106 protein-coding genes and 3 tRNA genes (2 of these 109 only partly in view) are annotated in these 113359 nt (G+C 69.8%); 24 read left to right on the top strand and 85 right to left on the bottom strand.

The window, feature by feature from the left end:
- From AC1DWR_RS01050 to AC1DWR_RS01040, 3 genes are all read left to right on the top strand, one after another.
- Window positions 1-6: the end of a trans-sulfuration enzyme family protein gene (locus tag AC1DWR_RS01050; protein WP_477623337.1), read on the top strand. Its footprint begins 1071 nt before the window's first position; only the last 6 of its 1077 coding nucleotides appear in the window; its start codon lies off the left edge, out of view; it ends in the stop codon at window positions 4-6.
- Window position 7: 1 nt separating this feature from the next.
- Window positions 8-361 carry a VOC family protein gene (locus tag AC1DWR_RS01045; RefSeq protein ID WP_477615509.1) on the top strand — a complete coding sequence of 118 codons (354 nt, stop codon included), beginning with the start codon at window positions 8-10 and terminating at the stop codon, window positions 359-361.
- 67 nt (window positions 362-428) lie between these two features.
- The gene (locus AC1DWR_RS01040; RefSeq protein WP_477615510.1) at window positions 429-629 is read left to right on the top strand and encodes a hypothetical protein; all 201 of its coding nucleotides are present in this window, start codon (window positions 429-431) and stop codon (window positions 627-629) included.
- Between the two features lie 82 nt (window positions 630-711).
- On the opposite strand, the gene AC1DWR_RS01035 is transcribed toward AC1DWR_RS01040, so the two are convergent.
- From AC1DWR_RS01035 to AC1DWR_RS01005, 7 genes are all read right to left on the bottom strand, one after another.
- Window positions 712-903 carry a hypothetical protein gene (locus tag AC1DWR_RS01035; RefSeq protein ID WP_477623336.1) on the bottom strand — a complete coding sequence of 64 codons (192 nt, stop codon included), beginning with the start codon at window positions 901-903 and terminating at the stop codon, window positions 712-714.
- Between the two features lie 215 nt (window positions 904-1118).
- The gene (locus AC1DWR_RS01030) at window positions 1119-2093 is read right to left on the bottom strand and encodes a signal peptidase I (protein ID WP_477623335.1); all 975 of its coding nucleotides are present in this window, start codon (window positions 2091-2093) and stop codon (window positions 1119-1121) included.
- A gap of 4 nt (window positions 2094-2097) precedes the next feature.
- Window positions 2098-2676, bottom strand: a complete 579-nt coding sequence (locus tag AC1DWR_RS01025) for a TasA family protein (RefSeq protein WP_477623334.1) — start codon at window positions 2674-2676, stop codon at window positions 2098-2100.
- Complete coding sequence (locus AC1DWR_RS01020; RefSeq protein ID WP_477623333.1) at window positions 2673-3248, bottom strand: signal peptidase I; 576 nt, start codon at window positions 3246-3248, stop codon at window positions 2673-2675. Before AC1DWR_RS01020 ends, AC1DWR_RS01025 begins: the two co-directional genes overlap by 4 nt.
- A gap of 23 nt (window positions 3249-3271) precedes the next feature.
- Window positions 3272-3796 (bottom strand): alternate-type signal peptide domain-containing protein, encoded by a 525-nt coding sequence (locus AC1DWR_RS01015; RefSeq protein ID WP_477615515.1) that lies wholly within the window; start codon window positions 3794-3796, stop codon window positions 3272-3274.
- A gap of 215 nt (window positions 3797-4011) precedes the next feature.
- Window positions 4012-5010, bottom strand: coding sequence for an NAD(P)H-dependent glycerol-3-phosphate dehydrogenase (locus AC1DWR_RS01010; RefSeq protein WP_477623332.1), 999 nt, complete (start codon window positions 5008-5010; stop codon window positions 4012-4014).
- Complete coding sequence (locus AC1DWR_RS01005; protein WP_477623331.1) at window positions 5007-5768, bottom strand: lysophospholipid acyltransferase family protein; 762 nt, start codon at window positions 5766-5768, stop codon at window positions 5007-5009. The genes AC1DWR_RS01010 and AC1DWR_RS01005 overlap by 4 nt, the downstream gene beginning before the upstream one ends.
- Before the next feature lie 96 nt (window positions 5769-5864).
- On the opposite strand from AC1DWR_RS01005, the gene cofC reads away from it, so the two are divergent.
- Entirely contained in the window at window positions 5865-6722 is an 858-nt protein-coding gene (gene cofC / locus AC1DWR_RS01000; RefSeq protein WP_477623330.1) for a 2-phospho-L-lactate guanylyltransferase, read from the top strand.
- 14 nt (window positions 6723-6736) lie between these two features.
- Here cofC and murA (AC1DWR_RS00995) read toward each other — a convergent pair whose 3' ends face one another.
- The 4 genes from murA (AC1DWR_RS00995) to leuC form a co-directional block, all read right to left on the bottom strand.
- Complete coding sequence (murA, locus tag AC1DWR_RS00995) at window positions 6737-8053, bottom strand: UDP-N-acetylglucosamine 1-carboxyvinyltransferase (protein WP_477615519.1); 1317 nt, start codon at window positions 8051-8053, stop codon at window positions 6737-6739.
- A gap of 93 nt (window positions 8054-8146) precedes the next feature.
- Complete coding sequence (locus AC1DWR_RS00990; protein WP_477623329.1) at window positions 8147-8881, bottom strand: HU family DNA-binding protein; 735 nt, start codon at window positions 8879-8881, stop codon at window positions 8147-8149.
- Window positions 8882-9273: 392 nt separating this feature from the next.
- Window positions 9274-9867 (bottom strand): 3-isopropylmalate dehydratase small subunit, encoded by a 594-nt coding sequence (gene leuD, locus AC1DWR_RS00985; protein ID WP_477615521.1) that lies wholly within the window; start codon window positions 9865-9867, stop codon window positions 9274-9276.
- Entirely contained in the window at window positions 9867-11297 is a 1431-nt protein-coding gene (leuC, locus tag AC1DWR_RS00980) for a 3-isopropylmalate dehydratase large subunit (protein ID WP_477623328.1), read from the bottom strand. The genes leuD and leuC overlap by 1 nt, the downstream gene beginning before the upstream one ends.
- Before the next feature lie 156 nt (window positions 11298-11453).
- On the opposite strand from leuC, the gene AC1DWR_RS00975 reads away from it, so the two are divergent.
- Window positions 11454-12197: an IclR family transcriptional regulator gene (locus AC1DWR_RS00975; RefSeq protein WP_056922488.1), complete on the top strand. Its 744-nt coding sequence runs from the start codon at window positions 11454-11456 to the stop codon at window positions 12195-12197.
- Window positions 12198-12277: 80 nt separating this feature from the next.
- Here AC1DWR_RS00975 and AC1DWR_RS00970 read toward each other — a convergent pair.
- The 5 genes from AC1DWR_RS00970 to AC1DWR_RS00950 form a co-directional block, all read right to left on the bottom strand.
- Window positions 12278-12353, bottom strand: a tRNA-Glu gene (locus tag AC1DWR_RS00970).
- 107 nt (window positions 12354-12460) lie between these two features.
- A tRNA-Gln gene (locus AC1DWR_RS00965) sits at window positions 12461-12532 on the bottom strand.
- A 107-nt stretch (window positions 12533-12639) separates the two neighbouring features.
- Window positions 12640-14169 carry a glutamate--tRNA ligase gene (gene gltX / locus AC1DWR_RS00960; RefSeq protein WP_477623327.1) on the bottom strand — a complete coding sequence of 510 codons (1530 nt, stop codon included), beginning with the start codon at window positions 14167-14169 and terminating at the stop codon, window positions 12640-12642.
- 72 nt (window positions 14170-14241) lie between these two features.
- On the bottom strand, window positions 14242-15018 hold the full coding sequence (locus tag AC1DWR_RS00955) for a fumarylacetoacetate hydrolase family protein (RefSeq protein ID WP_477623326.1): 777 nt from the start codon (window positions 15016-15018) through the stop codon (window positions 14242-14244).
- A 62-nt stretch (window positions 15019-15080) separates the two neighbouring features.
- A complete protein-coding gene (locus AC1DWR_RS00950; RefSeq protein ID WP_477615527.1) occupies window positions 15081-16034 on the bottom strand; it encodes a GlxA family transcriptional regulator in 954 nt (317 codons plus the stop codon).
- 83 nt (window positions 16035-16117) lie between these two features.
- Here AC1DWR_RS00950 and AC1DWR_RS00945 point away from each other — a divergent pair, with 83 nt between their 5' ends.
- On the top strand, window positions 16118-16294 hold the full coding sequence (locus AC1DWR_RS00945; RefSeq protein WP_477615528.1) for a hypothetical protein: 177 nt from the start codon (window positions 16118-16120) through the stop codon (window positions 16292-16294).
- Between the two features lie 81 nt (window positions 16295-16375).
- On the top strand, window positions 16376-17362 hold the full coding sequence (locus AC1DWR_RS00940) for a 3-methyladenine DNA glycosylase (RefSeq protein ID WP_477623804.1): 987 nt from the start codon (window positions 16376-16378) through the stop codon (window positions 17360-17362).
- Here the strand turns inward: AC1DWR_RS00940 and AC1DWR_RS00935 are convergent.
- Window positions 17245-18027, bottom strand: a complete 783-nt coding sequence (locus tag AC1DWR_RS00935) for a PadR family transcriptional regulator (RefSeq protein ID WP_477623325.1) — start codon at window positions 18025-18027, stop codon at window positions 17245-17247. The genes AC1DWR_RS00940 and AC1DWR_RS00935 overlap by 118 nt on opposite strands.
- Before the next feature lie 229 nt (window positions 18028-18256).
- Here AC1DWR_RS00935 and argG point away from each other — a divergent pair, with 229 nt between their 5' ends.
- Window positions 18257-19681, top strand: a complete 1425-nt coding sequence (argG, locus tag AC1DWR_RS00930; RefSeq protein WP_477623324.1) for an argininosuccinate synthase — start codon at window positions 18257-18259, stop codon at window positions 19679-19681.
- A gap of 30 nt (window positions 19682-19711) precedes the next feature.
- Here argG and cimA read toward each other — a convergent pair whose 3' ends face one another.
- The 12 genes from cimA to AC1DWR_RS00870 all read right to left on the bottom strand — a co-directional run bounded on the left by cimA (window position 19712) and on the right by AC1DWR_RS00870 (window position 34258).
- Entirely contained in the window at window positions 19712-21295 is a 1584-nt protein-coding gene (cimA, locus tag AC1DWR_RS00925; RefSeq protein WP_477623323.1) for a citramalate synthase, read from the bottom strand.
- 282 nt (window positions 21296-21577) lie between these two features.
- Entirely contained in the window at window positions 21578-22318 is a 741-nt protein-coding gene (locus tag AC1DWR_RS00920) for a gamma-glutamyl-gamma-aminobutyrate hydrolase family protein (protein WP_477623322.1), read from the bottom strand.
- A 36-nt stretch (window positions 22319-22354) separates the two neighbouring features.
- Window positions 22355-23122, bottom strand: coding sequence for a 3-oxoacyl-ACP reductase (locus AC1DWR_RS00915; RefSeq protein ID WP_477623321.1), 768 nt, complete (start codon window positions 23120-23122; stop codon window positions 22355-22357).
- An 11-nt stretch (window positions 23123-23133) separates the two neighbouring features.
- Window positions 23134-24513 carry an aldehyde dehydrogenase family protein gene (locus AC1DWR_RS00910; protein WP_477615535.1) on the bottom strand — a complete coding sequence of 460 codons (1380 nt, stop codon included), beginning with the start codon at window positions 24511-24513 and terminating at the stop codon, window positions 23134-23136.
- A complete protein-coding gene (locus tag AC1DWR_RS00905) occupies window positions 24510-25877 on the bottom strand; it encodes a glutamine synthetase family protein (RefSeq protein ID WP_477623320.1) in 1368 nt (455 codons plus the stop codon). The genes AC1DWR_RS00910 and AC1DWR_RS00905 overlap by 4 nt, the downstream gene beginning before the upstream one ends.
- Before the next feature lie 19 nt (window positions 25878-25896).
- On the bottom strand, window positions 25897-26619 hold the full coding sequence (locus tag AC1DWR_RS00900) for a FadR/GntR family transcriptional regulator (RefSeq protein WP_477615537.1): 723 nt from the start codon (window positions 26617-26619) through the stop codon (window positions 25897-25899).
- Between the two features lie 58 nt (window positions 26620-26677).
- Entirely contained in the window at window positions 26678-29146 is a 2469-nt protein-coding gene (locus AC1DWR_RS00895) for a GcvT family protein (protein ID WP_477623319.1), read from the bottom strand.
- Window positions 29143-30075, bottom strand: a complete 933-nt coding sequence (locus tag AC1DWR_RS00890) for a phosphotransferase (protein ID WP_477623318.1) — start codon at window positions 30073-30075, stop codon at window positions 29143-29145. The genes AC1DWR_RS00895 and AC1DWR_RS00890 overlap by 4 nt, the downstream gene beginning before the upstream one ends.
- Entirely contained in the window at window positions 30072-31661 is a 1590-nt protein-coding gene (locus AC1DWR_RS00885) for an amino acid permease (RefSeq protein ID WP_477623317.1), read from the bottom strand. The genes AC1DWR_RS00890 and AC1DWR_RS00885 overlap by 4 nt, the downstream gene beginning before the upstream one ends.
- Before the next feature lie 102 nt (window positions 31662-31763).
- Window positions 31764-32873 (bottom strand): branched-chain amino acid aminotransferase, encoded by a 1110-nt coding sequence (locus tag AC1DWR_RS00880; protein WP_477615541.1) that lies wholly within the window; start codon window positions 32871-32873, stop codon window positions 31764-31766.
- Between the two features lie 103 nt (window positions 32874-32976).
- Entirely contained in the window at window positions 32977-34044 is a 1068-nt protein-coding gene (locus tag AC1DWR_RS00875) for a 3-isopropylmalate dehydrogenase (protein ID WP_477623316.1), read from the bottom strand.
- A gap of 124 nt (window positions 34045-34168) precedes the next feature.
- Window positions 34169-34258, bottom strand: a complete 90-nt coding sequence (locus AC1DWR_RS00870) for a 3-isopropylmalate dehydrogenase (RefSeq protein WP_477615543.1) — start codon at window positions 34256-34258, stop codon at window positions 34169-34171.
- A gap of 329 nt (window positions 34259-34587) precedes the next feature.
- Between AC1DWR_RS00870 and AC1DWR_RS00865 the strand changes: the two genes are divergently transcribed.
- Entirely contained in the window at window positions 34588-35124 is a 537-nt protein-coding gene (locus AC1DWR_RS00865) for a GNAT family N-acetyltransferase (RefSeq protein WP_477623315.1), read from the top strand.
- A 108-nt stretch (window positions 35125-35232) separates the two neighbouring features.
- Here the strand turns inward: AC1DWR_RS00865 and serA are convergent, their stop codons facing one another.
- The 6 genes from serA to AC1DWR_RS00835 form a co-directional block, all read right to left on the bottom strand.
- Window positions 35233-36816, bottom strand: a complete 1584-nt coding sequence (serA, locus tag AC1DWR_RS00860) for a phosphoglycerate dehydrogenase (protein ID WP_477623314.1) — start codon at window positions 36814-36816, stop codon at window positions 35233-35235.
- Window positions 36817-37080: 264 nt separating this feature from the next.
- On the bottom strand, window positions 37081-38109 hold the full coding sequence (gene ilvC / locus AC1DWR_RS00855; protein WP_477615546.1) for a ketol-acid reductoisomerase: 1029 nt from the start codon (window positions 38107-38109) through the stop codon (window positions 37081-37083).
- A 116-nt stretch (window positions 38110-38225) separates the two neighbouring features.
- The gene (gene ilvN / locus AC1DWR_RS00850) at window positions 38226-38738 is read right to left on the bottom strand and encodes an acetolactate synthase small subunit (RefSeq protein ID WP_140741388.1); all 513 of its coding nucleotides are present in this window, start codon (window positions 38736-38738) and stop codon (window positions 38226-38228) included.
- Window positions 38739-38744: 6 nt separating this feature from the next.
- On the bottom strand, window positions 38745-40643 hold the full coding sequence (locus AC1DWR_RS00845) for an acetolactate synthase large subunit (RefSeq protein WP_477623313.1): 1899 nt from the start codon (window positions 40641-40643) through the stop codon (window positions 38745-38747).
- A gap of 279 nt (window positions 40644-40922) precedes the next feature.
- Window positions 40923-42650, bottom strand: a complete 1728-nt coding sequence (gene ilvD, locus AC1DWR_RS00840; protein ID WP_477623312.1) for a dihydroxy-acid dehydratase — start codon at window positions 42648-42650, stop codon at window positions 40923-40925.
- Between the two features lie 125 nt (window positions 42651-42775).
- Entirely contained in the window at window positions 42776-43300 is a 525-nt protein-coding gene (locus AC1DWR_RS00835) for a SixA phosphatase family protein (protein ID WP_477615549.1), read from the bottom strand.
- A gap of 204 nt (window positions 43301-43504) precedes the next feature.
- Here AC1DWR_RS00835 and AC1DWR_RS00830 point away from each other — a divergent pair, with 204 nt between their 5' ends.
- Window positions 43505-44614 (top strand): PLP-dependent cysteine synthase family protein, encoded by a 1110-nt coding sequence (locus tag AC1DWR_RS00830; RefSeq protein ID WP_477615550.1) that lies wholly within the window; start codon window positions 43505-43507, stop codon window positions 44612-44614.
- A gap of 84 nt (window positions 44615-44698) precedes the next feature.
- Here the strand turns inward: AC1DWR_RS00830 and AC1DWR_RS00825 are convergent, their stop codons facing one another.
- The 3 genes from AC1DWR_RS00825 to AC1DWR_RS00815 all read right to left on the bottom strand — a co-directional run bounded on the left by AC1DWR_RS00825 (window position 44699) and on the right by AC1DWR_RS00815 (window position 47100).
- Window positions 44699-44983 (bottom strand): MoaD/ThiS family protein, encoded by a 285-nt coding sequence (locus AC1DWR_RS00825; protein ID WP_477615551.1) that lies wholly within the window; start codon window positions 44981-44983, stop codon window positions 44699-44701.
- Window positions 44980-46068, bottom strand: coding sequence for a WD40/YVTN/BNR-like repeat-containing protein (locus AC1DWR_RS00820; protein ID WP_477623311.1), 1089 nt, complete (start codon window positions 46066-46068; stop codon window positions 44980-44982). Before AC1DWR_RS00820 ends, AC1DWR_RS00825 begins: the two co-directional genes overlap by 4 nt.
- Window positions 46069-46182: 114 nt before the next feature.
- Window positions 46183-47100 (bottom strand): 2-hydroxyacid dehydrogenase, encoded by a 918-nt coding sequence (locus AC1DWR_RS00815; RefSeq protein WP_477623310.1) that lies wholly within the window; start codon window positions 47098-47100, stop codon window positions 46183-46185.
- A 106-nt stretch (window positions 47101-47206) separates the two neighbouring features.
- On the opposite strand from AC1DWR_RS00815, the gene AC1DWR_RS00810 reads away from it, so the two are divergent.
- Window positions 47207-48400 (top strand): PQQ-dependent sugar dehydrogenase, encoded by a 1194-nt coding sequence (locus AC1DWR_RS00810; RefSeq protein WP_477623309.1) that lies wholly within the window; start codon window positions 47207-47209, stop codon window positions 48398-48400.
- Between the two features lie 78 nt (window positions 48401-48478).
- Here AC1DWR_RS00810 and gatB read toward each other — a convergent pair whose 3' ends face one another.
- The 3 genes from gatB to gatC all read right to left on the bottom strand — a co-directional run bounded on the left by gatB (window position 48479) and on the right by gatC (window position 51941).
- Window positions 48479-50014, bottom strand: coding sequence for an Asp-tRNA(Asn)/Glu-tRNA(Gln) amidotransferase subunit GatB (gene gatB / locus AC1DWR_RS00805; protein ID WP_477623308.1), 1536 nt, complete (start codon window positions 50012-50014; stop codon window positions 48479-48481).
- Window positions 50015-50019: 5 nt separating this feature from the next.
- Window positions 50020-51537, bottom strand: a complete 1518-nt coding sequence (gene gatA, locus AC1DWR_RS00800; protein WP_477623307.1) for an Asp-tRNA(Asn)/Glu-tRNA(Gln) amidotransferase subunit GatA — start codon at window positions 51535-51537, stop codon at window positions 50020-50022.
- 107 nt (window positions 51538-51644) lie between these two features.
- Entirely contained in the window at window positions 51645-51941 is a 297-nt protein-coding gene (gene gatC / locus AC1DWR_RS00795; protein WP_477623306.1) for an Asp-tRNA(Asn)/Glu-tRNA(Gln) amidotransferase subunit GatC, read from the bottom strand.
- Between the two features lie 82 nt (window positions 51942-52023).
- Between gatC and mce the strand changes: the two genes are divergently transcribed.
- The 3 genes from mce to AC1DWR_RS00780 all read left to right on the top strand — a co-directional run bounded on the left by mce (window position 52024) and on the right by AC1DWR_RS00780 (window position 55332).
- Complete coding sequence (mce, locus tag AC1DWR_RS00790) at window positions 52024-52464, top strand: methylmalonyl-CoA epimerase (RefSeq protein ID WP_477623305.1); 441 nt, start codon at window positions 52024-52026, stop codon at window positions 52462-52464.
- 113 nt (window positions 52465-52577) lie between these two features.
- Window positions 52578-53918, top strand: coding sequence for a crotonyl-CoA carboxylase/reductase (gene ccrA / locus AC1DWR_RS00785; protein ID WP_477615559.1), 1341 nt, complete (start codon window positions 52578-52580; stop codon window positions 53916-53918).
- 49 nt (window positions 53919-53967) lie between these two features.
- A complete protein-coding gene (locus AC1DWR_RS00780) occupies window positions 53968-55332 on the top strand; it encodes an AI-2E family transporter (RefSeq protein ID WP_477623304.1) in 1365 nt (454 codons plus the stop codon).
- 132 nt (window positions 55333-55464) lie between these two features.
- Here the strand turns inward: AC1DWR_RS00780 and AC1DWR_RS00775 are convergent, their stop codons facing one another.
- The 3 genes from AC1DWR_RS00775 to AC1DWR_RS00765 all read right to left on the bottom strand — a co-directional run bounded on the left by AC1DWR_RS00775 (window position 55465) and on the right by AC1DWR_RS00765 (window position 58083).
- Window positions 55465-55764 carry a hypothetical protein gene (locus AC1DWR_RS00775; protein ID WP_477623303.1) on the bottom strand — a complete coding sequence of 100 codons (300 nt, stop codon included), beginning with the start codon at window positions 55762-55764 and terminating at the stop codon, window positions 55465-55467.
- Window positions 55765-55815: 51 nt separating this feature from the next.
- On the bottom strand, window positions 55816-57594 hold the full coding sequence (locus AC1DWR_RS00770; protein WP_477623302.1) for a 3-hydroxyacyl-CoA dehydrogenase family protein: 1779 nt from the start codon (window positions 57592-57594) through the stop codon (window positions 55816-55818).
- Between the two features lie 84 nt (window positions 57595-57678).
- Window positions 57679-58083: a hypothetical protein gene (locus AC1DWR_RS00765; RefSeq protein ID WP_477615563.1), complete on the bottom strand. Its 405-nt coding sequence runs from the start codon at window positions 58081-58083 to the stop codon at window positions 57679-57681.
- 79 nt (window positions 58084-58162) lie between these two features.
- Between AC1DWR_RS00765 and nucS the strand changes: the two genes are divergently transcribed.
- On the top strand, window positions 58163-58858 hold the full coding sequence (gene nucS, locus AC1DWR_RS00760) for an endonuclease NucS (protein ID WP_477615564.1): 696 nt from the start codon (window positions 58163-58165) through the stop codon (window positions 58856-58858).
- A 33-nt stretch (window positions 58859-58891) separates the two neighbouring features.
- Here nucS and AC1DWR_RS00755 read toward each other — a convergent pair whose 3' ends face one another.
- From AC1DWR_RS00755 to AC1DWR_RS00735, 5 genes are all read right to left on the bottom strand, one after another.
- On the bottom strand, window positions 58892-59515 hold the full coding sequence (locus tag AC1DWR_RS00755; protein ID WP_477623301.1) for a histidine phosphatase family protein: 624 nt from the start codon (window positions 59513-59515) through the stop codon (window positions 58892-58894).
- Window positions 59516-59616: 101 nt separating this feature from the next.
- Entirely contained in the window at window positions 59617-60426 is an 810-nt protein-coding gene (locus tag AC1DWR_RS00750; RefSeq protein ID WP_477623300.1) for a DeoR/GlpR family DNA-binding transcription regulator, read from the bottom strand.
- Entirely contained in the window at window positions 60423-61313 is an 891-nt protein-coding gene (locus AC1DWR_RS00745) for a carbohydrate ABC transporter permease (RefSeq protein WP_477615567.1), read from the bottom strand. The genes AC1DWR_RS00750 and AC1DWR_RS00745 overlap by 4 nt, the downstream gene beginning before the upstream one ends.
- Window positions 61310-62314, bottom strand: coding sequence for a carbohydrate ABC transporter permease (locus AC1DWR_RS00740; RefSeq protein ID WP_477623299.1), 1005 nt, complete (start codon window positions 62312-62314; stop codon window positions 61310-61312). Before AC1DWR_RS00740 ends, AC1DWR_RS00745 begins: the two co-directional genes overlap by 4 nt.
- A 2-nt stretch (window positions 62315-62316) precedes the next feature.
- On the bottom strand, window positions 62317-63585 hold the full coding sequence (locus AC1DWR_RS00735) for an extracellular solute-binding protein (protein WP_477615569.1): 1269 nt from the start codon (window positions 63583-63585) through the stop codon (window positions 62317-62319).
- Between the two features lie 300 nt (window positions 63586-63885).
- Between AC1DWR_RS00735 and AC1DWR_RS00730 the strand changes: the two genes are divergently transcribed.
- Together AC1DWR_RS00730 and AC1DWR_RS00725 are read left to right on the top strand one after the other, a co-directional pair.
- Window positions 63886-64782, top strand: coding sequence for an SIS domain-containing protein (locus AC1DWR_RS00730; protein WP_477623298.1), 897 nt, complete (start codon window positions 63886-63888; stop codon window positions 64780-64782).
- Window positions 64779-65981, top strand: a complete 1203-nt coding sequence (locus AC1DWR_RS00725) for an N-acetylglucosamine-6-phosphate deacetylase (RefSeq protein ID WP_477623297.1) — start codon at window positions 64779-64781, stop codon at window positions 65979-65981. The genes AC1DWR_RS00730 and AC1DWR_RS00725 overlap by 4 nt, the downstream gene beginning before the upstream one ends.
- Window positions 65982-66067: 86 nt before the next feature.
- Here the strand turns inward: AC1DWR_RS00725 and AC1DWR_RS00720 are convergent, their stop codons facing one another.
- The 4 genes from AC1DWR_RS00720 to murA (AC1DWR_RS00705) all read right to left on the bottom strand — a co-directional run bounded on the left by AC1DWR_RS00720 (window position 66068) and on the right by murA (AC1DWR_RS00705) (window position 74182).
- Entirely contained in the window at window positions 66068-70087 is a 4020-nt protein-coding gene (locus AC1DWR_RS00720) for a S8 family serine peptidase (RefSeq protein WP_477623803.1), read from the bottom strand.
- Between the two features lie 177 nt (window positions 70088-70264).
- Window positions 70265-72277, bottom strand: a complete 2013-nt coding sequence (locus AC1DWR_RS00715) for a protein meaA (RefSeq protein WP_477623802.1) — start codon at window positions 72275-72277, stop codon at window positions 70265-70267.
- Window positions 72278-72430: 153 nt separating this feature from the next.
- Entirely contained in the window at window positions 72431-72796 is a 366-nt protein-coding gene (locus AC1DWR_RS00710) for an STAS domain-containing protein (RefSeq protein WP_477615572.1), read from the bottom strand.
- A gap of 102 nt (window positions 72797-72898) precedes the next feature.
- Window positions 72899-74182 carry a UDP-N-acetylglucosamine 1-carboxyvinyltransferase gene (gene murA / locus AC1DWR_RS00705; protein ID WP_477623296.1) on the bottom strand — a complete coding sequence of 428 codons (1284 nt, stop codon included), beginning with the start codon at window positions 74180-74182 and terminating at the stop codon, window positions 72899-72901.
- Between the two features lie 81 nt (window positions 74183-74263).
- On the opposite strand from murA (AC1DWR_RS00705), the gene AC1DWR_RS00700 reads away from it, so the two are divergent.
- The gene (locus AC1DWR_RS00700) at window positions 74264-74896 is read left to right on the top strand and encodes a cob(I)yrinic acid a,c-diamide adenosyltransferase (RefSeq protein WP_477623295.1); all 633 of its coding nucleotides are present in this window, start codon (window positions 74264-74266) and stop codon (window positions 74894-74896) included.
- A 45-nt stretch (window positions 74897-74941) separates the two neighbouring features.
- Here the strand turns inward: AC1DWR_RS00700 and AC1DWR_RS00695 are convergent, their stop codons facing one another.
- The 12 genes from AC1DWR_RS00695 to AC1DWR_RS00640 all read right to left on the bottom strand — a co-directional run bounded on the left by AC1DWR_RS00695 (window position 74942) and on the right by AC1DWR_RS00640 (window position 84309).
- On the bottom strand, window positions 74942-75370 hold the full coding sequence (locus tag AC1DWR_RS00695; RefSeq protein WP_477615575.1) for a DUF2550 family protein: 429 nt from the start codon (window positions 75368-75370) through the stop codon (window positions 74942-74944).
- A 40-nt stretch (window positions 75371-75410) separates the two neighbouring features.
- Window positions 75411-75680, bottom strand: a complete 270-nt coding sequence (locus AC1DWR_RS00690) for a F0F1 ATP synthase subunit epsilon (RefSeq protein WP_477615576.1) — start codon at window positions 75678-75680, stop codon at window positions 75411-75413.
- 161 nt (window positions 75681-75841) lie between these two features.
- The gene (gene atpD / locus AC1DWR_RS00685; protein WP_477623294.1) at window positions 75842-77299 is read right to left on the bottom strand and encodes a F0F1 ATP synthase subunit beta; all 1458 of its coding nucleotides are present in this window, start codon (window positions 77297-77299) and stop codon (window positions 75842-75844) included.
- A gap of 18 nt (window positions 77300-77317) precedes the next feature.
- Window positions 77318-78217 (bottom strand): F0F1 ATP synthase subunit gamma, encoded by a 900-nt coding sequence (locus tag AC1DWR_RS00680; RefSeq protein ID WP_477615578.1) that lies wholly within the window; start codon window positions 78215-78217, stop codon window positions 77318-77320.
- Between the two features lie 131 nt (window positions 78218-78348).
- Window positions 78349-79986, bottom strand: coding sequence for a F0F1 ATP synthase subunit alpha (atpA, locus tag AC1DWR_RS00675; protein ID WP_477615579.1), 1638 nt, complete (start codon window positions 79984-79986; stop codon window positions 78349-78351).
- A gap of 121 nt (window positions 79987-80107) precedes the next feature.
- On the bottom strand, window positions 80108-80920 hold the full coding sequence (locus tag AC1DWR_RS00670; RefSeq protein WP_477623293.1) for a F0F1 ATP synthase subunit delta: 813 nt from the start codon (window positions 80918-80920) through the stop codon (window positions 80108-80110).
- Window positions 80920-81495, bottom strand: coding sequence for a F0F1 ATP synthase subunit B (locus AC1DWR_RS00665; protein ID WP_477615615.1), 576 nt, complete (start codon window positions 81493-81495; stop codon window positions 80920-80922). Before AC1DWR_RS00665 ends, AC1DWR_RS00670 begins: the two co-directional genes overlap by 1 nt.
- A 69-nt stretch (window positions 81496-81564) precedes the next feature.
- Window positions 81565-81771, bottom strand: coding sequence for an ATP synthase F0 subunit C (gene atpE / locus AC1DWR_RS00660; RefSeq protein WP_056883533.1), 207 nt, complete (start codon window positions 81769-81771; stop codon window positions 81565-81567).
- A gap of 117 nt (window positions 81772-81888) precedes the next feature.
- The gene (atpB, locus tag AC1DWR_RS00655) at window positions 81889-82701 is read right to left on the bottom strand and encodes a F0F1 ATP synthase subunit A (protein ID WP_477615581.1); all 813 of its coding nucleotides are present in this window, start codon (window positions 82699-82701) and stop codon (window positions 81889-81891) included.
- 103 nt (window positions 82702-82804) lie between these two features.
- Window positions 82805-83062: an AtpZ/AtpI family protein gene (locus tag AC1DWR_RS00650; protein WP_477615582.1), complete on the bottom strand. Its 258-nt coding sequence runs from the start codon at window positions 83060-83062 to the stop codon at window positions 82805-82807.
- A gap of 15 nt (window positions 83063-83077) precedes the next feature.
- Window positions 83078-83530 carry a hypothetical protein gene (locus tag AC1DWR_RS00645; RefSeq protein ID WP_477623292.1) on the bottom strand — a complete coding sequence of 151 codons (453 nt, stop codon included), beginning with the start codon at window positions 83528-83530 and terminating at the stop codon, window positions 83078-83080.
- Window positions 83531-83775: 245 nt separating this feature from the next.
- Window positions 83776-84309: a hypothetical protein gene (locus AC1DWR_RS00640; protein ID WP_477623291.1), complete on the bottom strand. Its 534-nt coding sequence runs from the start codon at window positions 84307-84309 to the stop codon at window positions 83776-83778.
- 164 nt (window positions 84310-84473) lie between these two features.
- Here AC1DWR_RS00640 and AC1DWR_RS00635 point away from each other — a divergent pair, with 164 nt between their 5' ends.
- The gene (locus AC1DWR_RS00635) at window positions 84474-85097 is read left to right on the top strand and encodes a GNAT family N-acetyltransferase (RefSeq protein WP_477623290.1); all 624 of its coding nucleotides are present in this window, start codon (window positions 84474-84476) and stop codon (window positions 85095-85097) included.
- Here the strand turns inward: AC1DWR_RS00635 and AC1DWR_RS00630 are convergent, their stop codons facing one another.
- From AC1DWR_RS00630 to AC1DWR_RS00620, 3 genes are read right to left on the bottom strand one after another with little or no spacing between them, the layout of a single operon-like run.
- Window positions 85098-86225 (bottom strand): MraY family glycosyltransferase, encoded by a 1128-nt coding sequence (locus AC1DWR_RS00630; protein WP_477623289.1) that lies wholly within the window; start codon window positions 86223-86225, stop codon window positions 85098-85100.
- 36 nt (window positions 86226-86261) lie between these two features.
- Window positions 86262-87542, bottom strand: a complete 1281-nt coding sequence (locus tag AC1DWR_RS00625; protein ID WP_477623288.1) for a serine hydroxymethyltransferase — start codon at window positions 87540-87542, stop codon at window positions 86262-86264.
- Window positions 87532-88335, bottom strand: a complete 804-nt coding sequence (locus AC1DWR_RS00620) for an L-threonylcarbamoyladenylate synthase (RefSeq protein ID WP_477623287.1) — start codon at window positions 88333-88335, stop codon at window positions 87532-87534. Before AC1DWR_RS00620 ends, AC1DWR_RS00625 begins: the two co-directional genes overlap by 11 nt.
- An 82-nt stretch (window positions 88336-88417) precedes the next feature.
- Here AC1DWR_RS00620 and AC1DWR_RS00615 point away from each other — a divergent pair, with 82 nt between their 5' ends.
- The gene (locus AC1DWR_RS00615; protein ID WP_477623286.1) at window positions 88418-89524 is read left to right on the top strand and encodes a class I SAM-dependent methyltransferase; all 1107 of its coding nucleotides are present in this window, start codon (window positions 88418-88420) and stop codon (window positions 89522-89524) included.
- Window positions 89525-89576: 52 nt separating this feature from the next.
- Here the strand turns inward: AC1DWR_RS00615 and prmC are convergent, their stop codons facing one another.
- From prmC to AC1DWR_RS00545, 14 genes are all read right to left on the bottom strand, one after another.
- Window positions 89577-90434: a peptide chain release factor N(5)-glutamine methyltransferase gene (prmC, locus tag AC1DWR_RS00610; RefSeq protein ID WP_477623285.1), complete on the bottom strand. Its 858-nt coding sequence runs from the start codon at window positions 90432-90434 to the stop codon at window positions 89577-89579.
- Window positions 90431-91516, bottom strand: a complete 1086-nt coding sequence (prfA, locus tag AC1DWR_RS00605) for a peptide chain release factor 1 (protein ID WP_477623284.1) — start codon at window positions 91514-91516, stop codon at window positions 90431-90433. Before prfA ends, prmC begins: the two co-directional genes overlap by 4 nt.
- Before the next feature lie 133 nt (window positions 91517-91649).
- A complete protein-coding gene (rpmE, locus tag AC1DWR_RS00600; RefSeq protein ID WP_179420590.1) occupies window positions 91650-91874 on the bottom strand; it encodes a 50S ribosomal protein L31 in 225 nt (74 codons plus the stop codon).
- Between the two features lie 109 nt (window positions 91875-91983).
- Window positions 91984-94053 (bottom strand): ATP-binding protein, encoded by a 2070-nt coding sequence (locus AC1DWR_RS00595; protein ID WP_477623283.1) that lies wholly within the window; start codon window positions 94051-94053, stop codon window positions 91984-91986.
- A complete protein-coding gene (locus tag AC1DWR_RS00590; RefSeq protein WP_477615592.1) occupies window positions 94050-95498 on the bottom strand; it encodes a glycosyltransferase family 2 protein in 1449 nt (482 codons plus the stop codon). Before AC1DWR_RS00590 ends, AC1DWR_RS00595 begins: the two co-directional genes overlap by 4 nt.
- Complete coding sequence (locus AC1DWR_RS00585; protein WP_477615593.1) at window positions 95495-96547, bottom strand: HEAT repeat domain-containing protein; 1053 nt, start codon at window positions 96545-96547, stop codon at window positions 95495-95497. Before AC1DWR_RS00585 ends, AC1DWR_RS00590 begins: the two co-directional genes overlap by 4 nt.
- Window positions 96544-96927: a response regulator transcription factor gene (locus AC1DWR_RS00580; RefSeq protein ID WP_477615594.1), complete on the bottom strand. Its 384-nt coding sequence runs from the start codon at window positions 96925-96927 to the stop codon at window positions 96544-96546. Before AC1DWR_RS00580 ends, AC1DWR_RS00585 begins: the two co-directional genes overlap by 4 nt.
- Before the next feature lie 156 nt (window positions 96928-97083).
- Window positions 97084-99180 (bottom strand): transcription termination factor Rho, encoded by a 2097-nt coding sequence (gene rho, locus AC1DWR_RS00575; RefSeq protein WP_477623801.1) that lies wholly within the window; start codon window positions 99178-99180, stop codon window positions 97084-97086.
- A 286-nt stretch (window positions 99181-99466) separates the two neighbouring features.
- The gene (gene thrB, locus AC1DWR_RS00570) at window positions 99467-100429 is read right to left on the bottom strand and encodes a homoserine kinase (protein WP_477623282.1); all 963 of its coding nucleotides are present in this window, start codon (window positions 100427-100429) and stop codon (window positions 99467-99469) included.
- Window positions 100429-101514, bottom strand: coding sequence for a threonine synthase (gene thrC / locus AC1DWR_RS00565; RefSeq protein WP_477623281.1), 1086 nt, complete (start codon window positions 101512-101514; stop codon window positions 100429-100431). Before thrC ends, thrB begins: the two co-directional genes overlap by 1 nt.
- On the bottom strand, window positions 101514-102881 hold the full coding sequence (locus AC1DWR_RS00560; protein WP_477615597.1) for a homoserine dehydrogenase: 1368 nt from the start codon (window positions 102879-102881) through the stop codon (window positions 101514-101516). Before AC1DWR_RS00560 ends, thrC begins: the two co-directional genes overlap by 1 nt.
- A gap of 167 nt (window positions 102882-103048) precedes the next feature.
- Entirely contained in the window at window positions 103049-104485 is a 1437-nt protein-coding gene (gene lysA, locus AC1DWR_RS00555) for a diaminopimelate decarboxylase (protein ID WP_477615598.1), read from the bottom strand.
- Between the two features lie 3 nt (window positions 104486-104488).
- Window positions 104489-106135 (bottom strand): arginine--tRNA ligase, encoded by a 1647-nt coding sequence (gene argS / locus AC1DWR_RS00550; RefSeq protein ID WP_477623280.1) that lies wholly within the window; start codon window positions 106133-106135, stop codon window positions 104489-104491.
- 10 nt (window positions 106136-106145) lie between these two features.
- A complete protein-coding gene (locus AC1DWR_RS00545) occupies window positions 106146-106550 on the bottom strand; it encodes a response regulator (protein ID WP_477615600.1) in 405 nt (134 codons plus the stop codon).
- 59 nt (window positions 106551-106609) lie between these two features.
- Between AC1DWR_RS00545 and AC1DWR_RS00540 the strand changes: the two genes are divergently transcribed.
- Window positions 106610-106681: transfer RNA gene (locus tag AC1DWR_RS00540), tRNA-Arg, on the top strand.
- A 79-nt stretch (window positions 106682-106760) separates the two neighbouring features.
- Here the strand turns inward: AC1DWR_RS00540 and AC1DWR_RS00535 are convergent.
- The 3 genes from AC1DWR_RS00535 to AC1DWR_RS00525 form a co-directional block, all read right to left on the bottom strand.
- Window positions 106761-107642 (bottom strand): hypothetical protein, encoded by an 882-nt coding sequence (locus tag AC1DWR_RS00535; protein ID WP_477623279.1) that lies wholly within the window; start codon window positions 107640-107642, stop codon window positions 106761-106763.
- Window positions 107643-107772: 130 nt separating this feature from the next.
- Entirely contained in the window at window positions 107773-108807 is a 1035-nt protein-coding gene (locus tag AC1DWR_RS00530; protein ID WP_477615602.1) for a hemolysin family protein, read from the bottom strand.
- A complete protein-coding gene (locus AC1DWR_RS00525; protein ID WP_477623278.1) occupies window positions 108804-110195 on the bottom strand; it encodes a hemolysin family protein in 1392 nt (463 codons plus the stop codon). The genes AC1DWR_RS00530 and AC1DWR_RS00525 overlap by 4 nt, the downstream gene beginning before the upstream one ends.
- A gap of 195 nt (window positions 110196-110390) precedes the next feature.
- Between AC1DWR_RS00525 and AC1DWR_RS00520 the strand changes: the two genes are divergently transcribed.
- From AC1DWR_RS00520 to AC1DWR_RS00510, 3 genes are all read left to right on the top strand, one after another.
- Window positions 110391-111389 carry an ABC transporter ATP-binding protein gene (locus AC1DWR_RS00520; protein ID WP_477615604.1) on the top strand — a complete coding sequence of 333 codons (999 nt, stop codon included), beginning with the start codon at window positions 110391-110393 and terminating at the stop codon, window positions 111387-111389.
- The gene (locus AC1DWR_RS00515) at window positions 111386-112195 is read left to right on the top strand and encodes an ABC transporter permease (protein WP_477615605.1); all 810 of its coding nucleotides are present in this window, start codon (window positions 111386-111388) and stop codon (window positions 112193-112195) included. The genes AC1DWR_RS00520 and AC1DWR_RS00515 overlap by 4 nt, the downstream gene beginning before the upstream one ends.
- 207 nt (window positions 112196-112402) lie before the next feature.
- Window positions 112403-113359, top strand: the 5' portion of a protein-coding gene (locus AC1DWR_RS00510; protein WP_477623277.1) for a multifunctional oxoglutarate decarboxylase/oxoglutarate dehydrogenase thiamine pyrophosphate-binding subunit/dihydrolipoyllysine-residue succinyltransferase subunit. It continues 2922 nt past the right edge of the window; only the first 957 of its 3879 coding nucleotides appear in the window; it begins with the start codon at window positions 112403-112405; its stop codon lies off the right edge, out of view.

The following is a 113359-nucleotide window of genomic DNA, read 5'->3' as shown; positions in this document are numbered from 1 at the left end:
CGGTGACATGGAACGCGTCCTGGGAATCGGCGGCTACTTCGTGCGGTCCTCGGACCCGGCCTCCCTCTTCGCGTGGTACCGAGACTGCCTTGGCCTCGAGGTCGACGAGACCGGAGTCTGGGAGCAGGGGGCCGGGCCGACCGTTTTCGCGGCGTTCGAGTCCGGGACCGACTACTTCGGGTCCAGCACGCAGCAGGCGATGCTCAACTTCCGGGTCAGCGACCTGGACGCCATGCTCGAGCAGCTGCGCAGCAAGGGGGCGGACGTGGCGCCGGAGACGCAGGAGATGGAGGGAGTGGGTCGATTCGGCTGGGTCACCGATCCCGAGGGCACGCGGATCGAGCTCTGGCAGCCCACCTGACCGTTCCAGCGTCATGAGTCCGCCGTTTGCGCGTCCTTTGGGTAGTCGACCAAAGGAGAACCACCGCATGGCCCAGGACGAGGACCGCCGCAGTCGTACCCGCGGCGCCATCATCATCACTCTGCTGTGCGCCGCCCTAGGCGCCGGAGCGGCGACCTCGGCGGTCGCCACAGTGCTGCACGTACAGCAGCCGGACGACCAAGGAGCGACCCTGCTTGGCCCCGCCGACGTGCTGGACCCTGCATCGGTCATCTCCTACGGCGGCTGACTGGTCCGGCTGAGCAGACGTCGCAGGACAAACGCCCAGGGCACGGGGCTGGCAACCGCCAGCCTCGTGCCCTGTCGGCTGCCTAGGCCCGGTCGAGGCTGCCCCCTGTATCCGGGTCGGGCCTCCAGGTCCAGACGCGTTGCCGCGACCCGGTGAGGGCGGACGTCGAGCTCGGGGTGCCCGGAGACCGGGCGCCGTCGATCCGCGCGGCATGTCTGTGGGCGCCGTAGCTCGTGACCACCAGCTCGGCGACGAGGTGTTGACTTCGGGGCATCAGCCATCCCTTGCCTGGAGTGTGAGGACGGGATCCCAGCGCCGACACCGACAGCGACCAGCCAGCGCTGGGATCCCTGCCCCGGGCATCGGTGAGGCCCCGGGCACTTATGGAGACGCGCGTGCGCGACAGAAGTGACTCCGCCACCGACAAAGCACCCATCAGGGGCTGGGCTCCCCGCTCTCGTCCCGTCATCGGCTCCTCCTGTCGTTCGGTCAGCTGCAGAGGCTGACGGCTGCCACGGTGTAGGTGCGGGTCGCCGACGCGGCGGAGGTCCACGTGGTGGCGCCGAAGTTCCGGTTGGCCTGGAGCCACGCGGTGCCGCCGGAGATCGCTGCGACGACGGTCGTGGAGGTCCCCGTGACGGCCTTCGTCTGGCCGCCACCGACGCCATAGTGCAGGGTGTAGTTCGTCGCGCCGGCGACGGCGGTCCAGTTGAAGGTCACCGAGAGAACCCCCAACCCGCCGCAGGTGAACGTGGAGGGCGCCGGGACCGTGTAGGTCCCCACGGTGCTGCCGGAGACGGCCACCGGGTCAGTCCACGCGGCTCGCGCAGGCGCCGCCGAGAAGGTCCCCGACCCCAGGACGGCTGCCGCAGCGAATGCCCGGAGCGAGGTCCGTGCCGAGTGGCGCGCGATCCTCTTCCTGGGACCGGGCGACGACCTCTCGGCCTCCTGGACACGCTCGGGCCCACTCCCCGACGACCGCGGGGCCGGACCTCGCAGGAGGAGCGCAAGGAGGAGGCCGGCATACCCCGCCAGCACGAAGACGCCAGGGGTCCGCGAGAGCCACGCGAGGAGCACACCGGCCCGGGGCACCGACAGGAGGACTCGCGGCGCCGCCTCGACCTCGTAGGGCTGGTCGTCGGCCCCGGGGTTCGCGTCTCCGCGCAGCCGCAGGGTTGCCGACCTGTCGTGGTGGGTGATGGCGACGATGCGGTGGGTGACCTGTGCGTCGCCAGCCCGCACGGCGACGACGTCACCGGCGCGCAGGTCTGCGGCTGGCACGGGGCGGGCCACGGCGAGGCTTCCGGCCGGGATCGTGGGAGACATCGAACCGGAGAGGAAGATCACCGGCCGGACCCCGAAGGCCACGCCGGCCACCGTCATGACCAGGCACAGCACCCCGATGGCAGCACCCAGGGACAGGGCCAGGTGGCCCACCCGGTGGAGTGCTCGTCGAGGAGTCATGGGCTCACTGGCTCGCGTTGAAGGCCAACGTGACGTTGGTCGTGGCGCCCTGCAGGGTGCTCACGGCGGTGGGCGGCAAGGTCGCCTGGATGCACAGCGTCTCGGACGCCCCCACGGCCAGTGCCCGCTGGGTCGCCGGGACGCCGACCAGGTTCCCGGCAAACGCGGTGCCCGTCGTCGGGAGGGAGGCTCCGGCACAGGTCCGTGCCGGAGCCGTCCCGGTCACGGCGGAGTCAGCGGTGACCTTGACGACGAGGGCGGCACCGAGGCCCTTGCCGTCGGCGTTGGTGGCGGCTGCGGTCGCGTAGTACGTCAAGGGGATGGTTCCGGCGTTGCGGACGGTGAGGATGCCCGCCACGGTGTTGCCCGGCACCATCCCGGTCAGGTTGAGGTCGGTGTAGGCCGGGACGGAGTCGAGGGTGTTGACCTTGAGGTCCAGGACCCCTGACGAGATCGTCACCCCCGTGACCGGCACGGTGTCGGACCACAGGGCATAGGTCCCACTCACCCCTGCGGCCAGGACGGCTCCCAGCGCGAGAGCTGCCCTGACCCGGGTGGACCCCAGGTGGCGTGGACGAGTCATGGATGGCTTCCCTCCCGTTGCAGTGCGGCCCGACTCCGGTCTCGCAGGGCACCCGTGAACCTGTGGGCGGCGTACCCCAGCAACACGATTGCCACGAGGTGGACCAGCAGCCGGTGCTCCCGCCCGCTCAAGGCGGCATTGACCCGCCCGAGGTGGGGGACGGCATACCAGACCTTGCCCTTGACCTGCACCGGCTTGACCCACCCCGTGTCCGCGACGTCGTTGGCGTCGCCCCGCGTCCGGAAGATCGGCGACCCCGCGCCATCGACTCCCTGGGCGACGACACGGTGGGTCACGACGGCGGGCTGGCCCGACCGGAGCTGGTAGGTGATGACCGACCCGATGCCGATCGACGTCGGCGACGTCGGCCGGACCACGGCGAGGGTGCCCTCCGGCAGCGAGGGCCGCATCGAGCTCGTCAGCACCGCATAGGGGGTGGCACCGAACGCGCGCGGGACGATGACAGCCACGGCCAGGACCCCGGCGACTCCGCCGATCATCACCCAGGCCAGCACCTGCCCCAACCACCGCGTCGCACGTCGTGCGCGGGTGGGGTTCGACCGGAGGACCATGTCCGCGACCGCCCTGTCAGCCGTCAGCCGTCGTGGGTCTGGGTCGCCACGAGGTTGATCTCGTCCAGCGTCGCCAGCAGGCCCTGGCTCGCGTTCGTCGCAGCAGGTCCGGCGAACACCACGCTGACCGTCGCCTCGACCTCGTCGACACCGGTGTCGTCGGCCGAGGTGATGTGGGTCTTGGCCGCGGCGTTGACCCTGAAGGTTGCCGACGCCGTCAGCTGGTTCGTCAGGGGGTTCGTCGCCTCCCACGCAGGGGTGTCCAGGGCGAGGTCGGCGCCGAGGTGCTCGCCCTCGGCCACGAGGTCGATCGTGCAGACCTTGGTCAGGGTGTCGCCGGGGACGAGCAGCTGGGTGGTGAACACGTCCCCACCGTCGAGCGTCCAGCCCTGGCCACAGTCCGGGTTCCCGAGCCACAGCACGCCACTTTCGATCTCGCCGCCCGCCACGGTCGTCGTGTCGTTCCAGTAGGCGAGCGTCCCGGCTCCTCCGAGCAACAGCACGGCGGCGGCGGTGGCGGCGTACGCGCCCTTGGTCGACTTCTTCATGATGGTCCTTCCCGACTGAGTGCCGTACCCGCCGCGGCCCATCCGATGTGTGGTCCCCCTAGAGACCCCGGGGCAGCACGCACCGTTACGCAGTCGGGCAAGAACGTCGAACCGACCCGTCGGTCACTCGACCGCGACACAGTTCGGCCACGCAGGGATCGAACCCCAACGCGGTCCTTCCGGTCGTGCGAGACGCGGTCGCTGCGACCGTGCCTCTAGTCGGTCTCGTTCTTGAGCGCCCGCACCATCAGGGCACCCACGACGTCCTCGACCCGTCGTCCGTCGTGCACGACCGCGGCGACCTGCTCGATGATGGGCACCCGCACATCGTGCTTCTGCGCGAGCTGCAGGATCGACTCGCAGGACTTCACGCCCTCGGCCGTCTGCTTGGTCACGGCGATGACCTCCTCGACGCTCATGCCCTTGCCGAGGTTCACCCCGAAGGTGTGGTTGCGGGACAGCGGCGACATGCAGGTCGCGATGAGGTCGCCCACGCCCGCCAGCCCCGCGAACGTCATCACGTCCGCGCCCAGCGCCATGCCGAGGCGGGTGGTCTCCGCGAGACCGCGGGTGATGATGGAGGCCTTGGAGTTGTCGCCCATGCCGAGCCCCTCGGCCATGCCGACTGCGAGGGCGATGACGTTCTTCACGGCACCACTGATCTCCGTGCCGACCACGTCGGTCGAGGTGTAGGGGCGGAAGTAGGCCGGGTTGGACGCCTCGGCGACCCTGCCGGCCACAGCTTCGTCGATGCAGGCGACCACACTGGCTGCGGGCTGCTTCAGGGCGATCTCCTTGGCGAGGTTGGGGCCCGACACGACGACGATGCGCTCGTGCGCCACACCCCCGGCCTCGGCGATGACCTCGCTCATCCGCTTGGTCGTCCCGAGCTCCACGCCCTTCATGAGCGAGACCACGGCCGCGGTGTCACCCAGCACGGCGCCCCAGTCGCCAAGGTTGGCCCGCAGCGTCTGCGAGGGCACTGCGAGCACGATGATGTCCGCGCCCTCGGCAGCCTCGGCGGGGTCATGCGTGGCCGACACCGAGGAGGGCAGCACCAGGTTGGGGAGGTAGTCCTCGTTGCAGCCGGCATTGATCTGGTCGACCACGGTCTGCCGGCGTCCCCACATCCGAACCGTCGTCCCACCATCGGCGAGGATCGCGGCATACGCAGTGCCCCAGCTGCCCGTCCCGAACACAGCAGCAGTCGTCATGCGTCTTCTCCATGCTGTCGGCGGAACTTCCCGGTCTCGGGAAGGCCGTGCTTGCGCGAGTCGAACCGCTCGGCAGGGGCCTGCTCGCCGCGGATCTTCTCGAGCTCGGCCGTGATGGCAGCCATGATCCGGTCGCTCGCCTCGCGCAGGAGGGCCCCGGTCACCGGCTGGTCATAGAGGTCGCCGAGGTCGACGGGCGGCCCGGCGCGCAGGTGCATCGTCTTGCGGGGCAGCAGCCTCGGACGCTTGCCGTAGGGCTCGAGGACGTCCTGCGGTCCCCACTGCGCCACGGGGATGACGGGGCACTTCGTGCTCAGCGCGATGCGCGCGGCACCCGTCTTGCCGACCATCGGCCAGAGGTCTGGATCGCGGGTCAGCGTGCCCTCGGGATAGACCGCAACGCACTTGCCGCTCTCGACCGCCGCGACGGCGGCGCGGAAGGCGTCCGCGGCCTTGCCGGTGTTGCGGTAGACCGGGATCTGCTGCGCACCACGCAGGATCGCCCCCACGACCGGGACCCGGAAGACACCCTCCTTGCCGAGGAAGTACGGCGGGTGGTCGTTGTCGACCAGGAAGTGGGCGAACGCCAGGGGGTCGAAGTACGAGAGGTGGTTGGGTGCGGCGACGAATCCGCCCGTGGTCGGCAGGTGCTCCATGCCCTGCCAGTCGCGCTTGGTCAGGAGCATCAGCAGCGGACGCAGGACTGCCACGGTGAAGCGGTAGGCGAAGGGCAGAGCGCGTGTGCCGCTGGCGGTCACCAGGTCTCCAGATCGACGGGAACGTGTGAGTGAGCATCCTCGCGGCTCCCGGGGTCGGTGTCGAGCAACCGCGCCAGCACTGCGACGATCGTCCCGATGACCTCCTTTCCCGACTGGCACCTCGTCGTCCCCGTCAAGGGCGGCGCGACCGCGAAGTCACGGCTGCACCCCCCAGCTGGCGTCGACCGCGAGGCGCTCGCGCTCGCCCTCGCCACCGACTGCCTCACCGCCTGCTGCGCCGGTATGCCGCCCGGTCGGGTCGTCGTGGTGACCTCGGACGAGCGCGTGGCCGAGATGGCGGTTGACCTGGGGGCACGCGTCACCGCCGACCCCGGGGGCGGGCTCAACGCGGCTGCCGCAGCAGGGCGCGACGTCGTCGTGACCGCGGGAGCCGACACCCCTGTGGCGGTGCTGCTGGGCGACCTGCCCGCGCTCCGCCAAGGGGACCTGACAGCGGCCCTGGGCGCCGCGGCGGCATACCCTCGGGCGGTCGTGCCCGATGCGGCCGGTGGGGGCACTGTGCTCCTCACGGCCCTGACCGGTGCGGACCTCGTGCCGGCGTTCGGCCCAGGCTCCGCGCTGCGGCACCAGGCGGCGGGCCACCACCTCCTCGAGCTCGACCTGCCGCGCCTGCGGACCGACGTCGACGACGACGCGGGACTTCAGGCGACGCTGGCGCTCGGGGTGGGGCCGGCCACACGACGCATCCTCGGCGCGACGCCGACTACGCTGCCGCCCATGCAGGCGAGCGTGCACACCTTCGACGAAGCCACCGGTGCGGGATCCGCGCTGTTGGACGACGGACGCGAGGTGACCTTCACCGGTGAGGTGTTCGCCGCCAGCGCGCTGCGGCACCTGCGTGTGGGCCAGCGCCTCAGCCTGGATCTCGGTGCCAGCACCGAGATCAGCAAGCTGTGGATCGTCGGGATCGGCGACGACCAGCGGATCGGCTGAGCTCGGCCGCGCGCTCAGCCGACCTCGTAGTCCGCACCCAACGAGTCGAGCTTGTCGGAGAACCGCTCGTAGCCGCGGTAGATCAGCTCGATCCCGTGCACCTTGGACTGGCCCTCGGCGGCCAGGGCCGCGATGAGGTAGCTGAAGCCACCTCGCAGGTCGGGGACCGTGATCTCGGCACCGCGCAACGGCGTGGGTCCCGAGATCACCGCACTGTGGCGGAAGTTGGCGCGCCCGAAGCGGCACGGCGAACCACCCAGGCACTCCTTGTAGAGCTGGACGACCGCACCCATCTCCCCCAGTGCCTCCGTGAAGCCCAGGCGGTTCTCGTAGACCGTCTCGTGGACGATCGACAGCCCGCTGGTCTGGGTCAGGGCGACGACCAGCGGCTGCTGCCAGTCGGTCATGAAACCCGGGTGGACGTCGGTCTCGAGGACCAGGGAGTTGAGGGTCCCACCGGCGTGCCAGAAGCGGATGCCCTCGTCGTCGATGTCGAAGTCGCCACCGATCTTCCGGAAGACGTTGAGGAAGGGCATCATCGCCTGCTGCTGGGCGCCACGGACGTAGATGTCGCCCTTGGTCGCCAGAGCCGCACACGCCCAGGAGCCGGCCTCGATGCGGTCCGGGATGGCCAGGTGGTCGTAGCCTCCGAGCCGGTCGACGCCGTCGATCTTGATGACGCGGTCGGTCTCGACGCTGATGATCGCGCCCATCTTCTGCAGCACGGCGATGAGGTCGAGGATCTCGGGCTCGACTGCGGCGTTGCGCAGCTCGGTGACACCTTGGGCTCGCACCGCGGTCAGCAGCACCTGCTCGGTGGTGCCGACCGACGGGTACGGCAGCTTGATGCGAGTGCCCTTGAGCCCGTTCGGGGCGGTCAGGCGCAGCCCCTCGGGTCGCTTCTGGACGTCGGCACCGAACTGGCGCAGCACGTCGAGGTGGTAGTTGATCGGGCGCTCACCGATACGGCAGCCACCGAGGTCGGGGATGAAGGCCTCCCCCAGCCGGTGCAGCAGCGGGCCGCACAGCAGCACCGGCACGCGTGAGGACCCGGCGTGCGCGTCGATGTCGGCGACGTGGGCCTGCTCGACGTTGGTGGGGTCGAGCAGCAGCTCACCGTCCCGGTCGGTGGAGTCGATCTTGACGCCGTGCAGCTCCAGCAGGCCGGAGACGATCTTGACGTCGGAGATCTCGGGGACCCCGCGGAGCCGGCACGGTCCCTCCGCGAGGAGTGCGGCCACCATGGCTTTCGAGACCAGGTTCTTGGCACCCCTGACCTCGAGGTCTCCGACCAGCGGTACGCCGCCATTCACGGTGAGGATGTTTGCCATGGGGCAAGTATCGCGGCACTCGACGGAGGCCGACACCCCGAGGGGGTGCCGGCCTCTGTCGTGCGGCTCGTGGGGCTGGTGCCCCGCGTCGAACTAGGCCTTCTTGGCCGCGCGCTTGGTCGCAGCCTTCTTGGCGGGTGCCGCCTTCTTCGCCGGTGCCGCCTTCTTGGCCGGAGCGGCCTTCTTGACGACAGCCTTCTTGGCGGGTGCCGCCTTCTTGGCCGGAGCGGCCTTCTTGACGACAGCCTTCTTGGCGGGAGCAGCCTTCTTCGCCGGAGCGGCCTTTGTGACGACAGCCTTCTTCGCCGGTGCCGCCTTCTTGGCCGGAGCGGCCTTCTTGACGACAGCCTTCTTGGCGGGAGCCGCCTTCTTGGCCGGAGCGGCCTTCTTGACGACAGCCTTCTTCGCCGGTGCCGCCTTCTTCGCCGGAGCCGCCTTCTTGGCGGGAGCTGCCTTCGTGGCCGGCGCTGCCTTCTTGGCGGTGCTCACCGCGGCCTTGGTCGCGGTGCCTGCGGCGGCGCGAGCCCCGGCGACAGCGGCCTTGGGCAGGGAGCGCGGGTTCTTCACGACATCCTTGAACGCCGAGCCCGCCCGGAACTTGGGCACCACGGTCTTCTTGATCTTCACGCTGGCACCGGTGCGGGGGTTGCGGCCGGTGCGCGCGGCCCGGGCGGCCTGCTCGAACGTTCCGAAGCCGGTGATGGCAACGCTGCCGCCCTTGGCCACTTCGCGGATGATCACGTCCACGACGGCCGTCAGTGCATCGCTGGCTGCCTTGCGGCTGCCCAAGCGACTCTCCAGCTCCTTGATCAGTTCTGCCTTGTTCACGTCTTCCCCTCCACAGGGTTGGTGACGCCGGACCCCTTAGCCCGACGAGGTGAGCCGCCGAGCCAATGCCCGACTTGCGTCTGACGTTAGGGCGGTTGTGCGTGCGAGTCCACCATCCCGAGCGCCCGATCTGTTGTGTCGCAACGGATTGCGGCGCTCAGCCGGGCCGCACGGAGGACGCGGACCCCCACCCGGGCTGGTGGCTGGTTTCGAGGGGGGAGATTCCCGTTGGCGCCAATCCCGTTGCGCACCAATGCAATTCGCGCCCCTGAAGACCTGCCGGAGACCGCACGGGGACCGGAACGGCCCCCGACGCGGAGCATCGGGGGCCGTCTTCGCCTGCCTCGGCCTGCGACTTCGGGGAATTGCGCCCTCTCGGCGCGCCGCGCGCGTCAGGCCACGGTCGTGGACGGCTTGTATGCCGGTCGGCGGGCCTCGAAGTCCGTCACGTCCTGCTCGTGGCGCAGGGTGAGGCTGATGTCGTCGAGCCCTTCGAGCAGCCGCCAGCGGGTGTAGTCGTCGACCTCGAAGGGCGCGACGATGTCTCCGGCGGTGACGGTGCGCGAGACGAGGTCGACGGTCACCGAGGCGCCGGGTTCGTTCTCGAGGTACTTCCAGATCAGCTCGATGTCGTCCTGGGCGACCTGGGCGGTCAGCAGGCCCTGCTTGCCGCTGTTGCCCCGGAAGATGTCAGCGAACCGCGAGGACAGGACCACGCGGAAGCCGTAGTTCATCAAGGCCCACACGGCGTGCTCGCGAGACGATCCCGTCCCGAAGTCGGAGCCGGCCACGAGGACCGACCCCGCGGCATACGACGGGTTGTTGAGGATGAACGTCTCGTCCTTGCGCCAGGCGGCGAACAGGCCGTCCTCGAAACCGGTGCGCGTCACCCGCTTGAGGTAGACGGCCGGGATGATCTGGTCGGTGTCGACGTTGCTGCGGCGCAGTGGGACCCCGATGCCGGTGTGGGTCGTGAACGCATCCATCACTTGCTCCCCTCGAAGGTGCCGGCATCGACGAGGTCGACGAGATCCGCCGGGCTGGACAGGGTGCCGCGCAGCGCGGTGGCCGCGGCGACGAGCGGGCTGACCAGGTGGGTGCGACCACCCTTGCCCTGCCGGCCCTCGAAGTTGCGGTTGGACGTGGAGGCGCTGCGCTCCCCGGGGGCGAGCTGGTCGGGGTTCATGCCCAGGCACATGGAGCAGCCGGGGAGACGCCACTCGGCTCCCGCAGCGGTGAACACCTTGTCGAGGCCCTCCTCCTCGGCCTGGAGGCGCACCCGCGCCGAACCGGGGACGACGAGCATCCGGACTCCGTCGGCGACCTTGTGCCCCTTGACCACCTCGGCGGCGGCCCGCAGGTCCTCGATCCGGCCGTTGGTGCAGGAGCCGACAAAGACGGTGTCGACGCGGATCTCGCGCAGCGGGGTGCCGGCGGTCAGGCCCATGTAGTCGAGGGCGTGCTGGGCTGCCGCCTTCTCGTTGTCGTCGCCCATCGTCTCCGGGTCGGGCACGGACTCGCCGAGGGGCAGCCCCTGGCCGGGATTGGTGCCCCAGGTGACGAAGGGCGTGAGCGTGTTGGCGTCGAGGTCGACCTCGGCGTCGAAGGTGGCGTCGTCGTCGCTGCGCAGGGTGCTCCAGTCGGCGACGGCGGCGTCCCAGTCGGCGCCGGTCGGCGCGTGCTCGCGCCCCTGGAGGTAGTCGAACGTGGTCTGGTCGGGGGCGATCATGCCCGCGCGGGCACCGGCCTCGATCGACATGTTGCAGACCGTCATCCGGGCTTCCATCGACAACGCACGGATGGCGCTCCCGCGGTACTCCAGGACGTAGCCCTGGCCGCCGCCGGTGCCGATCTTGGCGATCACGGCAAGGGTGATGTCCTTGGCGGTCACTCCGGGCTGGAGCTCGCCCTCGACGTTGACCGCCATGGTGCGGAACGGCTTGAGGGGCAAGGTCTGGGTGGCCAGCACGTGCTCGACCTCGGAGGTGCCGATGCCGAAGGCCAGGGCACCGAACGCGCCGTGGGTCGAGGTGTGCGAGTCGCCACAGACGATGGTCATGCCCGGCTGGGTCAGGCCGCGCTGGGGGCCGACGACGTGGACGATTCCCTGCTCTGCGTGGCCCATCGGGAAGAGCCGGACGCCGAACTCCTCGCAGTTGCGCCGCAGCGTGTCGACCTGGGTCTTGCTCACCAGGTCGGTGATCGGGCCGGGTGTCGTCGGGACGTTGTGGTCCTCGGTGGCCAGGGTCAGGTCGGGGCGGCGGACCGTGCGACCGGCCAGTCTCAGCCCGTCGAAGGCTTGGGGCGAGGTGACTTCGTGGATGAGGTGGAGATCGATGTAGAGCAGGTCCGGCTCGCCCTCGGCGCGCCGGACAACATGCGCATCCCAGACCTTCTCGGCCAGCGTTCCTGACACGTCTTCACCCTTCTTTTCGAATACGGCCTTCGTCACGTCGTGGGCAGGGCGTCGCCGCGTCCTTCGTGAGCACGGCGCCGTGCTGCCATCCGAGGTTCGCACGCAGGACACGCCCACGGATTTGCGTCTCAGCGAATGAGACGTCAATATCAAGCCATGGACACAACCAGTGGAGTCGGCGTTCTCGACAAGGCAGCCATCGTCCTGGGCGCCCTCGAGGCCGGGCCGTCGACCCTCGCCCAGCTCGTCACCGCGACCGGCCTGGCTCGCCCCACCGCCCACCGGCTTGCCGTGGCACTCGAGCACCACCGCCTGGTCACGCGTGACCTGCAGGGTCGGTTCGTGCTGGGTCCCCGGCTTGCCGAGCTTGCCGCTGCCGCTGGTGAGGACCGTCTGCTCGCCGCCGCGGGCCCAGTGCTCGGAGCCCTGCGCGACCACACCAACGAGAGCGCCCAGCTCTTCCGCCGCCAGGGCGACCACCGCATCTGCGTGTCGGCAGCCGAGCGTCCGGTCGGCCTGCGGGACTCGATCCCGATCGGCGCGACCCTGTCGATGCTCGCCGGGTCCGCTGCCCAGGTGCTGCTCGCCTGGGAGGAGCCCGACCGGCTGCACCGCGGGCTGCACGGCGCGAAGTTCACCGCGACGACCCTCTCCGGCGTCCGTCGCCGCGGTTGGGCCCAGAGTGTCGGCGAGCGCGAGGCCGGCGTCGCGTCCGTGTCCGCGCCTGTGCGTGGCCCCTCCGGTCGCGTCGTCGCCGCCGTCTCCATCTCAGGTCCGATCGAGCGGCTGTCGCGCCAGCCCGGGCGCCTGCACGCGGCCACGGTGATCGCCGGTGCCAACAAGCTCACCGAGGTGCTCGCGCGGCACCACGCGCAGCAGCAGCAGCAGAACCACGCCTGACCTCCGCAGCACGGGGCCCGGGTCGCCGAGCCGCGGGCGGGACATGGGAGAAGCCCCCGTCCGTGGACGGAGGCTTCTGCTGGTAGCCCCGACGGGATTCGAACCCGCGCTACCGCCTTGAGAGGGCGGCGTGCTAGGCCGCTACACAACGGGGCCCTAGCGTGTTGCCCGCACGCAGTTGCGCGGCGGGCAGCGGAGAGAACCATACCGGCAGGCAGTGGATTTCTCCGAATCGGCGTGTGCCACAAGGGCTTGCGCCTGAGCTGGGGTACCAGGACTCGAACCTAGAATGACGGTACCAGAAACCGTAGTGTTGCCAATTACACCATACCCCAAGGGGGTATCACTTCCAGCGCGCCCGAGGGCCTTCATGGGAGTGAACCGAGACGCGATACTACCGGCCCGTCGGGTGCGTTCCCAAATCGGCTCTTCGCGGGGTTTGTCAGGAAGAGGCGAGCTCGTCGTGCAGCCGGTGCAGTCGCGCCAGGGTCGAGGTCTTGCCGAGGATCTCCATCGACTCGAACAACGGCGGGCTGATCCGCTGACCGGATACGGCGGTGCGCAGCGGGCCGAAGGCGAACTTGGGCTTGATGCCCATCCCCTCGACGATCGCCGACCGCAGTGCCGCCTCGATGACCGCGGCCTTCCAGCCGCTCTCGGAGCCGAGGGGGCCCGAACGACTGTCGTCGAGGTCCTCGATGGCCTTGATCGCCGCCCCGAGCACCTCACGCGAGTCGTCCTTGAGCTGGGCGCGCGCGTCCTCGGCGATCTCCAAGGCGTCGTCGGCGGTGTAGAACGGCGCCACCAGCGCGCTCGCCTCGGACAGCAGCGCCATCCTGGTCTGGATCAGCTCGGTGACCTTTTCCAGTCGGGCGAGCTCGCCCAGACTCGGGTTGCCCGACAGGACGCCGTCACGCTCGAGGTAGGGCAGCAGCCGGGAGGCGAGCTGACCGGTTCCCAGCTCGCGGATGTAGACACCGTTGAGCCACTCGAGCTTCTTGAGGTCGAAGATCGGCCCGACCGGGTTGACCTTGCCCCAGTCGAAATCGGCGCTGAACTCCTCGAACGTGAAGACTTCCACATCACTGCCGTCCGCGCCGATGGCGGGTGGATAGGCAAGCAGCGCAAGGAAGTTCACCAGAGCCTCAGGCAGGTAGCCCTGCTCCTTGAACCAGGTCAGCCTGGCGGCCGGGTTCTTGCGCTTGGAGATCTTGGACTTGTCCGTGTTGCGCAGCAGCGGCATGTGGGCGAACGCCGGCGGCTCCAGCCCCAGCCACTGGTAGAGCAGGATGTGCTTGGGAGTGCTCGAGATCCACTCCTCGCCGCGCACGACGTGGGTGATGCCCATCTCGTGGTCGTCCACCACGACGGCGAGGTGATAGGTCGGAAACCCGTCGGCCTTGAGGATGACCTGGTCGTCCGGGCGGGGCGCCGAGACGCGGCCGCGGATGAGGTCGTCGAACTGCAGCGGGGCGTCCTCGGGGATGAGCATGCGCACGACAGGGATCTCCGAGAAGCCCGGCAGCCCGGCCCGCTCGTCCCGGGACTTGCCGACGCACAGCCGGTCGTAGCCGGTCGGCTGCTTGAGCTTCTGCTGCATCTCGCGCATCCGCGTCAGTCGCTCGGTCGAGCACCAGCAGTGGTAGGCCTTGCCCTCCTCCAGCAGTCGCTCGACGTAGGGACGGTAGGTGTCCAGCCGCTCGCTCTGGCGGTACGGCGCAAACGGCCCACCCACGTCCGGGCCCTCATCCCATCGCAGCCCCAGCCAGTGCAGCGTGTCGAAGACCTGCTGCTCGCTGTCGGCCTGGAACCGGGCCCGGTCGGTGTCCTCGATGCGCAGCACGAACGAGCCGCCCTGCTGGCGCGCGAAGGCGAGGTTGAACAGCGACATGTAGGCCGTGCCGACGTGCGGGTCGCCCGTGGGTGACGGCGCGACGCGGAGGCGGGGTGCGGTGGAGGGCTTCTCAGTCATGGTGCCCCGATTCTAGGGACCAGCCACGGACTGGACGTATGCCGCGTGGCCAGCCGCGCGGCATACCCCGCCTCAGCGGCGCACGAAGGTGTTGCTGAGCGTGCCGATGCCCTCGATCTCGACCTCCACCCGCTGACCTGCCTCGACGAGGCCGACACCGGCGGGCGTGCCGGTCAGGATGACGTCTCCGGGCAGGAGCGTGAAGGCCGAGCTGACGTACGAGACGAGGGTCTCGACGTCGAAGACCATGTCCGCCGTGGTGCCGTCCTGGCGGGTCTGGCCGTCGAGACGGGTCTGGATCCGCAGGTCGCTGACATCGAGCTCGGTGCTGATCCAGGGACCGAGCGGCGTGGACGTGTCGAAACCCTTGGCGCGGGCCCACTGCCCGTCGCCGCGCTGCCAGTCGCGGGCGGTGACGTCGTTGGCGCAGGTGTAGCCGTAGACGACCCCCTTCACGCGCTCCCGTGGCACGTCCTTGGCGATCCGGCCGATGACGACTGCGAGCTCGCCCTCGTAGGAGATCTCCTCCGCCCCGGCGGGCATCACGATCGGGTCGCCAGGGCCGACGACGGCGGTGTTGGGGACGAGGAACATCATGGGCTGGGCCGGCGGCTCGCCGCCCATCTCCTTGGCGTGGTCGGCGTAGTTGCGACCGATGCCGATCACCTTGCTGCGCGGGATGACGGGCGCGAGCAGCCTTGCGTCGGCCAGCGCAACCTGCTCGCCCGTGAGTACCAGGGGCTGGTAGAGCGGGTCGCCCTGGACCTGGGCGATGAACTCGCGACCCGGCTCCCCCTCGACGATGCCGTAGGCCGGGTCCTCACCTGTCGTGTATCTCGCAATGCGCACCCGACGAGCCTATCGGGGCGACGTGGTCGTCCCGGGCGCGGGAGAGGTCGGGGAGGTGCGGCTCAGCGCCGCGAGAACTCGCGACGGTAGCGCTGGGGCGAGGTGCCTACGACGGTCTGGAAGTGGGTGCGCAGCAACGCTGCCGACCCGAACCCGCTGTGCGACGCCACCGACTCCACGGGGAGATCGGTCGACTCGAGCAGCTCGCGAGCGCGCAGCACTCGTTGCTGGACGAGCCACTTGTGCGGCGTCGTGCCGGTCTCGGCGACGAAGCGGCGGGCGAAGGTGCGCTCGGACATCATCGCGAGGCGAGCGAGGTCCGGGACCGTGTGGGGGGCATCGAGGTTATCGGTGATGTGGTTGAGCACCGGCTGCATGCTCTCGCAGTCGGTCTCGGGCAGGGGTGCCTCGACGTACTGGCGCTGGCCGCCGTCGCGCTGCGGAGGGACGACCATGCGGCGGGCGATGCGGGTGGCCACCGTCGACCCCAGCTCGCGACGGACGAGGTGGAGCACGGCGTCGATGCCTGCGGCAGTCCCGGCCCCGGTGACGATCTGGCCGTGGTCGAGGTAGAGCACGTCCATGGAGACCGTGGTCTTGGGGAACCGACGGGCGAACGACTCGGCGTAGCGCCAGTGCGTCACCGCGGTCAGTCCGTCGAGCAGCCCGGTCTCGCCGAGGATGAACGACCCCGTGCAAATCGACAGGATGGTGGCGCCGCGGGCGTGCGCGCCGCGGATCACGTCGAGCAGCTCCTCCGGATAGGTGTCGCGGACCCCGCCTGCAGGCATCACCACGAGGTCGGCATCCAGGGCGTCCTGCCACTGGTGCGTCGGCGTCAGCGCGCCACCGCTCGTCGTGGGGACGGCTACGCCGGCGGTCTCGCCACACATCATGAAGGTGAACGGCGGCACTCCGTCGTCGGTGCGGTCGAGCCCGAAGACCTCGCACGCGATGGCGGTCTCGAACATGGCGACGGGGTCGGTGATGAGCGCTGCAATGGTGGACAGGGCCATGGGCGACAGTATGGCAGAAAAACTGCCCTCACCGACAGTTCTGCCACTCGTGTCTGGAATCGGTTGAGCGCATGATTTCAGTCATGACCATCATCCTGCTCCTGGCATTCGTCACTGCGCTGGTCTTCGCCGTCGAGCGACACCACCGCCGCACCTGGTCGCTCCCGCACGCACCGCACGGATCCGACTCAACCATCGCCTTCACCGACCTCGACCACGACTGGGACCGCGTCCTGCACGACGCCGAGGCGCGTTCCTGACGCGCAGGCCACTCGCCCCGCACCTTCGGGCGAGTGGCCGAAAGTTCGGACGGGTATGCCGCGCGGCTAGCCTTGGTGCCCATGGTCGCCATGGTGCTCGAGCCGTCGGTGTGGCTGGCGCTCGAGGCCCAGCACGCCGACCGCGTCGACGCGGCCACCTCGGGTCATCGAGAGCGTCGCCAGAGCGGCGTCGCCCACCCGGTCGAGGACTTCCTCTTCACGTACTACCCGTTCAAGCCGTCGCAGCTGCGTCGCTGGCACCCCGGACCCGGCGTGGTCCTCGAGGGCGCCGCGCACCTGGACCGCGGCGCGTGGCGGTTCTACCGCGAGGTGGACCGTGGCACCCAGCTGGACAGCGCGGCATACCTCGAAGCGCGCGGCGCCACGGTCGAGTTCGTGCGGCGGCTCTTGGCGGCGACGCACTCGCGACCGGCGCAGCTCGGCTGCTTCGGGCTGCACGAGTGGGCCATGGTCTACCGGCAGCCCGCCGAGGAGGTCCGCCACGCAGCCTGGCCGCTACGGCTCGGCCCGAGAGGCACCGACGCGGTCGTGGACGGCCTACAGATCAAGTGCACCCACTACGACGCGTTTCGCTTCTACACCCCACCGGCACGGTCGCTGAACCTGCTCCAGCCGACCCGGGAGGACCAGGTGGCCCTCGAACAGCCGGGCTGCCTGCATGCCGGCATGGACCTCTACAAGTGGTGCATGAAGCTCGCGCCCGCCATCCCGAGCTCGCTGGTGATGGACTGCTTCGACCTCGCCCGTGAGATCCGCGAGCTCGACATGCGCGCCTCGCCCTACGACCTGAGCGCCCTCGGCTACGTCCCGGTCGCCATCGAGACACCGCAAGGCCGAGCGGAGTATGCCGCCGCCCAGCGCGACTTCGCCACGCGCGGCCAGGGCCTGCGGGAGCGACTCCTGCAGGCCCTGGACGCGATCAGTGGGGACTACTCGGCCGCCGTGCTCGGGTCGGCCGAGGCGCCGGCGTCGGTCGGCGTGTCGGTCGGCGTGTCGACCGGGGTGACGTCGACGCTGCCGGTCTCGTCCTCCGCGAGGATGCGGTAGAGCGAGCGGCGAGCATCGGCGAGCACCTGCTGTGCGGCGTCGAGCTGGGCCGGTTGGCCCGCGACGACGACCTGTTCGACGGCGACCACCAGCTGGCCGATCTCACGGCGCATCTCGCGGAACCCGCGACGGGGAGTGGTCGCGTCGACAAACGCCTGCGCGAGCTCCTCACCGTGGCCCTCGGCGTAGGCGCGGCCGTCGTCGGTCAGTGCGAAGACCTTGCGACGCGGATCGTCGTCGGACTCGTCGGGGGCGATCAGGCCCTCCTCGTCGAGCACGCGCAGGGCCGGATAGACCGACCCGGGACCCGGCTGCCACGAGCCGTCCGAGCGCTCGGCGATGGCGGTGATGATGCCGTAGCCGTTCATCGGCTCCTCCGCGAGGAGGGCGAGGATCGCGCGTCGGACGTCACCGCGACGGCCGCGACGTGGTCCGCGACCCCCGCCGCGAGGGCCGCGGCCCTCGCCACTGAGCCCCCTGCCGGAACCGGCACCCGGGCCGAAACCGGCACCCGGGCCGAAGCCCGCGCCGGGTCCGAAGCCGGCGAACTCGCCGCGGCCACGGCGGGGTCCCCCGTGGTGGCCGTGACCGGGGTGACCGGACTCGCCGGAGCTGCTCCCTCGACGGGGGTGGGACATCTGGATGTTCAGGTTCATGCGATTCATGGGTTCTCTCCTACGAATGGGGGTGCGGGGGCCGTCGCTCTGGTGGACGGCTCTCTCTCGCACAATCGACAGTATGTTGTCGATATATCGAATGATGCACTCGTCGATATATCGATGTCAAGTCCCACTCTCGACCTCGACCCTCGACCTCCACCCTCTCCGTGCCGGCTCCTGGCCACGGACCGGACCCGTGCGCGCGCTCCTGCGGCGGCCCGTAGGCTGACCTACCGTGTCGAAAGTTCTGACGTCCCTGCCTGTTGGTGAGCGTGTCGGGATCGCCTTCTCGGGTGGTCTGGACACCTCTGTCGCCGTTGCCTGGATGCGGGAGAAGGGGGCGATCCCCTGCACCTACACCGCGAACCTGGGCCAGTACGACGAGCCCGAGATCGACACGGTCCCCGACCGCGCCGGGCAGTACGGCGCCGACCTGGCGCGCCTGGTCGACTGCCGGCCCGCGCTCGTGGAGGAGGGCCTGTCCGCCATCGCGTGTGGTGCGTTCCACATCCGCAGTGGCGGCAAGACCTACTTCAACACCACTCCTCTGGGCCGGGTCGTCACCGGGACGCTCCTGGTGCGTGCCATGAAGGACGACGGTGTCGACATCTGGGGCGACGGCTCCACCTTCAAGGGCAACGACATCGAGCGGTTCTACCGCTACGGCCTGCTCGCCAACCCGGCTCTGCGCATCTACAAGCCGTGGCTCGACGCCGACTTCGTGAGCGAGCTCGGCGGCCGCAAGGAGATGTCGGAGTGGCTGCAGGCCCGTGACCTCCCCTACCGCTCGAGCACCGAGAAGGCCTACTCCACCGACGCCAACATCTGGGGCGCCACCCACGAGGCCAAGACCCTCGAGTTCCTCAACGAGAGCATGGAGATCGTCGAGCCGATCATGGGCGTCGCGTTCTGGGACGAGTCGGTCGCAATCGCCACCGAGGACGTCACCGTGCGGTTCGAGCAGGGGCGCCCGGTGGCCATCAACGGCCAGACCTTCCCGGACGCGGTGTCCCTCGTCGACGAGGCCAACAAGGTCGGCGGACGCCACGGGCTCGGGATGTCCGACCAGATCGAGAACCGCATCATCGAGGCCAAGAGCCGCGGCATCTACGAGGCCCCCGGCCTGGCCCTGCTGTGGATCACCTACGAGCGACTGCTCAACGCGATCCACAACGAGGACACCATCGCCAACTACCACGCCGAGGGCCGTCGCCTCGGCCGGCTGCTCTACGAAGGCCGCTGGCTCGACCCGCAGTCACTCATGCTGCGCGAGTCGCTCCAGCGCTGGGTCGGCTCGGTCGTCACCGGAGAGGTCACCGTCCGGCTGCGCCGGGGCGACGACTACTCGATCGTCAACACGACCGGTCCCGCCTTCAGCTACCACCCGGAGAAGCTCTCGATGGAGCGCACCGAGGGAGCGGCCTTCGGCCCCGTCGACCGCATCGGCCAGCTGACGATGCGCAACCTCGACATCGCCGACTCCCGGGCCAAGCTCGAGCTGTATGCCGCGCAGGGGCAGCTCGTCGCCCGTCACCAGGACCTCGTGGGCGACCTCGAGCCGGGTGGTGCCAAGGCCATCTCGTCGAATCCCCATGCAGCACAGGCCGACTCCGACGACGACGCACTCGACCGCGCCGCCATCGAGTTCGGCACCGACTGACCACCACAGACACCCCGGCGGTCGGGTGGGCTATCTGACGGGGACGCCCGCCCGCACGAGTCCGTAGGTGACACCGTCCACGAGTGCCTGCCAGGACGCCTCGATGATGTTGCCCGCGACGCCGATGGTCTCCCACGACGTCGAGCCGTCGGACGTCTCGATGAGCACCCGGGTCACCGCGTCGGTGCCGTGGGCCGCGTCGAGGATGCGCACCCGGTAGTCGATCAGCTCGAGCTTGTCGAGCTCGGGGTAGGCCGGGGCCAGTGCTCGGCGCAGCGCGTGGTCGAGAGCGTTCACGGGACCGTTCCCCTCGCCGGTCGCCACGACCCGCTCGCCGCCCGCGACGAGCTTGACCGTTGCTTCGGACAGGGCGGTCTCGCCGCCGCCACGGGCATCGGTGATGACGCGCCAGGACTCGACCTCGAAGAAGTCGTAGCTCGCGTCCTCGACCTCCCGGCGCAACAGCAGCTCGAAGGACGCGTCGGCCGCGTCGAAGGTGTAGCCGCGCAGCTCGAGGTCCTTCACCTTGGCCAGCACCCGGGTGAGCAGGTCCTTGTCGTCGGAGAGGTCGTAACCCAGCTCGCGGCCCTTGAGCTCGATGCTCGCGCGACCAGCCATGTCCGACACCAGCATCCGCATGTCGTTGCCCACGTGCTGCGGGTCCGTGTGCTGGTAGAGGTCGGGGTCGATCTTGATGGCGCTGGCGTGCAGCCCGGCCTTGTGTGCAAAGGCACTGGCACCGACGTAGGGCTGACGCGAGTAGGGCGGCACGTTGGTGATCTCGGAGATCGCGTGGGCGATGCGCGTCGCCTCCCGGAGCCGTCCGCTGTCGAGCATCGGCAGGCCTCGCTTGATCTGCAGGTTGCTGACCACCGTGAGGAGGTCGGCGTTGCCGGTGCGCTCGCCGTAGCCGTTGATGGTCCCCTGCACGTGGGTCGCCCCCGCGTCGACCGCCGCCATCGAGTTGGCCACCGCACAACCGGTGTCGTTGTGGCAGTGGATGCCCACCCGGGCAGCGGTGGCGCTGACGACGTCGGCCACCACGTCGGCGACCTGGTTCGGCAGCATGCCGCCGTTGGTGTCGCACAGCGCCACGACCTCGGCGCCGGACTCCATCGCGGCACGGATGACCTCCAGCGCATAGGCCCGGTCGGCGGCATACCCGTCGAAGAAGTGCTCGGCGTCGAGGAAGACGCGACGTCCCTCGCCGTGGAGGAAGGAGACGGTGTCGCGCACCATGGCGAGGTTCTCCTCGAGGGTGGTCCGCAGGGCCGACTCCACGTGGCGCACATGGGATTTCGCCACGAGGGTGACGACCGGGGCACCGGAGTCGACGAGGGCACGGACCAGCGGGTCGTCGGCCGCGTTGCCGCCGACCCGCCTGGTCGCGCCGAAGGCCGCGAGGGTCGCGTTGCGCAGCGTCAGCTCGGTCTTGGCGCGCGCGAAGAACTCGGTGTCCTTCGGGTTGGCGCCCGGCCAGCCACCCTCGATGAAGCCGACGCCGAGCTCGTCGAGGTGCAGGGCAATGGCCAGCTTGTCCGACACGGAGAGGTTGAGCCCCTCCTGCTGCGCACCATCGCGCAGGGTGGTGTCGTAGACGTGCAGGTCGCTCATCGCGGTGTCCTCATCGGTTCGGTCTCGCCTCGGTGGTACAGCAGTTCCTGGTGGTCATTCTCCCCGGCATCGCGCCCGCTGGCCGGCGGGGATGGTGCTGGCAGCGGCTGACAGACAGTGCCTGACAAACGAAAAGACCCCCCGGGTGTGGGAGGTCTGCGCGACGAGGGAGTTCTCGTCGCGCTAGTCGATAATCACCATGGTGGTGGCCATGTGCCAGGACGTCACGGTGCAAGAGTGACAGGGCGGTCCGCCTATTGGCATCCCCCGTCCAGATGATGGTCAGGTCGCCGACGAAGTATGCCGCGCGGCCGCGTCCACCAGCGCGACGAACAACCGCGGGTCGTCGCCTTCCTCCGGATGCCACTGGACAGCCAGCCGGAACCCGGCCGCCGGGTCCTCCATCGCCTCCAGCGTGCCGTCTTCCGCCCAGGCGGCGGCGACGAACCCGGGATGGGTCAGCACCGACTGGTGGTGGTAGCTCGGCACGACCGTGGAGTCGCCCAGCAGCGAGTTCACCCGCGTCCCGGCCACGGTGGTCACCGCGTGGGCACCGTAGGCCCCCACGTGGGGCGAGTGGTCCTGGTGGCCCACCCGGTCCGGCACGTGCTGCTCCAGGTCGCCTCCGGCGGCCACGGCCATGACCTGCATACCCCGGCAGATCCCGAGGAGTGGCACTCCCCCCTCGGCGGCGGCCGCTGCCAGGGCCAGCTCCATGGCGTCCCGGTCCTCCCGGGGCTCCTGGGCCGCTGGGTGGCGCTCGCGGGCATATCGCGAGGGATCGACGTCGGCCCCGCCTGCGATGACGAGGCCGTCGAGTCGCGAGAGGATCTCCGCGGCAAGGCCAGGGTCGCCGTCCGCCCGCGGCGGGATGATCACGACGACCCCGCCGGCCTGCTCGAGCTTGCGGATGTAGGAGTACGGAACGGTGGCGCTGGGAACGTCCCGCCAGACAGTACGGGACACCGGCTCGACGTAGCAGGTCAGCCCGATCACGGGGCGGCTCACGGGGCGGCGGCTCACGGGGTCCTCATCGGGTGCTCACAGGGGCGCTCGTTCTCACAGCGGGGTGACGTACGCGCCGCTGATCCCGCCGTCGACGAGGAACTGCGAGGCCGTGATGAAGCTGGACTCGTCACTGGCGAGGAAGAGGACCGCGTTGGCGATCTCCACCGGCTCGGCGAACCGGCCGACCGGGATGTGCACCATGCGCCTGGCCGCCCGCTCGGGGTCCTTGGCGAACAGCTCCTGCAGCAGTGGCGTGTTGACCGGCCCGGGGCAGAGGGCGTTGACCCGCACCCCCTCGCGGGCGAACTGCACGCCCAGCTCACGCGACATCGACAGCACGCCGCCCTTGCTGGCCGTGTAGGAGATCTGGCTCGTGGCGGCACCCATCACCGCGACGAAGGACGCGGTGTTGATGATCGAACCCCGTCCCTGCTCCAGCATGTAGGGCAGGGCTGCCTTGCAGCACAGGTAGACGCTAGTGAGGTTGACCTCCTGCACGCGACGCCATGCGTCGAGCCCGGTGGTGAGGATCGAGTCGTCGTCGGGAGGGGAGATCCCCGCGTTGTTGAAGGCGACGTCGACGCTGCCGAACTTCTCCTTGGCCGTGCGGAACAGCGCCTCGACCTCCTCGGGGTCGGTCACGTCGCAGTGGACGTAGGCACCCGCCAGCTCCGCGGCGATCGACTCCCCCGCGGCGTCGTCGAGGTCGCCGATCACGACCGTGGCGCCCTCCTCGGCAAACCGTCGCACCGTCGCGAGCCCGATGCCGCTGCACCCGCCCGTGACGACGGCCACCCTGCCCTGGAGCCTGCCTGCCATGAAGTGTCCTCTCAGCTGTCAGTGGAGATGAAGACGTTCTTGACCTCGCTGAACGAGTCGAGGGCGTCCGGTCCGAGCTCCCGGCCGAGGCCGGACTGCTTGAAGCCCCCGAAGGGGGTGGAGTACCGCACGCTGCTGTGCGAGTTGACCGACAGGTTGCCGGCCTCGACCCCGCGCGCCACCCGCAGCGCCCGACCCACGTCGCGCGTCCAGATCGAGCCGGACAGCCCGTATGCCGTGTCGTTCGCCTTCGCGACCGCGTCGGCCTCGTCGTCGAACGGCATCACGGCGACCACCGGCCCGAAGACCTCTTCCTGCCAGACGCGGTCTGTCGTGGCTCGGGGCAGGACGACCGTTGGCGGGTACCAGTAGCCGGCGCCTTCGGGCGCCCCACCCCGGAAGGCAACCTCGACCGGCTCGGGCGACTCCTCGACATACGACCGGACGGTCTCGCGCTGACCGGCGCTGATGAGCGGACCCATCTCGGTGCCCTCGTCGCCGGGTGCGGCGACCACGACCCCGGCCACGGCCGGCTCGAACAGCTCCATGAACCTGTCGAACACGCTGCGCTGCACCAGGATCCGGCTCCGTGCGCAGCAGTCCTGGCCGGCGTTGTCGAAGACGCCATACGGGGCCGTGGCTGCAGCCTTCTCGAGGTCGCTGTCGGCGAAGACGATGTTGGCGCTCTTGCCACCGAGCTCCAGGGTGATCCGCTTGACCCGGTCGGCCGCGCCACGCATGATCCGCTGCCCCACGGCGGTCGATCCCGTGAAGCAGATCTTGCGCACCGCGGGGTGCGTGACGAACCGCTCGCCCACGACCGACCCCTTGCCCGCGACCACCGTGAACACGCCCTCGGGCAGTCCAGCCTCGAGGGCCAGCTCACCGAGTCGCAGAGCCGTCAGCGGGGTGAGCTCTGCGGGCTTGAGCACCACCGTGTTCCCGGCTGCCAGCGCCGGGGCGAATCCCCACCCGGCGATGGGCATCGGGAAGTTCCACGGCACGATGATCCCGACCGTCCCCAAAGGTTCCTTGAAGGTCACGTCGATTCCGCCCGCGACGGGGATCTGCCTGCCGAAGTGGCGTTCGGGTGCGGCGGAGTAGTACGTCAGGACGTCGCGGACGTTGCCTGCCTCCCAGCGCGCGTTGCCGATGGTGTGGCCGGCGTTGGCCACCTCCAGCCGGGCCAGCTCCTCGAGGTGGTCGTCCACGACCTCCGCGAACCTGCGCAGCAGCCGGCCCCGGTCGGCTGGAGCCAGGGCGCGCCAGGCGGGGCCGGCAGCCTCTGCTGCGGCGATCGCCGCGTCGGCGTCCTCGACCGAGGCCAGGCTGACCTCCGTCACCACCGCCTCTGTTGCGGGGTTGAGAACCTCGTGGATCGTCGCGCTCACAGCCGCTCGAACCCCCGGACCCGCTCCCAGTCGGTGACCGCCGCGTTGAACGCGGTGAGCTCGATCTTGGCGGCGTGGGCATAGTGCTCGACCACGTCGTCCCCCAGCGCGGCTCGGGCGACGGGCGAGGCGAGGAACAGCTCACGCGCCTCGCTGAGCAGCGAGGGCACGCGCTCCTTGTCGGAGGCATAGGCGTTGCCGCCGAACGCCGGCTCGAGCGGGAGCTCCTCGCGTATGCCGTGCAGCCCGGCGGCGAGCATGCCCGCCACCGCGAGGTAGGGGTTCACGTCGCCCCCGGGGACCCGGTTCTCGACGCGGAGCCCGGCACCGTGCCCGACGACCCGCAGCGCGCAGGTCCGGTTGTCCGTGCCCCAGGCGATGGCCGTGGGCGCAAAGGAACCGGGCTGGAACCGCTTGTAGGAGTTGATGTTCGGTGCGTAGAGCAGGGTGAAGTCCCGCATGGTGGCCTGGATGCCTGCGACGAAGTGCTCGAAGACGAGTGAGCGTCCACCCTCGCGGTCCTCGTCGGCGAAGACCGTTTCCCCACCGAGCCCTCGCAGTGACAGGTGGATGTGGCAGGAGTTGCCCTCGCGCTCGTCGAACTTGGCCATGAAGGTCAGCGACTGCCCGTGCTTGGCGGCGAGCTCCTTGGCAGCCGTCTTGTAGACGACGTGGTTGTCGCAGGTCCGCAGCACCTCGTCGTAGAGGAAGGCGATCTCGTGCTGTCCGGGGTTGCACTCGCCCTTCGCGCTCTCCACGGTCACGCCCGCGGCATACATCTCGTTGCGGATCTCGCGCAGCAGCGGCTCGACCTTGGTGCCGCCGAGGATCGAGTAGTCCACGTTGTAGCGGTTGGCGCCGGTCATGCCCTGGTAGCGCCGGTCCCAGCCCTGCTCGAAGCTCTCCTCGAACACGATGAACTCGAGCTCGGTGCCGGTGAGGGCCACGAAGCCGAGCTCGGCGGCCGCGTCGACCTGGGCCTTGAGCACCGACCGTGGTGACGGGCGCACCGGCCCGCTGCCGTCGAGCCAGGACAGGTCGCACTGGACGGTGGCCGAGTAGGGCTGACCTGGCGTGCGCCGCAGGGTCGACAGGTCGAGGTCGAACATCATGTCGCCGTAACCGCGTTCCCAGGAGCTGATCGCGTAGCCGTCGACGGTGTTCATGTCGACGTCCACGGCGAGCAGGTAGTTGCACCCCTCGGTGCCGTGCCCGAGGACCGAGTCGAGGAAGAACTGGCTGTGGATCCGCTTGCCCTGCAACCGTCCTTGCATGTCCGTGAAGGCCACGATGATCGTGTCGATGGTGCCCGCGGCGATGTCCGCCTTGAGCTCGTCGACGGTGAGCTGGGGTGGTGTGGTCATGGCGTCTCCCTGTCCTGCCTCAGCCCAGCAACCCGCGCAGCAGGGCTGCCGTGGCGTCACAGTGCTCTTCCATGGTGGCCCGGGCAGTGTCGGCGTCCCCGCCGAGGACTGCCGCGACGATGGCCTCGTGCTGGTCGTTGGAGTGGGCGATGTTGAGGGGCAGCACCGGGATCGCGGTCAGCAGCTCGTGCAGCGCGGACTGGGCGCGGGTGACGGCCTCGATGAGCATCGGCGAACCGGAGAGGGTCGCGATGGCCAGGTGGAAGCGGCTGTCGGCCAGCCGGTGGGCGGCGTTGTCCGGAGCCTCGCGCGCCGCTTTGGCGCTCTCGATCAACCAGGCCCGCTGATCGGCGGCCAGCGCCTTGGTGGCCGCCAGGGCGGCAGCGCCCGGCTCGACCACCCGCCGGAAGTCGATCGCGTCGGCCAGCGCCGCACCCGTGCGGACCGGCGTTGCGCCGGTCCCCGGCTCGAGTCCGGCGTAGGTGATCACGGTGCCACCACCGCGGCCGCGCCGCGTCGTGACGAGCCCGGACTCGCGCAGCGCCGCGATCGCCTCGCGGAGCGTGTTGCGGCTGACGCCGAGGCGCTCCGCGAGCTCGCGTTCGGGGGGAAGCTGGTCGCCGTCGGTGAAGACCCCCAGCCGGATGGCTGTCGCGAGCTGCTCGACGGTCGACTCGAACGCGTTGCCCGATGCAGGCCGCAGCACGACGTGCGGCAGGGACGTCTGCGGGGCGGGACTCACGTTCAGATCCAATACCCCCCATCGGGTCGCGTCAATGGTCTGCGAAAGAACCATTTCGTCACCTCGCCGTCTCGCGCGCGAGCCTCAGCCCGTCGGGGTCGAACGGCGGACGCAGGCCCACCGCCACGGCGTAGCGCTTCCCCGCGAGGTCGATCTCGTAGCTGCCGCTGCGCAGCCAGTCAGCGGTGGCGCTGCCCGTGGCCCGGTCGCCCACGAGGGCCAGTCCGACCCCGCTCCGCAGGCTGGCGCCCCAGGCGGCGCTGGTGACCTGGCCGACCGGTTCGCCGTCGCGCAGCACGAGCTCGCCACCCCACGGGTAGGCCGCGGGGTCGTCGACCACGAACGAGACGATCCGGCGGGCCGGAGGCACCAGCCGCGACTGCTCGACGGCCGCACGACCCAGGAAGTCGATGTCGGTCCGGAGCTTGCACGCGAAGGTGAGACCAGCGACGACCGGCCCGGTCTCCGTCGTCAGCTCGCGGCCAAAGGCGCGGTAGCCCTTCTCCAGCCGCATCGACTCGATCGTGGAGTAGCCGGCCGGCACGACCCCCAGGTCGCTGCCCGCGTCGAACAGGTCCTCGTAGACGCCGGCGGCGAGATCGGCGGGGACGTAGAGCTCCCAGCCCAGCTCACCGACATACGTGATTCGAGTCGCCCGCACCGTCGCCTGCCCGACCCTGACCTCCCTGCTGGTCGCAAAGGGGAACGACGCGTCGTCGAACACATCGGGCGACAACCGTTGCAGCAGCTCACGGGACCGTGGTCCCATGACGCCGAGCACGGCATACGCACTCGTGAGGTCGACGACGTGCGCCGACGCGTCGGGCGGGAAGTGACGGCGCATCCAGTCGATGTCTCGGACCGTCGTCGCGGCGCTGCTCACCACGAAGAACTCGTCGGCGGCAGTCCTGGTGACCGTCACGTCGGACTCGTAGGTGCCACGCGAGTTGAGCATCCCCGTGTAGACCGAGCGACCAACGGGCACACCCACATCGGCGGTGCAGACCCACTGGAGGGCGCGCTCGGCCCCGGCCCCGACCACGAGGTACTTCGAGAAGGAGGTCTGGTCGAAGACGGCTACCGCCTCCCGCGTCGCCAGCTGCTCGGCGACCGACCAGTCGACCCACGCGGGACGCTCCCAGGAGTAGTCGATGACAGGCGGGACACCATGGGGCGCAAAGACATTCGGTCGCTCCCAGTTGTTCCGACTCCCCAGGCAGGCACCCTGGGCGACGACCAGGTCGTGGACGGGTGAACGGCGCAGCGGTCGCCCTGTCTCGAGCTCACGGTTGGGCCAGGGCACTGCATAGTGGAGCCCCAACACCTCGCCCACGCGGCGGCGCAGCCAGTCGTTGTTGGCCGCCAACGGGGAGAACCTGCGGATGTCGGCGCTGATCAGGTCGGTGGTCGGCTCGCCTTCGACGATCCACTCCGCGAGCGCCCGACCGGCACCGCCCGCCGACGCGATCCCCACTGAGTTGAAGCCCGCCGCGACGAAGAAGCCGGCCAGCTCGGGCGCCTCGCCGATGATGAACTGGTTGTCGGGGGTGAAGCTCTCCGGCCCGTTGTAGAACTTGCGGATCCCCGTCTCCGCGAGCACAGGCAGCCGGTGGACGGCGCTGTCCATGAGGACCTCGAAGTGCTCCCAGTCCTCCTCCAACAGGGCGAACTCGAAGGGGTAGGGGATCTGGTCCGGGGGTACCCACGGCTTGGCCACCGGCTCGAACCCGCCCACGAGGAGACCCCCGACCTCCTCCTTGACGTAGGTGTAGCCGTCGGGGTCGCGCAGGATCGGCAGGTCACGGTGCACCCCCTCGATCTGCTCGGTCACGACGTAGAAGTGCTCGGCGGAGTGCAGCGGCACGGTGACCCCGACCAGCTCCCCCACGGCCTTGGCCCACTGGCCGGCACAGTTGACGACGACCTCCGCCTCGACGTCTCCCTCGTCGGTCCGCACGCCCGTGGCACGGCCGCCCTTCGTCAGCACGTCCGTGACGCGCACCCGTTCAGCGATGTGCACCCCACGCATCCGCGCGCCCTTCGCCAGGGCCTGGGTGAGGTCCGTCGGGTCCGCTCTCCCGTCACCCGGGAGCCAGATCGCACCGACCAGGTCCCCGGCGCGCATGAGCGGGTAGCGCTCGTGCGCCTGCCCCGCGGTGAGCAGCTCACAGTCCAGGTCGTATGCCGCGGCGCTGGCAGCCGTGCGCCGCAGCGCCACCATCCGCTCCTCGGTGCGGGCCACGGTGAGCCCGCCGCAGACGCGGTATCCCGTGCCGAGACCCGTCTCCGCCTCGAGGCGCGAGTACAGGTCCGTCGAGTACTGCACGAGTCGCGTGCTCGCCTCAGTGGCCCGCAGCTGGCCGACCAGCCCCGCAGCGTGCCACGTCGTGCCGCACGAGAGCGAACCCTGTTCGACGAGCAGCACATCGGTCCAGCCGAGATGGGCCAGGTGGTAGGCGACGCTGCACCCGATCACCCCGCCGCCGATGATGACGACCCTGGCCCGCTCCGGCAGCTGCTCGCTCACCTCGAGTCGCCTGTCACGTCGCCGGACACCGCAGTGGTGGCGGCATCGATGAGCTCGTCGAGCCGCGCGCTCGTGAAGAGCGCCGCAGCGAGGTTGTGGCGCTCGAGGGCGAAGTCCCAGAAGTCGTGTTCCACATCGGACACGCCGTGCTGGATCGCTCCCCAGAGGGTCCACGCGTAGCGGCCGGCGAGGCCCCACAGCTCCGCTCGTGCCAACAGCCGCTCGTCCACCGACCCGTAGTAGGAGTCGACCAGCTCCACGAGGTGCTCATGGTCGAGCTGCGACTCGTTGACCAGGTTTCCCAGCTCGAAGGAGGCCTCGTTGGTGCCGGAGTACTCGTAGTCGACGATGCGGATGCTGCCGCCGTCGTCCAGGAAGTTGGCCGCCAGCAGGTCGTTGTGGCACGGGACACGGGGTTCTGGGAACCGGCGCAGCGCGGCCTCGACCCGCGCAGCCACGTCGCGCAGCTCGGCATACCCGTCGGGGACGCGCAGTCCTCGCTGGGTGACGATGCCCCAGTAGCGACGCTGGATGTCGAAGATGTCGAAGTCGGAGGCGAAGGGTGGCCCGGCGTGGAGCAGGCGAAGCGCAGCGGCGATCCGCCGCAGGTTGGACGCGACGTCGCTCGCGGCATACGTCCGCCCCGGGAGGAAGCCGACGACGAGCACCCCCTGTCCCGGGAGGTAGTCGACGACGGGAGCGCCGACTCCGGCCAGCGCCGCGGCGCGGCTGTTGAGCCACTCGTGTTCGCGGTTGACGGCCAACAGGTCCGTCGTGGGCGGCGAGATCCGGACGACGACGTCCTGCGTCGCCGTCCGGACCCGGTAGTTGTGGTTGGTCAGCCCACCGGGCAGCTCACTCACCTCCCGATCGCCCGCAAGGGCAGGGAGCTGGGCGAGCGCCTGGTCGAGGGTGACCCCGTGGCTCACTCGCCGAAGGCCTCGACGACCGCCTGGTCGATGGTGTGCTTCGGGCCCTTGAACCACTTGCGGGCCGAGACCTGCCACCACACGGCGAGCACGATCAGCGACCCGATCGTCAGGATCGGTGCGTAGTTGACGAACTTCCAGTCGAAGTCGTCCGTGAACGGCACCCCGGCGGGGACGAACGGCATGATGAAGTACACCGAGATGAACGCGATCTCGATAACTGCGATGAGGTTCATCCACTTGTACTTCGCACCGTTGTTCCAGCTGCCTGGCTGGAAGGAGTCACCCATCCGCCACCTCAGCCAGATGGGGATGAGGAACGCGAGGTAGAGGCCGATCACCGCCACCGAGACGACGGCGTAGAAGGCCACCGGCACGATGAGGGGCTTGTCGGCAGTGCCGATGTTGACCTCCTTGAGAGCCGGCAGGGTGATCAGCGCGGCCACCACGGCTACCAGCATGACCGCGTTGGCCGGGACCTTGTTGGCAGAGAGCGAGGACCACAGCCGCGAGCCCGGGATCGCACCGTCGCGGCTGAACGCGAACGTCATGCGCGAGGCACTGGTCATGCAGGACGTCGTGCAGAAGAACTGGCCGATCGCGGAGATGAGCAGGATCGCGGTGGCCCACTTGGAGCTCATCGCGTTCGTGAAGATGTAGGCCACGCCCCCGCCGCCGACGCCGGCGTTGTCCGGCGCACCGTCCTTGTCGGGCACGGCGAACAGGAAGCACAGCAACAGGATCCAGCCACCGATGGCCGAGTAGAAGATGGACTGCCAGATCCCCTTGGCGGCTGCCTGTGAGGCGGCAGAGGTCTCCTCCGAGAGGTGGGCCGAGGCGTCGAACCCGGTGATCGTGTACTGCGTGAGCAGCAGCCCGAAGGGCACCACGAGGAACCAGTACTTCACCGAGCTGTTCGAGCCTCCGCTGTAGCCCGAGTTGTTGAACCGCTCGGTGAAGACGTAGGAGAAGCTCTGGTGGTGGTCAGGCACGAGGATGAGGATCAGGATGACGATTGCCGCACCGACGACGTGCCACCAGACCGAGACGTTGTTCATCAGTGCCATCAGGTGGCCGCTGAAGATGTTGAGCACGGAGGCGAGCACCAGGACGATGAGGAAGGTCCAGAACACCCTCGTCAACGAGTAGCTGCCGGCGTAGCTCTCGGAGAACGTGCTGAGGGTCAGGTCGATGAAGGTCGCACACCCGTAGGCCACCGAGGCCGTGACGGCCACGAGACCGATCAGGTTGAGCCAGCCCGTGAAGAAGCCGGCCCGCGCGCCGCCCATCTTGCTGGCCCACCAGTAGATGCCGCCGGAGGTCGGGTAGGCCGACACGAGCTCGGACATGGTGAAACCGATGATGAGGATGAACAGCGACACGATGGGCCAGCCCCACGAGATCGCAATCGGGCCACCGTTGTTGAAGCCCTGGCCGAACGTCGTGAAGCAGCCCGCGAGGATCGAGATGATGGAGAACGAGATCGCAAAGTTGGAGAAGCCCGACCACGACCGGTTGAGCTCCTGCTTGTAGCCGAGTTCCGCCAACCGGCGTTCGTCGTCCGAGAGTTTGCTGACGCTGGCCATACGGGCTCCTAGTCTTCGGTGCGAAGTGGAGCCGATATTTCACCCACGAGACTCACCCTGTCAATGGTCCAATCACAAACCATTGACTAGTCACCCGACGGGTCAGACGAGGCGCGTCAACCAGCCGTGGGTGTCCTCGGTGCGGCCGTACTGGATGTCGAGGAGCCGCTCACGGATCGTGCGGGTCACCTCGCCGTAGTCGACGCCGCCCCGGTGGTCGCAGGAGCCGCCTGCCCAGCGCAGCTCGCCCACAGGCGTGATGACGGCCGCGGTGCCGCAGGCGAAGATCTCGACGATCTCCCCGCTGGCCGCTCCGTCCTTCCACTCCTGGATCGGGATGCGTCGCTCCTCGGGCTCCAGCCCCATCTCCTTGGCGAGCGCGAGCACGGAGGAACGCGTGACACCCTCGAGGATCGAGCCGGTGAGCTCTGGCGTGATGAGCTTGTTGTCCTTGGTCACGAAGAACAGGTTCATGCCGCCGAGCTCCTCGACGAAGGTGTGCGTCGACGCATCGAGGAACACCGCCTGGTCGCAACCGTTCTCGATTCCTTCGAGCTGGCCCGCGAGGCTCGAGGCGTAGTTGCCGCCACACTTCGCCGCGCCGGTGCCGCCCTCGCCGGCGCGCGCGTAGTCGGTCGAGAGCCACAGGGTGACCGGCTTGATGCCGCCGCTGAAGTAGGCGCCGGCCGGGGAGGCGATGACCGAGTAGGTCACCTCGGTCGCGGGTCGCACCCCGAGGAAGGCCTCCGAGGCGTACATGAAGGGCCGCAGGTAGAGGCTCGACTCACCACTGGTACCGGAGGGCACCCAGGCCTGGTCGACCTCGACCAGTGCCCGCAGCGAGGCGAGGAAGTCCTCCTCGGGCAGCTCGGGCAGCGTCATCCGACGGGCACTGCGCCGCATCCGCTGGGCGTTCGCCTCCGGGCGGAAGGTCCAGATCGACCCGTCCGCGTGCCGGTAGGCCTTCATGCCCTCGAAGATCTCCTGGGCATAGTGCAGCACCGCGGCCGACGGCATCAGGGTGATGGGTCCGTAGGCCGTGACCTTGCCCTCGCTCCACCCCTCGCCCTTGCGCCACACGGCGGTGACCATGTGGTCGGTGAACGTGGTGCCGAACCCCGGGTTGGCCAGTACTGCCTCGCGCTCCGCGTCCGGCCGCGGGTCGGTGCGACGGGTGACCTCGAAGGTCAGCGGGGCGGTGGTCTGGCTCATGAAGTCCTCCTGGGTGTCGCCCCCGTCAGGGCGGGGCTGCTCCTGCCGAGATTACCTGTCCGGCACACCACCCGGGCAGGAGACGTCGGATGCAGCCGGTGACCTACAGGAGGGACGCGATGGCGTCGCCGACCTGGGTCGTGCTGCGTACGGCGCTCCCCCGCGTCGCGAGGTCGGCGGCGACCGCGCGTTCGACCCTGGCGGCTTCGTCGGTGCGCCCCAGGTGCTCGAGCAGCATGCCGACGGACAGGATGGTGGCGGTCGGGTCGGCCTTGCCCTGACCTGCGATGTCGGGTGCGGACCCGTGGACGGGCTCGAACATGCTCGGTGCCGTGCGGTCAGGGTTGATGTTGGCGCTGGCGGCGAGGCCGATCCCGCCGACGATGGCGGCCGCGATGTCGGTGATGATGTCGCCGAACAGGTTGTCGGTGACGATCACGTCGAACCGACCGGGGTCGGTGGCCAGGAAGATTGTGGCCGCGTCGACGTGCTGGTAGGCCGTCGTGACCTCGGGGAACTCGGCGCCCACCTCGTCGACGGTGCGCCGCCACAGGTGACCGGCGTGGGTCAGCACGTTGTGCTTGTGCACGAGGGTGAGGTGCTTGCGGGGGCGGGCCTGCGCGCGGGCGAACGCGTCGCGGACGACCCGCTCGACGCCGAATCGGGTGTTGACGCTGACCTCGGTCGCGATCTCGTACGGGGTGCCCGCGCGCAACGAACCACCGTTGCCCACGTAGGGGCCCTCGGTGCCCTCACGGACCACCACGAAGTCGATGCCGCCGGGCGCCACGCGTTCCACGGCCAGCGGGCTCAGGACGCCGGGGTACAGCCTGGCGGGACGAAGGTTGACGTACTGCTCGAGGGCGAAGCGCAGCGGCAGGAGCACACCGCGCTCGAGCACGCCGCTGGGGACGGTCGGGTCGCCGATCGCCCCGAGGAGGATCGCGTCGTGGCCGCGGAGCTCCTCGAGCACCGAGTCGGGCAGGGTCTCGCCCGTGGCGTGCCACCGACGGGCGCCCAGGTCGTACTCGGTGGTGTGGAACTTGGTCCCCGTGCCGGCAGTGACCGTTTCGAGGGCCTTGATGCCCTCCGCCACGACCTCCGGACCGATCCCGTCGCCGCCGATGACGGCGAGGTTGACGGTGTCGTTGCCAGTGCTGTCGGGAGCCATGTCTCCAGCCTAAAGACGGTCTTGCGATCTGATACTGGTGTCTCACCTGACGAACGGCCCCGGGCGGGTGCCCGAAGCCGTTCGTCGTCGCACCCAGATGGTGCGGTGGATCATGCCTGCGACGTCAGTCGTCGGAGTGACCCTGCTCGCGCAGGTCCATCGACTCCTGCAGTGCCTGACGTGCCTTCTCAGCCTCTTCGCTCATGTCACTCATTCCTTTGCGGATGCCCCTGTGTCCCAACAGGGTTCGGGTTTGTCTGGGTTCTCGGTGTCTCGCTGGGCGCTCTCCGGTTAACGGGGCGCCACTGTCAGCCACGCACGCGGGATCTCCGCGGCGAGTGGGCTGACTACCGGAACTCGCCGCGGCGGATAAGAATTACGACCTGCCGCGTCATGTCTTCGAGGTTACGTGGACGTCCAACTAAACGACACCCGTTTCCCACGCAGTGAGACACGTCTGGACGTGAGCGCCGCCACAGTGCTTCCCCTCAACCTCTGACGCACTGCCGCGTCGCGGACGATGCCAGTGCCTAGGGTGACGAGGTGCTGCCCGACGACTACTCCCTGCGCCCACTCTCGCTCGACGACTCCGCCGCCCTCGCGGCCGCCTACACCCGCAACCGCGAACATCTTCGGCCGGCGCCGGTCAGGCCGGACGCGTTCTTCACCGAGGAGGGCCAGCGCGAGGCGATCCGCGACCGACTGCGCCAGGTCGAGCTCGACCTGTTCGACGCCTGGCTGTTGTGGCACGGTGACGAGGTCGTCGGGACAGCGACCCTCCAGAACATCGTGAGGGGGGCCATGTACGGGGCGGACGTGGGGTACTGGATCGACCACGCCCACCTGCGCCGCGGCCTTGCCGTGGCCGCGCTCGAGTTCCTGATCCAGCGAGCACGGGACCTGGACCTGCACCGACTCGGGGCAGGCACGAACGTCTCGAACCTCGCCTCTCAGCGAGTGCTGCGTCGATGCGGTTTCGAGGAGTGCGGCCGGATCCCGGCCTTCCTGTACCTCGACGGAGAGTGGCGCGACAACATCATGTTCAACCTGGTGCTCCACGACGACCCACCGCCGGTCTGAGCCTGCACACCGACCATGCCCAGACACAGGTATGCCGGCTGGTCCCCACAGCGGGGACCAGCCGGCATACCTGGTGGTTGTCCTTTCGCGCCGTGCGGCGCGGACGGTTCAGCTCAGGTCGACGACACTCACGTCGGCACCGACCTCGCTGGCGATCGCGGCGAGGACGTCAGCGGGGATGCTGCTGTCGACGGTGAGCGCAACCAGGGCCTGGCCACCCTTCTCGTTGCGGGCCACCTGCATCCCGGCGATGTTGACGTCGGCGTCGCCCAGCAGCCGGCCGACGGTGCCGATGACGCCGGGACGGTCGACGTAGGTGAAGAAGGCGAGGTGCTCGGTGAGCGGCACCTCGATTTCGAAGCCGTTGACGCCCACGATCTTCTCGATCAGGCGCGGGCCGGTGAGCGTGCCGGCGACGCTGATCGTCGCACCGTCCGCCAGGGTCCCTCGCAGGATCGTGACGTTGCGGAAGTCCTGCATCGTCGGGTCCGTGAGCAGGCGCACCTCGCACCCACGCTGCTCGGCGAGCAGGGGCGCGTTGACATAGGTCACCGGGTCCTCGGTCACGTCGGTGAACAGGCCCTTGAGCGCGGCCAGCTTCCAGATCGACACGTCGTGCTGGGTGATCTCCCCCTGGACGTCGACGTCCAGCTGCACCGGCACCGAGCCGGCGAGCGAGGTGAAGATGCGCCCGAGCTTCTCGACGAGGGCGATGCCGGGCCGCACCTCCTCGGGCACCACACCACCGGACACGTTGACCGCGTCGGGGACGAGGTCGCCGCCGAGAGCGAGCCGCACGGACTTCGCGACGGAGACGCCTGCCTTCTCCTGGGCCTCGTCGGTCGAGGCGCCGAGGTGCGGCGTGACGACCACGGACTCGTGCTCGAACAGCGGGCTCTGGGTCGTGGGCTCGGTGGCGAAGACGTCGATGCCCGCCCCGGCCACCCGGCCCTCGCGGAGCGCCTCGGCCAGGGCCTCCTCGTCGACGATGCCCCCGCGGGCTGCGTTGATGATGCGCACGGTGGGCTTGACCTTCGTCAGGGCCTCCTTGCCGATCAGGCCCACGGTTTCCGCGTTCTTGGGCAGGTGCACGGTGATGAAGTCGCTCTGCTCGAGCAGCTCGTCGAGGGTGACCAGCTGGGCGCCGAGCTGACCGGCGCGCTGGGCCGAGACGTAGGGGTCGTAGGCCAGGATCTCCATGCCGAAGCCCTTGAGACGCTCGGCGACGAGCTGGCCGATACGACCGAACCCGACGACGCCGACCTTCTTGTCGAGCAGCTCGACGCCGCCGTACTTGCTGCGCTTCCAGGCGCCCTCCTTGAGGGCCTGGTTGGCGGGGGCGATGTTGCGGGCCGTGGACAGCAGCAGACCGACCGCGAGCTCAGCCGCTGACGTGATGTTGGAGGTCGGGGCGTTGACGACCATGACACCGGCCTGGGTGGCGGCCGGCACGTCGACGTTGTCGAGGCCGACGCCCGCTCGCGCGATCACCTTGAGGTTCTTGGCGGCGGCGATGGCCTCGGCGTCCATCTTCGTGGCGGAACGGATGAGGACCGCGTCGACGTCGGCGAGAGCCGGGAGGAGGGCCTCGCGGGAGGCGCCGTCGACGTGGCGCACCTCGAAGTCGGGCCCTAGGGCGTCGAGGGTGGCGGGCGAGAGTTCCTCGGCGATCAGCACGATCGGCTTGCTCACGTGTCAGTCCTTTGGTGGGTCAGTGGTCGGCCACTGATGGGTCACTGATGGGGGGTCCGGCACCGCGCTGTGCCCGCGGTCAGCATACGACCGCGCTCAGCATGTGGATGCCCCGGCTCGACATGTGACACGCGGATCACCGGCACCCGCTTGGTGTGCAAGGTTTGTCCACCGTTGGGGACAACCTGGGGACAACAGTGCCGGCCGACCCCGCGAACGGGGCCGGCCGGCATGCTTGGTGGGGACCGTCAGCGGGCCGCGTTGTCAGCGGGCCGCGGAGCCCTCGACGTAGTCGGAGTCGGTCTCCTTGATCCAGCTCATCAGCTTGCGGAGCTCCTTGCCGGTGCCCTCGATCGGGTGCTGGGCACCCTTCTCACGCAGGGCCTTGAACTCCGGGCCGCCCGCGTCCTGGTCGTCGATGAACCGCTTGGCGAAGGCGCCGTTCTTGATGTCCGCGAGCACCGCCTGCATGTTCTCCTTGACGCGGGGGTCGATGACCCGGGGACCGGAGACGTAGTCGCCGTACTCGGCCGTGTCGGACACCGACCAGCGCTGCTTGGCGATGCCGCCCTCGACCATGAGGTCGACGATCAGCTTGAGCTCGTGCAGGCACTCGAAGTAGGCCACCTCGGGCTGGTAGCCGGCTTCAACAAGCGTCTCGAAGCCGTACTGCACGAGCTGGGATGCACCCCCGCAGAGGACGGCCTGCTCACCGAACAGGTCGGTCTCGCACTCCTCGGTGAAGGTGGTCTTGATGCCGCCGGCACGCAGTCCGCCGATGGCCTTGGCATAGGACTGGGCCAGCGCCCAGGCGTCGCCGGACGCGTCCTGCTCGACTGCCAGCAGCACGGGGACGCCGCGGCCGTCGACGTACTCACGGCGCACCAGGTGACCGGGACCCTTGGGGGCCACCATGATCACGTCGGAGCCTGCCTCGGGCTTGATGTAGTCGAACCGGATGTTGAAGCCGTGCCCGAAGAGCAGGCCGGCACCGTCCTTGAGGTTGGGCGCGATGTCGTTGGCATAGACGGTGCGCTGCACCTGGTCGGGCGTGAGGATGACGACGAGGTCGGCCTCCTTCACGGCATCCGCCACGGATCGCACGGTGAGCCCCTCGGCCTCGGCCTTGGCGCGGCTCTTGCTGCCCTCGGCGAGGCCGACGCGCACGTCGACCCCGGAGTCGCGAAGGTTGAGCGCGTGGGCGTGGCCCTGGCTGCCGTAGCCGATGACGGCCACCTTCTTGCCCTGGATCACGCTCAGGTCAGCGTCGTCGTCGTAGAACATCTCGGCCACGGTGGCCACTCCTTAGTGTTGTCTGGCTTGCTTCGGGTGATCAATGAAATCTGTTGGACTGCAAAGACATTCAGGTATGCAGCGTGGCTTCGAACCGTCTGCGCCGCTCCCCTGCGCTAGGCCGTCCGCAGCGCCCGGTCGGTGATCGACCGCGTACCACGTCCGATCGCGACCATGCCGGACTGGACGAGCTCCTTGACGCCGAACGGCTCGATGACCTCGAGGAACGCGGCGAGCTTGTCGCGGTTGCCGGTGACCTCGATGGTCAGGGTGTCGCTGGCGACATCGACCACTTTGGCACGGAACAGCTGGACCGTCTCGAGCACGTGGCTGCGGCTGTGCACGTCGGTGCGGACCTTGACCAGCAGAATCTCGCGCTGGACCGAGGCGGTGGGCTCGAGCTCGACGACCTTGAGGACCTCGATGAGCTTGTTGAGCTGCTTGGTGACCTGCTCCAGCGGCAGGGCGTCGACGTCGACGACCACCGTCATCCGCGAGATCTCCGGGTGCTCGGTGGGGCCCACGGCGAGCGAGTCGATGTTGAAGCCGCGCCGCGAGAAGAGCGCTGCGATCCTGGCCAGGACGCCGGGCTTGTTCTCGACGAGGACCGACAGGGTGTGCTTGCTCATCGCCATCTACCGTCCGTCCTTGTCTGCGTCCTCGGGCTGCTCGGTGGCCTCGTCCTCTTCACGGTCCCACTGCGGCGCGGTGTCCTTCGCGACCTGGATGGCGTCGTTGCTGACCCCGGCCGGGACCATCGGCCAGACCATCGCGTCGCGGTGGACGACGAAGTCGATGATGACCGGGACGTCGTTGACCTCCATGGCCTTCTTGATGGTCGCATCCACGTCTTCCGCACGCTCGCACCGGAGTCCGACGCAGCCGTAGGCGTCAGCCAGCTTGACGAAGTCGGGGATGCGGCGGCCGACCGAGGTGTGCAGGTCGGTGTTCGAGTAGCGCTTGTCGTAGAACAGGGACTGCCACTGGCGGACCATGCCCAGGCTGCTGTTGTTGATGATCGCGACCTTGATCGGGATGTTGTTGATGACGCAGGTCGCGAGCTCCTGGTTGGTCATCTGGAAGCACCCGTCACCGTCGATGGCCCACACCACACGGTCCGGCTGGGCGACCTTCGCACCCATGGCGGCCGGCACGGCATACCCCATCGTCCCGAGGCCGCCGGAGTTGAGCCAGGCGTTCGGGCGTTCGTACTGGACGAACTGGGCCGCCCACATCTGGTGCTGGCCGACGCCGGCGACGTAGACCGACTCGGGTCCGCTGAGGGCGCCGATGCGCTCGATGACGTACTGCGGCGGCACGCCCTCCTCGCCCTCGGGCGAGGTGTAGCCGAGCGGGAAGGTGGACTTCCAGCCGGCCGTCTGCTCGCGCCAGGCGTCGTAGTCGCCGACCGTCCCGGCTTCGTGGTCGGCAGCCACCGCCTTGACCAGCTCATTGATGACCTCGAGCACGTCGCCGACGATCGGGACATCGGCATTGCGGTTCTTGGAGATCTCGGCGGGGTCGATGTCGGCGTGGATGACCTTGGCCTCTGGTGCGAACGTCGACAGCTGGCCGGTCACCCGGTCGTCGAAGCGCGCACCGAGGGTGATGAGCAGGTCGGACTTCTGAAGGGCCGTGACGGCGGCGACCGAGCCGTGCATGCCCGGCATGCCGAGGTGGAGCGGGTGGCTGTCGGGGACGGCGCCCCGCGCCATCAGGGTGGTCACGACGGGGATCTGGGTCAGCTCGACGAACTCGCGCAGGGCGTCGGAGGCATTGCCGCGGATCACGCCGCCGCCGACGTAGAACACCGGGCGCTTGGCCTGGGCGATGAGTCGAGCGGCCTCGCGGATCTGCTTGTTGTGCGGCCGGGCGACGGGCCGGTAGCCGGGCAGGTCGTACTTGGGCGGCCACGCGAAGGTGGTCTTCGCCTGGAGCGCATCCTTCGAGATGTCGACGAGGACGGGGCCGGGCCGGCCCGTGGAGGCGATGTGGAACGCCTCAGCGATGACACGAGGGATCTGCGAGGCGTCGGTGACCAGGTAGTTGTGCTTGGTGATCGGCATCGTGATGCCACGGATGTCGGCCTCCTGGAAGGCATCCGTGCCGATGGCGGCGGAGGCGACCTGGCCGGTGATCGCCACGATCGGCACCGAGTCCATGTAGGCGTCGGCGATGGCGGTCACGAGGTTGGTGGCACCCGGACCGGACGTCGCCATGCAGACCCCGACCTTGCCGGTCGCGCTGGCGTAGCCCTCGGCCGCGTGGCCGGCGCCCTGCTCGTGGCGGACCAGGATGTGGCGGACCTTGACCGAGTCGAGCAGCGGGTCGTAGGCCGGCAGGATCGCCCCGCCGGGAATGCCGAAGACCGTGTCGACCTCCATGGCCTCGAGGGAGAGCACGAGGCTCTGGGCGCCGGTCACCTGGGCGGGAACCTTCGCCCTCGCCTGCTCGGCCAGCCTGGAGGGGCTGGGCGGGCTGGGCGCGCTGGGTGGACTCGGGGCCGGACTCGGGGCCGGTTTCGTGTCGCTCACGTCTCTACCGCTTTCGGTTCTCGCTGGTGCTGGACCACGCTGATCTGCTCACGCTGTGCCTGCTCACGCTGTGCCTGCTCACGCTGTGCCTGCTCACAAAAAAGCCCTCCAGTCCTCGGGTGAGGACGACGGAGGGCAGCGCGCTGGCTCAAGGAGCCTGCGCGCTAATGAAGTACGAGAATTCGTGCCACACGAGAACTCTCCCGCGCGGCCCGAAGGGTGTCAACGTGCGAGACAACGGGTCCCACGATCCGGACCTGTCGTCTCAGTCACAGACCCTCAGCCGCAGACGGCCCCGCCGCTGGCACTGCCGACGAGCTTGCGGTACTTGGCCAGGACGCCGCGGGGGTACTTGGACTCCGGCGGCACGAAGCCCTCGGCGCGACGAGCCAGCTCTGCCTCGTCGACGTGGACGTCGAGCACGCCGTTCGCCACGTCGAGCGTGATGCGATCACCGTCCCGGACGAACGCGATGGGTCCGCCGTCGACCGCCTCCGGCGCCACGTGTCCCACGCACAGACCGGTGGTACCGCCGGAGAAGCGGCCGTCGGTCAGGAGCAGCACGTCCTTGCCCAGCCCGGCACCCTTGATGGCACCGGTCACGGCCAGCATCTCGCGCATCCCCGGGCCGCCCTTGGGTCCTTCGTAACGGATGACGACGACGTCGCCCGCCTGGAGGGACCCCTGTGCGACGGCGTCCATCGCTGCGCGTTCGCCGTCGAACACCCTGGCGGTGCCCTCGAAGACGTCGGAGTCGAAGCCGGCCGACTTGACCACAGCGCCCTCGGGGGCCAGCGAGCCCTTGAGGATCGTGATCCCACCGGTCTTGTGGATCGGCTCCTTCATCGCCCGGACGACCTTGCCGTCGACGTCGGGCGGGGCGATGTGGGCGAGGTTCTCGGCCATCGTCTTGCCGGTGACGGTCAGGCAGTCGCCGTGCAGGAGCCCCGCGTCGAGCAGCGCGCGCATCACGACCGGCACTCCCCCGACCCGGTCGATGTCGGTCATGACGTACTGGCCGAACGGCTTGACGTCGGCCAGGTGCGGCACCCGGGCCCCGATGCGCGAGAAGTCGTCGAGAGTCAGGTCGACCTCGGCCTCGTTGGCGATCGCGAGCAGGTGCAGCACGGCGTTGGTCGAACCGCCGAAGGCCATCACGACGGCGATGGCGTTCTCGAACGCCTCCTTGGTCATGATGTCGCGTGCCGTGATGCCCCGCCGCAGAAGACCGACGACAGCCTCACCCGACTTGCGGGCAAACCCGTCGCGGCGGCGGTCGGTGGCGGGCGGCGCCGCCGACCCGGGCAGGGACATCCCGATGGCCTCGGCGACCGAAGCCATCGTGTTCGCGGTGTACATGCCGCCGCAGGCACCTTCGCCCGGACAGATCGCGCGCTCGATCGCGTCGACGTCGGCCCGCGACATCAGCCCTGCGGCGCACGCCCCGACGGCCTCGAAGGCGTCGATGATCGTCACCGTCTTCTCGGAGCCGTCCGAGAGCTTGGCGATCCCCGGGAGGATCGACCCGGCATACAGGAAGACGCTGGCGAGGTCGAGGCGCGCCGCGGCCATCAGCATTCCCGGCAGGGACTTGTCGCAGCCCGCGAGCAGGACCGAACCGTCGAGGCGCTCCGCATTCATCACCGTCTCCACGGAATCCGCGATGATCTCGCGGCTCACGAGGGAGAAGTGCATGCCTTCGTGGCCCATCGAGATGCCGTCGCTGACCGAGATCGTGCCGAACTCGAGCGGGTAACCACCGGCCGCGTGCACGCCGTCCTTGACGGCCTTGGCGAGCCGGTCGAGGGACAGGTTGCAGGGCGTGATCTCGTTCCACGAGCTGGCCACCCCGATCTGCGGCTTGACCCAGTCGTCGTCACCCATGCCCACCGCGCGCAGCATGCCGCGCGCTGCGGTCTTCTCGATGCCGTCGGTCACGTCACGGCTGCGCGGCTTGATGTCGACGCCGTTGGTGGCTGCCCCCGCGGCGGGTTCGGTGGTCGTCATGGGCCGAGTCTAGAACTCGGGTCCACAGGGTGGGACGCCGGTCTCACAAGCCGAAAACCGCCGGGTATGCCGTGCAGTTCCCAGCGCCGCCAGCCCTGCGGACACCAGCGGGGCCACCTGCGCGGTCAGCCGCGAGAGACGTGGCAGCGCTCGAGCGCGGCCGTTCCGAAGTCGAGCCCGGACCAGGGCCCGGCATAGCGCAGGACGGCGAGCGACGACGTCGGGAACCCGGCGGCCAGGCACTCGTGCGCCGCCGACGAGCCGTCGCCCTCGGACAGCCCGCTGGCGAGGGCTGCCATCGTGGGGTTGTGCCCAACCACCATCACGACCTGCGCCTCCCCCGCCGATTCCCGAACCGTCTGGAGCACGGTCTGCGCGCCGCCGGAGTAGATGCCGTCGGCGTACTCGATGGTCTCGCCGCAGGCTCCTCCCTCGACCGCCGCGGCCCACGTCTGTCGGGTGCGCATCGCCGTCGAGCACAGCACCAGCTCGGGACCGAGCTCATGCTCGTGCATCCAGACGCCGGCCGCCCGGGCATCGCGCCTGCCCCGGCCGGTGAGCGCGCGCTCGTGGTCCGGCTTGCCGATGACCTGCTCAGCCTTGGCGTGGCGGAAGAGGATGAGCACCTTGTCATCACTGGCGAGGGTCATACCCCGAGCATGGACCCGTTGGACCTCAACAACCAGTCTTGACAGCAGCGCTCAGGGCGCGGCGACTGCCGCCCCGGATCAGCCGCCACGGCTGAGCGAGCCAGCCACCTCGGCCCGCTACCCTTCGTCCCACCACGACGAGGTGGACCCGAGGCAGTGAACCCGCGGCCGCGGCATACCTCTCCGCCCAGTGAGGAACGACCGATGGAGCAGCCGCCCGCCCTGATCGACGTCAGGGCGACCGCACCGACCGACCGGCCCTGGCTCGACGAGGCGATCCGCCGGATCCAGTCCGACGCCAACCGCAGCGCCGACACCCACCTCGTGCACGTGCCGCTCCCGGGGCTGCCCGACGTCGACCTCTACCTCAAGGACGAGTCGACGCACCCCACCGGCAGCCTCAAGCACCGCCTCGCGAGGTCCCTGTTCCTCTACGCCCTGTGCAACGGTGAGCTGCACGACGGGACCACGGTCATCGAGGCGTCGAGCGGTTCCACGGCGGTGAGCGAGGCGTACTTCGCCCGGATGCTCGGCCTGCCCTTCATCGCCGTCATGGTGCGGACGACCAGCCCGGAGAAGATCGCCCTCATCGAGCGCGAGGGCGGCCGGTGCCACTTCGTGGACGACGCTGGCGAGGTCTACGAGGTCGCGCGACAGCTCGCGGAGGAGCGTGACGGCCACTACCTCGACCAGTTCACCTATGCCGAGCGCGCGACCGACTGGCGCGGCAACAACAACATCGCGGAGTCGATCTTCGAGCAGATGGGTCGCGAGCGGCACCCGGTCCCCCACTGGGTCGTCGTGGGCGCGGGCACCGGCGGCACCAGCGCGACCATCGGGCGGTACGTCCGCTATCGGGGCCTGGCCAGCCAGGTGTGTGTCGTCGACCCCGAGCACTCGGCCTTCCTCCCGGCGTTCTGCGGCGACGACGCCGGCGTCACGGCGGCGTGCGGGTCGCGCATCGAGGGCATCGGCCGGCCGCGGGTCGAGCCGAGCTTCGTCCCGAGCGTCGTGGACCGGATGATGCTGGTGCCCGACGCCGCCTCCGTCGCGGCGATGCGTTTCCTCACCGAACGCACGGGGCTGCGCGGCGGCGCATCGACCGGCACCAACCTGTTCGGCGCGTTGCGCCTCGCGTGCGAGATGGCCGAGCGGGGCGAAGGCGGGAGCATCGTCTCGCTGCTCTGCGACGGCTCGGAGAGGTATGCCGGCACCTATCGCAACGACGCCTGGCTCGCCGAGCGAGGGTGGGACCTCGAACCCCACCTCGCCGTGCTGCGAGCGGCGTGGGACGAAGGGGCCTGGACCGCCTGAGGTCCACGACTTGTTGCCGCCTGCTCGTCACCGGGAGCCGAAATCGGCGGTTGGTGACGACGAGGTGGCAACAAGTGGGGGCGATCAGCCGCCGGACACGGCGTTGATGACGTGGACCGTCGAGTTCGGGGTGACCGCTGTCTGCACCCCGTCGGCACGCTTGGCGTCCTCGCCGTCCACGAAGATGTTGACGTGTCGGCGGATCTCGCCCCGCTCGTCCCGCACGCGCGACGCCAGGATCGGCCACGGCTCGAACGCCCGGTCGAGCACATCGGCGAGCGAGGCCTGGGCGCCCAGCTCGACGGGCAGCTCGGCCGCACCGTCGGCCAGCTCGCGCAACAAGCCCGGGAGCACCACGCGAGCGGTCATGGAAGCGTGACCGCCCGCACGCAGAGGACGTCCGGCAGCTGTTCGACGATGCGCGCGAACGAGTCGCCGCCGTCGACCGACGCGTAGACCTCGCCGTTGCGCGTGCCGAGGTACAGGCCCGGCTCCTCGGGGTGGTCGTCCAGGCCTGCGGCATCACGCAGCACGTTCGTGTAGCACGGGGAGGGCAGTCCGTCGTGCTGGGTGCGCCAGGTCGCCCCGGCGTCGTCGGTGCGCTGGACCTGGAGCTCAGCACCCGGCGGGATGCGCTCACCGTCGGAGGCGATCGGCACCAGCCACATGGTGTCGCCGCGACGGGGGTGGGCCAGGGCGGTCATGCCGAAGTTCGTCGGCAGCCCCGCCTCGATCGACGTCCAGGTGACCCCGTCGTCGTCCGAACGGTAGACGCCCCTGTGGTTCTGGGCGTAGAGCCGGGTCGGGGTGCCGCTGTCGCGCACCACCTTGTGGACGCATTGCCCGAACTCGGGCCACTCGTCGTGCGGCTGGAAGTAGGCGTGGATGCCGGTGTTGCCGGGGTTCCACGACGCCCCGCCGTCACGGGTGTTGTAGACGCCACCGGTGCTCATCGCGACGAGCATGCTGTCGGCGTCGACCGGGCTCGGCAGGACGGTGTGGATGGCTCCGCCACCGAAGCCCTCGCCCCACTCGGGGCGGTGGGGGTGTTCCCACAGCCCCCGGTTGAGCTCGAACGTCTCGCCCCGGTCCGCGCTGCGCCACAGCCCCTGGGGTTCGGTGCCGGCCCAGACCACCGACGGGTCGTGCGGGTCGGCCACCAGCTGCCACGTGGCCTTGAGCGCGGTGTCGGTGTCCTCCGGGAAGCGGATCGACCCGTCGGGGTGCTCGACCCAGCTGGCCCCGAGGTCGTCGGAGTGCTGCAACGACGGACCCCAGTGCGACGAGCGGAACCCCACGAGCAGCCTGGTGGGGTCGGTGCGGGTGTCGAAGAGCAGCGACAGCACCTCGCTCATCAGGAAGTGCGGACCCTCGACCCGCCACGACTGCCGGTCCTCACTGCGAGCCAGCCACAACCCCTTGCGTGTGCCTATTCCGACGACGGTCTCACCCATGTTTCCCATACTGGCACTCCTCTGGCCCTACGACACGTGTTGTCGGTATCGACCCGGAAGCACCGCAGAACTCATCGGAGCGCAGGCCGGAATCCTCCGTGCCAGCGCGAGTGGTCAGACCAGGTTTCGCAACGGTCTCCCGGCGGCATACGCCCCCAGCTGCTCCTGCAGCAGGCGCGCGGCGCGTGGCATGAACGCGGTCGAGGCCCCGCCGACGTGCGGAGTGATCATCACTCCCGGCGTGGTCCACAAGGGGTGGTCGGGCGGCAGCGGCTCGGGGTCGGTGACGTCCAGGGCAGCCCGGATCCGGCCGGCCGCCGCGTGTCGCACCAGCGCGTCGGTGTCAACGACCCCACCCCGCGCCACGTTGACGACCAGGGCACCGTCGGGCAGGGCAGCCAGGAAGTCGTCGTCGACCAGGCCCGCCGTGTGCGCGCTCAACGGCACGATCACGATGACGACGTCATGCAGCGGCAGCAGGTCCGGCAGCTCGTCGACCCCGTGGACGGACCGCACGAGCTCGTCCCCCGCCCGCGCACGGCTCGCCACCGCCGTCACCTGGACCTCGAACGGCGTGAGCCGGGCAGCGATCGCCCGCCCGATGGCGCCGTAGCCCAGCACCAGCACCCGTTTGTCGGCCAAGGCGTGGTGGAACGTCGAGGGCAGCCAGGTGCGTTCCCGTTGGGCCGCAAAGAAGTCCGGGAAGTCGCGCAGGCTCGCCAGCGTGAGCGCCACCGCCAGCTCTGCCGTCGAGGCGTCGTGGACCCCGGTGGCGTTCGCGAGCCTCACTCCGTCGGGCAGCACGGCCTGCACGTCGTCGTAACCGGCCGTCAGGAGCTGCACGAGCTCGAGGTTGGGCACGTGCGAGAGGGCGCCCAGCCGACCACCGGCCCCGATGTACGGCGGCACGACGACCCTGATCTCCTCGGCCCGGTCCGGAGCGCCGTCGAGCTCCCACACGGCGAGCTCGACCCCCGTGATCGGTCCCACCACGTTCACCCATTCCTGCCCCGGCAGGGTCACCAGCGTCATGTCTCCCACGCTAGCCCCGAGACCCCACGCGGTGGCGGCACGTCCGCCCGGGGGCGAGGACCCGCCGCGGTCAGGTGCGAACGCGCCCCGTCACGCACAATGGGGTATGCCGCGTGCACCGCTTCGTCGCCGGCGCACCTCCGCAGGGGCCGCTGCCACCACCGGGGTGGCTGCCGTGCTGCTGGTCTGCGGGTGCTCGGGCACAGACAGGTCGGGCGACGGGACGACCGTCTCCGCGCCCGTGCTGACCTCCTCGACCACGGCCACCTCGACGCCGACCGGCTCGACCACGAGTGGCGCCACGACGACCCCGACAACGACCCCAACCAGGGCCATCCCCGCGACCTCCACCCTCGCGACCAACCTCGACGTCCCGTGGGCCATCGCGTTCCTCCCGGACGGCTCCGCCCTGGTCACGCTGCGCGACAAGGCGCAGCTGCTGCACGTCCGCAGCGGCCGGGGTTCGACGGTGCTCGGCGAGATCCCGGGTGTGCGAYCCGATGGCGAGGGCGGGCTGCTGGGCGTGGCGGTGTCACCACGGTTTGCCAGCGACAAGAGCATCTTCGTCTACTTCACCGCCGCGGACGACAACCGGGTCGTCCGGCTGACCTTCAGCGGCGGGAAGGCGACGAAGCCGACCGTGGTGCTGCGCGGCATACCCAAGGCAGGCAACCACAACGGCGGGCGACTTGCCTTCGGCCCGGACGGCTACCTCTACGTCACCACGGGCGACGCCGGCCACTCCGAGCGTTCCCAGGACGAGCGCGCCCTGGGCGGGAAGATCCTGCGCATCACGACCGACGGCAGACCAGCGCCGGGCAACCCGTTCGGCAACTCCCCCGTCTGGACGTACGGGCACCGCAACGTGCAGGGCATCGCCTGGGCCCCCGACGGACGGATGTTCGCGAGCGAGTTCGGACAGAACACCTGGGACGAGCTCAACCTGATCGTGCCGGGTCGCAACTACGGCTGGCCGGTCGTCGAGGGACGGGCCGGTCGCTCGAAGTTCACGGACCCCCTCGCCCAGTGGGCAACCTCCGACGCGTCTCCGAGTGGGATCGCCGTGGCGAACGGCGCGGTCTGGATGGCAGCCCTGCGGGGTCAGTCTCTGTGGCGAGTTCCGTTGGCTGCCAATGGCATCGGCACCCCCAAGCGACTGCTTCACGGCCGCTACGGCAGGCTCCGCGACGCAGTGGCGGGTCCGGACGGACGGCTGTGGGTGCTGACCAGCAACACCTTCCGCGGCAGCCCGCGGGCCGGCGACGACAAGCTGGTCGCGCTCAACCTGGCAACCCTCTAGCGCCCGCGCACCTCACCCCCGTTTTGGAAGTGGACCTTCCGGATATCCGGAAGGCCCCCGTCCAACAGGGCGACGAACTCAGGTGAGCTTGGCCAGGATCAGCTCGCGGGCCTTGCCTGCGTCGGCCTGGCCCCGCATCTCCTTCATCACCTGACCGATGAGTGCACCGGCGGCCTGGACCTTGCCGTCGCGCACCTTCTGGGCCACGTCGGCGTTGGCCTCGATGACCTTGTCGACAGCCGCCTCGAGGGCGTCGTCGTCCTGCACCAGCTCGAGGCCTCTCGCGTCGGCGACCTCGGTGGGCGTGCCCTCACCGTCGATGACGCCGTCGAGGACCTGGCGGGCCATCGAGTCGTTCAGGCGGCCCCCACGGACCAGACCGTCGAGCTCGGCGATGTGGGCAGGCGTGACGCCGAAGTCCTCCACCGAGGTGCCCTCGACGTTGGCACGGCGGGCCAGCTCACCGGTCCACCACTTGCGCGCAGCAGCCGGGGTCGCGCCCGCGGCGACGGTCTCCTCGATGAGGGCAACCGCCCCGGCGTTCATGACGTCACGCATCTCAAGGTCGCTGTAGCCCCACTCGGCCTGGAGCCGCTTGCGGCGAAGGCCAGGGGCCTCGGGCAGGGTGCCGCGGAGCTCCTCCACCGTCTCGCGCGTCGGTGCGACGGGCACGAGGTCAGGCTCCGGGAAGTACCGGTAGTCCTCGGCGTCGGACTTCTCGCGGCCACTCGTCGTGACCCCGGTGTCCTCGTGCCAGTGTCGTGTCTCCTGGATGATCTTGTCGCCCTTGTCGAGGATCGCCGCGTGCCTGGTGATCTCGTACCGCACCGCGCGCTCGACGCTGCGCAGGGAGTTGACGTTCTTGGTCTCGGTGCGGGTGCCGAGCGGCACGTCGTCCTGGCTCTGGTCCCCGGTGGCCTTGGGGCGCAACGAGACGTTGGCGTCACAGCGCAGCGACCCCTGCTCCATCTTGACGTCGGAGACGCCCAGGGCGCGCAGCAGCTCGCGCAGCGCACCGACGTACGCCTTGGCCACCTCGGGCGCCCTTTCACCGGCACCGGTCAGCGGCTTGGTGACGATCTCGATGAGGGGTATGCCGGCCCGGTTGTAGTCGACCAGCGAGTGGTCTGCGCCGTGGATGCGTCCCGTGGCGCCACCGATGTGCAGCGACTTCCCGGTGTCCTCCTCCATGTGCGCGCGCTCGATCGCGACGCGGTAGACCGTGCCGTCGGACAGCTCGACGTCGAGGTGGCCCTCGAAGGCGATCGGCTCGTCGTACTGGCTGGTCTGGAAGTTCTTCGGCATGTCCGGGTAGAAGTAGTTCTTCCGGGCGAACCGGCACCACTGCGCGATCTCGCAGTTGAGCGCGAGGCCGATCCGGATGGCCGACTCCACCGCCTTCTCGTTGACGACGGGCAGCGCACCCGGCAGCCCCAGGCAGACCGGGCAGACCTGGGTGTTGGGTTCGGCGCCGAACTCGGTGGCACACCCACAGAACATCTTGGTCGCGGTGTTGAGCTCGACGTGCACCTCAAGACCCATCACGGGGTCGTAGCGCTCGAGCGCCTCGTCGTAGTCGACGATCTCCTCGGCGGTGGCCGTAGCGGTGTTCATCGTGGTCACGCTCCCTTCGCGGTCAGCTGGGGGGCCTTGGCCAGCAGTGAGCCGCCCCACCTGTCGACGAGCATCTTCTCGAGGGCCGCGCCCACGTTGTAGAGCCGCTCGTCCTTCGTTGCCGGCGCCAGGATCTGGATGCCGGTGGGCAGGCCGTCCTCGTCGGCCAGGCCGCTCGGCAGTGACATCCCGGGCACCCCGGCGAGGTTGGCGGGGATGGTGGCGACGTCCTGGAGGTACATCGACATCGGGTCGTCGAGCTTGTCGCCCAGCTTGAACGCGGTGGTGGGTGCCGTCGGGCTGACCAGCACGTCGACCTGACCGAAGGCGGCCTGGAAGTCGTTCGCGATCAGCCGGCGGACCTTCTGGGCCTGGCCGTAGTAGGCGTCGTAGTAACCGCTCGAGAGCGCGTAGGTGCCGAGGATGATGCGGCGCTTGACCTCGTCGCCGAAGCCGGCGTCACGGGTGGCCGCCATGACCTGCTCGGCGCTGGGGTCGTCGACGCCCTCGGGCAGCACCCGCAGGCCGTAACGCATCGCGTCGAACTTGGCCAGGTTGGAGGACGCCTCACTGGGCAGGATCAGGTAGTAGGCCGCGAGCGCGTAGTCGAAGCTCGGGCACGACACCTCGACGACCTCGGCACCGGCCTCCTGGAGCAGGGCGACGGACTCGTCGAAGCGGGCGCGCACGCCAGCCTGGTAGCCCTCGCCACCGAGCTCCTTGATCACCCCGACCCTGAGCCCCCTGACGTCCGCGCGGCGTGCGGCCTCGACGACCGAGGGTACCGGGGCGTTGATCGAGGTGGAGTCCATCGGGTCGTACCCGCCGATGACCGAGTGCAGCAGCGCAGCGTCGAGGACGGTGCGCGTGCACGGGCCCGCCTGGTCGAGGCTGGAGGCGAGCGCCACGAGGCCGTAGCGGGACACCCCGCCGTAGGTCGGCTTGACCCCGACGGTGCCCGTGACCGAGGCCGGCTGGCGGATCGAGCCACCGGTGTCCGTGCCGATCGCCAACGGCGCCTCGTATGCCGCGACGACGGCTGAGGAGCCACCTCCCGACCCGCCGGGGATCCGGGTGAGGTCCCACGGGTTGTGGGTGGGGCCGTAGGCGGAGTGCTCGGTGGACGAGCCCATCGCGAACTCGTCCATGTTGGTCTTGCCCAGGATCGGCATGCCGACCGACTTGAGGCGGGCCACGACGGTGGCGTCATAGGGCGGGATCCACCCCTCGAGGATCCTGGACCCGCAGGTCGTCGGCAGTCCCTGGGTCACCATCACGTCCTTGACGGCGATCGGCACGCCGGCGAGGACGTGGAGCTCCTCCCCGGCTGCGCGCCGCTCGTCCACGGTGCGGGCCGCTGCGAGGGCACCCTCGCCGTCCACGTGGAGGTAGGCGTGCACGTCGGCGTCGACGGCCGCGATGCGGTCGAGGTGGGCCTGCACCACCTCGACGGAGCTGAGCTCGCGGGAGCTCAGCGCATGCGCGAGCTCGGCTGCGCTGGAACGGGTGATGTCGGAGTTCACGGGTGGTGGTCCTCGGTCTGTCGCTGGTGGGACGCGGACATGGGGTCGGCGGCGTGGGCCGCAGTGGGGGTCGGTTGCGCGGTCGGGGCTCGGTCTGGCGTGGCCCGTCAGTCCTCGTCGAGGATGCGCGGCACCGAGAAGCGCTGCTGCTCCTGCTCCGGCGCCCCGGACAGGGCGGCCTGCGCCCCGAGTGACGGACGGACCTCGTCCGGGCGGGTGACGTTGGTGAGCGGCAGTGGGTGGGACATCGGCTCGATGTCGTCCGCGGCGACTTCCTGCACCTTGGCGACGGACTCGAGGATGACGCCGAGCTCTCCGACCATCCGGTCGAGCTCGGCATCGGACAGGTCGATGCGGGCGAGGCCGGCGAGGTGCGCGACGTCGTCCCGGGACAGTGCGGACATGGTCGCCAGTCTAGGGGCGCGGTCTGGAGCGTGACGCATCGCTCATGTCGCGGCATACCCGGCTCGGCCTAGGCTGGCGACCATGACTGAACTGCCCACCGAGCTCTTCACCGCGATCGACCACGTGGGGGTCGCGGTGCGCGACCTCGACGAGGCGATCTCCTTCTACCGCGACACCTACGGGATGACGCTGGCGCACCAGGAGGTCAACGAGGAGCAGGGCGTCCGCGAGGCGATGATGGCGGTCGGCGGCAGCGGGTCGCACATCCAGCTGCTGGCGCCCCTGTCACCGGAGTCGACGATCGCGAAGTTCCTCGACCGCTCCGGGCCGGGCGTCCAGCAGGTTGCCTACCGCGTGGAGGATGTCGAGGCGGTCAGTCAGGTGCTGCGCGACCGTGGTCTGCGGCTGCTCTACGACGAGCCGCGGCGCGGCACGTCCAACTCGAGGGTGAACTTCATCCACCCCAAGGACGCGGGCGGCATCCTGGTCGAGCTCGTCCAGCCTGCCCACGAGACCCACTGAAGGCTGGCGTGAGGTAGGTCACCGCGTGACCGGAGTCTCACCAGCATCCCGATTGCCTTACTCCGCAGTAGTTTCGCCTGCAGCCGTGCCGACGACGCCGAGGAGACAGACCCATGCAGGAAATCCGCGACGCCATCCTCTCCGGGGACCGCACCCGGGAGACGTATGCCGGGTTGGCCATTCCCGAGACCTACCGCGCCGTGACGGTGCACAAGGACGAGGTGGGCATCTTCGAGGGCCTGGCCACCAAGGAGAAGGACCCGCGCAAGTCACTGCACCTCGACGACGTCCCGGTGCCCGAGCTCGCGCCCGGTGAGGCGCTCGTCGCCGTCATGGCCAGCGCCATCAACTACAACACCGTGTGGACCTCGATCTTCGAGCCGGTGTCGACCTTCGGGTTCCTCGAGCGCTACGGCCGCACCTCCGAGTTCGCCAAGCGGCACGACCTGCCCTACCACGTGGTCGGCTCCGACCTCGCCGGTGTCGTCCTGCGGACCGGGCCCGGAGTCACCAAGTGGACGCCGGGCCAGGAGGTTGTCGCGCACTGCCTGTCGGTCGAGCTCGAGGACGCCGAGGGCCACAACGACACCATGCTCGACCCGCAGCAGCGGATCTGGGGTTTCGAGACCAACTTCGGTGGCCTCGCCGAGCTCGCCATCGTCAAGTCCAACCAGCTGATGCCCAAGCCGGCCCACCTGACGTGGGAGGAGGCGGCGTCTCCCGGCCTGGTGAACTCCACGGCATACCGCCAGCTGATCTCCAAGAACGGCGCCGCCATGAAGCTGGGCGACCGGGTCCTGATCTGGGGCGCCTCAGGTGGTCTGGGGTCCTACGCCACCCAGATGGCGCTGTCCGGTGGCGCCACCCCCATCTGTGTCGTCTCCTCGCCGGAGAAGGCCCAGATCTGCCGCGACATGGGCGCCGAGCTGATCATCGACCGCAGCGCCGAGGGCTACAAGTTCTGGAACGACGACAACACCGCGCAGGACCCGCGTGAGTGGCAGCGGCTCGGCAAGAAGATCCGTGAGCTCACCGGCGGTCACGACGTGGACATCGTCTTCGAGCACCCCGGGCGCGAGACCTTCGGGGCCAGCGTCTACGTCGCGCGCAAGGGCGGCACCATCGTCACCTGTGCCTCGACGTCGGGCTACATGCACGAGTACGACAACCGCTACCTGTGGATGAACCTCAAGCGGATCATCTCGAGCCACTTCGCCAACTACCGCGAGGCGTGGGAGGCCAACGAGCTCATCAACCGTGGCCTCATCCACCCCACCCTCTCCAAGACCTACACCATGGACGAGGTCGGGCAGGCTGCGCTCGACGTGCACCGGAACGCCCACCAGGGCAAGGTCGGCGTGCTCACCCTCTCCCCCGAGGCTGGGCTCGGCGTGACGGACGCCGAGAAGCGGGCCGCCCTGCTCCCGCAGATCGACCGGTTCCGCAACACCTGACCTGCGGCGATGCCCGGGCGTCGTCCTGCCGTGCCATAGGCTCGGACCCATGTCAGCCCTGGACAGGTGGCGTGAGTTCCGCCGCGCTCAGCGCGCCGCCCTGCTCGCCAGCAACCATCCGCACCAGGTCGCCGAGTCCGAGACGACCTTCTCGCCGACCGGCCTGCTCGCGGACATCCTGCCCGCTCGCCGGTCGGGCGACGACGGGGAGGCCGGCGCTGACGGACGCCCCGACGGGGGCCGCGACCAGGGACTCGCCGACGGGAGAGACAACCGCATCGACGAGGGCGACGACGTCGACGAGGGCGACGACCAGGAGCGTGGGCGTGGCCAGGAGCAGGGGCGGGGCCGCCGCTACGGACAGGCCGGGAGACCGCTCAACCGGCAGTCACCGTTCTACATGGGCTTCGTCGGGGGCATCGGCGTGCTCACCGCCCTGCTGCTGTGGCAGACCCTGGGTCGGCTCACCACGGTCCTCACGCTCGTCGTCATCGCCTTCTTCCTCGCCCTCACGCTGAACCCGCTCGTCGAGTTCCTCACCAGCCACGGCATGCGCCGCGGCGGAGCCGTGGCGGTGGTCTTCGCCGGCGTCGTGGCCGTCTTCACCCTGCTCGGACTCGTGGTCGTCCCACCAGTCATCACCCAGGGCAGCGACCTCGCGCAGAAGGCCCCCGACTACCTCGACCAGATCCTGCGCAGCAACTTCGTCAAGGACCTCGACCGGCACTACGACGTCGTCGACAAGATCCAGGCCGAGTTCAACAAGCGGATCACCGACGGCAACTTCATCAGCCAGGTCTTCGGCGGCGTGCTCGGCGTCGGGGCCGCCGTCATCGGCGGCATCTTCCAGACCTTCACCGTGCTCGTCCTGACGCTCTTCCTGCTCGCGTCCTTCCCGCGGGTCAAGCAGGGGGCCTATGCGATCGTCCCGGCCTCGCGTCGTCCCCGGGTCATCTCGCTGTCAGAGGAGATCATGCGCAGGACGGGCTCCTACGCCGCGGGCCAGGTCGCCGTCGCGACCATCAATGCCATCTGCTCGTGGATCATGATGTTGATCGTCGGCATCCCGTATGCCGCGGTGCTGGCGGTGGCGGTCGGCTTCCTCGGGCTCATCCCGATGGTCGGTGCCACGATCGGGGCCTCGGTCGTCTGCCTGGTCGCGGTCTTCGACGAGCCCAAGAAGGCCGTGATCGCGATCATCTACTACGTGGTCTACCAGCAGGTCGAGAACTACGTCGTCGCGCCCAGGATCATGCAGCGCACCGTGTCGGTTCCGGGCGCCGTCACCGTGGTCGCGGCCCTGGCCGGCGGCACGCTCCTGGGTGTCCTCGGTGCGTTGCTCGCGATCCCGGTGGCAGCCGGCCTGCTGCTGCTCTACGAAGAGGTCCTGCTGCCGCGGCAGCGCCGTCACTGATCTCGCTGGCCAGCCTGCTGGTGGGCCATCCGCGCCACCAGTGCCACGGATCGACCTGGATCCGCGCCTGTCACGTTCATCCGTGCCACTGACGCCCCAGATCGACGGCCGAGGACGCCGCGGTCTGGGTGGTCAGCGGGTGGCGCCGCGGGTGTGCCGGCGGTCGCGCGCCTCCCAGCAGGGCGTGTGCCAGTGCCGACGGTCGTCGAGGCCGCCCATCCCCTCGGCGGGCCACGCCACCACGTGCGGCGTGCCCATCGGGATGTTCTGCTGGCAGCCCGGACACAGGTAGGCGCGGCTCGCACCACTGCCGGTGACGCGGCGAACGAACCACTCGCCCCCGGCATACCCCTCCCGACGTGCGGTCCCCCCGACCGCACGGTCGAGGTTCAGCGGGGCGTCGTCACGGCGACGCCGGTTGGCTCGGGGCATGGATCCGATTCTCGCAGAACCGCACCAGCGCCCTCGCCGCAGCGGCGGCGTTCAGGCGTAGGTGCGGAACCCGCGCCCCGTCTTGCGGCCGAGGTAGCCGGCCGTGACCATGTGCTCGAGCAGCGGGGCCGGCGCGAAACCGGGCTCGCGGAACTCGAGGTAGAGCTCGCGCTGGATCGCCAGAGACACGTCGTTGCCGACGACGTCGAGCAGCTCGAACGGCCCCATGGGCAGCCCGCAGCCGGTCTTCATCGCGGTGTCGATGTCGTCGGCAGTCGCGTAGTTGGCGTTGAGCATCTTGACGGCGTCGTTGAGGTAGGGGAACAGCAGTGCGTTGACGATGAACCCCGAGCGGTCGCCACACGTGACGGCGTGCTTGCCGACCTTGGCGCAGACGTCCTGGACGGTCGCGACGACGTCCGGCGCCGTCGAGACCGTGTGGACGACCTCGACGAGCTTCATGATCTGGGCGGGGTTGAAGAAGTGCATCCCGATGACGTCCTGCGGGCGCGAGGTGGCGGCCGCGCAGTCGACGACGGGCAGCGACGACGTCGTGGTGGCCAGGATCGCGCCCGGCTTGCAGATCTCGTCGAGGTTCTCGAAGAGAGCCTTCTTCACGGCCAGGTCCTCGACGACGGCCTCGACCACGAGGTCAGCGGTGGCCAGGTCGTCCAGGGACGTGGTACCGGTCAGGTGGCCCAGCGCCGCGGCGCGGTCGTCCTCGCTCAGCTTGCCGCGTTGGACGGCCTTCTCGAGCGACTTGGTGATGGCCGCCGTGACCGCGTCGACCTTGGGCTGGCTGCGGGTGACGTAGACGACGTCGTAGCCGGCCTTGGCGAAGACCTCGATGATGCCGGTCGCCATGGTTCCCGAACCCACGACACCGACGGTGCGCACCTCGCGCAGGGTGGCCCCGGACTCGCCGGCCGACGCCGGGGTGAGCCCGTCGTCGACGACCTGGCTGCTGCCGGGCTCGGCGTAGGTGTAGAACCCACGGCCGCTCTTGCGACCCTTGAGTCCGGCGCTGACCATCTGCTTGATGACCGGGCTCGGGGCGTGCAGGCGGTCGCGGCCCTGCTTGTACATCGTGTCGAGGATCTCGTAGGCGGTGTCGAGTCCGATCAGGTCCATCAGCGCCAGCGGTCCCATCGGGTAGCCGCAGCCCAGCTTCATCGCCGCGTCGATGTCCTCGCGGCTGGCATAGCGCGACTCGAACATCGAGACGGCGTGGTTGAGGTAGCCGAACAGCAGGGCGTTGGCGATGAAGCCCGCCTTGTCCCCCACGATGACCGGCTGCTTCCCGAGCCGGATCGCGAGCGCCTTGACGTCCTCGAAGGCCTCGTCCTCGGTGACGACGGTGCGGATCACCTCGACGAACTGCAGCACGGGGGCGGGGTTGAAGAAGTGCATGCCGACGACCCGCTTGGGGTTGCCGGTCGCCACCGCGATCTCGGTGACCGACAGCGACGACGTGTTGGTCGCGAGGACGGCATCGGGGCCGACGATCGCGTCGAGCTTGCCGAAGAGCTCCTTCTTGAGCTCCAGGTGCTCCGGCACCGCCTCGACCACGAGCTGGCAGTCGGCGAGCTCGTCGAGGCTCGACGTGAAGTGCACCCGCGCGTGCAGCGCCGCCTGGTCCTCCTCGCTCAGCTTGCCGCGGCTGACAGCCCGACCCGTGGAGTGCTCGAGGACCCCACGTCCCTTCTCGACCGCCGCCTGGTCGACCTCGACCGCCACGACGTCGATGCCGTTGCGGGCGAACACCTCGACGATGCCCGCACCCATGGTGCCGAGACCGATTACTCCGACCTTGCTGAACTCACGAGCCATGCCGCGAGTCTGGCAGAGCAGGTATGCCGCGTGGACCCCCGGGCAGCGTGACGGTCACCACCCTGCCTGCTCGGTCACCAGGCCTCACCAGTCGTGACCGGCTCCGATCAGTGCGGACTCCATGTGGAACCGCTGCTCGCGGGAAAGCCCGCGGATCGCGGTCGGCACCGGGATGTCCACCGCCTTGCAGTAGTCACGCAACGCGTGGTCGTAGGCGAGTCGCGCCGACATCAGCCGCTCGGCCTTGCGGGGCTGGTCCCCCTCCTCGACCCGGCGGATGTGCGCGGCGAGACGGCTGAGCTCCAGGGCCAGCAGGACGGGCGGGATGGGCTCCACCGCTGGGCGCCGCGAGGCGCGCCACGACTGCGCCCTGGTGACGGTGGGCTCGAGCAGCCTGGGTGGCTGGCCCGTGGTGAGCCAGCGCACCCCACTCACGAGGGTGCCCATCACGAGGGCGAGACCGGCAACGTTGCCCAGGACGGACGGCATACCACTCACCTCTTGCCCATGAGTGTGCGCTCAGCACCCCGGCACGCGCAACGGTCGGCGGGCCGTAGAGTGACCCCTCGTGCGGTTGGTCATTGCGAAGTGCTCGGTGGACTACGACGGACGTCTCTCGGCCCACCTCCCCCTGGCGACGAGGCTCCTGCTCGTCAAGGCGGACGGTTCCGTGCTCGTCCACAGCGACGGCGGCTCCTACAAGCCGTTGAACTGGATGTCGCCCCCGTGCGCGATGGCCGAGGTCGAGCCCGAGACCCACGAGGCCGCCGACGGGGTCACCGCCGTGTGGCAGGTGCAGCACGCGAAGTCGGAGGACCGGCTACGGGTGCTCATCCACGAGGTGCTCCACGACTCCGCGCACGACCTGGGCGTCGACCCGGGGCTGATCAAGGACGGCGTCGAGGCCCACCTCCAGAAGCTGCTGGCCGAGCACATCCACACCCTGGGCGAGGGCTTCAGCCTCGTGCGACGTGAGTACATGACGGCCATCGGCCCGGTCGACATCCTCTGCAAGGACGCCACGGGCGGCTCGGTCGCCGTCGAGATCAAGCGCCGGGGCGACATCGACGGCGTCGAGCAGCTGACCCGCTACCTCGAGCTGATGAACCGCGACCCGCACCTGTCCCCCGTGACGGGCGTCTTCGCCGCCCAGGAGATCAAGCCCCAGGCACGCACCCTGGCCACGGACCGTGGCATCCGCTGCGTCACGCTCGACTACGACGCCCTCAAGGGCATCGACAACAGCGAGCACCGCCTGTTCTAGCCGGGGACACAGCGGCACGACCGACTGGACGAGCTAGACGACGGCGCGGTCGGTCGATCCCGGCCAGCTGAGCACCTCGAAGCCGTCCCCGTCCACCGACACCTCGGCCACGCCGCAGTTGGGGAGGTACTTGGCGGCGGCGAGGTCGTCGCGGACGTTCCCGGAGATCCGCGGCAGGACGAACGACATGACGCCGCCGTGCGAGAAGACCAGCACGGTCTCACCCCTGAACTGGTCGGCGATCCCCTGCAGCGCCTCGCGATACCGGGCCACGACCTCCTCCCCCGTCTCCCCGCCGGGGATGCACCGTCGCAGGTCGCCGTGCAGCCAGGACTTGAAGACCGAGGCGAGCTCCGGGTCGTCGTGCGGCCGACCAGCCAGGGCCCCGACGGAGAACTCTTCCAGCCCGGGGACGGCCCGCGCCGCGACCCCGAGGGTCCGCGCGGCGATCGCGCCCGACTCGACGGCCCGGGCGAAGGTGCTCGTGTAGACCCGGGCGATCCTGCGGGTGGCCACCGCGGCGGCCAGGGACTCGGTCTGCTCGACGCCCTTCGGCGACAGCCAGCCACCCTCGTCGGACAGGACCGACGGATGGCCGTACTCGGCGTCGCCGTGGCGCGCGATGAGCAGGGTGGCGGCGCAGTGCAGGTCGCTCATGGCTTCGAGGGTAGAACCCGCAGCGGCTCCCGAGTGACCGTGCGACCGAGCGACCGAGCGATGGTGGGTGTGCCGCGTGGCGCGGGTGTGAGGCGGGCGCCTCAGACGATCTCGACCGTGACGCCGGCCGCCCGGATCTCGGCCAGCGCGGCAGCCGGTGCGGTCGCGTCGGTCACGAGCACCTGGATCCGCTCCGAGGAGCAGATCCGGGCAAAGGCGCGTCGACCCACCTTGTCCCCAGTGCTCACGACCACCACGCGGTCGGCGCGCTGAACCATGAGCGAGTTGATCCCGGCCTCGCCCTCGTGCTCGCACGTCGCGCCGCCGACGGCGGACACGCCGTCGACGCCCAGGACCACGGTGTCCAGCCACAGCTCGCTGAGCACCATCGAGGCCAGGGGGCCCGAGAGCTCATAGGACTCGGGCCGCGCCACCCCACCGAGCGAGACGCAGCGGATGAACGGCCGCAGCACCATCTCGGTCGCGATGTTGAGCGCGTTGGTCACGACCGTGATCGAGGGACGCCGGGACGACGCCGCGAGGTCTGCCCTGGCCGCGAGCTTGCGCGCGGTGGCGCTGGTCGTCGTGCCGCCGTTGAAGCCCACGACGGAACCCTCCGGAATGAGGTCGGCGGCGCAGGCGGCGATCCGCTCCTTGGCCGAGTCGCCGCCCCCCTGCTTGTAGCGCACGGGCAGGTCGTAGGCCACCGCGCTGGCCACCACGCCCCCGTGGGTGCGGGTCACGAGCTGCTGGGCCGCGAGGTCCCCGAAGTCGCGACGCACGGTGGCCTCGGAGACGCCCAGCGACTCCACCACCTGGGCGACGCTGAGCCGCCCGTGCTCGGCGAGCAGGCCGAGCAGGGCACTCCAGCGCGCGCCGCGGTCCATGCTGCGCCCGTCCGGCTCGCTCACTTGACCGCTCCGGAGGTGAGGCCGCCCACGAGGTGCTTCTCGATGAGGGCGAAGAGGATCACGACAGGGACGATCGCGATGATCGAGGCCCCGAACAGCTGGTCCCAGTTCTGCTCGTAGCCCGTGACGTAGGAGTTGATCCCGACGGTGAGCGGCTTCTTGGCGTCGTCGAGCATCAGGGTCAGCGCCACGACGTACTCGTTCCAGGCTGCGATGAAGGTGAAGATCGTGGCCGTCACCAGACCGGGCAGCGTGAGCGGAAGCATGACCCGCCACAGGGTGCCGAGCCTCCCGCAGCCGTCGAGCTCCGACGCCTCTTCGAGCTCGCGCGGGATCGAGGCGAAGAAGCCGTGCAGGATCCAGATCGCGAAGGCCAGGTTGAACGCCGCGTTCGTGAGGATGAGGGCGAGGTAGGTGTTGACCAGGTTGACCGTGAAGAACTCGCGGTAGATGCCCACCACCAGGGAGGTCGGCGAGAACATCTGGGTGACCAGGACCAGGAACAGGAAGGCCATCCGCCCACGGAACTTGAAGCGTGCGGTGAAGTAGGCCGCCGGGATGGCGACCACGACCACGATCGCCGTGGAGGCGACGGCCACGATCACCGACGTCCGGAGCCAGTGGAGGAAGCGCTCGTCGCCGAGGACCTCGGAGAACGTCGTCCACTTCCACACCTCTGGCAGGACCGAGGGCGGTGTCCGCACCACGTCGCTGCTCGGACGGAACGCGTCGAGCAGCATGACGAGGTAGGGCCAGACGAAGGCGAACGCGACGCCGAGGCCGATGAGGGGCATCGCCCACGGGCGGATGCCGCGCCAGCCGCTCGGACGGGCGGGCTCGGGTGCCGCGCTGCGCGGCATACCCCTGGTCGTGGTCGTGGCGGTCACGACTCCTCCTCGCGCCAGCGGGAGACCCGCAGGTAGACAAGCACCGCCACGAGGATGAGGCAGACGTTGAACAGGCCGGCCGCAGCCGACTGCCCCACGTCCTTCTCCGCGCTCTTGAAGGCGAGCTTGTACATGAACGTGATCGTCGTGTCGTGGCTGAAGCCCGGGTTGGACTCGTTGAGCGTGTAGATGATCGGGAAGCTGTTGAAGACGTAGATCATGTTGAGCACCGTGGCCACGAGGATCGCCGGCCGCAGCAGGGGCAGGGTGATCAGTCGCCAGATCTTCCACGGCGACGCCCCGTCGATCCGGGCCGCCTCGTAGACGTCGGTCGGGATCGCGTTGAGGCCGGCAACGAAGACGTACGCGGTGAACGGGATGGACACGAAGACGCCGACAGCCACCGTCGAGGACATGATCAGGCGGTCGCTCCCGAGGAAGTCGATCGGGGTGTCGACGATGTGCAGGTCGAGCAGCACGGCGTTGAGGGTGCCGTAGTAGTAGCTGTAGATCAGGGTGAACAGGCGCGCGGTGATGACCAGCGACGCCGCCCACGGCACGATCACGGCCCATCGGACCAGCCGGCGACCCCAGAAGTCCTTGGTCAGGAACTGGGCCAGACCCAGGCTGATCAGGATGGTCAGCACCACGACGGCCACGACCCAGACGAGGGTGTTGGTCAGGACCGTGCCGAGGCTCTCGTTGGCCAGGACGTTGCGGTAGTTGTCCAGCCCGGCGTCACCCTTGCGCAGACCGGTGATCGAGTACCGCGAGAGCGAAGCCCGCACGAGCTCCACCGCGGGCCAGACGACCACCCCGAAGATCAGGGCGAGCGCCGGGCCGAGCCACAGCAGCGCGGTCCAGCCGGAGACTCGTCCGCCGCGACCGTGCCGTGCGGACCGGACTCCCCGACGACGGCTCGGCGGCGAGGGCGGGGCGGATGGTGCGGGTGCGGCCGGTTGCCCGACCACACCCGCTCCAGCACCGATGGGCTGGGTCACGCTCAGCCGCCGGCTTCGGCGGACTGCTGGAGCTTGTCCAGGACCGCCTTCGGGTCGCCGGTGACAGCCGTTCCGAGGTTCTGCTGCACCGCGAGCTTGACCTTGTCCCACGTGGGGTCGTCGGTCGGCGTGAGGTGGGCGTTCGGCAGGGTCTCGAGGTAGGTCTTCAGCGCGGCGTCGGAGGAGAACTCCTGGATGCCGGACTTGGTGACCGGCAGGAAGCCCTCTGCCTTGATGAAGGTGTTGACCTGGTCCTTCTGGTAGTAGAGGTCGTAGAACGCCTTGACCGCGTCCTGGTTCCCCTTCTTCTTGAAGGCCATGAGGTAGTCGGTGACGCCGAACGTCTGCGGCGTCCCACCGTCAGCCTTGGTCGGCATCGGCGCCACGGCGTAGTCGACCTTCTTGTCCTTGTCGAGCGTCCCGGCCAGCGGGGAGAAGCCGACGACCATGCCGACCTTGCCGGACGCGAACAGGTCGAAGGCGTCCTGCCGGTTGGACTTGCCGGGGTTGTTCTGGGTCAGCTTCTTGGTGGCCAGGCTCTTGAGGAAGGTCAGCGTCTCGACGTTCTCGGGGCTGTTGATGGCCCACTTGCCGTCCTTCTTCCAGTCACCGCCGTTGTTGAACAGCCAGATCGAGAACTCGCCCTGGGCCTCCTCCGGGCCGAGTGGCAGGCCGTAGCCGATGGTGCCCTTGCCGAGGTCCTTGATCTTCTGGGCGTCCGCCTCGAACTCGGCCCAGGTCTTGGGCGGCGCGGCGATGCCGGCCTCCTTGAAGAGGGTCTTGTTGTAGAACATCGCCCGGGCCGAGCTGAGGTCGGGCATGCCGTACATCTTGCCGTTGTAGGTGCCCGACTTCACGAACGCGTCGAGCAGGTCGGACTTCACCGAGTCGGACAGCACCTCGTCGGAGCTGTACAGCAGGTCGTCCTTGGCGTAGCTCGCGTAGGCGTTGAGGTTGAGGATGTCCGGCGGGTTGTTGTTCTGGACCATCGTCGAGCTCTGCTGGTCGATGTCGTCCCAGCTGACGATCTGCACCTCGAGGGTGTTGCCCGTCTTGGCCTTGTACGCCGTGGCGAACTGGTCCCAGAAGGCCTTGGTGTGGTCCTTGGAGTACTCGGCTGCGACGAGCTTGATCGTCGTCCCCTTCTTCGATCCTCCTCCGCCGTCGGTGGAACCGGCTCCCGTCCCGCCTCCGCAGGCCGCGAGGCCGAGTGCCACGACCGCGGTCCCCGCGATCAGACCTGCAACCGGCAGGTGTCGTCTGGTGCTCACGTCATACCTCACATCTCTCGTGGACGATCAGGCGCCGTTGCCTGACCGGTTCCGCCCCTGATCGCTCCAACATTGATCGTTTCGTAGCGGTTAACGCGCGCTTCGCTCAGGATCAGCGAGGCTCGAGAACACACTGGCCCCACACCGTGGTCCAGTCAAGCCTCCTGGCGGAGGAATTTGAGGCAATCTCAGGCGTCAATCCAATCAAACCGGGGTAAATAGGCCATCCTCTTGACTGATCGAATCTGATGGAAGACCATCTAGTTCGGTCTTATCCACTCACTGAAGGAGTTCCGCGTCGTGTCCACCACGCATCTGGCCGCCGAGATCGCCACCCAGCCCGCCGACTGGCGAGCCGTCCTGAGCCGGGTGCCCGAGGCCCGCGCGGCCCTCCCCTCCGACGGCGCCCGCGTCGCCGTCACCGGGTGCGGGACGTCCTTCTACATGGCCCAGGCGTATGCCGCCCTGCGCGAGTCGGCGGGCCACGGCCACACCGACGCCCATGCGGCCAGCGAGTTCCCGCTCGAGCGCACCTACGACCACGTCGTGGCCATCTCCAGGTCGGGCACGACGACCGAGGTGGTGGAGCTCCTCGAGGCGCTGAACGCCCGCGGACAGGTCACCACCGCCATCGTCGCGACCGAGGGAACCCCGATCCCCTCCCTGAGCACCCACCAGCTGATGCTGCCGGAGGTCGACGAGCGGTCGGTCGTCCAGACCCGCTACGCCACCACGACCCTCGCGCTGCTGCGAGCCACGCTGGGCGAGGACCTCACGAGTGCCATCGCCGACGCCGAGGACGTCCTCGCGCAGGACGCCGACACCGCGTTCGCAGGCCTGCGCGACGTCGAGCAGATCACCTTCGTGGGACGCGGCTGGACCAACGGGCTCGCCCAGGAGGCAGCCCTGAAGCTGCGCGAGTCGGCGCAGTTCTGGACCGAGGCCTACCCCGCCATGGAGTACCGCCACGGCCCCATCAGCATCGCGACCGCGGGACGGGCGACGTGGGCCTTCGGAGAGGTCCCCGAGGGGCTGCCGGAGGACGTCCGCGCCACCGGTGCCCACTTCGAGCACCGGGACATCGACCCCTTGGCCGACCTCGTGCGCCTGCACCGACTCTGCGTCGCCAAGGCGGAGCAGGCCGGCGTGGACCCGGATCGACCCCGGCACCTGTCACGGTCCATCATCCTCACGTGACCCCTGCGACCCCGAGCGCCCACCGCATCCTGCTCACCGGCACCGTCGTCCTGCCGGACCGCGTCGTGGCCGACGGCGCCGTCGCCGTCACGGACACCGTCGTCACGTATGCCGGTGAGCGCAGCTCCCTGCCTCCCGACTGGGTGGGTGTCGCCTCACCCCAGGGGTGGCGTCCGGGGCTGACCCTGCTGCCGGGTCTGGTCGACATCCACTGCCACGGCGGCAACGGTGGCGAGTTCGGGCCGGATGTCGAGAGCGGGCGCAGGGCCGCCGCGCACCACCACGACCACGGTTCGACCACGGTCATCGGGTCACTCGTATCGGCCCCGGCACGGACCCTGCTCGACGGGGCGCACGCCCTGGGCGAGCTGGTGCGCGGTGGCGAGCTGGCCGGCATACACCTCGAAGGGCCGTTCCTGTCCACGGTCCGGTGCGGCGCCCAGAACCCTGCCGCCCTCATCGACGCCGACGTCGCCCTGGTCGAAGACCTGGCCGAGGCGGGCGGGGAGGGTTCGTTCGCCCACATGACGTGGGCGCCCGAGCGCGACGGAGGCGACGCCGTGCCCACGGCACTCGCTCGGGTCGGCGCTCTGGGTTCTTTGGGTCACACCGACGCCGACTACAGCCTCGCCTCGCGCGCTCTGGAATCCCTTGCGGCACAAGGCGCCCGGGGTGGGCTGCCGCTCGTGACCCACCTCTTCAACGGCATGCCACCGCTCCTGTCACGGGCACCGGGACCGGTCGCCGCGTCGATCGCCGCAGCCGCGCGGGGCGAGGCGGTGCTCGAGCTGATCGCCGACGGCGTCCACCTCGACGGTGGCACGGTGCGGATGGTGTTCGACGCCGTGGGAGCCGACCACATCGCCCTGGTCAGCGACGCGATGGCTGCCAGCGGCCTCCCTGACGGCGCCTACTCGCTGGGCGGCCTCGACGTCACGGTCCGCGATCGGGCCGCCCGCCTGACCGACAGCGGGAGCCTCGCCGGCGGGGTGAGCACCCTCGTGGACCAGGTGCGCTGGCTGGTCGACGGGCTGGGCATCCCGTTGGCCGACGCTGTGAAGGCGGCCTCGGCGACCCCGGCGCGGGCGCTGGCGCTGCCAGGGGTCGGGTCGTTGTCAGCAGGATCCGCAGCCGACCTCGTCGTCGTTGACGAGGACCTGTCGGTGCAGCGGGTGCTGCGACGCGGCACCTGGCTCTGACCCACGCCCTTCCACGTCTGGCCGGAGACGGCTCTGGGCCCCTGCCGAGAGGCAGGGGCCCAGAGCTCAGCCTTGCTGAGGGGCTGTCAGCGAACGACCACCGAGACCGCCGCCGAGGCCGAGGGGTTGTAGACCCCGGACCCGTTGTAGGTCGCCGTCAGCTTGTGCGTGCCGCGCGCCAGGACCGGCGCCCGGTAGACGGCCTTGCCCCTGGTCACCGTGACGGTGCCCAGCACCTTCGAGCCGTCCCGGAACGTCACCGTTCCGGTGGCAGCCGACGGGCTGACCGTCGCGGTCAGGGTCGGGCGGTAGCCCTTGAAGAAGTCGCGGTCGTTGGCACTGAGCGAGGTCTTGCTCACCAGCCCCTTGACCGTGACCTTGACGACAGCGGAGGTGCTGGCGTTCGTGATCGCATCTCCGTTGTAGGTGGCCGTCATCGAGTGCGTCCCACGGGTCTGGCCCGACGCGGTCCACATCGCCTTGCCACCGCTGACCGCCACCGTCTTGACGACCTTGCCGCCGTCCTTGAAGGACACCGTCCCGGTTGCGGTGGACGGCGTGACCGAGGCCGTGAAGACCGGCTTGCCGCCGTAGGTGTACGACGTCGAGCTCGAGGTGAGCCTGGTCGACGACGCAGCCTTCACCGCGACGACCTGTGCCCTCGCACCATCGGTGTTGAGGTGGTGGATGAGCAGCAGACCCTGCGGCTTGTCCGAGGAGTACGACGCGTCGTCGCGACGGACATTCAGCACGGCGCCCGGGGCGTCGGTGCTGAGCATCGTGCCGTAGTCGTCGCTGTAGGCCGCCAGCGCGGGCGAGGCCACGCTGAGGGTCATCGGAGCAGCCTCGGAACCCACCGCGTCGACCTGACCGGCCTCTGCGGTGTAGGACTCGACCCAGTACTTGATCTTGGGCGTTTGACCCGCGACCAGACCTGCCTCGCTCAACGCACCCACGGAGACCGGAAGGGCCAGTGAGTCGCTGTTGAAGAGGTTGGTGTCGAAGGAACCGTCGACGTTGTTGACGGACTCCGGGCCGTAGTTGGCTGACGAGTCGAAGATCGAGTGGAACCGGTTCGGCCCAGTACGAAGGTCGACGACGTCCACGACGAAGTAGTCGTAGTCGTCCGTGGTGGACACCCTGGTGTTGTAGGCCACGGCCTCCGGGCCCGGGGTCGACGGGTTGGTGTCGAGGTACACGTCGAACTCGGTGTACGAGGCCGGCGTGCGCCAGGGACCGTAGCTGCTGACCCCGAAGCTGAGCTTCGAGCCGCCGATGTCGGCGGGGGCGTACAAGAAGGCGTCCGAACCCGTACCGACGTAGCGCAGGTCGGCCGAGCGGTCGTCCGCGAAGGCGATGCAGTCGACGACCAGGGCCGAGGAGCAGCTCGGGATCTTCGGGCTGCTGGCCTGCAGCTGGAAGGTGGACACGGTCGACTCGTAGCCGGTCGTGCCAACGCCCTGGGAGACGCCCAGGCCGCCGAGGGCCAGCGTGCCGTTCTTGACCGCACCTGCGCCCGTGACCGTGCTCTTGGCCGCGGCCGCCATGGCCGAGGCCGGGCGGGGAGCGGACCACACCGGCACGCGAAGGGCCGAGCCCGGCGTGAGACCGGCAGGCGTCAGCACCATGCGGCCACTGGCGTCAGCGCGGTAGCTGCGGTCGATGCCGTAGGTCAGCGGGTCCTTTGCCGTGGTGGGGTCCTGGACCGCCGTGAGCGCCGAGCGCGTGATGGTGGCCGTGACCGTGACGTCAGCCGAACCGCCGGCCGCGAGGCTGACCTGGCTGGGGCTGAAGGAGTACGTCACACCCGGGGACGGGTGCGCTGCCTGGTAGCCGATCGTGTACGACGCCGACCCGGTGGGGCGCTTGTTGACGACGTGCACGGTCTTGGTCAGGGTCGTGGTGGCCGCGGTCACGGCAACCGGCCCGAAGGAGACGCTGACGGCACCGGGGGTGTCCTTGACGTAGGCCAGGGTCGTGGTGTCGACGGCGGCGTCGGCCTTGACGCGACCGGAACCGACACGCTCAGGTCCGTAGACCGCACCCCCGTGGTCGGGGCCGACGAAGACGTCCTGGGTCGCCGTGTTCATGATGGCGGCCTTGACCTCCTCGGAGGTCCACGTGGAGTGGGCGCCACGCACGAGGGCGGCTTCGCCGGCCACGTGCGGGGAGGCCATGGAGGTGCCGCTCTCGGCGATCCCCTCGTTGCCCGTGCCGACGGCGACGGAGAACGTGGTCACACCGGGGGCTGCGACGTCGGGCTTGACGTTGCCGGCGATGCCGACGCCCCGCGAGGAGAAGCCCGCGACCTGGTCGACGGCGCCCGGGCTGACGATGGTCACGCTGTTGCGCAGCGCGTTGGTCATCGTCACCTTGACCGGGGTTCCCCCGTCGAGCTGTCCCTTGATCGCGACGGTCGCCTGGTTGACGGTGAGCATCGCCGGGATGTCCACGTCACCGGTCACGCCGGCCGAGAACGCATTCACGTCGCTGCCGAAGATGACCCCGGCTGCGCCGGCCGCCTTGGCCTGACCCGAGCGACCGACCGAGCCACAGCGACGGCCCGTGCCGTCGAACCACTTGGTCATGACGATCTTGCCCACGACCTTGGCCGCATCCGCGGTGGAGAAGGCCGAGCAGCCATCCGTGTTGTTCGTGGCCGAGGCCGTCTGGCTCCAGTCGCCGAGGGTGACGACGTCGGTGTTCGTCAGGCCGGGCTTGGTCGCCCAGTCGTAGGCCACCGACTTCAGGGCGCCGAACACGTTGTCCTGGGTGCCGTCGACGGTGTCGGCCGGCTCGATGCCGCTGGGGCTCTCGACCTTGAGGCCATCGACGACCGAGTCGCGGTCGTCGGACGCGGCGACGGCGAGCACGCGCGTGGCGTTGCCCGGCGAGCCGCCCACCTCGTAGACGTCGCCGCTGTTGCCGATCGAGGCGACGACGACGGTGCCGAGGGCGGCGAGGTTGTTGGACGCGACTGCGTCCGGGTCGTCCGGGGAGCCGTAGCTGGAGCCCAGCGACATGTTGACGACGTCGAGGCGGTCGGACAGGTCACCGTCGCCATTGGGGTCGGCCGCCCAGTCGAGGGCCTGGCCCACGACGCTGGTGTCGCCCTCGCAGCCGAACACCTTGAGTGCGTAGAGCGACGCACCGGGTGCGACGCCGGGACCGATGGCCAGGGACGCGGGGTCGATGTCGGTGGCGTAGCCACCGGTGTAGGTCGCCCCCGCCTTCGTCACGCCGAGACCGGCCGCCGTGCCGCTGACGTGGGAGCCGTGGCCCTCGCAGTCCAGCGGGTTGGGGTCGGGCACCGGAACGGCAACGCCGTCACCGGGGTTGTAGGCGTCACCCGCGAAGTCGTAGCCGCCGACCACCTTGGCGGTGGGCGTGAAGGTGTTCGAGGCCTTGGCGGTGGCGTATGCCGCGCCGGTGCCAGGTCCGCCGAAGTCCGCGTGCGTGTAGTCGATGCCGGTGTCGATGACGCCGACTCGGACGCCTTCACCGGTCTCGCTGCGTCCCTTCCAGACCTCCGGGGCTCCGATGAGCGGCACCGACGAGGAGTTGGACGGGGACTTGGGCGTGATGCGGTGGACCGCCTTCACGCCGGGGATGGCGGCGAGTGCCTTCAGCTTGCTCGCATCGGTGCGCACGGCGATACCGGAGTACAGGGCGTGCGCGCGGTAGAGGGTGCGCGCCTTGGTCTGCGACTCCCCGAAGCGGGCCTCGACCGACGCCTGGGCGCGCTTGATCGTGGCCGTCTGGGTGCGCGCAGCGAGCCGGGCTGCCGAGCCACCCCGCGACCGAGCCTGGCCGTAGGCAGCCGACGCGGGTGCCGGGTCGAGCTCGATCATGACGTCGACCGGGCCCTTGGCACCCACGAGGCTGCGGTCGAGCTTCTCCGCCTGTGACCGCTGGGTGCCCAACCCGAAGGAGCCCGCACCGGTGAGTCCTGCGGGAACCTTGTGGGCGGTCCCGCGGTGCTTGACCGGGCTGGGCTGGGTGCTCGCCATGGCCGGCGCAGCGCTGAGGGCTGCCGCAGCCACTATCGACAGGGCACTGACGCCGACGACAGCTGTGTAGCCGCGGCGCCTTCCCTGAGATTCCATCGACACGTGGTCTCCTTCTGCGCGCGGCCACGACCATTCGCCCCGGGGATCGCCCGTCACGTGTGAAGGACACGCGCCCCCACTGGTTCACCACGCCGTCGCTGAAATTAGGCCATTGCGGCGCGAGCCGGACGCGAATCGCCACAACGCGCACAAAACTTTTTGCGTGTCGGTCCCTCAGCCGGTCGCGGCGGCCGTCTCCAGCCCGCGTGCGGACCTGATGATCGTCACGAACTGGCCCATGATGTCGTTGAGTCCGAAGTCCTTCGGAGTGAAGACCGCGGCCACGCCGAGGGCGCGCAACGCGCGGGCGTCGGTGTCGGGGATGATCCCTCCGACGATCACGGGCACGTCGCCGGCACCTGCCGCTCGCAGGCCGGCGAGGATCTCGGGCACCAGCTCCATGTGCGAGCCCGACAGGATCGAGATCCCGACCAGGTGCACGTCCTCGGCGACCGCGGCTGCGACGATCTGCTCCGGCGTCAGCCGGATCCCCTGGTAGACGACCTCGAAACCGGCATCGCGCGCCCTGACGGCGACCTGTTCGGCGCCATTGCTGTGACCGTCGAGCCCCGGCTTCGCGACGAGGACACGCAGCTTCTCCCCCAGCTCCTCACCGGTTCGGCTGACCTCCTCCCGAACCGCCTTCAGCTCGTCACTGCCGCCGCTGGAGACACCGACCGAACCCGAGACCCCCGTCGGGGCGCGGAACTCGCCGAACTCCTCTCGCAGCGCCTGGGCCCACTCACCGGTGGTCACCCCGGCACGCGCGGCCTCGAGCGACGCCGGCATGAGGTTCGCTCCACTGCGGGCGTCGGCGCCGAGGGCAGCGAGGGCCGCGGCCGCGCGCTCCCGGCCACGCGGCTCGGCGTCACGCCGTTCGCGCCACTCCCGGACAGCCGCTGCCGCCTTGGCCTCCACGTCGTGGTCGACGGTCTGGATGGCCGCGTCCAGGTCCGCCGTGAGCGGGTTGGGCTCGGTGATCTGGAACCGGTTCACGCCCACGACCACGTCCTCGCCGGCCTCGATCCGCTGACGACGCAGCGAGTGCGAGGCCACGAGGGCCGACTTCATGTAACCGCTCTCGACGGCCGGAACAGCCCCGCCCAGCTCCTGCACCCGGGCGATCTCAGCCTTGGCGCCGGCGACGAGCTCGGCCACCTTGCCCTCCACGACGAGGGACCCGGTGAACAGGTCGTCGTACTCGAGCAGGTCGGACTCGAAGGCCAGCACCTGCTGCATCCGCAGCGACCACTGCTGGTCCCACGGTCGCGGCAGGCCCAGCGCCTCGTTCCAGGCCGGGAGCTGCACCGCCCGGGCGCGGGCGTCCTTCGACAGCGTGACGGCGAGCATCTCCAACACGATCCGCTGCACGTTGTTCTCGGGCTGGGCCTCGGTCAGGCCGAGGGAGTTGACCTGGACGCCGTAGCGGAAACGGCGTTGCCTGGCGTCCGTGACGCCGTAGCGCTCGCGGGTCAGCTCGTCCCACAGCTCGACGAAGGCCCGCATCTTGCACATCTCCTCGACGAACCGCACGCCGGCGTTGACGAAGAAGGAGATCCTGGCGACGACCTCGCCGAACCGCTCCGGCGGCACCTGGCCGGAGTCGCGCACCGCGTCGAGCACGGCGATGGCGGTGCACATCGAGTACGCGATCTCCTGTACCGGAGTCGCGCCCGCCTCCTGGAGGTGGTAGCTGCAGATGTTGGTCGGGTTCCACTTGGGGATGTCGGAGACGGTGTAGGCGACCATGTCGGTGATCAGGCGCAGCGAGGGGCCCGGCGCGAAGACGTAGGTCCCGCGGGACAGGTACTCCTTGATGATGTCGTTCTGCGTCGTGCCGGCGAGGGCGCGGACGGCCGCAAGCGGGTCGGCGCCGGTCGCCTCGGCCTGCTCCTCCGCCACGACCTGGTACATCGCGAGCAGCCACATCGCCGTGGCGTTGATCGTCATGGACGTGTTCATCTGGTCCAGGGGGATCTGGTCGAACAGCGCGCGCATGTCACCGATGTGCGAGATCGGGACACCCACCTTGCCGACCTCGCCGCGCGCCAGAGGGTGGTCAGGGTCGTAACCGGTCTGGGTCGGCAGGTCGAAGGCGACCGACAGGCCGGTCTGGCCCTTGGCGAGGTTGCGACGGTAGAGCTCGTTGCTGGCAGCGGCACTCGAGTGGCCGGCATACGTGCGCATCACCCAGGGGCGGTCACGCTCCGGACGGGACGGTGCTGACGCATCGGTCACGGACGCCGGGCTGACGGGCGACGCTGAGGGGGAGGTCGGGACGTCACTGTGCTCAGCCATAGGGCCGAAGGTACCGGCGGCGGTGTGCGCCGAGGGAGCCGTTCAGGCGGTGACGGCCACCACAGTGGCGGCGGGGACGGCCTCGCGGAGCACCAGCGCACGGTCCAGGCGTGATGCACGCAACAGCCGACCGGTGCGCTCCGTCATGTCGACGACGGCCAGCCGGCGACCCGCACGGCGGGCTCGGTTGTAGGCCTCGACGAGGACTCCCAGCCCGGTGGCGTCGCCGATCTCGGCGCCCGCGAGCCTCATGTGGACGTCCCCGCAACCCGTGTCGATGATCTCGTGCAGGAGTAGTCGTACGTCGGGGACGGAGTGCACGTCGATCCGGCCGATGATCGCGACCTCCTGGCCGGTGTGCATGGCACGAACCTGGACCGGAAGAGCCCCGGTAGCGCTGATCGACATGCGAACCCCCTTGTCCGTGAACATTCACCCACAAGGACGCCTGGTTGGGGGGCTTCGGTTGCCGCGACCCAGATCAAGATCTGGTAAAGGTGCTGAGACGGCTCAGACGAAGGGGTCGTCATCCGGCTCACGCGTGACGTCCGCCCCCAGCCCCTGCATGCTCTCGGCGAACCCGGCATAGCCGCGGTCGATGTGCTGGGCACCGCTCACCGTCGTGATCCCGTCGGCCACGAGCCCCGCGATCACCAGGGCCGCCCCGGCCCTGATGTCACTGGCCTCGACCGGCGCTCCCGACAGCGTCTCCACACCGTGGACCATCACGTGGTGGCCGTCGATGCGGGTCTCGGCACCGAGCCGGTTGAGCTCCTGGACGGTGCGGAACCGAGCCTCGAAGAGGTTCTCGGTGATCATCGCCGACCCCTCGGCCACCGCGTTGCACGCCAGGGCGAACGGCTGGAGGTCGGTGGGAAAGCCGGGATAGGGCAGCGTGGCCACGTCGAAGGCCTGCGGTCGACGGCCTCCGGAGTCCACCCGGAACCCACGGTCCGTCGTCGTCACGGTGGCGCCGCTCGCCCTGACCAGTTCCAGCGCACTGAGGAGGTGCTCCGGCCGGGCTCCCACCACCTCGACGTCGCCGCGCGTGGCGGCCGCCGCGAACGCCCAGGTGCCGGCCGCGATCCGGTCGGGGACGACGGCGTGCTCGGTGGGTCGCAGCGACCGGACACCCTCGATGTCGATCACCGACGAGCCGGCCCCGCTGATCCGGGCGCCCATCGCGATGAGCATCTCCGCGATGTCGACGATCTCGGGCTCGCGGGCGGCGTTCTCCAGGCGGGTCGTCCCCCGCGCCAGGACCGCGGCGGTCAGGACGTTCTCGGTGGCGCCGACGCTCGGGAAGTCGAGGCGGATCTCGGCCCCGTCGAGCCCCCCGGGCGCCTCCGCGACGAGGAAGCCGTGGGTGACGTGGACCCTGGCCCCCAACGCCTCGAGTCCTGCGGCGTGCAGGTCCAGGCCACGCGACCCGATGGCGTCACCACCGGGGATCGCGACGTCGGCCGCACCGGTGCGCGCGACCAGCGGGCCCAGCACGGCGGTCGAGGCTCGCAGGGCGCGGACCAGGTCGTAGTCGGCGCGGTGCCCGATCTGGTCCGGCACCTCGATCTCCACGACACCGGCGACGGCGTCGTAGTCGACGGTGCAGCCGAGTCGGCGCAGGAGCTCGGCCATGATCGTCACGTCGAGGATGGCCGGGACGTTGGTCAGCCGGGTGCGACCCACCGCGAGCAGCGCTGCCGCCATGAGCTTGAGGGCGCTGTTCTTGGCGCCCCAGACGGCCACCTCGCCGCGCAGCCTGGTGCCGCCGACGACCCGGAAACGTTCTGCCACCCGCCCACCCTATGCGAGTGCACAGGCACGGGTATGCCGGGTGGTGACGTCCTCGACGCCGCCGTCTGAGAGGCTGCAGCCATGGTCAACCTCACGCGCATCTACACCCGCACGGGCGACGACGGCCAGACCCACCTCGGTGACATGAGCAGGACGAGCAAGACCGACGTGCGGCTGCTCGCGTACGCCGACGTCAACGAGGCCAACGCCGCCATCGGGGTCGCCCTCGCCGCGGGCGAGCTGCCCGACGACATCAGGGCGACCCTGCTGCGGGTCCAGAACGACCTGTTCGACGTCGGCGCCGACCTGTGCACGCCGCTCCAGGAGTCGTACGAGTACCCACCGTTGCGCGTCGAGGCCGCTTGGATCGACGAGCTCGAAACCGACTGCGACCACTACCTCGAACGGGTGGAGAAGCTCCGCTCGTTCATCCTGCCCGGCGGCACCGTGGGATCGGCTCACCTGCACGTCGCCACCACGGTGGTCCGCCGCGCGGAGCGGCAGGCCTGGGCAGCCATCGCGGCCTACGGCGACCAGCCCGGCTCTGGAACCAAGGGCGAGGGTGGCGTGAACGTCCTGACCGCGAAGTACCTCAACCGGCTGTCCGACCTGCTGTTCGTGCTCGCCCGCGTTGCCAACCTCCCCATCGGGGGTGACGTCCTCTGGCAGCCCGGCGGCGGCCGTGCCGAGGGTCCTGGGAAACGGAAGGCCTAGCGCGCACCGACCGCGCCGGCCCCCTGGCGACCAGAGCGCCTGCCCTCAGGCGACGTTGACGTTGAAGCCGGGAGGCGAGCTCTCCAGCCAGCTGCGCATGGCCGTGTAGGCAGAAGGCGCCAGGGCGAGGGAGAAGGTGTCGGTGCCGTAGTGGCAGTCCACGGTCACGGCCTCGGGGAGCCCGGCGATCGTGGTCTCCGGCAGCGTTGGCGGCCCGAGCTCGAGACGGGTCCGGTCCCACGTCCTGGCCGACCGCGGCGACGGGCCGATCAGGGTGTACCACTCGAGGCTGGAGCCCGAGAACCGCAGCAGCCCCAGGCGGTACTGAGACCGACCGTGGGGCTGGAGCGCGCAGAGCATGAGCGGCGCACCGGAGGCGAGCAGCCGGCGCCGCACGAAGATGTACGTGAGCGCGAGGACCGCAAGCAGGATGAGCGCGCCGGCGACGATCTCCGCGGAGATGACGGGCGACATGCTCTCTCCTTCCGAGTGTCCCGGCTGAGTGTCCCGGCGGCTAGGCCTTGAAGGCCGAGGCGTCTACGGCCTCGGCGATGATGATCACCTTGTCGCGGTCGACCGACAGGAACCCGCCGTCGATGGTGGCGGACTGCGAACCCTCGCCGGACTTGATCCGGACCTCACCCTCGACCAGGACGCCGAGCAGCGGGGTGTGGCCGGGCAGGATGCCCAGCTCGCCGTCGACCGTGCGGGCCACGACCATGTCGGCGTCGCCTTCCCAGACCTTGCGGTCCGCTGCGACGAGTTCAACCTGCAGGGTGCTCACGATGTCCTCCGGTGGTACGGCACGAGTGGTGCGTGTGAAGTCTATCGGCCCGCGGTGGGTGCCCCGCCGACCAGTGGTATGCCGTGGGGCCGACCCAGTGCGGCCGGCCCCAGTGGCATTCCAGTTACGTCTCGTTGTCCTCAGGGACGGCGTCCGCCGACCTAGAGGCTCTTCTCGATCTCGGCAGCCTGGCGCTCGACGTCGTCGAGGCCACCACACATGAAGAACGCCTGCTCCGGCACGTGGTCGTACTCGCCGTCGGCGATCTTGGTGAACGCCTCGATCGTGTCGGCCAGCGGCACGGTCGAACCCTCGATGCCGGTGAACTGCTTGGCGACGTAGGTGTTCTGACCGAGGAAGCGCTGGATGCGACGGGCACGGTTGACGAGGATCTTGTCCTCTTCGGAGAGCTCGTCGATCCCGAGGATCGCGATGATGTCCTGGAGCTCCTTGTTGCGCTGCAGGATCTGCTTGACCCGCACCGCGGTGGAGTAGTGGTCCTCCGCGATGTAGCGGCGGTCCAGGATCCGCGAGGTGGAGCTGAGCGGGTCCACGGCCGGGTAGATGCCGAGCGAGGCGATCTCGCGGGACAGCTCGGTCGTCGCGTCGAGGTGGGCGAAGGTCGTCGCCGGGGCCGGGTCGGTGTAGTCGTCGGCCGGCACGTAGATCGCCTGCATCGAGGTGATCGAGTGACCACGCGTCGAGGTGATCCGCTCCTGGAGCGTGCCCATCTCGTCGGCCAGGGTCGGCTGGTAGCCCACGGCGGACGGCATCCGGCCGAGGAGGGTGGAGACCTCGGAACCGGCCTGCGTGAAGCGGAAGATGTTGTCGATGAAGAGCAGCACGTCCTGGTTCTGCACGTCGCGGAAGTACTCCGCCATCGTCAGCGCGGAGAGCGCGACACGAAGGCGGGTGCCCGGCGGCTCGTCCATCTGGCCGAAGACGAGGGCGGTCTGGCCGAGGACGCCGGCCTCCTCCATCTCGACCATGAGGTCGTTGCCCTCACGGGTGCGCTCGCCGACACCGGCGAACACCGACACACCACCGTGGTCGCGGGCGACACGGGCGATCATCTCCTGGATGAGCACCGTCTTGCCCACGCCGGCGCCGCCGAACAGGCCGATCTTGCCACCCTGCACGTAGGGGGTCAGCAGGTCGATGATCTTGATGCCGGTCTCGAACATCTCGGTCTTGGACTCGAGCTGGTCGAAGGCAGGGGCCTTGCGGTGGATGCCCCAGCGCTCCTTGACCTCGAAGGTCTCACCCTCGGCGAGGTTCATGACGTCACCGGTCGTGTTGAAGACCTTGCCGAGCGTCACGTCGCCCACGGGGACCGTGATGGGGCCGCCGGTGTCCTGCACCTGCGTGCCGCGGACGAGGCCGTCGGTCGGCTGGAGCGAGATGGCGCGGACCATGTTGTCGCCGATGTGCTGGGCGACCTCGAGGTTGAGGTTGTTCTTCTCACCCGAGAGCTCGACCGTGGTGGTCAGCAGGTTGTACTGCTCGGGCATCGCGTCGGCGGGGAACTCGACGTCGACGACCGGGCCGATGATGCGGGAGATGCGGCCKATGCCACCGGGGGTGGCGGCCTTGGTCTCTTCAGTGACAGTGGCAGTCATTGGTTTCTCTCTACCTTCTCAACTGGCGTCGGCGAGGGCGTCGGAGCCGCCCACGATCTCGCTGATCTCTTGGGTGATCTCGGCCTGGCGAGCCTGGTTGGCCAGCCGGGTGTACTTCTTGATGAGCTCTTCGGCGTTGTCCGTGGCCGACTTCATGGCCCGCTGGCGCGAGGCCAGCTCGGACGCGGCAGCCTGCAGGAGGCAGTTGTAGATGCGCGCACCCACGTACTTGGGCAGCAGCGCGTCCAACACCTGCTCTGCACTCGGCTCGAACTCGTAGAGGGGCAGGACGTCGTCCTCGGCGGGGGCCTCTTCACCCTCGACCACCTCGAGCGGCAGCATGCGGATGACGTCGGGCTCCTGCGTCACCATGTTGACGAAGCGCGTGAAGACGATGTGGACCTCGTCCACCCCGCCCTCGGCGAAGTCCTGGTTGAACGCGGCGACGAGCGCGTCGCCGATCTCCCGCGCCACCTCGAAGGTCGGCTGGTCGGTGAACCCGGTCCACTCGTCCGCGAACTCACGCTTGCGGAACTTGTAGAACCCCACCGCCTTGCGGCCGACGAGGTAGGGGACGACCTCCTTGCCGGCGCCCCGCAGGTCGCCGATCAGGCGCTCGCTCTCCTTGAGCACCGAGGAGCTGTATGCGCCGGCCAGACCGCGGTCGGACGTCACCACGAGGACCGCCGCACGGCGGACGTCCTCGTGCTCGGTGGTCAGCGGGTGGTCGACGTTGGAGAAGGTCGCGACGGCCGAGACCGCTCGGGTCAGGGCGCGCGCATAGGGCGAGGACTCCCGCACCCGCTGCTGCGCCTTCACCACGCGGGAGGCTGCGATGAGCTCCATGGCGCGCGTGATCTTCTTGGTCGCCTGGACGGACCGGATGCGCTGGCGGTAGACCCGCATCTGCGCTCCCATATGTTGCCGCCTCTCTCAGTTTCGTGTCGTCGTGTGCTGCACGTCTTGGTCCTGCACTGTCGGGTATGCCGCGTGGGCGGCACGGTCGCTGCGGTGCCGGGTGCGCACGAGGTGCGCACCCGGCATACCGGTCAGCGCTTCTGCTTGACGATCTTCTCCTGCTCGACGTCGTGCTCGAGCGCACCCGGGTCGGCCTCGTGGCCCACGGGGGTGTTCTCGGCGCCGGACGCCTGGAACTGCTCCTTGAACTTGGTCACGGCCTCTTCGAGTCCGGCGCGGGTCTCGTCCTCGAACTTCTTGGACTCGCGGATCGCACTCAGCAGACCGGACTTCTCGCGGCGCAGGTAGTCCAGGAACTCGCTCTCGAAGCGGGACACGTCCTCGACGGCGACGGAGTCGATCTGACCCGCGGTGCCGGCCCAGATGGACACGACCTGCTCCTCGACCGGGAACGGCGCGGCCTGGCGCTGCTTGAGGAGCTCGACGAGGCGGGCACCCTTCGCGAGCTGGGCGCGGGAGGCCGGGTCGAGGTCCGAGGCGAACATCGCGAAGGCCTCCATCGCGCGGAACTGCGCGAGGTCGAGCTTCAGACGACCGGAGACGTCCTTCATGGCCTTGATCTGCGCGGCGCCACCGACTCGGGAGACGGAGACACCCACGTCGATCGCGGGACGCACGTTGGCGTTGAACAGGTCGGCCTGGAGGTAGATCTGGCCGTCGGTGATGGAGATGACGTTGGTCGGGATGTACGCCGAGACGTCGCCGGCCTTGGTCTCGATGATCGGCAGACCGGTCATCGAGCCCGCGCCCAGGTCGTCGGAGAGCTTGGCGCAACGCTCGAGCAGGCGGGAGTGCAGGTAGAACACGTCACCCGGGTAGGCCTCGCGGCCCGGCGGGCGGCGCAGCAGCAGCGACACGGCGCGGTAGGCCTCGGCCTGCTTGGACAGGTCGTCGAACACGATGAGGACGTGCTTGCCCTGGTACATCCAGTGCTGGCCGATAGCCGAACCCGTGTAGGGCGCGAGGTACTTGAAGCCCGCCGAGTCGGACGCGGGGGCCGCGACGATCGTGGTGTACTCCAGCGCGCCGGCCTCCTCCAGGGTGCCGCGGACGGCAGCGATGGTGGAGCCCTTCTGGCCCATGGCGACGTAGATGCAGCGGACCTGCTGCTCCGGGTCTCCGGAGTCCCAGTTCTGCTTCTGGTTGATGATCGTGTCGACCGCGACCGTGGTCTTGCCGGTCTGGCGGTCACCGATGATGAGCTGGCGCTGGCCGCGACCGATGGGGGTCATGGCGTCGACGGCCTTGAGGCCGGTCTGCAGCGGCTGGTGCACCGACTTGCGCTGGACCACGGTGGGCGCCTGGAGCTCGAGGGCGCGACGCTCGGTCGTCTCGATCGCGCCGAGGCCGTCGATCGGCTGGCCGAGGGGGTTGACCACGCGACCGAGGAACGCGTCGCCGACCGGGACCGACAGGACCTCTCCGGTGCGCTTGACCTCCTGGCCCTCCTCGATCTTGGAGAAGTCACCGAGGATGACCACACCGATCTCGTGGACGTCGAGGTTGAGCGCGAGGCCCAGCGTGCCGTCCTCGAACTCGAGCAGCTCGTTGGTCATGCACGACGGCAGGCCCTCGACGTGCGCGATGCCGTCACCGGCGTCGCTGACCCGGCCGACCTCTTCGCGCGAGGCCGTCCCGGGCTCGTAGGACTGAACGAAGTTGTCCAGCGCGTCCCGGATCTCCTCCGGACGGATCGAAAGCTCCGTCATGTGATCTCTTCTCCTCGATTGCTGGCCCGGTGGGTCGGGCCAAAGTCTGTGGTGTGGTCCAGCTTCTTCAGTTGTGGTGCGGTATGCCGCGTTCTTGGTGTCGTGGCGCTGGGGCGGTGGGTCAGCCGGCGATGTGCCGGCGGGCCTCGTCCAGGCGCCGCAGCACGGTGCCGTCGACGACCTCGTCACCGACCTGGACCCGGATGCCGCCGAGGACCTGCTCCTCGATGACGACCTGGAGCAGGACCGGCTTGCCGTAGATGGTCTGCAACGCTGCGGACAACCGGTCGCGCTGCTGCTCGGTGAGGTCGGTCGCAGCCGTCACGACCGCGGTGATCTGCTCACGACGCCTGGCCGCGAGACCGAGGTAGTGCTCGAGCGTGCGGTCCAGCTTGCGACCACGCGGATGCAGCACGGCCTGGCGAGCCAGGTGCACCGTCTCCTCGCTGGCCTTGCCGTCGAGCAGCTGGCTCACCACGCCGGCCTTGGCGTCGACGTCGCCCTGGCGGTTGGTGAGGCGGTCGCGGAGCTCGGGGCTGCCCGCCACGATGCGCTCGAAGCGGAACAGCTCGTCCTCGACCCGGTCGATCCGGCCGGCCTTCTCGGCGCCCGCGAGGATCGACGTGACGGCAAGCTCCTCGAGGGTGTCGGACAGGTCACGCTCGGTGGACCAGCGCTGCCCGACGAGGTTCTTGACCACGACGATCGCCTCGGCAGAGACCTTGCCTTCGAGCAGGCGCTCGGCGAGGGTCTGCTTCTCGACGCCCTCGCGGGACGGGTCGGCGAGGGCGCGGCGAAGGGTGGCCGACCCGTCGATGACGCCGACGACCGCGAGCAGCTCGTCACCGAGCGCGCGACGGTCTGCCCCACCGGCGAGCGCGGCGTCGAGCGCCTTGCTCCCGGCGATGGCGGCCGCACGCGACGATCCACGCATCAGGCGTCCTCCCCGACCTTCTCGGGCTGGATCTCCCCGGCCTCGAGCTCGGCCAGGAACCGGTCGACGATGCCCTTCTGGCGGGTCTCCTCGTGCAGCGACTCACCCACGATGCGGCTGGCCAGGTCGGTCGACAGGCGACCCACCTCGGCACGCAGCGAGACGACCGCCTGCTGGCGCTCGGCCTCGATCTGCTTGTGGGCCGCCTCGGTGATGCGCGCCGCCTCGGTCTGCGCGTGACCGCGCATCTCCACGACGATGGCCGCACCCTGCTCGCGAGCCTCCTCGCGGATCCGCGCAGCCTCGGCACGAGCCTCGGTCAGCTGGGCCTGGTACTGCTCCAGTGCCGCCTGGGCCTGCTGCTGGGCCTCCTCGGCCTGCTGCATCCCGCCCTCGATCGCGGCGGTGCGCTCGGCGTACGCCTTCTCGAGGTTGGGCACGACCTTGGTGGCCACGACCCAGTACAGGATCGCGAAGGCGATGACGCCGAAGATCAGCTCACCCCAGAGGGGCAGGATCGGCAGGCGTTCGCCGGTCTTGTCCTCGGCGGCGGCCGCGACAACCACCTGCGTGATGCCGGTGAAGTGCTGCACGGGTTCTCCTAGTGCTGTGGTGCCAGGGGGCGTTGGGCTGGGTGGTTCGGCTTACTTGAAGACGAACGCGAGAACCAGACCGAAGATGGCCAGCGCCTCGGCGAGGGCGAAGCCGAGGATGGCGATGCCCTGGAGGACGCCGCGCGCCTCGGGCTGGCGGGCGACACCGTTGATGTAGGCGGCGAAGATCAAGCCGATGCCCACACCGGGGCCGATCGCAGACAGGCCGTAGCCGAGGATGGCGATGTTGCCAGTCATGTCAGAGGTCCTCTTTCGGTTATCAGATCCGTCGGCACCTCGCCGAGCGGGAGTTCGTGTGGCGTATTCAGTTGTGGGTCTGGCGGTCCTGCACCGAGCCTCGAGGCCCGGACGATCTCAGTGCTCGTCGGCGAGGGAGCCGGCGATGTAGGTGGCTGCGAGCAGCGTGAAGATGTAGGCCTGCAGGAACTCGATCAGTCCCTCGAAGGCGGTCAGCACGAAGGCCATGCCGAAGGAGCCGACGCCCGCGACCTTGAGCCCGAGCCCGCCGTGGATCAGCATGTACTCGCCACCGGTGATGAACAGCAGCAGCAGCATGTGGCCGGCGAACATGTTGCCGAAGAGTCGCAGCGCGAGCGTCAGCGGGCGGGTCACGAAGTAGGTCAGCAGCTCGAGCGGGATGATCAGCACGTAGATGCCCTTGGGCAGTCCCGGCGGGATCATGTGCTTGACGTGTCCCCATGCGCCGTTCTTCTTGATGCCCACAGCGTGGTAGATCACGAAGACCAGCAGGGTGAGCGCGATCGGGAAGCCGATGCGGCTCATCGTGGGGTACTGGATCGGCGGGATGATGCCGAAGAGGTTGTTGACCAGGATCAGCATGAACATGCTGAACAGCAACGGGACGAACTTGAGGAAGTCGTGGCTGCCGATGATGTCGCGGGCCACGCCGTTGCGCACGAAGTTGTAGGCGTTCTCGGTGACCCACTGGCCCTTGCCCGGAACGACCGCTGCACGCTTGGTCGTCGCCACGAGGAACCACGCGATCAGGCCCACGGAGATGGCCAGGACCACCATCGGGCGGGTGATCGCGAAGTCGCCGTGCCCGATCAGGGGCTGGTAGAACTCGGCCGGCGTGGGGGCGTGGAAGCCCTCGCCCTCACCGCCCTCGGCAGCCAGGCTGATGGTGCCCAGCACGTTCAGACTCACAGGTTCTCCTTGAGCTTTGCGTTCGAAACAGTCCACGGGCCAACGAAGGCAGCGTTCTCGCGCCCGGGCCCGGCATACACAGGGGGGAGCTGACCTGCGGAAGTCATTGCGTACCGTACCGGAACCACACGAGGTACAGCGACAGGGCCATCCCACCCACGATCCCTACGGCAACCAGCCACGTCGTGCCCAGCCAGCGGTCCAGTCCCCACCCTGCCGCGCCGAACATCGCCGGCCCGGTGATGAGGTAGGACACGACGTTCCACATCCGTGCTTCGTCGAGTCGCTGATGACCCGAGTCTGCCTGCTGCAGCGGTGTCTGCCGGGACTCCGGCGACGGCTGCGAGGACGGTGTGGTCACGGTGAGCTCCCATGGTCATGTGGCCGAGCCCCCATCCTGCCCGGTTTCCTGCGGTGCGTCGAAAGCAAGCCTGCGGGAACGGACGAAGGCGATCACCTGGAACACCTGCCACACCAGCGCGACGGCGAGGACGGCGACACCGAAGGCGGTGCCGTCCAGCCAGGACGCGTCCTGCAGGGCGATGATGACGAGCAGCAGGAAGATCATCTGGCCCATGAAGACGGCCAGGGCGCTGGCGAGGAAGCGCAGGGGGTCTGACGCCCCACCCAGCCGGCGCATGACCAGCAGGCCGAGCGCGAAGAAGACCATGGCGATGGCGAAGCCGAGGGCAGCGCCCAGGGCCGCCTTGCCACCGCCCACGACGGCCGCCACGACGACGGCGACCGGTCCTACGGCCAACGTCGGCAGGAAGGCCCCACGCAGCATCACCGCGAACGGGTCGCGGTCGGTCTGCGGAGCTGCGCTCATCGGTCTGGCCTGCCTGATTCGTCGGGGCTGCGGTGCCTGGCGAACGGGGTGGTCTGCACCCTCCTTGGGGTGCTTGTGAAAGGTATCACAAGCACCCCAAGGCCCGCCACGGCAGGGTCCCCGTCCGTCGTCGAGCCGGCTCGGAGCCCCGTCACACGACGCAGCCCACCCCGCTTAGGGCGGGGTGGGCAGCGTGGACGCGGACGGCGGACGGCTGGCCGCCGCAGGCCACCACAGGCGTCGTGTCAGACGGCCCTGCGGACGCCCAGCAGCCGGCGCACGGTGCCGAAGACACCGAGGGCGGCGAACGCGAGGAACATGACCAGGTCGGTGCCGTAGGACTTCAACACCTCGCCGTAGAACAGGTTCGCGCTGACGAACTCGACCACCGAGGGGTAGCCCGCCGCCTGGCCCTCGGGCGTGTTGTAGGCCTCGACCAGGTCGGCCGCGACGATGGCGAAGAAGGACGCCGCGACGCCCCCGACGATGACCGCCAGCAACGGAAGCCAGCCCTTGCGGGGAGCGGCCCCGGCCCCCCTGACGTAGAGCCACCCCGCCACGCCGGCGATGAGGAAGCTCGTGATGGAGGCGATGAAGCCCAGCTTCCAGATGAGCACGGATGCGGCCATGCCCAGCGGAATCGCCGCCAGCGAGAACAGGATTCCGCGCGGCACGATCTCGACTGGCTCTTGCGTGAAGCCACTGGCCGGGAACGACGAGTACTCCGCATGGGCCGTGGCCTCGGGTGGGACGGGTTGGTTGTGGTCGGACAGGCTCATGGACTCCCCCTGGAGTGCGGCACGGCGGTGTGCTCGGGCGGGCGGGTGGTGCGGGCGGGTGGTGCGGGCGCCGAGGCTCTTCAGTTCGGCGGTTGCACCGTAGGGCCACAGAGGGAGGGCCCGCGCGGATATCGGCAAAATTCGGGCACCGATAGCCTGCCGACATGTCAGCCACTCCCCCGACCGGTGACGCCCTCCTGGGCCGGTTCGTCCGCCTCGACGTGATGGCGCCCGGCGACGCGGAAGGCCTGCACGCGGTCTACACCGACCCGGCCGTCTACGACCAGGGCTTCATCATGCGACCGCCCCCGGCCGACCTCGCCGCCACCCGCGCGGACACCGCCGGGAACATCGCGGCACACGCTGCCGGCCGCACGGCATACACGGTCCGGCTCACCGGCGAGGGTGGGCTCGGCGAGGCCGGCACGATCGTGGGCACCTCGTCGCTCGGCGACGTCGACCTCGAGAACGAGCGGGCGCACCTCGGCTGGACCATGTACGCCTCCCGCTGGTGGGGCACCCAGGTCAACCCCGAGTGCAAACTGTTGCTCCTCGGGCACGCCTTCGACTGCGGGTTCGGTCGGGTCAAGATCCAGACCGACGCGGTCAACCTGCGCTCGCAGGCGGCCATCGCCAAGCTCGGTGCCACCCGTGAGGGCATCCTGCGACGGCACACCAAGCGCGCTGACGGCAGCTTCCGCGACACGGTGGTCTTCAGCGTGCTGGCGCAGGAGTGGCCGTCCGTGCGGGCCGGCCTCGAACGACGACTGGGTATGCCGGGCGGCTAGCTAGCTGGCGGCGTCAGTCAGCTTCGGGCGGTGTCCCGGGACGGACCACCGGGGCAGCCAGATGGTCAGCACCCCGGTGACGACGACGGCGGCCAGCACTCCCCCGCCGGCGACCCTGGCGTCGTCGATGAAGATGAAGCTCACCGACCCGAGCGCGGCGACCGCCGCCCACAGCCACAGGAGGAACACCGCGCGGCGGTGACCGTGACCGAGCTGGAGCATGCGGTGGTGCAGGTGCTGCTTGTCCGGGTGCCACGGTCGCTCACCGCGCCGGGTCCGGCGGACCACGGCCAGCAGGATGTCGACCAGAGGCAGCAGGATGATGGCCGCAGGGACCACCAGCGGCAACAGGGTCGCCGCGACAGGGTTCGTGCTCACCTGCGCGGGCGTGACGTTCCCCGTGGTGGAGATCGTCGCGGCGGCGAGCAGCAACCCGAGCAGCAGGGCGCCGGAGTCGCCCATGAAGAGCCGGGCCGGGTGGTAGTTGTGCGGGAGGAACCCGACGCAGCAGCCGATCAGCGCCGCCGAGATGAGGGTCGCCGACGAGAAGACGTTGGGCGGGTCGTAGCTGCGCGAGATGCCGTAGCTGTAGATGAAGAACGCCGCACCCGCGATGACGACGACGCCGGCGGCCAGCCCGTCGAGGCCGTCGATGAAGTTGACGGCGTTCGTGAACAGCACGACGGCAAAGACCGTCAGCCCCACCATGATCGGCTGCGGGAGCACGGTCACGCCGCCGATCGGCAGCTGGTAGAGCAGCACCCCGCTGAAGGCCATGATCCCCGCGGCGATCATCTGGCCGCCCATCTTGGTCAACCAGTCCATCTCACGGATGTCGTCGATCGCGCCGATCACGCACACGATGCCGGCGCCCACGAGCACCCCGCGGAGCTCTGGCCCCAGCCGGAAGACCTGGCCGAGGAACGGCAGGTGGCTCGCCGCGACCATCGAGGCGGCGAACCCCAGGTAGATCGCCACTCCCCCGAGCCGCGGGATCGGGGTCGAGTGGACATCCCGGTCACGCACCGGCGTGAAGGCGCCCGTCCGCACCGCAACAGCGCGCATCAGCGGCGTCGCGGCATACGTGATCACCGCGGCGACCATCAGGACGAGGAGGTACTCGCGCACCTAGGCGTGTCTCCCAGAGCTCGGGTGGGTCGGGACTCAGCCTCGAGGGTAGGCCGGGAACCTGGTGACGAGGTCCGTGACACTGGCGCGGACCTCCTTGGAGACGGCGTGGTCGGGGTCGGCGTCACCCTCCGTGACGGCCTTGGCGATGAGTTCGGCGATCTCGCGCATCTCGTCGGTGCCCATGCCCTGGGTGGTCACGCACGGCGTGCCGACGCGGATGCCGCTGGCGATGTTGGGCTTCTGCGGGTCGAACGGGATGGCGTTCTTGTTGAGGACGATGCCCGCGGCGTCGGCCCGCGCCTCGGCGTCGGCGCCGGTGACGCCCACACCCTGGAGGTCGTGCAGGCTCAGGTGGGTGTCCGTGCCGCCGGTCGTCGGACGGATCCCCCGCTCACCCAGCGAGGTCGCGAGGACAGAGGCGTTCTCGATGACCTGCTTGGCGTAGGCCTGGTACTCAGGAGTCGCGCACTCCTTGAAGTTGACCGCCTTGGCCGCGATCGTGTGCATCTGGGGGCCGCCCTGCATCATCGGGAAGACGGCCTTGTCGAGCTTGGCCGCGTGCTCCTCCTTGCAGACGAGAGCGCCCGAGCGTGGTCCGCGCAGCACCTTGTGGGTCGTGAAGCTGACGACGTCGGCGTAGGGCACGGGGCTGGGGATCGCCTTGCCTGCGACGAGGCCGATGAAGTGGGCGGCGTCGACCCAGAAGATCGCGCCGATCTCGTCGGCCAGCTTGCGGAAGAACTCGAAGTCGATGAGCCGTGGGATCGCCGACCCGCCGGCGAGGATGACCTTGGGTCGGTGCTCCTTGGCGAGGCGCTCGACCTCGGCGTAGTCGATGTTCTCGGTCTGCTTGTCGACGCCGTAGTGCACGGCATTGAACCACTTGCCGGAGAACGACACCTTGGTGCCGTGCGTGAGGTGGCCGCCCATCGGCAGGGCCATCGCGAGGATGGTCTCGCCGGGCTGCATGAACGCGCCGTAGACCGCCTGGTTGGCGCTGGCGCCGGAGTGCGCCTGGACGTTGGCGTGGTCGGCGTCGAACAGGGCCTTGCACCGCTCGATCGCGAGGATCTCGGCCTTGTCGACCTCGGAGCAGCCGCCGTAGTAGCGGCGACCCGGGTAGCCCTCGGCGTACTTGTTGGACAGCGTGGAGCCCAGTGCCGTGAGCACCTGGGGGCTCGACATGTTCTCCGACGCGATCAGCTGGAGACCTCCGCGGATGCGGTCGAGCTCGGAGACGAGCACCCCCGCGATCTCGGGATCGAACGACTCGAGGGCACCGAAGTCGGAACCGTAGAAGGTGTCAGCGCTCATGGGTGTCTCCTGGCAGGGGGCTGTCGACGGTGGGATCCGCAGGCAACTCTATTGCCTCGTCGTGCGCGACCTCGGGGGTGCCCGACGCGTCGTCCTCCGAGGCGTCCTCGGTCTCGTCCTCGGTGTCGGTGTCGCCCTCGGTGTCGGTCTCGGTCGTGTCCTCGGTCTCGAGCACGGCCCTGATCTGCTCGACGGTGATGGCTCCCGCCCTGAGCAGGACGAACTCCTCGCCGGTGCAGTCCAGGATCGTCGACACCTCGGTGCTCGTGGTCGGCCCGCCGTCGAGGTAGACGGTCACGGCAGCACCGAGCTGGGAGGCCGCCGCCGTGACTGTCGTGGCCGCCGGCTGGCCGGTGAGGTTGGCGCTGGTCACCGCCATCGGCCCCACCTCGCTCAGCACTGCGAGCGCGATGTCGTCCTGGGGCATCCGCAGCGCGACGGTGCCGTTGGTCTCGCCCAGGTCCCACATCAGCGAGGACTGGGCCTTGAAGACCAGGGTGAGTGGCCCTGGCCAGAACTCGCGGATCAGGTCGCGCGCCCAGGCCGGCACGTCGGTCGCCAGCCCGTCGACGGTGCGCACGCTGGGCACCAGCACCGGCGGAGGCATCTCGCGACCGCGCCCCTTCGCAGCGAGCAGGGACGCCACCGCCTCGGCCGAGAACGCGTCGGCACCGACGCCGTAGACCGTGTCGGTGGGCAGGACGACGATCTCCCCGGCGCGGACCGCCTCGACCGCCTTGGCGACGCCCTCGACACGGCCTTCTTCGGTGCTGCAGTCATAGACCGGACTCATGCTCGCCAGCCTAGGACCCGTCGCAGGTCAGTACGTCAGGTGGCCGAGGGCAGGGCCCCACGAGCGGCGGCACCATGTCGGGATGAGCAACACCACCTTGCCCCCCACGACGCCCCCGCCGACGACTCCGACCACCGACGAGCTCGCTGAACGGATCTTCGGGGCCCTGCTCGGCACCGCCGACATCATGTCCATCTACCTCGGGGACCGGCTCGGCTGGTACCGCACCCTGGCCGCTGACGGACCGGCCACCGCACCGGACCTCGCCGAGCGCACCGGCACCCACCCACGGTACGCGCGCGAGTGGCTGGAGCAGCAGGCCGTGACGGGCCTGCTGGCCCTCGACCGCCCCGACGACGACCCTGACGCCCGCGTCTACTCGATCCCGGCGGCCGCCCAGGAGGTGCTGACGGACGAGAGCAGCCTGAGCTACCTGGCGCCACTGGCGCGCATGTTCGCGGCCGTGGGTCCGCAGCTCGGCGGGTTGCTCGACGCCTACCGTCACGGCGGTGGGGTGAGCTGGGACCAGCTCGGGACCGATGCCCGTGAGTCCCAGGCCGACGCCAACCGGCCGTGGTACGAGCTGCGGCTCGCTGACGCCCTGGCCGCGGTCCCGTCCGTGCACGATCCCCTGTCGGCTCCCGGGGCAACGATCGCCGATGTCGGCTGCGGGGCCGGCTGGTCCAGCATCGCGCTGGCCAAGGCCTATCCCGGCGCCACGGTCCACGGATACGACATCGACGCCCCTTCGGTGGCGATGGCCACCGCCAACGCCACGGAGCAGGGCGTGGCCGACCGGGTCACATTCACGGTCGGTGACGCCGCGGGCATGCCGGTGGGGCAGTTCACCGCGGCGTTCGCCTTCGAGTGCGTCCACGACATGCCCCGCCCGGTGGAGGTGCTGGCAGCCGCACGGGCCTCGCTGGCGCCGAACGGCTTCATGGTGGTGATGGACGAGGCGGTCGCCGAGGAGTTCGCGCCGGACGGCGACGAGCTCGAGCGCGTCATGTACGGCTACAGCCTGCTGATCTGCCTCCCGGACGGCATGTCCGGCCACGACAGCGTCGGCACCGGCACGGTGATGCGTCCCTCGACCCTTCGTCGCTATGCCGAGCAGGCCGGCTTCAGCTCCCTCGAGGTGCTGCCGGTCGAGGACTTCGGGTTCTGGCGGTTCTACCTGTTGCGCTGACGGCCGTCGGGTCGGGCGAGGCTGTCGTCTCGACCCGGCCGCGGCGCCGGGGTCAGGCCCGGATGGCGGTGGTGGCTCGCGGACGACCGGTCAGGTCGTCGTGGTCGGCCACCTCGGTCCACTCGCCGGTCCGGCGCAGGGCGCCCGGCAGCGTGACTCCCTGGCTGTCGGCGTGCTCGATGACCAGCAACCCACCGTGGCGCAGCAGCACAGCCGCGCGCGCCGCAACAGCCAGGGGGATGGCAAGACCGTCCTCGCTGCCGCCATAGAGCGCGAGCTCGGGATCGTGGTCGCGGACCTCGGGATCGAGCGGCACCATGCCGAGCGGGATGTAGGGCGGGTTCGACACGACCACGTCGACCGTCCCCTCCAGCTCGGGGAGGGCCTCGGTGGCGTCGCCCTGCCGCAGGTCGACGGCGAGGCCGGAGTCGGCGACGTTGCGCTCGGCCCAGGCGTGCGCCTCGCGACCCAGCTCCACGGCATACACGGTCGCGGCCGGCACCTCGTCGGCGACCGCGAGCGCGATCGCGCCCGAACCGGTGCACAGGTCCACCACGAGCGGCGCCTCCAGTGCGAGTGCGGCGTCGATGGCCAGCCCGGCGACGAACTCGGTCTCGGGCCGCGGCACGAAGACGCCGGGCCCCACGCTGAGCTCGAGCCGGCGGAACCCCGCCCGCCCGGTCAGGTGTTGCAACGGGATCCGTGCACCACGTTCCGCGACGAGACCTGCGTAGCGATCGAGGAAACCGGGATCGGCCTCGTCGAGCATCACCATGCGACGCCTGACCTCCGCGACATCGCTGCCGAGGGCGAACGCGGCCAGGGCGACGGCGTCCGCCTCGGGCGAGGGCACACCCTCCTCGGCGAGCTCAGCCGTGGCCCGCACGACCTCCGATCGCAAGGTCGTCACTGACCGGCGCCCTCGGCGACGGCCGCCATCTGGGCGGCCTCGTCGGCGTCGACGGCGGACTGGACCACTGCCTCGAGGTCGCCGTCGAGCACGGCGTCGAGGTTGTAGGACTTGAAGCCCGTGCGGTGGTCGGACAGCCGGTTCTCGGGGAAGTTGTAGGTGCGGATCCGCTCCGAGCGGTCGACCGTGCGGATCTGGCTCCGTCGGGCCGCACTCGCCTCGGCGTCGGCGGCCTCCTTGGCGACCGCATGGAGCCGGGCGCGCAGCACCCGCATCGCCGACTCCTTGTTCTGGAGCTGGCTCTTCTCGTTCTGGCAGGACACCACCACCCCCGTCGGCAGGTGGGTGATCCGCACGGCCGAGTCGGTCGTGTTGACCGACTGGCCGCCGGGCCCGGACGAGCGGTAGACGTCGATCTTGAGGTCGTTGGCGTCGATGGTGACCTCGACCTCCTCCGCCTCGGGCATGACCAGGACCCCGGCCGCGGACGTGTGGATCCGGCCCTGGCTCTCCGTGACGGGCACCCGCTGCACGCGGTGCACGCCGCCCTCGTACTTCAGCCTCGCCCAGGGGCCCTCCCCCAGCGCCGGCGTGCCCTTGGCCTTCACCGCCACCTGAACGTCCTTGTAGCCGCCCAGGTCGGACTCGGTCGCGTCGATGACCTCGGTCTTCCACCCGCGCCGCTCAGCGAACCGCAGGTACATCCGCAGCAGGTCGCCCGCGAACAGGGCCGACTCCTCGCCACCCTCACCGGCCTTCACCTCGAGGATCACGTCGCGGTCGTCGTCGGGGTCGCGCGGGATGAGCAGCCTGCGGAGGGTGCCCTCGGTCTGGGTGAGACGTGCCTCGAGCCCGGGCACCTCGGCGGCGAAACCCTCGTCCTCCTTGGCGAGCTCGCGCGCGGCCGCCAGGTCGTCGGTCGCGGCATGCCACGCGTGGTATGCCGCGACGGTCGGCGCCAGCGCGGCATACCTCTTGTTCAGCTTGCGGACCAGATTCTGGTCGCCGAAGACCTCGGGATCCGCCAGCTGCTTCTCGAGGTCGGCATGCTCCTGGACGAGCGCTGCAGCGGACTCCAACATGAGGGCTCCTGAGGTCGTGCGGGTGGTGGTGCCGGGTGGTGGTGCGCGGACGGCGACGTGGCAGGAACGGCGAGGCGGGGAAAGCAATGCGCCGGCCCTGACCCCAGAGGTCAGGACCGGCGCATCGGGAAAGCTACTTGCTCTCGGCAGCAGCCTTCTTGCCGTAGCGGGCCTCGAACCGGGCCACGCGGCCACCGGTGTCGAGGATCTTCTGCTTGCCGGTGTAGAACGGGTGGCACTGCGAGCACACCTCGGCGCGGATCTGGCCGGAGGTCGCGGTGCTGCGAGTGGTGAACGTGGACCCACAGGTACAGGTGACCGTGGTCTCGACGTACTCGGGGTGGATGTCCTTCTGCAAAACGTGCTCCTTGAGTCATGTGGCCGGGTCGGCTGGGCGGGTTGCCCTGGACGTGTCCATGCCGTGAACCGGTCAGCAGTCAAGTGTGCCAGAGAGCGGCGCACATCTCCTAAACGGTGGACAGGGTGCCGACATTCCCCGTCGGCAGGGCCACCCGGATGACGGTCCCCTCGCCCTCGACCGAGTCGATGGACAGCTCGCCACCGTGGCCCTCGACGATGGCCCGGACGATTGCCAGGCCCAGACCCGTGCCGGGGATGGCGGCAGCTGTGGCGTTCGAGGCGCGGAAGAAGCGGCCGAACAGCTGCGGCAGGTCCCCCTCGGGGATGCCGATGCCGGTGTCGGCCACCGTGACGACGACGCGACCGTTGGCTTCCGCTGCGCCGATGGTTGCCTGCCCGCCGGACCTGGTGAACTTGACCGCGTTCGACCCGAGGTTGATGAGACTGCGCTCCAGCTGACCCCGGTCGACCCGGATCAGGAGCTGGGGGTCGATGGGTTCGACGACCAGCGTGACGCCGGCCGCGTCGGCCACGGGGCGCAGCATGTCGGCAACGTCCGCCACGAGCTCGTCCACGGCGACTTCCTCGACCGAGGACTGCAACCCGGTGGCCTCGATCTTGTTGAGCACGAGGAGGTCCTCGATGAGGCCCCGCAACCGGTTGGCGTTGCGTCCGATGATGTCGAGGGCACCACGTTGTCGCGTGGAGAGGTCACCGAAGTCACCGTCCTCGAGGAGCTCGAGGTAGCCGTTGATGGAGGTCAGCGGGGTCCGCAGCTCGTGCGACACGGTGGCCATGAAGTCGGTCTTCTGGCGATCGAGTGCGGTGAGCTGGTCGACCTGCGCCTCGCGCATCTCGCGCAGCCGAAGGTCGACGATGGACTGGGCGACGTAGCCCGCACACTGCTGGACGGCCTGGATCTCGTAGCGGCGCCAGCGCCTCGGGGTGTCGACGGTCATCAGGGACAACACGCCCAGGCCCTGCTCGCCGATGCCCACGGGCACCATGAGGAGCGACTTGGCGCCGGTGGCGCGGTAGAACCGCCCGGCGCGGTCCTGCGTCTGGACTTCCGCGTGGAGGAAGTCCGAGAGGACGAACACGGTGGCTTCGCGGCGCAGCTCGTCCCCGACTTCCTTGACCTCGCCGGCGAGTGATGGTGGCAGCGCCCCGAGGTCGGGCAGGTCGTCGCGGTGCCACTGGGTCCGCTGGTCGATCACCCCCGACTCGTCGTGGGTGTAGAGCATGATCCGGTCCACGGACAGGCCCTGCCCGAGCATCGCGCAGACGGTGTGCAGGGCGGAGTCGATGTCCGGCGCCCCGTGCACCACCCGGGCGACGTCGAGCACCAGCTGGTGGGCGAGCAGGACGACCGACTGCTGCTCCTGGAGCACCTGGTTGGAGCGGGTCAGTCCGTTGAAGTCGGCAGCCAGTCCGCGAACTTCCGCGGCGCCGGTTTCGACGTCGGCCAGGGCGTCGCGGTCACCGTCACGCTGGCGCTCGACGACCGATCGCAACCGCTCCAGCGGGCCGCTGACCGATCGCTCCAACAGCCGCCACCCACCGAGCACGATGGCCATGGCCAGCACCATGGTGCCGGCCGCGATCGCCACGATCCTCTGGACCGAGTCCCGCGCGCCCTCCCGAGCCGCGTCCCGCTCGAGTCGGATTGCCTCGTGCAGACCCCGGTTGCTGGCGCGGAACTGCCGGAACCGGTCGATCGCGTCGGCCTCGAGGACGCTGCGCGCCGACGGGGTGCCCTGCGCGCCGACCTCGGCTGCCCGCGCCGCCTTGAACCACGCGTCGACGGCAGCGCGCTGGGTGCCCAGCAACGCGGCATACCTCGAGCGGGTCTCGGCGCGGATCGTCGGTGACCTCAGGGCGCGTTCGATGGTGGCGAGGTCAGCGGAGACTGGCTCGCGCTTGAGGTCGTAGCGCGTCAGCGGGGCGGAGCCGCCGATCAGCTGGCTCCACCCAGCGTTGGCCTCGGTCATCTCGATGAGGACGGCGTTGTTGGCGTCGAAGGCGGGGCCGTAGGACAGCGTCAGCGCCTGGACGTCGCGACTCTGGCTGGTGATGTTCGAGAGCGACGCGATCGCGACGATGGGGAACAACAGGACCAGCGAGAGCCCGAGGACCCTGAGCTGTCCGGAGACCGAACGGCTGCCGAGCTTGGTCACTCGCCCGCCTCGCCGAAGCCGGTGCGGGTCATCACACCCCACACCTGCTTCTTGCGCCGCAAGCTCGCCCACCAGCCCTCGAGCCGCCACCACACGGTGAGCTGGCGGTAGCCGACGTTCTCCAGCACCGACGCGACCAGGGTGAGCCCGAGGTCGCGCCACCGTTCGTGACGGTGGAACGACCACTCCTCGGCGGCCATGGCCGACAGCGTCACGAGGACCGCGAGACCGTAGGCCAGCGCGAGGAACAGCAGCGCGTAGGGGATGTTGACCACGCCGAGGACCAGCGCGAGCGGCACGATGATGATGCCGAAGAACTCCAGCAGCGGGGCGAAGAGCTCGAAGACCCAGTAGTACGGCAACGCGATCAGGCCGACCTTGCCGTAGCGGGGACGCAGGAGCATGCCGCGGTAGGCCCACAGCGTCTCCCACAGCCCGCGGTGCCAGCGTCGCCGCTGGTTGCGCAGCACCGAGAACGTCGAGGGGACCTCGGTCCACAGGACCGGCTCCGGGACGAACCCGACGCGGTAGTCGCGTTTCTCGTCGTGCAGCTTGCGATGGATGCGCAGGACCAGCTCGAAGTCCTCACCGATGCTGTCGGGGTCGAGCCCACCGACCTCGACGACGACGTCGCGGCGGAACAGGCCGAACGCCCCGCTGATCAGGATGAGGGCCCCGAAACGCGACCACCCGGTCCGGCCGAGCAGGAACGCGCGGAGGTACTCGACCACCTGGATGCGGGCCAGCCACGGCTTCGGCATCTGGACCTTGACGATGCGCCCGGAGACGACCCGACTGCCGTTGACGGGCCGGATGGCACCCCCCGCTGCCACCATGCGGATGGGGTCGTCGGCGAACGGCTGCGTCACCCTGAGCAGGGCGTCGGGCTCGAGGATGGAGTCGGCGTCGATCATGGCGACGAGTGGTTCGGTGGCCGCGTTGAGGGCGACGTTGATCGCCTCGGACCGGCCGGAGTTCTCCTTGCGCACCACGAGCAGCCGGGTCCGACCGTCACGGGGCACGTGCACGTCGATGATCCGGGCCCGGATCGGGACGTCCTGCGGGATCTCGCGCGGGATGGGGACCAGGTCGAAGGCCGCGCGCAGTCGCTCGAAGGTCGCGTCGGAGCTGCCGTCGTCGACGACGACCACCTCGTGCCGGGGATAGCGCAGCGAGAGCAGCGCCTGCACCGAGGTCACGATGCCCATCTCCTCGTTGTGGGCCGGCACGAGGAGTGAGACCCCCGGGGTCAGCGCACCACCGAAGGTCTCGACCACGGCCTCGCGACGGCGGTGCTGAGCCCGGAAGTCGATGCTGGCCAGGACGATCAGCAGGAGGTAGGAGAGGTTGATGACCGCGAAGTAGACAAGGATCGGCACCGAGCTGAAGTCCATCACCCAGACCACCGCGGCCCGGAGGCCGTCGACGGAGCCCTCCCAGCTCACGCCGCGCTCCCCTTCAGGCGGGCCAGGGCCAGTGCCGTCTCGACAGACGCGTTGGTCGGCGCCGACTCGAGCACGGCACGCCCGGCCGGGCCCAGGGCAAGGAGCGAGGTGGCCGCCATCTCGGCCAACCGCGGATCCGGGTCGCCCAGCAGCTCGCCCAGACCGTCGACGGCAGAGGGTTCGCCGAGCTCACCCAAGGCCGCGGCGCAAGCCCGACGCAGTGATCGTGGCCGGTCCGCTGCGGTCTGGCGCAGGAGCCCCGCCACGTCCTCGGCCCGGCCCATCCGTCCGAGGGCGACCGCCGCCGCCTCACGCACGGTGTGGTCGTCGTCGCTCGCCAGGGCGACGCGCAGCGCGTCCAGGGACCGCGAGAAGCTGCCCTCCCCGCTGAGGTATGCCGCGACCGTGCGAGTGGTCGGGCTGCTCGCCGACAGGGCGTTCACCAGCGACCCGGAGATGCCGACCCCCATTCCTTCGAGGGCGTCAGCAGCGGGCCCGGCCGGGACCACGCGCTCGGCCCCGACGGCCACGAGCAGGGCGGCCGACGCCGTCGGCTCCCCGAGCCGGCCCAGGGCCCTGGTCGCGGCGACGCGGACCTCCGGCGCGGGGTCGCCGAGCGCCTGGACGAGCAGCGGCAGCGCGGTGCCCACATGGCACAGGCCGAGGATGTGCGCCGCCCGCGCCCGACGCAGGGTGCTGCGGTCGCGCAGGTCGTGGGGTGCGCGGTCTACGGCGCCATGGACGAGGAGCACCGACGCCAGCTCCTCGGCCGGGACCCCGCGCACCTTGCCCAGGAGCTCGAGGACGACGTCATCCACTGCCTCGCGGGCGGGACCGTCCACCTCCATGAGGGCGTCACGATGGCTCCCGTCATCGTCCTCACCCGAGGCGACAGCGAGCAGGTGCGCACGATGGGGTGCGACGAGCTCCGCGGTGCGTCGCTCGCGGACGGTGCGCGACACCTTGGTGAGCACGATGAGCAGCACCAGGGCAAGACAGGCCAGCAGGACCAGAGCTGAGGAGGCCCACAGCAGGTCGTGCCGGGTCACCGGACGCGCGCCAGGATCCCGTTGACCCGGTGCAACAGCTCTCGTGGACTGAACGGCTTGATGACATAGTCGTCGGCGCCGACGGCGAAGCCGGTGTCGACGTCGCTGTCTCGCGACTTCGCGCTGAGCAACAGGACCGGGACCGTGGCGGCACCGCTGTCCCGGATCTTGCGCAGAACGTCGATGCCCGAGAGGCCGGGCATCATCACGTCGAGGATGACGAGCGCGGGCGCCTCCGCCTGGAACGCCTCCCAGGCGCTCAGTCCGTCTGGAACAGCCTGCACGGCGTAACCGGCTTGGGTGAGTTTGAACTCGACGAGATCGCGAATATCCGGGTCGTCGTCAGCGACGAGCACTCGGATTGCCTCTGCCGCGGTCACTGCCATTCCCTTCGGTCGTCGTGCAGTTGGTGGTGCGCGTACCCATGCTAGGCCGTGAGACACGCAACTGGGGTCCGACACCACCTGGTGGCGGACCCCAGCCCGTTGTCGTGCCGGTTGTCTGGCCGGCTGTCGTGCCGACAAGTCCGGTCGGAGTCAGTCCTTGTCGCCGTCATCCAGGCGGATGGACGAGTTCTGCTGGACCTGGATGAGGAACTCCATGTTGCTCTTGGTCTTCTTGAGCCGGTCGATCAGGAGCTCGATCCCCTGCTGCTGGTCGAGCGCGGCCAGGACCCTGCGGAGCTTCCACATGATCTTGAGCTCGTCGCCCGACAGGAGGATCTCCTCCTTGCGCGTGCCCGAGTTGTTGATGTCGACCGCAGGGAAGATCCGGCGGTTGGCCAGGCCACGGTCGAGCTTGAGCTCCATGTTCCCGGTGCCCTTGAACTCCTCGAAGATGACCTCGTCCATGCGGGAACCGGTCTCGACGAGGGCGGTCGCGAGGATCGTCAGGGACCCGCCGTTCTCGATGTTGCGCGCGGCCCCGAAGAACTTCTTCGGGGGGTAGAGCGCCGCGGAGTCGACACCACCGGACAGGATGCGCCCGCTCGCCGGGGCGGAGAGGTTGTAGGCGCGACCCAGCTTGGTGATCGAGTCGAGCAGCACGACCACGTCGTGGCCCATCTCGACGAGACGCTTGGCCCGCTCGATCGCGAGCTCGGCGACCGTCGTGTGGTCCTCGGCCGGTCGGTCGAAGGTCGAGGAGATGACCTCACCCTTGACCGCGCGCTGCATGTCGGTGACTTCCTCGGGACGCTCGTCCACGAGCACGACCATCAGGTGGCACTCGGGGTTGTTCGTCGTGATGGCGTTCGCGATGGCCTGCATGACCATCGTCTTGCCGGCCTTCGCCGGGGCGACGATGAGGCCGCGCTGGCCCTTTCCGATCGGCGCGACGAGGTCGATCACGCGGGTGGTGAGGATGCCCGGCTCGGTCTCGAGGCGCAGGCGCTGCTGGGGGTACAGCGGCGTGAGCTTGCCGAACTCGACCCGCTTGCGGGCATCGTCGGGGGTCATCCCGTTGACGGTGTCGAGGCGCACCAGGGCGTTGAACTTCTGCCGCTGGTTCTGCTGGGAGTCCTCGCGCTGGGCCTTCACGGCACCGGTGACCGCGTCACCCTTGCGCATGCCGTTCTTCTTGACCATGCCGAGCGGGACGTAGACGTCGCCGGGGCCCGGCAGGTAGCCGGAGGTGCGGACGAAGGCGTAGTTGTCGAGCACGTCGAGGATGCCCGCGACGGGCACGAGGACGTCGTCCTCCTCGACCATCGGCTCGTTCTCGTAGTCGCTGCCGTAGTCGCCGCGCTGCCCGCGCTTGTCACGGCTGCGGTTCCGGTTGCGGTTGCGGCGACGTCCGCCGCGGCCGTCGCCGTCGTCGTCGTAGCCCTGCTGGTCCTGCTGGCCCTGCTGGCCCTGTTGGCCCTGCTGACCCTGGTTGCGCTGGCCGCCCTGCTGGCCCTGACCGGCCGCCCCGCCCTGCTGGCGGCCACCCCGGTCGTCGCGGTCGTCGCGGCTGTCCCGGTTGTTCCGGTCGCCCTGGAAACGGTCGTCGCGGTCCTGTCGGTCGGCCTGCTGGCGCTCGCGTCGGTCGCCCTGGAAACGGTCGTCGCGGTTGTCGCGGGCCTGTGCGCCGTCCCGGTTCTGGTCCCGGTTCTGGTCCCGGTTCTGGTCCCGGTTCTGGTCGCGGCCCACCTGGTCGCGGTCCGGTCCACGGTCCTGCTGGTCGCGGTCCGGTCCACGGTCCTGCTGGTCGCCGTCGCGGGCGCCTTCGCGGTTCTGGCGCTGAGCCTGCGGGCGCGCTGCCCGGTCGGCCCGGTTGCGGTTCGGGCGCTCGCCCTGGGGGCGCTCGTCCCGGTCGCCCTGCTCGCCACGCTCGGCACGGTCGCCCTGCTCGGCACGGTCGGCACGGTCGCCCTGCTCGGCGCGGTCGCCGCGCTCGGCACGGTCGCCGCGCTCGGTGCGGGACTGCGGGCCCGACTCCTGCCCTGACTGCTGCTCACTGCCGGTCTGCTGGTCGGTGGCGGGCGCCTCGGCCCGGGCCGGACGCTCCTGCTGCGGGGCGGTCCGGCGTGCCGGCGCTCCTGCTCCGGACTGGCGGTCCTTGATGGCGGTGACGAGGTCACCCTTGCGCATCTTGGCGGTGCCGGTGATGCCCATGCTGGCGGCCAGGCCCTGGAGCTCGGCAACCTTCATGGTGCTCAGTGCGCCGGAGCGGCGCGGCTTCTCGTCCTGCGAACCCGCAGAGTCGAGAGTGGTGGTGTCTGTCACGAAGGATCCTTCCCCCTCGTTCGCGGTCCGGTGTTCAGATCCCGGACCGGTGCTTGGGTCAGAAGTGCTGACCGATGGAGCCACATGCAGCACAGGGAGGCGTGGCAGCACGAAGGCCGCCGACATGTGGTGGGTGCAGTTCGCTGCTGGATGCGCAAGAGGAGGCATCGGCTGCGAGTGCGCACCCAATGTAACACCGTTGGCGCGTGCGTCAGTCCCGACTGCCCAGAATGTCCCCTCCGTGTCGCAGGCGCCTGACCTGCGCACCTGTCTCCGGGATGCCCGGGTCGAGGACCTGCCACGAGTCGCCAGCCTCCCCGGCGATGGCGGACACCTGGTCGTCGGTGGTGAGGACGAGCACCGAGGGTCCGGCCCCCGAGATCACGGCTGCGTGGCCGCGGTCGCGCAGCTCGTCGACGACGGCCATGGACGCCGGGAAGGAGTCCCTGCGCGCCTCCTGGTGCAGCCACTCCCGGGTCGCCGCCAGCAGGTATGCCGGCTGGCTGGTCAACGCCTGGACGAGCAGGGCCGCGCGGGCCGAGTTCAGGGCGGCGTCACCGTGCCGGATGTGGGTCGGCAGGACCGACCGTGCCTTCGCGGTGGACAGCTGGGCCGCGGGGACGAGCACCAGCGCGCGCACGTCGCGATGGGGCTGGAGGCGAAGGGTCTGGGTGCCGCCCTCGGACGAGTCGGCCCAGGACAGCGTGAGACCTCCGTACACCGACGCAGACGAGTTGTCCGGATGCCCTTCGAGGCGGGCCGCGAGGTCGTTGGTGAAGGTGAGGTCGGGCGGACCCGTGACCCCGCGGCATACGTCGTGAAGTGCTTGTGCCGCAACGATTCCGGTCACGATCGCCGTGGCGGAGGACCCCAGTCCGCGGCCGTGCGGCACCTCGTTGCGGCACTCCAGGTGCAGTCCGGCGGCAGGCTGGGTGCCGAGCTCCTCCCACGCCCGCACCATGGCGCGGACGACCAGGTGGCTGGCATCGCGGGGGACCTCGTCGGCCCCCTCCCCGTCGACGTCGATCCGCACGCCGGGCTCGTCGGTCACGGTCGCCACGCAGGTGTCCCAGAGCCCGAGGGCCAGCCCGACCGAGTCGAAGCCCGGCCCCAGGTTCGCGCTGCTGGCCGGCACCCGCACCCTCACGGAGCTGCCGGCGAGGAGCTCGCCCATCAGTCCTGCAGCCCCAGGGCCTGCGCGGCCGTGAAGGCGTCCACCGGCACCCGCGTCGGGGTGACGTCGGAGCCGTCGGCGTTCCTGAGCGCCCACTGCGGATCCTTCAACCCGTGCCCGGTGACCGTGCAGACGATCGTGGCACCGGCGGGGACGTGTCCGGCCTCGGCAGCCTGCAGGAGGCCGGCGACCGACGCCGCCGAGCCGGGTTCGACGAAGATGCCCTCTCGGGCCGAGAGGATCCGGTGCGCGGTGAGGATCTGCTCGTCCGTGACGGACTCGATCCGGCCGCCGGACTCGTCGCGGGCGGCCTCGGCCTGCTTCCACGAGGCGGGGTTGCCGATGCGGATCGCCGTGGCGATCGTGTCGGGGTCGTCGACGGGGTGTCCCAGGACGATGGGCGCGGCGCCGGCCGCCTGGAAGCCCCACATCTGCGGGAGCATGGTCGCCGGGCCGGGCTGCTCGCTGCCGCGGTGGTACTCGCGGTAGCCCTTCCAGTAGGCGGTGATGTTGCCCGCGTTGCCCACCGGGAGGCAGTGGATGTCGGGGGCGTCGCCGAGCGCGTCCACGACCTCGAAGGAGGCGGTCTTCTGGCCCTCGATCCGCGCCGGGTTGACCGAGTTGACCAGCTCGACGGGATAGGACTCGGCCAGCTTGCGAGCCAGTGTGAGGCAGTCGTCGAAGTTGCCGTCCACCTGGAGCAGGGTCGCGCCGTGCGCGATCGCCTGGCTGAGCTTGCCCATGGCGATCTTGCCGTCGGGGACGAGCACCGCGCAGGCCATGCCCGCCTTGGTGGCATAGGCCGCCGCGCTGGCGCTGGTGTTGCCGGTCGACGCGCAGATCACGGCCTTGGCGCCGTGCTTTGCGGCCAGCGAGATCGCCGCCGTCATCCCCCGGTCCTTGAAGGACCCCGTCGGGTTCAGTCCCTCGTACTTCACGAAGACCTGTGCCCCGGTGAGCTCGGACAGGTGCTCCGCGGGGATCAGCGGCGTGCCGCCCTCCTGGAGCGTCACCACAGGTGCGCCCTGGAGCATCGGCAACCGGTCGGCATACTCGCGGATCACCCCGCGCCACAGCCCGGCCATCACTCCCCCTCGACCCGCATGACCGACACGACCTCGCGGACGGTGTCGAGCCCGGCGAGGGCCTCGACGGTCGCCGCGAGGGCGGCGTCCGGGGCGATGTGCGTCACGACGATGAGGTTGGCGCGGGTCTCGGCGGCGTCGCCGTCGGGGCTGTCCGGGTCGGCGGCGATGAGGTGCTGGCGGACCGTCTCGATCGACACGCCGTGCTCGGCGAACGCCGTCGCGACCTGGGCGAGGACGCCCGGGCGGTCTGCCACGTCGAGGCTGATGTGGTACCTCGTGAGGGCCTGACCCATGTCGAGCACGGGCAGGTCGGCGTAGGCCGACTCGCCGGGGCCACGGCCGCCGCCGACGCGGTGCCGGGCCACGGCGACCACGTCACCGAGCACGGCGCTGGCGGTGGGGTCACCTCCGGCACCCTTGCCGTAGAACATGAGCTGGCCGGCCGCATCGGCCTCCACGAAGACCGCGTTGAAGGCATCGCGCACCCCGCCGAGGGGGTGCGACCGAGGGATCATGGCCGGGTGCACCCGGACGCTGACGCCGGGCGCGAGCCTGCCGTCGGCGCCGACGACCTCGGTGCGCTCGCAGATCGCGAGAAGCTTGACGACACAGTCCATCTCGCGTGCGGCCTGGATGTCCGCAGCGGACACCTCGGTGATCCCCTCGCGGTAGACCTGGTCGCTGGAGACGCGCGTGTGGAAGGCGAGTGAGGCGAGGATGGCGGCCTTGGCGGCGGCGTCGAAGCCCTCGACGTCGGCTGTCGGGTCGGCCTCGGCATAGCCGAGCGCCTGTGCCTGCTCGACGGCCTCGGCAAACCCCATGCCCGTCGAGTCCATCTTGTCGAGGACGTAGTTGGTGGTGCCGTTGACGATGCCGAGCACCTTGCGCACGTCGTCGCCGGCGAGCGACTCGCGGATCGGCCGCAGGATCGGGATGGCCCCGGCGACCGCGGCCTCGTAGTAGAGGTCGACGCCGTGCTCTGCCGCGGCGGCGTACAGGGCGGGACCCGCCTCGGCCAGCAGCGCCTTGTTGGCGGACACCACGGAGGCGCCGTTCTTCATGGCCAGCTCGATGAGGGTCCTGGCCGGCTCGATGCCCCCGATCACCTCGATGACGATGTCGGCGGAGGTGATGATCGACTCGGCGTCGGTCGTGAAGAGGGCGGGATCGACGGGCAGGTCGGAGCGGTCCTTGCCGGCCCGGCGCACCGCGATGCCGATCAGCTCGAGGGGCCGACCCACACGGGCCGCGAGGTCGTCGGAGTGCTGCGTGAGCATCCGGGCCACGGACGAGCCGACGACACCGCACCCGAGCAGTGCCACCCTCAGCGGCCGCTCGGCCGTTGCCTGCTCGCTCTCACTCACGCTGACTTCCCTCACTGCGTGCTCCTCGCGCCCTGGTGGGCCTGCTGCTGGATCCAGGCCATCGTGCCCGGATCCCGGCCATCGTGCCGGTGTCCACGGTGTGGACGCTCATTGTTCCGTCATCCGGACGAACTGTCGCTGCCGCGTCCATCCGCGCCAATCCTTCGTCAGCCAACGTCCAGCGCCAGCAGATCCTCCACGGTCTCGCGGCGGACGAGGACCCGGGCCCGACCGTCGCGGACGGCGACCACCGGGGGTCGCGGGGTGTGGTTGTACTGGCTGGCCATGGAGCGGCAGTAGGCGCCCGTGCCGGGGACGGCGATCAGGTCGCCCGCGGTGATGTCGTCAGGCAGGTACTCGTCCATGACGACGATGTCGCCGCTCTCGCAGTGCTTGCCGACCACGCGGGCGAGCCGTGGCGCGGCGTCCGAGCGGCGGCTGGCCAGCGTGCAGGAGTAGTCGGCGTCATAGAGGGCGGTCCGGATGTTGTCGCTCATCCCGCCGTCGACCGAGACGTACGTGCGGGCCATCCCCCCGCCGAGATCGACGTCCTTGACCGTGCCGACCTCGTAGAGCGTGAAGGTGCTCGGGCCCACGATGGCGCGTCCCGGTTCGATCGAGATCCTCGGCGTGGGGGTGTCAGGACTCCCGTCGCCGACCGCCTTGAGCTCGCGCCGGACGAGGTCGGCCATCTGTTCACCCAGCTCGCGGGGTGACAGCGGGGTGTGTTCGGTGGTGTACGCGATCCCGTAGCCGCCACCGAGGTCCAGCTCGGGCAGGTGGAGGCCGTGCTCTCTCGCCACCTCGGCATGCAGCCCGATCAGGCGCCGGGCCGAGACCTCGAAGCCTGCGGTGTCGAAGATCTGGCTGCCGATGTGGGAGTGCAGTCCCAGGAGCTCGAGCCGGTCGCCGTGCGCGAGGATGCGGCTGACCGCCTCGGCGGCCTTGCCACCGGCCAGGGAGAAGCCGAACTTCTGGTCCTCGTGGGCGGTGGCGATGAACTCGTGGGTGTGCGCCTCGACCCCGACCGTGACGCGCACCATGACGGGTGCCCGGACGCCGAGCTCGCCGGCGACGTCGGCGACGCGGTCGATCTCCTCGAAGGAGTCGACGACGATCCGTCCCACGCCGTAGTCCAGTGCTTGGCGGATCTCGGCCACCGACTTGTTGTTGCCGTGCAACCCGATCCGCTCCGCAGGGAAGCCCGCCCGCTGCGCCACCGCCAGCTCACCACCCGAGCAGACGTCGAGGCACAGTCCCTCGTCGGCCACCCACCGTGCCACCTCGGTGCACAGGAACGCCTTGCCGGCATAGAACACGTCGACCCCGCCGAGCTCAGCAAACGGCTCGGCGAACTCGTCGCGGAAGGCCCGCGCCCGGGCGCGGAAGTCCTCCTCGTCGACGACGTATGCCGCGGTGCCGAACTCGCGCGCGATGCTCACGACGTCGAGACCCCCGACGGTCAGCCGTCCCTGCGCATCACGACCGATCGTCTGTGGCCAGAGCTGCGGCAGCAGCTCCATGACGTCGGTGGGCCACGGCAGCCAGTGCGGCGGTCCGCCGTATCCCTCGGCGTGGAGGGCTCCAGCCTCGTGAGCGCGCATGGGCTACATCCTGTCGGGTGCGGAGACCCCCAGGAGGTCCAGTCCGTTGGCCAAGACCTGGCGGGTGGCGTCGTTGAGCCACAGCCGGGTGCGGTGGAGGTCGGTGATCTCCTCGTCGGCGGTCATCGGCCGCACGCGGCACGTGTCGTACCACTTGTGGAAGTGCCCCGCGAGGTCCTCGAGGTAGCGGGCGACCCGGTGCGGCTCACGCAGGTGGGCTGCATGGGCCACGACCCGCGGGAAGTCGCCGAGGATCGCCAGCAGCGACGCCTCGGTCGGGTCGGTCAGCAGGGACGGGTCGAACCCGTCCTGCCGCAGCACCCCGTCCTCGTTGGCGAGCCGCGCGACGTTGGAGGTCCTGGCGTGGGCGTACTGCACGTAGAACACGGGGTTGTCGTTGGTCTGCTTGCGCAGCTCCTCCCCCTCGAGCGAGAGCGGGCTGTCGGCGGGGTAGCGGGCGAGGGAGTAGCGGATCGAGTCGGTCCCGATCCAGTTGATCAGGTCGCGCAGCTCGATGATGTTGCCGGCCCGCTTGGACAGCTTGGCGCCGCCGAGGTTGACCAGCTGGCCGATCTGGACCTCGATGTTGTGCTCTTTGTCGTCGCCCGCGCAGGCCGCGATCGCCTTGAGCCGGTTGATGTAGCCGTGGTGGTCGGCGCCCAGCAGGTAGATCTTCTCGTCGAAGCCGCGGTCCTTCTTGCTCAGGTAGTAGGCGGCATCCGCGGCGAAGTACGTGGGTTCGCCGTTGGCCCGCACGAGCACGCGGTCCTTGTCGTCGCCGAAGTCCGTGGTGCGCAGCCAGATGGCACCGTCCTTGTCGAAGACGTGCCCTTGTTCGCGCAGGCGATCCACTGCCCGCTCCACCGCACCCGAAGCGTGCAGCTCGGCCTCGGAGAACCACACGTCGAACGTGACGCCGAAGTCGGTGAGGGTGTCCTGGATGTCCTTGAGCTGGGCCCGGTAGGCCACGGCCCGGGTCACGGCCAACGCCTCGTCCTCGGGCAGCTCGAGCAGGTCCGGCTGGGCTGCGAGCACCTGCGCGGCAAGGTCGTCGACATAGGCGCCGGGATAGCCACCCTCAGGGGTCGGCTCCCCCTTGGCCCGCGCCAGCACCGACCCGGCGAACTTGTCCATCTGCGCGCCGGCGTCGTTGATGTAGTACTCGGCCTTGACGTCCGCCCCGGAGGCCTGCAGCAGCCGGTGCATGGAGTCACCGAGGGCGGCCCAGCGGGTGTGACCGAGGTGCAGCGGCCCCGTGGGGTTCGCCGAGATGTACTCGAGGTTGATGACGTGGCCGGCCTCGGAGTCGTTGCGGCCGTAGGCCTGACCGGCCTCGACGATGGACCGGGCGAGCTCGCCGGCCGATGACGCGTCGAGCGTGATGTTGAGGAAACCGGGGCCGGCGATGTCGACGGCCTTCACGCCGGCCACCTGGCCGAGGCGCTCGGCGAGCGGGGTGGCCACGTCTCGCGGCGGCATACCCGCGCCCTTGGCGAGCTGGAGCGCGATGTTGGTGGACCAGTCCCCGTGGTCGCGGTTGCGGGGTCGCTCCACGCGAACCTCCGCCGGCACGTCCACGCGGAGGTCGCCGGCGGCGACGGCTTCGACCAGGGCGGCGCGGATGGCTGCGGAGAGCTCTTCGGGAGTCACCCGGGCAAGTCTAGGGCGCGGGCTGGTGTGCCCTGCCCTCGGCCATGAAGCCGCCGACGAGCTTCATGAGGTAGTCCGGGTCGAAGGGTTTGGACACGAACGCGTCGAGCCCCGACCCCTCGGCCTGCACCCGGTCGTGCTGCTGGACGGAAGCCGTCACCATGATCACCGGGACGTTGGCCAGCCGGGGGTCCGCGCGGATCTGGGAGATCGCCCACCAGCCGTCGCGAGGACTCATCTGGGCATCGAGGGTGATGACTCCGGGTACGTCGGTGCGGGCGCGCAGCTCGTCCACCAGCTGCGCACCGTCAGCCGCCTCGCGGACGTCGTAGCCCTCGAGCTCGAGGTTGACCCGGATGAGGCGCCTGATCTGCTCGGTGTCGTCGCAGACGTACACCAGTCCCCCGGGTTCCATGGGGCCCACCCTAGGCTGCTAACCTCGGCTCGCGCCTCCCTCGCGGGGCGCACGTGTCCGCCCCCGTAGCTCAGGGGATAGAGCACCGCCCTCCGGAGGCGGTGGCGCAGGTTCGAATCCTGCCGGGGGCACACAGGTCGAGAGGCCCGGAACGAATGTCCAGCCCATCGCTGGACGTCAGTTCCGGGCCTCTCGTCATGGGCCCGCGCGTCAGACCAGGTGTGCCGCGAGCCTGGCCAGCAGCCCGGCCTGTCTCGCTGCGTTGTAGTAGTCGCGCTTGGTCATCTCCACGTACTTCCAGCCGTCGTCCTCGAGCAGCAGCCGTCGCGAGATGTCGTCATCTCCACGGCGGAACGACTCGAAGTGGTCGCTGCCCTGGTACTCGGCCAGGACGCGCCGCTCACGCCAGACGAAATCGGCCCGGCACAGAAAGCCACCACCTGGGTGGGTGATCACGGCGTTGAGCTCCGGCTCCGGCAGGCCGGCCCGATGGAAGACCAGTCGACAACGGGACTCCATGGGTGAGTCAGAGCCGACCCGGACCAGTCCGAGGGCTGCCCTGAGCGCGACGGCGCCCCTCGGCCGTACCCGCCGCAGTAGCGCATCGCGCAGCGGCGTCACGTCTGCGAGCCGCCGCGCCACGGCGTCGCCAACCACCACCAGGTCATCCAGCTCGAGGGTCTCGCCCACGTCGCACCACGTGTCCTCGAGCGAGGTGAGGAGCAGGCCGTGGTTCCTGGCGGTCGCCCGGGACTCCAATCCGCGCCTTCCGACGCAGCCGCGCCGGCGGACCCGCGCCACCGAGGTCGCCCGCATGGCGTCGATCGGACCGTCCTCCAGCTCACGCGGCAGAGGGAGCCCCCACAACCGGGCAGCCGTGAGGTGGGAGAAGGCAACATCGGAGGGGAGCGCGACCCGGGTCGCGACGACCCGGTCCCGGAAGGTCTCGGGCGTCGCCAGGGAGCGGACCCCGTGCGTGGGTCGACTCAGGTCCGGCCCTCCGAGGCGACTCGTCCCGAGGCCCGCCGCCCTGGCCTGGGCCACCGTGAAGGCTCCACCCTGCAGGGCCACGGGGATGGGGATGCGCGGCATGCGTTCAGGGTGCGGTATGCCGCGTGCCTTCGTGCCTCGTCATCCACAGACTCCTCGCGAGAGGCCACAAATCGACGGCCGACCGGCTCAGGAGAGTGAGTTCCTGACCACTCGACCGGGCAGGTGGAGGTCAGCGTTGGGAGGCGTCGGTGACCTCGCCGACCAGCTCCTCGATGACGTCCTCCAGGAAGACCACACCGATGTCTCGGCCTTCCGGGTCGACCACCCGCGCGAGGTGCGCGCCGGTGCGCTGCATCGTGCGGAGCACCTCCTCGACCTCGTCGGCGGCCTGCACCGTCGCGAGCTTGCGGACCCGCTTCACCGGGACGGCGATGTCGCGTTCGGTGTCGTCGGCGTAGAGCACGTCCTTGAGGTGGAGGTAGCCGGTGAGCTCTCCGGCCCGGTTCAGCAGGGGGTAGCGCGAGAAGCCCCGCTTGGCCACGAGTCGCTCGACGTCGTCAGGGGTTGCCGTCAACGGCAGCGTCACCAGGTCCTCCAGCGCCACGGCGACGTCCACCGCGTCCTTGTCGCTGAACTCCAGGGCAGCGCCGACCAGGCCGTGCTGGCCCTCCTCGATCAGCCCCTCGTGCCTGCTCTCGGCGAGGATGTGCTCGACCTCCTCGACCGTGAACGCCGAGGTGATCTCGTCCTTGGGCTCCACGCCGAACAGTCGCACCAGCGACTTCGCGATGGCCTCCATGACCCAGATGATCGGACGCAGCGCCTTGGTGACGAACAGCAGGACGGGCACGAGGATCAGTGCCGAGCGCTCGGGTCCGGCCAGCGCGAGGTTCTTGGGGATCATCTCGCCGACCACGACGTGCAGGTATACGACGACCAGCAGGGCCAGGGCGAGGGCCACACCGTCGGTGACCCCGTCGGGCAGGGACAGGTGGTGGACGACGGGTTCGAGGGCATGGTGGAGGGCGGACTCGGAGATCGCGCCCAGGAGCACCGAGCACACCGTGATGCCGAGCTGGGCACAGGCCAGGAGCGATCCCATCTGCTCGAGGGCGTCGAGGCAGACCTGGGCCCGGCGCGACCCCGACGCGGCCAGGGGTTCGAGGGTGGAGCGTCGAGCCGACATCGCGGCGAACTCCGCACCCACGAAGAAGGCGTTCAGCAGGAGCAGCAGGATGGTGACCCAGACGGCGCCGGTGCTCACGACTCCACCTGGCCGTCGCCGACAGGACGCGCCCCGCCGCGAGAGCCACCGTCGGCACTGCCCTCGACCTCGCCGTCGGCACCACCCTCGGTGGTCGCCAGCGGGACGAACCGCAGCCGGTCGGCCCGCATGCCGTCCATGGCGAGGACCGTGATCTCCCAGCCGGGGATCCTGACGGTGTCGCCGACCGCGGGGATCCGGCCGAGCTCGGCCATGACGAAGCCACCGGTCGTCTCGTAGGCAGGTCCGTCCGGGACCACCGCTCCCAGGCGTTCGCGCACCTCGTCGGGTCGCCACAGCCCGGGCACCGTCCACGACCCGTCGGTGAACTCGCGGCCGGTCGTGCGGAAGACGTCGTGCTCGTCGGACACCTCGCCGACGATCTCCTCGACGACGTCCTCCAACGTGACGATGCCGGCCGTCCCGCCGTACTCGTCGACGACGATGGCCAGCTGGAGTCCGTGCTCGCGCAGCATCAGCAGCAACGGGTCGAGCCGGATCGTCTCCGGCACGAGCAGCGGCGGCACCATCAGCGCCGACACCGGCACGTCGTCACGCCGTTCGTGCGGCACGGCGATCGCGCGCTTGACGTGCACGACGCCGTCGATGTCGTCCCAGTCCTCGCCGGTGACGGGAAAGCGCGAGTGGCCCGTGCGCCGGGCCAGCCGCACGACGTCCTCGGCGGTGGCGGTCCGCTCGATCGACGAGGCCCTGGCCCTCGGGCTCATCACGTCGGCGGCGGTCTGCTCACCGAAGTCCAGCGACTTGGTGACCAGCCGCGCCGTGCCCGGGTCGAGCGTCCCCGCCTGGGCGGAGCGTCGCACCAGCGACGCGAGCTCCTGTGGTGTGCGGGCACCGGACAGCTCCTCGCGAGGTGTGATGCCCAGCGCGCGCAGGAACAGGTTGGCCGAGCCGTTGAGCACGAAGATCAGGGGGCGGGCCACCAGCGCGAAACCCCGCACCGGCATCGCCACGATCTTGGCCGTGGCCAGGGGCGCGGAGATGCCGAGGAACTGCGGGAGCAGCTCACCGAACACCATCGAGAACAGCGTCGCGATCAGCAGCGCCAGTCCGGCGGCCACCGAGTCGAGCGTCGAACCGCTCAGCCCCAAGGCTCTCAGCGGCGTCTCGAGCAGCGCACCGAGCGAGGGTGTCGCGAGGAACCCGAGGACCAGCGTGGTCAGCGTGATGCCGACCTGGGCCGCCGAGAGCTGGGTCGAGAGCCGTCGCAGCGAACCGAGGACCACCTCGGCTCGCGCGTCCCCCGCGTCCACCGCCTTCTGCACCGTCGGCCGGTCGAGGGCGACCAGGGAGAACTCCGTGGCCACGAAGATGGCTGTGCCGATCGTCAAACCCACGCCGGTCAGGACCAGCAACCATTCGGTCATAGTGCGGACATCCTAAGGTCCGGGCCGCGTCCCAGCCGACTCGCCGGCGACGGCGGGGTATGCCGCGGGGCCGGCCCCGCGGCATACCTCACGCGGGGGCGCGGGACCCGGCAGCGCGTCGACCCGACAACCCGGTTGACCCTCCCCCCACGTCAGTTGGCAGGATGAGCGCATGCCACTCAACCCGGGGGAACGATGACCACGACCACAGCGAGCAGGCCGAGCGACGGCACCCGCATCGAGGTGCGCGACCTCACCAAGCGGTTCGGCACCTTCACCGCCGTCGACAACCTGTCCTTCAGCGTCGAGCCCGGCCGGATCACCGGCTTCCTCGGGCCCAACGGCGCGGGCAAGACCACCACGCTGCGCATGCTGCTCGGCCTCGTAAAGCCGTCGAGCGGCGCGGCGACGATCGGCGGCCTCGCCTACCACGACATCACCCAGCCGATGGCGGTCGTCGGCTCGGCGCTGGAGGCCACCAACTTCCACCCGGGCCGCACCGGACGCGACCACCTGCGGGTGCTGGCTGACACCGCCGGGGTGGGGGCCCAGAGGGTCGACGAGATGCTCGAGCTCGTCGGCATCCCGGCAGCGGCGCGGAAGCGGGCCGGCGGCTACTCCATGGGCATGCGCCAGCGGCTCGGCCTCGCGGCCGCGATGCTCGGCGACCCCCAGGTGCTGATCCTCGACGAGCCGGCCAACGGCCTCGACCCCGAGGGCATCCGGTGGCTGCGGGGGTTCCTGCGCCACCTGTCCGCCCAGGGCAAGACCGTGCTCATCTCCAGCCACATGCTGCAGGAGGTCGAGCAGACGGTCGACGACGTGGTCATCATCAACAACGGCAAGCTGGTCAAGCAGGGCGCCATGGCGGACCTGCACGGCGAGGCCCACGCGATCGTGCGCACCACCGACCTCGACGCGCTCGCGGGAGCCCTGCGCGTCGCCGACGTGACCAGCGAGGTCAAGGACGGCGCACTGCTCGCCGAGACCCACGACCTGCGCCTCATCGGCGACGTGGCGCTGCGAGCCGGACTCCCCGTCTACGAGCTCCGCCAGGCCACGACCGACCTCGAGGCGCTGTTCTTCGAGCTGACCGAAGGCACCAACCGCAACCTCGGCGACGGCGCGTCGATCGGACAGGGCGCCGCGACCGAGCGAGATGCCATCACCGGAGAGGAAGGGGCGAACGGATGACCGCCGCGATCCGCGCAGAGTTCCGCAAGTTCTTCACGACCCGGATGTGGTGGGGCCTGGCCATCGCCATGTTCCTCGCCGGAGCCGGCCTCGCCGTGCTGTTCGGCTTCCTGTTCACCCAGGCTCCCGACCCCAGCGTCCCGGCCGGTCAGGGCCCGCCCACGGGCACCCCCGAGCAGATCGCCAACAGCGTCTACACCAGCGGCCTGAGCATCGGCTACCTGCTCACCCTGACGATCGGCGTCCTCCAGATCGGCAGCGAGTACCGCCACAAGACCATCACCAGCACGTTCCTGGGCACGCCCAAGCGGGCCAGGGTGATGGGCGCGAAGGTCATCGCGCTGCTCGGTATCGGCGCCATCTACGGCCTCATCTCGTTGGCCGGGTCGATCATCGCCGGGGCCATCGTGCTCAATGCCCGGGGATTCGCGCCGTTCCCGACCGGTGGGGTCTTCCGGACGCTGGCCCTGAGCCTGCTGGTCCTCGGGCTGTGGGCGCTGATCGGACTCGGGGCGGGAATCCTCATCCCCAACCAGGTCGCCGCCCTGCTGATCTCGATCGGTGTCGCGTGGATCGTCGAGCCGCTGGCCGGCTTCGGGCTCAGCTTCTGGGACTGGGGTCGCGACCACATCGTCCAGTACCTGCCGTCCGCAGCCACGCAGGCCATGGTCAACGGCGTGACCCAGGGTGGGGAGAACGCCGTGAAGCCGCTCGCGTGGTGGGCCGGTGCCCTCGTGCTGGCCGCCTACGCCGCGGTGCTGGCCGGGTTCGGCTCCTGGCGCACGGTGCGCAGCGACATCAGCTAGACCACGCAGGTATGCCGCGGGGCCGGTTCCCACCACGGGAGCCGGCCCCGCGGCATACCCGCAGCTGGTCGACGGGCAGCCGTTCGGGCGCGTGGTGACGAGCCTCTCGGAAAGTCTTGCCCGCCTCCGCACGGCACGGCGGGCGGGGCTAGGCTGGGAACACCCATTGCCCGTCATTGTCGACGCTACGAAAGAGGCGTATCCGCCGTGCCCGACCAGTCCCCGACCAACGACCCCATGTCGGCCTTCGGGCCGAACGAGTGGCTCGTGGACGAGCTGTATGAGCAGTACAAGAACGACAAGAACTCCGTCGACAAGGTGTGGTGGTCCCTGTTCGAGGACTACCAGCCCGGTGCGGGCTACCAGCCGGGCGACGACACCGCGAACGGATCCGGGCCCAACGGGACCCCGGCGTCGGCTCCGGCAGCTCCCGCCGCCCAGGCTCCCACCGCGCCCGCCGCGCCCGCTGCCCAGGCTCCCGCCGCGCCCGCTGCGCCCGCCGCCCAGGCTCCCGCCGCTGCCGCCGCTCCTGCGTCCACGCCCGCGCCCACCGCGCCGGCTCCCGCACGCGCCCCCGCGGCCCGGGCAGAAGCCCCCGCCACCGTCGACACGACGAAGGACGCGCCCAAGCCGCGCGAGCCGGAGGCCCCCAAGGCGACCAAGGCGACCAACCAGGACGAGGTCAGGCCGTTGCGTGGCGCGAGCGCCCGCACGGTCACCAACATGGAGACCTCGCTGACGGTCCCGACGGCCACGAGCGTCCGTGCGGTGCCGGCCAAGCTGCTCATCGACAACCGTGTCGTCATCAACAACCACCTGCAGCGCTCGCGTGGCGGCAAGGTGTCGTTCACCCACCTCATCGGCTACGCCCTGGTCAAGGCGCTGGGCCACATGCCCGAGATGAACAACGGGTTCACCGAGGAGAACGGCAAGCCGGCGCTCGTCGTCCCGGGCCACGTCAACCTCGGCCTCGCCATCGACATGGCCAAGCCCGACGGCACGCGCCAGCTGCTGGTCCCCTCCATCAAGTCCGCCGAGTCGATGGACTTCGCGCACTTCTGGACCGCCTACGAGGACATCGTCCGCAAGGCCCGGGGCAGCAAGCTCACGGTCGAGGACTTCCAGGGCACCACGCTGACCCTCACCAACCCCGGCACCATCGGC

The sequence above is a fragment of the Pedococcus sp. P2_E2 genome, assembly GCF_056403955.1.
This window is presented reverse-complemented; position numbering and strand designations above follow the sequence as displayed.

What these genes read in the sequence shown, in the direction of transcription:
- AC1DWR_RS01045 (WP_477615509.1), top strand. Translation starts at nt 8, where the DNA reads ATGGAACGCGTCCTGGGAATCGGCGGCTACTTCGTGCGGTCCTCGGAC.
- AC1DWR_RS01040 (WP_477615510.1), top strand. Translation starts at nt 429, where the DNA reads ATGGCCCAGGACGAGGACCGCCGCAGTCGTACCCGCGGCGCCATCATC.
- AC1DWR_RS01035 (WP_477623336.1), bottom strand. Translation starts at nt 903, where the DNA reads ATGCCCCGAAGTCAACACCTCGTCGCCGAGCTGGTGGTCACGAGCTAC.
- AC1DWR_RS01030 (WP_477623335.1), bottom strand. Translation starts at nt 2,093, where the DNA reads ATGACTCCTCGACGAGCACTCCACCGGGTGGGCCACCTGGCCCTGTCC.
- AC1DWR_RS01025 (WP_477623334.1), bottom strand. Translation starts at nt 2,676, where the DNA reads ATGACTCGTCCACGCCACCTGGGGTCCACCCGGGTCAGGGCAGCTCTC.
- AC1DWR_RS01020 (WP_477623333.1), bottom strand. Translation starts at nt 3,248, where the DNA reads ATGGTCCTCCGGTCGAACCCCACCCGCGCACGACGTGCGACGCGGTGG.
- AC1DWR_RS01015 (WP_477615515.1), bottom strand. Translation starts at nt 3,796, where the DNA reads ATGAAGAAGTCGACCAAGGGCGCGTACGCCGCCACCGCCGCCGCCGTG.
- AC1DWR_RS01010 (WP_477623332.1), bottom strand. Translation starts at nt 5,010, where the DNA reads ATGACGACTGCTGCTGTGTTCGGGACGGGCAGCTGGGGCACTGCGTAT.
- cofC (WP_477623330.1), top strand. Translation starts at nt 5,865, where the DNA reads ATGACCTCCTTTCCCGACTGGCACCTCGTCGTCCCCGTCAAGGGCGGC.
- murA (WP_477615519.1), bottom strand. Translation starts at nt 8,053, where the DNA reads ATGGCAAACATCCTCACCGTGAATGGCGGCGTACCGCTGGTCGGAGAC.
- leuD (WP_477615521.1), bottom strand. Translation starts at nt 9,867, where the DNA reads ATGGATGCGTTCACGACCCACACCGGCATCGGGGTCCCACTGCGCCGC.
- AC1DWR_RS00975 (WP_056922488.1), top strand. Translation starts at nt 11,454, where the DNA reads ATGGACACAACCAGTGGAGTCGGCGTTCTCGACAAGGCAGCCATCGTC.
- gltX (WP_477623327.1), bottom strand. Translation starts at nt 14,169, where the DNA reads ATGACTGAGAAGCCCTCCACCGCACCCCGCCTCCGCGTCGCGCCGTCA.
- AC1DWR_RS00950 (WP_477615527.1), bottom strand. Translation starts at nt 16,034, where the DNA reads ATGGCCCTGTCCACCATTGCAGCGCTCATCACCGACCCCGTCGCCATG.
- AC1DWR_RS00945 (WP_477615528.1), top strand. Translation starts at nt 16,118, where the DNA reads ATGACCATCATCCTGCTCCTGGCATTCGTCACTGCGCTGGTCTTCGCC.
- AC1DWR_RS00940 (WP_477623804.1), top strand. Translation starts at nt 16,376, where the DNA reads ATGGTCGCCATGGTGCTCGAGCCGTCGGTGTGGCTGGCGCTCGAGGCC.
- AC1DWR_RS00935 (WP_477623325.1), bottom strand. Translation starts at nt 18,027, where the DNA reads ATGAATCGCATGAACCTGAACATCCAGATGTCCCACCCCCGTCGAGGG.
- cimA (WP_477623323.1), bottom strand. Translation starts at nt 21,295, where the DNA reads ATGAGCGACCTGCACGTCTACGACACCACCCTGCGCGATGGTGCGCAG.
- AC1DWR_RS00915 (WP_477623321.1), bottom strand. Translation starts at nt 23,122, where the DNA reads ATGGCAGGCAGGCTCCAGGGCAGGGTGGCCGTCGTCACGGGCGGGTGC.
- AC1DWR_RS00905 (WP_477623320.1), bottom strand. Translation starts at nt 25,877, where the DNA reads ATGACCACACCACCCCAGCTCACCGTCGACGAGCTCAAGGCGGACATC.
- AC1DWR_RS00885 (WP_477623317.1), bottom strand. Translation starts at nt 31,661, where the DNA reads ATGGCCAGCGTCAGCAAACTCTCGGACGACGAACGCCGGTTGGCGGAA.
- AC1DWR_RS00880 (WP_477615541.1), bottom strand. Translation starts at nt 32,873, where the DNA reads ATGAGCCAGACCACCGCCCCGCTGACCTTCGAGGTCACCCGTCGCACC.
- AC1DWR_RS00875 (WP_477623316.1), bottom strand. Translation starts at nt 34,044, where the DNA reads ATGGCTCCCGACAGCACTGGCAACGACACCGTCAACCTCGCCGTCATC.
- AC1DWR_RS00870 (WP_477615543.1), bottom strand. Translation starts at nt 34,258, where the DNA reads ATGAGTGACATGAGCGAAGAGGCTGAGAAGGCACGTCAGGCACTGCAG.
- ilvN (WP_140741388.1), bottom strand. Translation starts at nt 38,738, where the DNA reads ATGAGCAAGCACACCCTGTCGGTCCTCGTCGAGAACAAGCCCGGCGTC.
- ilvD (WP_477623312.1), bottom strand. Translation starts at nt 42,650, where the DNA reads ATGACGACCACCGAACCCGCCGCGGGGGCAGCCACCAACGGCGTCGAC.
- AC1DWR_RS00835 (WP_477615549.1), bottom strand. Translation starts at nt 43,300, where the DNA reads ATGACCCTCGCCAGTGATGACAAGGTGCTCATCCTCTTCCGCCACGCC.
- AC1DWR_RS00830 (WP_477615550.1), top strand. Translation starts at nt 43,505, where the DNA reads ATGGAGCAGCCGCCCGCCCTGATCGACGTCAGGGCGACCGCACCGACC.
- AC1DWR_RS00825 (WP_477615551.1), bottom strand. Translation starts at nt 44,983, where the DNA reads ATGACCGCTCGCGTGGTGCTCCCGGGCTTGTTGCGCGAGCTGGCCGAC.
- AC1DWR_RS00820 (WP_477623311.1), bottom strand. Translation starts at nt 46,068, where the DNA reads ATGGGTGAGACCGTCGTCGGAATAGGCACACGCAAGGGGTTGTGGCTG.
- AC1DWR_RS00815 (WP_477623310.1), bottom strand. Translation starts at nt 47,100, where the DNA reads ATGACGCTGGTGACCCTGCCGGGGCAGGAATGGGTGAACGTGGTGGGA.
- gatB (WP_477623308.1), bottom strand. Translation starts at nt 50,014, where the DNA reads ATGAACACCGCTACGGCCACCGCCGAGGAGATCGTCGACTACGACGAG.
- gatC (WP_477623306.1), bottom strand. Translation starts at nt 51,941, where the DNA reads ATGTCCGCACTGTCCCGGGACGACGTCGCGCACCTCGCCGGCCTCGCC.
- mce (WP_477623305.1), top strand. Translation starts at nt 52,024, where the DNA reads ATGACTGAACTGCCCACCGAGCTCTTCACCGCGATCGACCACGTGGGG.
- ccrA (WP_477615559.1), top strand. Translation starts at nt 52,578, where the DNA reads ATGCAGGAAATCCGCGACGCCATCCTCTCCGGGGACCGCACCCGGGAG.
- AC1DWR_RS00780 (WP_477623304.1), top strand. Translation starts at nt 53,968, where the DNA reads ATGTCAGCCCTGGACAGGTGGCGTGAGTTCCGCCGCGCTCAGCGCGCC.
- AC1DWR_RS00775 (WP_477623303.1), bottom strand. Translation starts at nt 55,764, where the DNA reads ATGCCCCGAGCCAACCGGCGTCGCCGTGACGACGCCCCGCTGAACCTC.
- AC1DWR_RS00770 (WP_477623302.1), bottom strand. Translation starts at nt 57,594, where the DNA reads ATGGCTCGTGAGTTCAGCAAGGTCGGAGTAATCGGTCTCGGCACCATG.
- AC1DWR_RS00765 (WP_477615563.1), bottom strand. Translation starts at nt 58,083, where the DNA reads ATGCCGTCCGTCCTGGGCAACGTTGCCGGTCTCGCCCTCGTGATGGGC.
- AC1DWR_RS00755 (WP_477623301.1), bottom strand. Translation starts at nt 59,515, where the DNA reads ATGAGCGACCTGCACTGCGCCGCCACCCTGCTCATCGCGCGCCACGGC.
- AC1DWR_RS00720 (WP_477623803.1), bottom strand. Translation starts at nt 70,087, where the DNA reads ATGGAATCTCAGGGAAGGCGCCGCGGCTACACAGCTGTCGTCGGCGTC.
- AC1DWR_RS00715 (WP_477623802.1), bottom strand. Translation starts at nt 72,277, where the DNA reads ATGCGCACGTATGCCGGCCACTCGAGTGCCGCTGCCAGCAACGAGCTC.
- AC1DWR_RS00710 (WP_477615572.1), bottom strand. Translation starts at nt 72,796, where the DNA reads ATGTCGATCAGCGCTACCGGGGCTCTTCCGGTCCAGGTTCGTGCCATG.
- AC1DWR_RS00700 (WP_477623295.1), top strand. Translation starts at nt 74,264, where the DNA reads ATGGTCAACCTCACGCGCATCTACACCCGCACGGGCGACGACGGCCAG.
- AC1DWR_RS00695 (WP_477615575.1), bottom strand. Translation starts at nt 75,370, where the DNA reads ATGTCGCCCGTCATCTCCGCGGAGATCGTCGCCGGCGCGCTCATCCTG.
- AC1DWR_RS00680 (WP_477615578.1), bottom strand. Translation starts at nt 78,217, where the DNA reads ATGGGAGCGCAGATGCGGGTCTACCGCCAGCGCATCCGGTCCGTCCAG.
- atpA (WP_477615579.1), bottom strand. Translation starts at nt 79,986, where the DNA reads ATGACGGAGCTTTCGATCCGTCCGGAGGAGATCCGGGACGCGCTGGAC.
- AC1DWR_RS00670 (WP_477623293.1), bottom strand. Translation starts at nt 80,920, where the DNA reads ATGCGTGGATCGTCGCGTGCGGCCGCCATCGCCGGGAGCAAGGCGCTC.
- atpE (WP_056883533.1), bottom strand. Translation starts at nt 81,771, where the DNA reads ATGACTGGCAACATCGCCATCCTCGGCTACGGCCTGTCTGCGATCGGC.
- AC1DWR_RS00645 (WP_477623292.1), bottom strand. Translation starts at nt 83,530, where the DNA reads ATGAGCGCAGCTCCGCAGACCGACCGCGACCCGTTCGCGGTGATGCTG.
- AC1DWR_RS00640 (WP_477623291.1), bottom strand. Translation starts at nt 84,309, where the DNA reads ATGAGCCTGTCCGACCACAACCAACCCGTCCCACCCGAGGCCACGGCC.
- AC1DWR_RS00635 (WP_477623290.1), top strand. Translation starts at nt 84,474, where the DNA reads ATGTCAGCCACTCCCCCGACCGGTGACGCCCTCCTGGGCCGGTTCGTC.
- AC1DWR_RS00625 (WP_477623288.1), bottom strand. Translation starts at nt 87,542, where the DNA reads ATGAGCGCTGACACCTTCTACGGTTCCGACTTCGGTGCCCTCGAGTCG.
- AC1DWR_RS00620 (WP_477623287.1), bottom strand. Translation starts at nt 88,335, where the DNA reads ATGAGTCCGGTCTATGACTGCAGCACCGAAGAAGGCCGTGTCGAGGGC.
- AC1DWR_RS00615 (WP_477623286.1), top strand. Translation starts at nt 88,418, where the DNA reads ATGAGCAACACCACCTTGCCCCCCACGACGCCCCCGCCGACGACTCCG.
- prfA (WP_477623284.1), bottom strand. Translation starts at nt 91,516, where the DNA reads ATGTTGGAGTCCGCTGCAGCGCTCGTCCAGGAGCATGCCGACCTCGAG.
- rho (WP_477623801.1), bottom strand. Translation starts at nt 99,180, where the DNA reads ATGAAGGTTGCCGAGCTCCAGGGCCTGGCCGCCAGCATGGGCATCACC.
- thrB (WP_477623282.1), bottom strand. Translation starts at nt 100,429, where the DNA reads ATGGGCGAGCTCCTCGCCGGCAGCTCCGTGAGGGTGCGGGTGCCGGCC.
- thrC (WP_477623281.1), bottom strand. Translation starts at nt 101,514, where the DNA reads ATGGCCGGGCTGTGGCGCGGGGTGATCCGCGAGTATGCCGACCGGTTG.
- lysA (WP_477615598.1), bottom strand. Translation starts at nt 104,485, where the DNA reads ATGCGCGCTCACGAGGCTGGAGCCCTCCACGCCGAGGGATACGGCGGA.
- AC1DWR_RS00545 (WP_477615600.1), bottom strand. Translation starts at nt 106,550, where the DNA reads ATGGAACCCGGGGGACTGGTGTACGTCTGCGACGACACCGAGCAGATC.
- AC1DWR_RS00535 (WP_477623279.1), bottom strand. Translation starts at nt 107,642, where the DNA reads ATGCCGCGCATCCCCATCCCCGTGGCCCTGCAGGGTGGAGCCTTCACG.
- AC1DWR_RS00525 (WP_477623278.1), bottom strand. Translation starts at nt 110,195, where the DNA reads ATGACCGAATGGTTGCTGGTCCTGACCGGCGTGGGTTTGACGATCGGC.
- AC1DWR_RS00520 (WP_477615604.1), top strand. Translation starts at nt 110,391, where the DNA reads ATGACCACGACCACAGCGAGCAGGCCGAGCGACGGCACCCGCATCGAG.
- AC1DWR_RS00515 (WP_477615605.1), top strand. Translation starts at nt 111,386, where the DNA reads ATGACCGCCGCGATCCGCGCAGAGTTCCGCAAGTTCTTCACGACCCGG.